Annotated in this window: 97 protein-coding genes, 2 tRNA genes and 5 pseudogenes (1 of these 104 only partly in view); 58 read left to right on the top strand and 46 right to left on the bottom strand. The window is 42.1% G+C overall.

Going from position 1 to position 115343, the window contains the following annotated elements; translation table 11 throughout:
- Positions 1 to 421: 421 nt before the first annotated feature.
- Positions 422 to 775 carry a hypothetical protein gene (locus tag V7K48_RS33835; RefSeq protein ID WP_334820504.1) on the top strand — a complete coding sequence of 118 codons (354 nt, stop codon included), beginning with the start codon at positions 422 to 424 and terminating at the stop codon, positions 773 to 775.
- Between the two features lie 329 nt (positions 776 to 1104).
- On the opposite strand, the gene V7K48_RS33830 is transcribed toward V7K48_RS33835, so the two are convergent.
- The 3 genes from V7K48_RS33830 to V7K48_RS33820 all read right to left on the bottom strand — a co-directional run bounded on the left by V7K48_RS33830 (position 1105) and on the right by V7K48_RS33820 (position 2946).
- Positions 1105 to 1341 carry a DUF4327 family protein gene (locus V7K48_RS33830; RefSeq protein WP_062297131.1) on the bottom strand — a complete coding sequence of 79 codons (237 nt, stop codon included), beginning with the start codon at positions 1339 to 1341 and terminating at the stop codon, positions 1105 to 1107.
- 854 nt (positions 1342 to 2195) lie between these two features.
- The gene (rbfA, locus tag V7K48_RS33825; RefSeq protein ID WP_335079551.1) at positions 2196 to 2615 is read right to left on the bottom strand and encodes a 30S ribosome-binding factor RbfA; all 420 of its coding nucleotides are present in this window, start codon (positions 2613 to 2615) and stop codon (positions 2196 to 2198) included.
- Between the two features lie 124 nt (positions 2616 to 2739).
- Complete coding sequence (locus V7K48_RS33820; protein WP_273762674.1) at positions 2740 to 2946, bottom strand: DUF751 family protein; 207 nt, start codon at positions 2944 to 2946, stop codon at positions 2740 to 2742.
- A 165-nt stretch (positions 2947 to 3111) separates the two neighbouring features.
- On the opposite strand from V7K48_RS33820, the gene V7K48_RS33815 reads away from it, so the two are divergent.
- The gene (locus tag V7K48_RS33815; RefSeq protein WP_335079547.1) at positions 3112 to 3969 is read left to right on the top strand and encodes a DNA adenine methylase; all 858 of its coding nucleotides are present in this window, start codon (positions 3112 to 3114) and stop codon (positions 3967 to 3969) included.
- On the opposite strand, the gene V7K48_RS33810 is transcribed toward V7K48_RS33815, so the two are convergent.
- From V7K48_RS33810 to V7K48_RS33800, 3 genes are all read right to left on the bottom strand, one after another.
- Positions 3941 to 4417: a PD-(D/E)XK nuclease superfamily protein gene (locus V7K48_RS33810; RefSeq protein WP_335079545.1), complete on the bottom strand. Its 477-nt coding sequence runs from the start codon at positions 4415 to 4417 to the stop codon at positions 3941 to 3943. The genes V7K48_RS33815 and V7K48_RS33810 overlap by 29 nt on opposite strands.
- A 313-nt stretch (positions 4418 to 4730) precedes the next feature.
- A complete protein-coding gene (locus V7K48_RS33805; protein ID WP_335079542.1) occupies positions 4731 to 5951 on the bottom strand; it encodes a HetZ-related protein in 1221 nt (406 codons plus the stop codon).
- A gap of 406 nt (positions 5952 to 6357) precedes the next feature.
- Complete coding sequence (locus V7K48_RS33800) at positions 6358 to 7017, bottom strand: L-threonylcarbamoyladenylate synthase (protein ID WP_334976870.1); 660 nt, start codon at positions 7015 to 7017, stop codon at positions 6358 to 6360.
- A gap of 58 nt (positions 7018 to 7075) precedes the next feature.
- Here V7K48_RS33800 and larC point away from each other — a divergent pair, with 58 nt between their 5' ends.
- Complete coding sequence (larC, locus tag V7K48_RS33795) at positions 7076 to 8392, top strand: nickel pincer cofactor biosynthesis protein LarC (protein WP_335079540.1); 1317 nt, start codon at positions 7076 to 7078, stop codon at positions 8390 to 8392.
- A gap of 262 nt (positions 8393 to 8654) precedes the next feature.
- On the opposite strand, the gene V7K48_RS33790 is transcribed toward larC, so the two are convergent.
- The 3 genes from V7K48_RS33790 to V7K48_RS33780 all read right to left on the bottom strand — a co-directional run bounded on the left by V7K48_RS33790 (position 8655) and on the right by V7K48_RS33780 (position 10981).
- Positions 8655 to 10262, bottom strand: coding sequence for an NAD(P)H-hydrate dehydratase (locus tag V7K48_RS33790; protein ID WP_335079537.1), 1608 nt, complete (start codon positions 10260 to 10262; stop codon positions 8655 to 8657).
- Between the two features lie 137 nt (positions 10263 to 10399).
- Positions 10400 to 10525, bottom strand: a complete 126-nt coding sequence (locus tag V7K48_RS33785) for a hypothetical protein (RefSeq protein ID WP_335079535.1) — start codon at positions 10523 to 10525, stop codon at positions 10400 to 10402.
- 153 nt (positions 10526 to 10678) lie between these two features.
- Complete coding sequence (locus V7K48_RS33780; RefSeq protein ID WP_442949516.1) at positions 10679 to 10981, bottom strand: hypothetical protein; 303 nt, start codon at positions 10979 to 10981, stop codon at positions 10679 to 10681.
- 305 nt (positions 10982 to 11286) lie between these two features.
- Here V7K48_RS33780 and V7K48_RS33775 point away from each other — a divergent pair, with 305 nt between their 5' ends.
- The 13 genes and pseudogenes from V7K48_RS33775 to ylqF all read left to right on the top strand — a co-directional run bounded on the left by V7K48_RS33775 (position 11287) and on the right by ylqF (position 22367).
- Positions 11287 to 12492 carry a murein hydrolase activator EnvC family protein gene (locus tag V7K48_RS33775; protein ID WP_335079533.1) on the top strand — a complete coding sequence of 402 codons (1206 nt, stop codon included), beginning with the start codon at positions 11287 to 11289 and terminating at the stop codon, positions 12490 to 12492.
- Positions 12493 to 12536: 44 nt separating this feature from the next.
- A tRNA-Arg gene (locus tag V7K48_RS33770) sits at positions 12537 to 12609 on the top strand.
- A 359-nt stretch (positions 12610 to 12968) separates the two neighbouring features.
- Entirely contained in the window at positions 12969 to 13853 is an 885-nt protein-coding gene (locus V7K48_RS33765) for a type I restriction-modification system subunit M (protein ID WP_335079531.1), read from the top strand.
- The gene (locus V7K48_RS33760) at positions 13834 to 14091 is read left to right on the top strand and encodes an N-6 DNA methylase (protein WP_335079529.1); all 258 of its coding nucleotides are present in this window, start codon (positions 13834 to 13836) and stop codon (positions 14089 to 14091) included. Before V7K48_RS33765 ends, V7K48_RS33760 begins: the two co-directional genes overlap by 20 nt.
- Positions 14092 to 14285: 194 nt before the next feature.
- Entirely contained in the window at positions 14286 to 14630 is a 345-nt protein-coding gene (locus V7K48_RS33755) for a hypothetical protein (RefSeq protein ID WP_298917854.1), read from the top strand.
- Positions 14631 to 15352: 722 nt separating this feature from the next.
- Positions 15353 to 17053, top strand: a pseudogene (locus tag V7K48_RS35360) (type I restriction endonuclease subunit R); the annotation flags it as partial.
- A gap of 246 nt (positions 17054 to 17299) precedes the next feature.
- Positions 17300 to 18430: a type I restriction enzyme subunit R domain-containing protein gene (locus V7K48_RS35355; RefSeq protein WP_442949517.1), complete on the top strand. Its 1131-nt coding sequence runs from the start codon at positions 17300 to 17302 to the stop codon at positions 18428 to 18430.
- Complete coding sequence (locus tag V7K48_RS33745; RefSeq protein WP_335079524.1) at positions 18427 to 18756, top strand: M48 metallopeptidase family protein; 330 nt, start codon at positions 18427 to 18429, stop codon at positions 18754 to 18756. Before V7K48_RS35355 ends, V7K48_RS33745 begins: the two co-directional genes overlap by 4 nt.
- Positions 18757 to 18890: 134 nt before the next feature.
- The gene (locus tag V7K48_RS33740; RefSeq protein WP_335079522.1) at positions 18891 to 19658 is read left to right on the top strand and encodes a TIGR04255 family protein; all 768 of its coding nucleotides are present in this window, start codon (positions 18891 to 18893) and stop codon (positions 19656 to 19658) included.
- Positions 19655 to 20194 (top strand): hypothetical protein, encoded by a 540-nt coding sequence (locus V7K48_RS33735; protein WP_335079520.1) that lies wholly within the window; start codon positions 19655 to 19657, stop codon positions 20192 to 20194. Before V7K48_RS33740 ends, V7K48_RS33735 begins: the two co-directional genes overlap by 4 nt.
- 155 nt (positions 20195 to 20349) lie before the next feature.
- The gene (locus V7K48_RS33730; RefSeq protein ID WP_335079518.1) at positions 20350 to 20871 is read left to right on the top strand and encodes a hypothetical protein; all 522 of its coding nucleotides are present in this window, start codon (positions 20350 to 20352) and stop codon (positions 20869 to 20871) included.
- A gap of 199 nt (positions 20872 to 21070) precedes the next feature.
- Entirely contained in the window at positions 21071 to 21454 is a 384-nt protein-coding gene (locus V7K48_RS33725) for a VOC family protein (protein WP_335079517.1), read from the top strand.
- A 31-nt stretch (positions 21455 to 21485) separates the two neighbouring features.
- Positions 21486 to 22367 carry a ribosome biogenesis GTPase YlqF gene (ylqF, locus tag V7K48_RS33720; RefSeq protein ID WP_334820482.1) on the top strand — a complete coding sequence of 294 codons (882 nt, stop codon included), beginning with the start codon at positions 21486 to 21488 and terminating at the stop codon, positions 22365 to 22367.
- A 27-nt stretch (positions 22368 to 22394) separates the two neighbouring features.
- Here ylqF and V7K48_RS33715 read toward each other — a convergent pair whose 3' ends face one another.
- Positions 22395 to 23879 (bottom strand): VanZ family protein, encoded by a 1485-nt coding sequence (locus V7K48_RS33715; RefSeq protein WP_335079515.1) that lies wholly within the window; start codon positions 23877 to 23879, stop codon positions 22395 to 22397.
- A 682-nt stretch (positions 23880 to 24561) separates the two neighbouring features.
- On the opposite strand from V7K48_RS33715, the gene V7K48_RS33710 reads away from it, so the two are divergent.
- The 4 genes from V7K48_RS33710 (at position 24562) to V7K48_RS33695 (ending at position 31688) form a co-directional block, all read left to right on the top strand.
- Positions 24562 to 26214, top strand: coding sequence for an adenylate/guanylate cyclase domain-containing protein (locus V7K48_RS33710; RefSeq protein WP_335079513.1), 1653 nt, complete (start codon positions 24562 to 24564; stop codon positions 26212 to 26214).
- 381 nt (positions 26215 to 26595) lie between these two features.
- Positions 26596 to 27963, top strand: a complete 1368-nt coding sequence (locus tag V7K48_RS33705) for an NAD-dependent succinate-semialdehyde dehydrogenase (protein ID WP_335079511.1) — start codon at positions 26596 to 26598, stop codon at positions 27961 to 27963.
- A gap of 317 nt (positions 27964 to 28280) precedes the next feature.
- On the top strand, positions 28281 to 29924 hold the full coding sequence (locus tag V7K48_RS33700; RefSeq protein WP_335079509.1) for an acetolactate synthase large subunit: 1644 nt from the start codon (positions 28281 to 28283) through the stop codon (positions 29922 to 29924).
- A 681-nt stretch (positions 29925 to 30605) separates the two neighbouring features.
- Entirely contained in the window at positions 30606 to 31688 is a 1083-nt protein-coding gene (locus V7K48_RS33695; RefSeq protein ID WP_335079507.1) for an ATP-binding protein, read from the top strand.
- 219 nt (positions 31689 to 31907) lie between these two features.
- Here the strand turns inward: V7K48_RS33695 and V7K48_RS33690 are convergent, their stop codons facing one another.
- Positions 31908 to 32057: a hypothetical protein gene (locus V7K48_RS33690; RefSeq protein ID WP_335079505.1), complete on the bottom strand. Its 150-nt coding sequence runs from the start codon at positions 32055 to 32057 to the stop codon at positions 31908 to 31910.
- Between the two features lie 330 nt (positions 32058 to 32387).
- On the opposite strand from V7K48_RS33690, the gene V7K48_RS33685 reads away from it, so the two are divergent.
- The gene (locus V7K48_RS33685; protein ID WP_335079503.1) at positions 32388 to 33257 is read left to right on the top strand and encodes a hypothetical protein; all 870 of its coding nucleotides are present in this window, start codon (positions 32388 to 32390) and stop codon (positions 33255 to 33257) included.
- 243 nt (positions 33258 to 33500) lie between these two features.
- Positions 33501 to 34703, top strand: coding sequence for an AAA family ATPase (locus V7K48_RS33680; protein ID WP_335079500.1), 1203 nt, complete (start codon positions 33501 to 33503; stop codon positions 34701 to 34703).
- 766 nt (positions 34704 to 35469) lie between these two features.
- Here V7K48_RS33680 and V7K48_RS33675 read toward each other — a convergent pair.
- A complete protein-coding gene (locus V7K48_RS33675; RefSeq protein WP_335079497.1) occupies positions 35470 to 35787 on the bottom strand; it encodes a hypothetical protein in 318 nt (105 codons plus the stop codon).
- 624 nt (positions 35788 to 36411) lie between these two features.
- Here V7K48_RS33675 and V7K48_RS33670 point away from each other — a divergent pair.
- Positions 36412 to 37494, top strand: a complete 1083-nt coding sequence (locus V7K48_RS33670; RefSeq protein WP_335079495.1) for a class I fructose-bisphosphate aldolase — start codon at positions 36412 to 36414, stop codon at positions 37492 to 37494.
- Between the two features lie 101 nt (positions 37495 to 37595).
- On the opposite strand, the gene V7K48_RS33665 is transcribed toward V7K48_RS33670, so the two are convergent.
- Positions 37596 to 39056: an inorganic phosphate transporter gene (locus V7K48_RS33665; RefSeq protein WP_335079493.1), complete on the bottom strand. Its 1461-nt coding sequence runs from the start codon at positions 39054 to 39056 to the stop codon at positions 37596 to 37598.
- 382 nt (positions 39057 to 39438) lie between these two features.
- Positions 39439 to 40107 (bottom strand): ribonuclease T2 family protein, encoded by a 669-nt coding sequence (locus tag V7K48_RS33660; protein ID WP_335079491.1) that lies wholly within the window; start codon positions 40105 to 40107, stop codon positions 39439 to 39441.
- A 181-nt stretch (positions 40108 to 40288) separates the two neighbouring features.
- Here V7K48_RS33660 and V7K48_RS33655 point away from each other — a divergent pair, with 181 nt between their 5' ends.
- Both V7K48_RS33655 and V7K48_RS33650 read left to right on the top strand, forming a co-directional pair.
- Entirely contained in the window at positions 40289 to 41455 is a 1167-nt protein-coding gene (locus V7K48_RS33655; RefSeq protein ID WP_335079489.1) for a pyridoxal phosphate-dependent aminotransferase, read from the top strand.
- 172 nt (positions 41456 to 41627) lie between these two features.
- Complete coding sequence (locus tag V7K48_RS33650; RefSeq protein ID WP_335079487.1) at positions 41628 to 42257, top strand: hypothetical protein; 630 nt, start codon at positions 41628 to 41630, stop codon at positions 42255 to 42257.
- A 7-nt stretch (positions 42258 to 42264) separates the two neighbouring features.
- On the opposite strand, the gene V7K48_RS33645 is transcribed toward V7K48_RS33650, so the two are convergent.
- Both V7K48_RS33645 and V7K48_RS33640 read right to left on the bottom strand, forming a co-directional pair.
- Entirely contained in the window at positions 42265 to 42483 is a 219-nt protein-coding gene (locus V7K48_RS33645; RefSeq protein WP_442949515.1) for a helix-turn-helix domain-containing protein, read from the bottom strand.
- A gap of 48 nt (positions 42484 to 42531) precedes the next feature.
- A complete protein-coding gene (locus V7K48_RS33640) occupies positions 42532 to 43719 on the bottom strand; it encodes a glycosyltransferase (RefSeq protein ID WP_335079485.1) in 1188 nt (395 codons plus the stop codon).
- 644 nt (positions 43720 to 44363) lie between these two features.
- Here V7K48_RS33640 and V7K48_RS33635 point away from each other — a divergent pair.
- The 8 genes and pseudogenes from V7K48_RS33635 (at position 44364) to V7K48_RS33600 (ending at position 53028) form a co-directional block, all read left to right on the top strand.
- Entirely contained in the window at positions 44364 to 45647 is a 1284-nt protein-coding gene (locus tag V7K48_RS33635) for a proton extrusion protein PcxA (RefSeq protein WP_335079483.1), read from the top strand.
- Between the two features lie 117 nt (positions 45648 to 45764).
- Positions 45765 to 46241, top strand: coding sequence for a hypothetical protein (locus tag V7K48_RS33630; protein ID WP_335079481.1), 477 nt, complete (start codon positions 45765 to 45767; stop codon positions 46239 to 46241).
- A 964-nt stretch (positions 46242 to 47205) separates the two neighbouring features.
- Positions 47206 to 48076: pseudogene (locus tag V7K48_RS33625) on the top strand (polyphosphate kinase 2 family protein).
- Between the two features lie 141 nt (positions 48077 to 48217).
- Positions 48218 to 48845, top strand: a pseudogene (locus V7K48_RS33620) (chemotaxis protein CheB).
- A gap of 383 nt (positions 48846 to 49228) precedes the next feature.
- Positions 49229 to 51124, top strand: a complete 1896-nt coding sequence (locus V7K48_RS33615) for a CheR family methyltransferase (protein WP_335079479.1) — start codon at positions 49229 to 49231, stop codon at positions 51122 to 51124.
- A gap of 349 nt (positions 51125 to 51473) precedes the next feature.
- Positions 51474 to 51830, top strand: a complete 357-nt coding sequence (locus V7K48_RS33610; protein WP_335079477.1) for a response regulator — start codon at positions 51474 to 51476, stop codon at positions 51828 to 51830.
- 254 nt (positions 51831 to 52084) lie between these two features.
- Positions 52085 to 52605: pseudogene (locus V7K48_RS33605) on the top strand (tRNA-(ms[2]io[6]A)-hydroxylase).
- An 18-nt stretch (positions 52606 to 52623) separates the two neighbouring features.
- Positions 52624 to 53028 carry a VOC family protein gene (locus V7K48_RS33600; RefSeq protein WP_334976903.1) on the top strand — a complete coding sequence of 135 codons (405 nt, stop codon included), beginning with the start codon at positions 52624 to 52626 and terminating at the stop codon, positions 53026 to 53028.
- 310 nt (positions 53029 to 53338) lie between these two features.
- Here the strand turns inward: V7K48_RS33600 and V7K48_RS33595 are convergent, their stop codons facing one another.
- Positions 53339 to 53437, bottom strand: a complete 99-nt coding sequence (locus V7K48_RS33595; protein WP_335079475.1) for a PEP-CTERM sorting domain-containing protein — start codon at positions 53435 to 53437, stop codon at positions 53339 to 53341.
- 512 nt (positions 53438 to 53949) lie between these two features.
- On the opposite strand from V7K48_RS33595, the gene V7K48_RS33590 reads away from it, so the two are divergent.
- From V7K48_RS33590 to V7K48_RS33580, 3 genes are all read left to right on the top strand, one after another.
- Entirely contained in the window at positions 53950 to 54438 is a 489-nt protein-coding gene (locus tag V7K48_RS33590) for a GNAT family N-acetyltransferase (protein WP_335079473.1), read from the top strand.
- A complete protein-coding gene (locus V7K48_RS33585; protein WP_335079470.1) occupies positions 54439 to 55116 on the top strand; it encodes a ComF family protein in 678 nt (225 codons plus the stop codon).
- Positions 55117 to 55202: 86 nt separating this feature from the next.
- On the top strand, positions 55203 to 55658 hold the full coding sequence (locus V7K48_RS33580) for a PPC domain-containing protein (RefSeq protein WP_335079468.1): 456 nt from the start codon (positions 55203 to 55205) through the stop codon (positions 55656 to 55658).
- Positions 55659 to 55775: 117 nt separating this feature from the next.
- Here V7K48_RS33580 and cobS read toward each other — a convergent pair whose 3' ends face one another.
- A complete protein-coding gene (cobS, locus tag V7K48_RS33575; RefSeq protein WP_335079466.1) occupies positions 55776 to 56555 on the bottom strand; it encodes an adenosylcobinamide-GDP ribazoletransferase in 780 nt (259 codons plus the stop codon).
- A gap of 376 nt (positions 56556 to 56931) precedes the next feature.
- Here cobS and V7K48_RS33570 point away from each other — a divergent pair, with 376 nt between their 5' ends.
- The 5 genes from V7K48_RS33570 to psbM all read left to right on the top strand — a co-directional run bounded on the left by V7K48_RS33570 (position 56932) and on the right by psbM (position 59829).
- Entirely contained in the window at positions 56932 to 57384 is a 453-nt protein-coding gene (locus tag V7K48_RS33570; protein ID WP_334976908.1) for a hypothetical protein, read from the top strand.
- Positions 57385 to 57613: 229 nt separating this feature from the next.
- Complete coding sequence (gene tgt / locus V7K48_RS33565) at positions 57614 to 58762, top strand: tRNA guanosine(34) transglycosylase Tgt (RefSeq protein ID WP_335079464.1); 1149 nt, start codon at positions 57614 to 57616, stop codon at positions 58760 to 58762.
- 78 nt (positions 58763 to 58840) lie between these two features.
- A complete protein-coding gene (locus V7K48_RS33560) occupies positions 58841 to 58978 on the top strand; it encodes a photosystem II reaction center protein K (RefSeq protein WP_006195022.1) in 138 nt (45 codons plus the stop codon).
- Positions 58979 to 59163: 185 nt separating this feature from the next.
- Positions 59164 to 59460: a 2Fe-2S iron-sulfur cluster-binding protein gene (locus V7K48_RS33555; protein ID WP_335079462.1), complete on the top strand. Its 297-nt coding sequence runs from the start codon at positions 59164 to 59166 to the stop codon at positions 59458 to 59460.
- 252 nt (positions 59461 to 59712) lie between these two features.
- Complete coding sequence (gene psbM / locus V7K48_RS33550; protein WP_084227279.1) at positions 59713 to 59829, top strand: photosystem II reaction center protein PsbM; 117 nt, start codon at positions 59713 to 59715, stop codon at positions 59827 to 59829.
- Positions 59830 to 59909: 80 nt separating this feature from the next.
- On the opposite strand, the gene V7K48_RS33545 is transcribed toward psbM, so the two are convergent.
- From V7K48_RS33545 to psbZ, 7 genes are all read right to left on the bottom strand, one after another.
- Entirely contained in the window at positions 59910 to 60761 is an 852-nt protein-coding gene (locus V7K48_RS33545; RefSeq protein WP_335079460.1) for a universal stress protein, read from the bottom strand.
- A gap of 805 nt (positions 60762 to 61566) precedes the next feature.
- Positions 61567 to 63138, bottom strand: a complete 1572-nt coding sequence (locus V7K48_RS33540) for an alkaline phosphatase D family protein (RefSeq protein ID WP_335079458.1) — start codon at positions 63136 to 63138, stop codon at positions 61567 to 61569.
- A gap of 463 nt (positions 63139 to 63601) precedes the next feature.
- Entirely contained in the window at positions 63602 to 64867 is a 1266-nt protein-coding gene (locus V7K48_RS33535) for a glutamate-5-semialdehyde dehydrogenase (protein ID WP_335079456.1), read from the bottom strand.
- Between the two features lie 4 nt (positions 64868 to 64871).
- Positions 64872 to 65279 carry a hypothetical protein gene (locus V7K48_RS33530; protein ID WP_334972754.1) on the bottom strand — a complete coding sequence of 136 codons (408 nt, stop codon included), beginning with the start codon at positions 65277 to 65279 and terminating at the stop codon, positions 64872 to 64874.
- A 1447-nt stretch (positions 65280 to 66726) separates the two neighbouring features.
- Positions 66727 to 66798, bottom strand: a tRNA-Gly gene (locus V7K48_RS33525).
- Positions 66799 to 67100: 302 nt separating this feature from the next.
- On the bottom strand, positions 67101 to 67679 hold the full coding sequence (gene ribH, locus V7K48_RS33520; RefSeq protein WP_335079454.1) for a 6,7-dimethyl-8-ribityllumazine synthase: 579 nt from the start codon (positions 67677 to 67679) through the stop codon (positions 67101 to 67103).
- Positions 67680 to 67867: 188 nt separating this feature from the next.
- Positions 67868 to 68056, bottom strand: a complete 189-nt coding sequence (gene psbZ / locus V7K48_RS33515) for a photosystem II reaction center protein PsbZ (RefSeq protein WP_335079452.1) — start codon at positions 68054 to 68056, stop codon at positions 67868 to 67870.
- 205 nt (positions 68057 to 68261) lie between these two features.
- Here psbZ and V7K48_RS33510 point away from each other — a divergent pair, with 205 nt between their 5' ends.
- From V7K48_RS33510 to V7K48_RS33500, 3 genes are all read left to right on the top strand, one after another.
- Entirely contained in the window at positions 68262 to 68411 is a 150-nt protein-coding gene (locus V7K48_RS33510; RefSeq protein WP_335079450.1) for a hypothetical protein, read from the top strand.
- Between the two features lie 272 nt (positions 68412 to 68683).
- Positions 68684 to 71392, top strand: coding sequence for a CBS domain-containing protein (locus V7K48_RS33505; RefSeq protein WP_335079601.1), 2709 nt, complete (start codon positions 68684 to 68686; stop codon positions 71390 to 71392).
- A gap of 25 nt (positions 71393 to 71417) precedes the next feature.
- On the top strand, positions 71418 to 72002 hold the full coding sequence (locus tag V7K48_RS33500; protein WP_335079449.1) for a Uma2 family endonuclease: 585 nt from the start codon (positions 71418 to 71420) through the stop codon (positions 72000 to 72002).
- A 21-nt stretch (positions 72003 to 72023) separates the two neighbouring features.
- On the opposite strand, the gene V7K48_RS33495 is transcribed toward V7K48_RS33500, so the two are convergent.
- The 5 genes from V7K48_RS33495 to V7K48_RS33475 all read right to left on the bottom strand — a co-directional run bounded on the left by V7K48_RS33495 (position 72024) and on the right by V7K48_RS33475 (position 75819).
- The gene (locus V7K48_RS33495) at positions 72024 to 72146 is read right to left on the bottom strand and encodes a hypothetical protein (protein WP_335079447.1); all 123 of its coding nucleotides are present in this window, start codon (positions 72144 to 72146) and stop codon (positions 72024 to 72026) included.
- 218 nt (positions 72147 to 72364) lie between these two features.
- Entirely contained in the window at positions 72365 to 72568 is a 204-nt protein-coding gene (locus tag V7K48_RS33490; protein WP_335079445.1) for a DUF433 domain-containing protein, read from the bottom strand.
- 574 nt (positions 72569 to 73142) lie between these two features.
- Positions 73143 to 73481 (bottom strand): cytochrome c6 PetJ, encoded by a 339-nt coding sequence (petJ, locus tag V7K48_RS33485; protein WP_335079599.1) that lies wholly within the window; start codon positions 73479 to 73481, stop codon positions 73143 to 73145.
- 341 nt (positions 73482 to 73822) lie between these two features.
- Positions 73823 to 74317, bottom strand: coding sequence for a GNAT family N-acetyltransferase (locus V7K48_RS33480; protein WP_335079443.1), 495 nt, complete (start codon positions 74315 to 74317; stop codon positions 73823 to 73825).
- A 365-nt stretch (positions 74318 to 74682) separates the two neighbouring features.
- The gene (locus V7K48_RS33475; protein WP_335079441.1) at positions 74683 to 75819 is read right to left on the bottom strand and encodes an RpoD/SigA family RNA polymerase sigma factor; all 1137 of its coding nucleotides are present in this window, start codon (positions 75817 to 75819) and stop codon (positions 74683 to 74685) included.
- 834 nt (positions 75820 to 76653) lie between these two features.
- Between V7K48_RS33475 and priA the strand changes: the two genes are divergently transcribed.
- Complete coding sequence (gene priA, locus V7K48_RS33470) at positions 76654 to 79245, top strand: primosomal protein N' (protein ID WP_335079439.1); 2592 nt, start codon at positions 76654 to 76656, stop codon at positions 79243 to 79245.
- A 2-nt stretch (positions 79246 to 79247) separates the two neighbouring features.
- Positions 79248 to 81131 (top strand): Ig-like domain-containing protein, encoded by a 1884-nt coding sequence (locus V7K48_RS33465; RefSeq protein ID WP_335079437.1) that lies wholly within the window; start codon positions 79248 to 79250, stop codon positions 81129 to 81131.
- A gap of 108 nt (positions 81132 to 81239) precedes the next feature.
- Here V7K48_RS33465 and V7K48_RS33460 read toward each other — a convergent pair whose 3' ends face one another.
- The 3 genes from V7K48_RS33460 to V7K48_RS33450 all read right to left on the bottom strand — a co-directional run bounded on the left by V7K48_RS33460 (position 81240) and on the right by V7K48_RS33450 (position 83348).
- The gene (locus V7K48_RS33460; RefSeq protein WP_334972731.1) at positions 81240 to 81914 is read right to left on the bottom strand and encodes a response regulator transcription factor; all 675 of its coding nucleotides are present in this window, start codon (positions 81912 to 81914) and stop codon (positions 81240 to 81242) included.
- A gap of 85 nt (positions 81915 to 81999) precedes the next feature.
- Entirely contained in the window at positions 82000 to 83103 is a 1104-nt protein-coding gene (locus V7K48_RS33455) for a sensor histidine kinase (RefSeq protein ID WP_442949514.1), read from the bottom strand.
- Between the two features lie 77 nt (positions 83104 to 83180).
- Complete coding sequence (locus tag V7K48_RS33450; protein WP_335079433.1) at positions 83181 to 83348, bottom strand: hypothetical protein; 168 nt, start codon at positions 83346 to 83348, stop codon at positions 83181 to 83183.
- A gap of 260 nt (positions 83349 to 83608) precedes the next feature.
- On the opposite strand from V7K48_RS33450, the gene kdpA reads away from it, so the two are divergent.
- Entirely contained in the window at positions 83609 to 85294 is a 1686-nt protein-coding gene (gene kdpA / locus V7K48_RS33445; RefSeq protein ID WP_335079431.1) for a potassium-transporting ATPase subunit KdpA, read from the top strand.
- Positions 85295 to 85368: 74 nt separating this feature from the next.
- Here the strand turns inward: kdpA and V7K48_RS33440 are convergent, their stop codons facing one another.
- On the bottom strand, positions 85369 to 85554 hold the full coding sequence (locus tag V7K48_RS33440) for a hypothetical protein (protein WP_335079429.1): 186 nt from the start codon (positions 85552 to 85554) through the stop codon (positions 85369 to 85371).
- 263 nt (positions 85555 to 85817) lie between these two features.
- Entirely contained in the window at positions 85818 to 86006 is a 189-nt protein-coding gene (locus V7K48_RS33435; RefSeq protein WP_335079427.1) for a hypothetical protein, read from the bottom strand.
- Positions 86007 to 86086: 80 nt separating this feature from the next.
- On the opposite strand from V7K48_RS33435, the gene kdpB reads away from it, so the two are divergent.
- The 4 genes from kdpB to V7K48_RS33415 all read left to right on the top strand — a co-directional run bounded on the left by kdpB (position 86087) and on the right by V7K48_RS33415 (position 90563).
- Positions 86087 to 88192 carry a potassium-transporting ATPase subunit KdpB gene (gene kdpB / locus V7K48_RS33430; protein WP_335079597.1) on the top strand — a complete coding sequence of 702 codons (2106 nt, stop codon included), beginning with the start codon at positions 86087 to 86089 and terminating at the stop codon, positions 88190 to 88192.
- A 153-nt stretch (positions 88193 to 88345) separates the two neighbouring features.
- Positions 88346 to 88480, top strand: a complete 135-nt coding sequence (locus tag V7K48_RS33425; RefSeq protein WP_335079425.1) for a hypothetical protein — start codon at positions 88346 to 88348, stop codon at positions 88478 to 88480.
- Between the two features lie 61 nt (positions 88481 to 88541).
- Positions 88542 to 89144 carry a K(+)-transporting ATPase subunit C gene (gene kdpC, locus V7K48_RS33420; protein WP_335079422.1) on the top strand — a complete coding sequence of 201 codons (603 nt, stop codon included), beginning with the start codon at positions 88542 to 88544 and terminating at the stop codon, positions 89142 to 89144.
- 237 nt (positions 89145 to 89381) lie between these two features.
- Positions 89382 to 90563: a universal stress protein gene (locus tag V7K48_RS33415; RefSeq protein ID WP_335079420.1), complete on the top strand. Its 1182-nt coding sequence runs from the start codon at positions 89382 to 89384 to the stop codon at positions 90561 to 90563.
- Positions 90564 to 90692: 129 nt separating this feature from the next.
- On the opposite strand, the gene V7K48_RS33410 is transcribed toward V7K48_RS33415, so the two are convergent.
- Positions 90693 to 92108, bottom strand: a complete 1416-nt coding sequence (locus tag V7K48_RS33410) for a folate/biopterin family MFS transporter (protein WP_335079418.1) — start codon at positions 92106 to 92108, stop codon at positions 90693 to 90695.
- A gap of 669 nt (positions 92109 to 92777) precedes the next feature.
- Between V7K48_RS33410 and V7K48_RS33405 the strand changes: the two genes are divergently transcribed.
- The 4 genes from V7K48_RS33405 (at position 92778) to V7K48_RS33390 (ending at position 98655) form a co-directional block, all read left to right on the top strand.
- Entirely contained in the window at positions 92778 to 94040 is a 1263-nt protein-coding gene (locus V7K48_RS33405; protein WP_335079416.1) for an anhydro-N-acetylmuramic acid kinase, read from the top strand.
- A gap of 82 nt (positions 94041 to 94122) precedes the next feature.
- Complete coding sequence (locus V7K48_RS33400; protein WP_334972713.1) at positions 94123 to 94569, top strand: hypothetical protein; 447 nt, start codon at positions 94123 to 94125, stop codon at positions 94567 to 94569.
- A 290-nt stretch (positions 94570 to 94859) separates the two neighbouring features.
- A complete protein-coding gene (locus V7K48_RS33395; RefSeq protein WP_335079414.1) occupies positions 94860 to 95873 on the top strand; it encodes a glycosyltransferase family 2 protein in 1014 nt (337 codons plus the stop codon).
- A gap of 1228 nt (positions 95874 to 97101) precedes the next feature.
- Positions 97102 to 98655 (top strand): serine/threonine-protein kinase, encoded by a 1554-nt coding sequence (locus V7K48_RS33390; protein WP_335079412.1) that lies wholly within the window; start codon positions 97102 to 97104, stop codon positions 98653 to 98655.
- 473 nt (positions 98656 to 99128) lie between these two features.
- Here V7K48_RS33390 and V7K48_RS33385 read toward each other — a convergent pair whose 3' ends face one another.
- The 6 genes from V7K48_RS33385 to V7K48_RS33360 all read right to left on the bottom strand — a co-directional run bounded on the left by V7K48_RS33385 (position 99129) and on the right by V7K48_RS33360 (position 106419).
- Complete coding sequence (locus V7K48_RS33385) at positions 99129 to 99326, bottom strand: NblA/ycf18 family protein (RefSeq protein WP_104908243.1); 198 nt, start codon at positions 99324 to 99326, stop codon at positions 99129 to 99131.
- 676 nt (positions 99327 to 100002) lie between these two features.
- Complete coding sequence (locus V7K48_RS33380; protein WP_335079410.1) at positions 100003 to 100728, bottom strand: Stp1/IreP family PP2C-type Ser/Thr phosphatase; 726 nt, start codon at positions 100726 to 100728, stop codon at positions 100003 to 100005.
- Between the two features lie 17 nt (positions 100729 to 100745).
- Positions 100746 to 102431, bottom strand: a complete 1686-nt coding sequence (locus V7K48_RS33375; protein WP_335079595.1) for an ABC1 kinase family protein — start codon at positions 102429 to 102431, stop codon at positions 100746 to 100748.
- Between the two features lie 118 nt (positions 102432 to 102549).
- Positions 102550 to 102876 carry a DUF6825 family protein gene (locus tag V7K48_RS33370; RefSeq protein ID WP_334972705.1) on the bottom strand — a complete coding sequence of 109 codons (327 nt, stop codon included), beginning with the start codon at positions 102874 to 102876 and terminating at the stop codon, positions 102550 to 102552.
- Positions 102877 to 103902: 1026 nt separating this feature from the next.
- Complete coding sequence (glgX, locus tag V7K48_RS33365; RefSeq protein WP_335079407.1) at positions 103903 to 106029, bottom strand: glycogen debranching protein GlgX; 2127 nt, start codon at positions 106027 to 106029, stop codon at positions 103903 to 103905.
- Between the two features lie 261 nt (positions 106030 to 106290).
- Positions 106291 to 106419: a hypothetical protein gene (locus V7K48_RS33360; RefSeq protein ID WP_335079405.1), complete on the bottom strand. Its 129-nt coding sequence runs from the start codon at positions 106417 to 106419 to the stop codon at positions 106291 to 106293.
- Here V7K48_RS33360 and V7K48_RS33355 point away from each other — a divergent pair.
- Both V7K48_RS33355 and V7K48_RS33350 read left to right on the top strand, forming a co-directional pair.
- Positions 106411 to 107157: pseudogene (locus V7K48_RS33355) on the top strand (TonB-dependent receptor); the annotation flags it as partial. The gene V7K48_RS33360 and the pseudogene V7K48_RS33355 overlap by 9 nt on opposite strands.
- Before the next feature lie 244 nt (positions 107158 to 107401).
- Complete coding sequence (locus V7K48_RS33350) at positions 107402 to 107698, top strand: hypothetical protein (protein ID WP_334972701.1); 297 nt, start codon at positions 107402 to 107404, stop codon at positions 107696 to 107698.
- A gap of 471 nt (positions 107699 to 108169) precedes the next feature.
- On the opposite strand, the gene ptsP is transcribed toward V7K48_RS33350, so the two are convergent.
- The 3 genes from ptsP to V7K48_RS33335 form a co-directional block, all read right to left on the bottom strand.
- Positions 108170 to 110683, bottom strand: coding sequence for a phosphoenolpyruvate--protein phosphotransferase (gene ptsP, locus V7K48_RS33345; RefSeq protein ID WP_335079591.1), 2514 nt, complete (start codon positions 110681 to 110683; stop codon positions 108170 to 108172).
- Positions 110684 to 110777: 94 nt separating this feature from the next.
- Positions 110778 to 111062 carry a hypothetical protein gene (locus tag V7K48_RS33340; protein ID WP_335079403.1) on the bottom strand — a complete coding sequence of 95 codons (285 nt, stop codon included), beginning with the start codon at positions 111060 to 111062 and terminating at the stop codon, positions 110778 to 110780.
- A gap of 131 nt (positions 111063 to 111193) precedes the next feature.
- The gene (locus V7K48_RS33335; RefSeq protein ID WP_335079401.1) at positions 111194 to 111718 is read right to left on the bottom strand and encodes a hypothetical protein; all 525 of its coding nucleotides are present in this window, start codon (positions 111716 to 111718) and stop codon (positions 111194 to 111196) included.
- Between the two features lie 229 nt (positions 111719 to 111947).
- On the opposite strand from V7K48_RS33335, the gene V7K48_RS33330 reads away from it, so the two are divergent.
- Positions 111948 to 113126, top strand: coding sequence for a GNAT family N-acetyltransferase (locus V7K48_RS33330; protein WP_335079399.1), 1179 nt, complete (start codon positions 111948 to 111950; stop codon positions 113124 to 113126).
- Positions 113127 to 113250: 124 nt separating this feature from the next.
- On the opposite strand, the gene V7K48_RS33325 is transcribed toward V7K48_RS33330, so the two are convergent.
- Positions 113251 to 115343, bottom strand: partial view of a cytochrome-c peroxidase gene (locus V7K48_RS33325; protein ID WP_335079589.1) — the 3' portion only. 172 nt of this gene lie beyond the right edge of the window; only the last 2093 of its 2265 coding nucleotides appear in the window; its start codon lies off the right edge, out of view; it ends in the stop codon at positions 113251 to 113253.

Here is a 115343-nt window from a genome sequence, read left to right as displayed (position 1 = left end):
TACAGCAGAATTTAGGAGTTAGGAGTACAGACGCGATTAATCGCGTCTGTACAGGAGTTATACGGTTTCACTTTGATATCGTAAAGGGCGTAAATGTGGACGACCTCTCTCAAAACGCTTAATCTAAGCCTTGTTGCATTAATTGTTCTAGAAAAATTGACTCCTAAAAGCGCCCCGTTCATTTTGGATTTGGAATTTTGGATTTTCAATTTAAGAATTGTTCAAATAAAAACATGGCGGCCTCTAAGTATTTTCTTCCAATCTAAAATCTAAAATCTAAAATCTAAAATTGATTACCCCACACCCAATCTTGCCGGGGTCAATCCAAAATCCAAAATTGATAGACATATCACACTTGCTTCGGCTTATGCAATAATATTGACCACAGTGTTACTGATCAAGAAGTTTTAATAAAAAACATATGTCTTCAACTCCTCTAACCTTGAACCTAATTGAAGGTTCTGTCTCCTTCAGTTTTTCACCGCAAGCAGCACGAGAATTAAAAACAGCGACAGATAAACTGATGGAGCGCCTGAAAGCTGTCGCCGCTAAACCTACTCCTGGCGGCGGTAAAGTCACTCCTCAGCCTCCCCTGGAATATCGTTATACGGGTGAAGTATTTTTAGAAATTTTCTGTAATCCTAATATCTGGCCCACGCCCTTTGCAGCCAAAGTTTTGCTGACTGTCCGCAACGTCAACATCCGCTTGACTACAGAAGCTGAACTTACGCGCATCATTGAAGACATTAATCAGTATTTAGAGCAAGTAGGATAATAGTTCACCGAAACAGTCCTGAATTGAAGGAAGCGATGCCATGAATTGCAAGTCAAAAGTGAAGTTCCTACACTTATCCGATAAGTAAGTGTAGGAACTTCCAGAATTTACATACTAGACTCAAGTTGTAATACCAGATATACAGAACAATTAATTCCGATGCCTTCTTTAACTTGAAAAGTTGTATAAATTCAGACTCAAATGCTTCTGGGTTAATGAAAAACGCAAGATTCTGCATGGGGCAATGCTGATCAAAAGCCAGAGATTATCCCACAGATTGGGCGTCTAATCGTTGATTGTGACATCCACAATCCGAAATTAAACATTGATTAGTCGTTATCCCACTGTTCACGACCAATTAGGTCGCCAATGCGATCGCGTAACAAAAAGTCACATTTCTCTAATTCACATTCAACGCAAACCCACTCTCTCGCTGGAATGTATTGGCAGAGGGTATATATTGGCTGTTGTCGGCTAACCATTCCCTTTTGCACCAGTCGGCGTGCTTCGTCTTGAATCACATCTAGAGAGTAGTAATTTATAGAAGGCACCGTATTCACACTCATGGTTTTTACTCACAAATTAACACTTAGGATAATGTTCCCGTTAATAATTAGGAACAAACATGACAGAAATTAGACTTGTGGCTAGGGTTTTGTAGTTTGCTATACGGAACTGTTTTTATTTTGACGCTACATATCCGGAAATTATTTCAAGAAATGTTAAGAAAGTCAACAAATCCTGACAATTTGGGAAAATCTGCTTTACAAAAAAAATTCCGAGTAGTTAACTTAACCTGCTGGGGTGGCTGTATGACTTTTATTCAACAGCTCTGAAAGTTTCGCCATTACTGTCTTTAGGCAAAATTTGGCAGGTTGAAAGAATTCACATAGCGATTGCTTACATATCAAATAATCACCTTAAAACCGGATCTAGAACTGCTGGTATTTATCTAAGGGTAAACAACACAAGAATATTTGTCAGAAACTAGGGTATAAACTGTTGCAAAACATAACGGTTAAAGTCCACTACAAAGGCTTTTACCCTAGCATCTGTTAACAATTTCTTAAGTAAAACCGTAATAGCTTGTTTTTTTTCAGCACTAATATCACACAGTTTTCTTTTGATCAACATCTCTAAAAGGGTGGAGTAATACTAATTCATAATTAGGACACAGATAAAAATGCTTGAGATAAGCAGCATTTATGCATTTGCACAGAAGGGTTGGTACTCATACTATCTTTTTGCAGTAGAGTAAAGACGAAAGTCAAGATAAACAGAAAGCGTATTACATGCAACTACCGATCGCTGAAGTTGATTATGTTCACATTAAAACAGACGCGATCTAGTCACGTCTGTAAACTGTTTGGCGGATTTGCTGAGATTAATTGTTCTGAAGTTACATTGTTATTTAAGTTACTTATTCACCAAATGATTCATCATCTTGATCTGTGCTGTCTTCTACTGATACAAGATTTTCTGGCGGACGCTCATGGTTAAGTTGGCTTAGTAGTGCTAGTACCTTATTACCGCGTTCTATGGAGCGATCTTCGAGAAAAATGACTTCTGGTGTCCGACGTAGCCGTACCCGCGCCCCAAGTTCGCTACGGACGTAACCCGTGGCCGACTTTAAGCCTGCCATTGTTTCTATCTTAGCTTCATCTGTACCATAGATACTGACGTAGATTTTGGCGTGTTGGAGATCGCCGGAAACATCAACATCAGTAACACTTACCATTCCTGTACCCACACGGTCATCCTTAATGCCGTTGAGCAGCATTTGGCTAACTTCCCGTTTGATCAGTTCAGCAACGCGGGAAACTCGGCGATTTGTAGCCATAAAAATTTCGCCTCCTCACAGAGGTTGTACAACAAAAATAGATGTTAAGTTGGGTAGACAGTACTTAGCGTGAGCAACGCCAAGAGCAACCGTCTATGGGGCATAACCCCGATATAGCGCTAGTCTAGATTGTACTCAAGCCCAGCATTGCCCGTAAGGTGAAAGTAAGGAAGACTAGGCTGCCCACAAATAAACCTAAGATGGCAATCAAGGTGACTGGGCGCTTCAACAATGGCACTAATGGCGCAAAGGTGTTCAGAAACAGGCCTAAGACGATAGTAATTAAGTACCGGGGGTAGCGAAAGACGTTATCCCAAAATCCGTCAAACATCTGAATGTAAACTGCCTTGTTATATACTTACGTTTGTTTTGATATGCTTTATCTACTCAATTGTAATCTATGGGGCTGGAAAATTAGCCAGTTAATATAAAATCTGGCTCGTCGGTTATATTGGCTTTATTTAGTGACGATTATTTTCAGTTAAATCGTAAGTAAATGGTAATTCAAATCCCCAAGGAAACTAGCCCGCGTCCATTTTTGAAGTGGGCAGGGGGTAAAAGTAGGTTAATACAGCAATATATTCCTTATTTTCCCAAAAGTTATAAAAATTACTATGAGCCATTCTTAGGTGGTGGTGCTGTTTTTTTCTATCTCCAACCAAGCGCAGCAATTTTAACTGATATTAACGACGAATTAATTAACACTTATTGTTGTGTTAGAGACAATGTTGAGGAGTTAATTTCTATATTGAAAGAGCATAAAAACCGACATGATAAAGATTATTACTATAGTGTCCGAAACAACTCTGGTGGTACTGATATAGAAAAAGCTGCTCGGATAATTTATCTTAATAAGACTTGTTTTAATGGTCTTTATCGAGTCAACTCACAAGGTAAATTTAATGTGCCTTTAGGCAGATATGAAAATCCCAATATTTGTCATGAAAATTTACTGCAAGTAGCTTCTATGGCACTTTCTCATGCGGAGATTCAACAAGCAGATTTTACAGAAGTCCTAAATCATGCGGCTAGCAGTGACGACTTTGTATTTTTTGACCCGCCCTACGATCCTATCAACAACACTAGCTATTTCACTGCTTATAGTCCAAATTCTTTTAGTAAGAAAGACCAAGAACTTTTGAGAGATACTTGTGCAGAGTTGGCAAGTCGTGGTGTCAAAGTTATGGTATGTAATTCTGATAGTGAATTTATTAGAAAAATTTATACTGATATTAATTTTGAAACTTACAGAATTAAAGCAGCCCGATCAATTAACTCAAATATAAAAAATAGAGGCATGATTTCCGAACTATTAATTACATCTTTTAAAGATTTTTATTTGCCCAAGCAATGAATCTATCTAAGCTATAAACTGCTAATAAATTATGGTTATCATTCACTCTTGCTTTCAGCCATTTGCTTGCACCTTCTCGCATACCTTCACCACCTAAAATCACGATAGTTGGTGTAGGGTAATAGTCCTGAATATTCATGTTCAAATAAGGAAATTTTTCATCAACAGAACCAGGGCTTTCTTGCCATTTACACTCGAAAATTAAACCAGATGGTATTGCAGGTGAGCCAACAACATAAAAATCAACCTTCAGATCGGTATGATAAATTCCAGTTCCAATATAAATTTGTTTTCCATAACGTTTTGGTAATAAAGTAGCATTTAGTATAAATTCTTTTGGGACGTAGTTCCCTACTTGGAAATAATTGTGCCCATTCAAGATTGCTTCTACATTTCCTTCTAAAATATTCCCAGATTTATTTGCCCGTCCGCCTTGAGTCAGAGCCATCCTAAATCCCTCTGCCAAAAGTCCTGCTTATTATAGGATTTCACAGAAGTAGTAAAAAAGGGTCAGTTGCTTAATATGAATTTTTGATTTTGACTAAACAAGGTTGGATTAATAGGTAAAAAATCCGAAAGTTTTAGTATTTTTGTACTAGATAAATACAAATGTATTAATAATTTGGATCAGGAACGAGTTACTAATTTAGGGAAGTATGAAAGGAATGGAATTTCCTTTTCTCTTTGCCCTTAACCTTTTTTTTAACCTCTCTAACAAGTAGAATTTAGCTTGGATAAATTTTCGTGATTTTGCCTTAGCTTTAGCCTGTCTGGGCTTCAGTATGACCGTTGCGGATAGCCCATGCTATTTCTAAAAGTTGAGTCCAGCGCTTTTGTAACTGTTTGGGGGTGCATTTGATCGCTTTGGCGATCGCTTGGTCGTTTTCCCGTGCAGTTTTTAACTGTAATAGTTGCTGTTGCTGTTCTGTGAGTTGATTCACAAAGATTTCCCACTGCTGAGAAGATAAACCCAACTTTTGCTCTAAACCTGCGCCTAACCATTGATGTACCAATTGCCAGTGGTGATGTTTGGCAAACTTTTCAACATGGTATTTAAACCGTTGTTGGAGATAATCGCGCTGACGGCTGGTTAAACCGAGAATCTGGTCAATTTCTGGGGCTGAGAGGTCTTGAAGTTTCAAGCTGAGGTAGTTCATACAGTCAGATTGACCTTGAGACTCTAGATATTTCATCAATTCAGTGATGACGCGATCGCGTTCTGACTCTTCAGATGGATCGAAATTAGTTTGGGCAATCATCTGCGATCGCAGCTGTTGCACCGCCGAGTTGCGCTGGTAAGATTCTGCTTCTTCACCCTTGGCAGACTCTACCGCCATTTCAATATCTACGGTAGTTTCTTGGGGCTGACGACGAGCAAAACCTTGGGCCCGCAAGATAATCAATTGCTGATTTGCACCACCAGGTAAATTGATCCGGCGTTTGGCATACTGCTCTGTAAAGGCCATGTATTCAGCTAATTGCAGCTGAGTACGCGGTGTGTGATCTTCAGGTAGTTCGTTTTCTCTGCGGAAAGCTTTGATCGCTTCGATATAAAATGCTTGTAAAAAATCTTCAATCAGACTGTAACGAGCTTCAAAACCTAACTCAGAGCCGGATATAGTTACATGACGGTAAACCATAGCACCCAAATTGCTATGTAATTCCACACGCCCTTGTTTGGAACCGAGTTGGTAGTAACGTAAGCACTTTTGCATCCGATGCCTTCCCAACGTCATTTGCCAGGATTTGATCTGCCCAGATGTTTGGATACGAGAGCTTTTGTCGCAAATGCGTTCTACTTCTACGGCTATGCGCTTTGCTAAAGCTTCTACGCACTTGGGTGCTGCTTTCACTTGCGCTTGCATTTCCTCACATAGCAATTCAATCAAGGTATCACTGCTGCTATCTGAAAATTCTTCGGTCGAAACGTGGTTTTCAAAAATGGGTCTAGAGTTTGGTAGATTGACGACGTTAGCTTTCATGACTTTTCCAGGTAGTAGTATTGCACCGTAATTACAACGCAGACACAGCGATCAAGGCCTGCCAAGGCTTGTGAATCTTTGGGCATTCATCCATCAAAACTTGCCGCATGTAATGCTCACATCTAAAGCTCATATATAAAACTGTAGGAAATACGAAAGAGTTATAGTTATGGCAATGTGTCGGTTTTTTCACAAGCCACCAGACTGACGCTGAGACATAAGTACCCGCCATTTCTCAAAGTTGTCAAATATCTTGCTGTGCCAACTGTTGCCACCATCCTGTTATATCCACTGCGCCACCGAACAGCCCGTTGTAGACATCGCCTCTAAATATGACAATTTTAAAACTGGAGTAGTTTTGATCACAATTTCCGAAACGGAGAGGTGCGCCTGTGAAGTGTAATTTTCATACCCATGCCGCTGCTGCTTCCCAACCTAAACCCCTCCGTATAATTACTGTTTCGTCTCCGGTCATATCCAAGATGGTAGACACTTCATATGTAGGTTCCTCGCCAGTGTCGATAATTATGTCTACCAACTTGTCCAAACGGTCAAATAGCTCTACCCGCGACTGAACAGTTTCTGGATCTATCCGAATCATGCCATTATCTGCTTCATCTGGTGGCAGATGTGCTGAAGTTGAAATAATCGGATTGCCCAAGGCTGCCAACAACTCCAAACACACAGTATGGTTTGGTACTCTAATTCCAGTAGTTTTCCGCTTGGGGCTTTGCACCAATCGCGGTACTAATTTAGTCGCTGGGAGCAAAAACGTGTATGGCCCTGGAATCAGGCGTTTCATAATTCGATAGGCTGTGTCACTTACGAAGGCATAAGTTGCCACATTTGAAAGCGAGGGAGATAAAAATGTCAGTGGTTTATCATTTGCTAGCTGTTTAATTTGCCGCACTCGTTCTACCGCTGACTTGGCATTCAAATCACAACCGATCGCATAGACTGTATCAGTAGGGTAAAGCATGACTGCGCCACTAGAAAGCGCCGACTTTATTTCCTCTATTCGGCGAATTTGAGGATTATCCGGATGAACTGGGAAAATTTTTGCCATAGAGGAACAGGAGATTGGGAATAAGGGAGAATAACTAATGACTAATGATTAATTTATTATGAATAAAATTGCTTATCTTCAATGTCCGACAGGGATTTCTGGTGATATGTGCCTGGGTGCTTTGGTAAGTTTGGGTGTTCCTGTGGAGTATTTAATTGAAAAACTCAATGGGTTGGGAATTGAACAGGAATATCAGTTAAGGACAGAACTTGTCCAACGCAATGGTCAGCAGGCGACTAAAGTCCATGTGGATTTAGTAGACGATCATCACCACCACGATCGCGAACACAGTCACCATCACACACGCCACTTGCCAGAAATAGAGGAAATGATTATCAAAGCAGGGTTGCCAGCATGGGCAGAAGCTTGGAGTTTGGCGGTATTCCAACAGCTAGCAGTAGCAGAAGGGGCGGTACATGGCATCGCCCCTGAAAAAGTTCATTTTCATGAGGTGGGTGCTGTAGATGCGATCGTAGATATTGTGGGTACTTGCCTGGGGTTAGATTGGTTGGGGATTGAGAGCAATGAAGAAGGATGGCCCTTACTTTATTGCTCGGCGTTCCCGACTGGTGGCGGCACTGTTCGGGCTGCACATGGTCAGATGGCAGTACCAGTACCAGCGGTATTAAAGCTTTGGGAAATGCGGGGTTGTCCAGTTTATAGCAATGGCATTGACAGAGAACTAGTGACACCAACAGGAGCCGCGATCGCCACTACTTTGGCAAGAGATTTTGGTTCACCACCTGCGATCACTATCAAGCAGGTAGGACTGGGAGCAGGAACCATAAATTTACCCATTCCCAATATTCTACGCCTCTGGCTGGGTGAAAGCGTAAGTTTACAGTCCAATTTTAGTAATTCTGAAGATACTATCGTAAATTTAGAAAATTTGAGCGATTCTGAAGATACTACCGCAAATTTAGAAACGATATCAGTACTAGAAACCCAAATTGATGATTTAAATCCGCAAGCGATCGGCTATGTGTTTGAGGCGTTGTTTGCGGCTGGTGCGGTGGATGTTTTTACCCAAGCGATCGGCATGAAAAAGTCCCGTCCAGGGATTTTGCTGACTGTAATCTGTCATCCAGAAAATTTGCTCAGTTGTGAAGCAGTTTTATTTAGTGAAACCACTACTTTGGGCATTCGGCGAACAACTCAGCAACGCGCCATTTTACAACGAGAAATTCAACAAGTGGAAACGGAATATGGCAAAGTGCGTGTCAAGATAGCATGGAATGGACAATCACCAGAAAAAGTTATTGTTAATGTGCAGCCAGAATATGAAGATTGTGCAGAGTTAGCTCGAAAACATAATATTCCCTGGCGCGAAATTCAACGGTTGGCGCTACAGCGTTGGTATTTAGTCAATGGCTGATACAAATTCCTCAGGCATAAGCAGCAAGAGACAGAGGGCAGTTTTCTGTAAGCTCGAACTGCCTTCCTCGATAAAATTCATACCTTAATAGTCATTGTCAGCCACACAAATCCCTTTACATTTGATACCGTTCGTAACGGTGCGCTGACAATGAGAACATAGAACTTTTTCATTTTCTGTTTCTTGATTTATTTTTAAGCTAGTGCTTGCCTGTAATTTTTCTTTTTCGGTCTGGATTTTTAGAGTCATAGTTAAAAGCAGTTTAATTACTTAGAACTTTTATCAAATATTGTGTCAATGTAAACGCATCTACACCCAATTCGCTACGCTCTTGGGCGGCTATTATACCCGCTTGCGAATGCCACCATGCAGCAGTTGCCACAATATCTTCTACGGGAATCTGTTTAGTTGTAGCTTGTGCCAACAATCCACCTAGTAGCCCAGTTAATACGTCACCACTACCACCACGTGCCAAAGCGGGTGTGCTTTCAGAAATAATCCAAACAGCACCTTGAGGGTTTGCTACGGCAGTTCTTGCCCCTTTTAACAACATTACAGCCCCACTTTGCGCCGCTGCTGACTGTACTGCTTTCACCCTGTCATGTTTGGCATCGGCGACATCAGGAAACAATCGTTCAAATTCGCCTGTGTGGGGTGTGAGTACGGTTATGGCAAGACGTTTTTTTAACGTGGCGATCGCTCCCATTTGTGCCAGGATATTTAAACCATCGGCATCGAGAAGCAAAGGGCGTTCGCTGTCGATTACTTCTTCCACAATCGGAGTAGCATCTCGTGTTAAACCGGGGCCACAGGCGATCGCATTAAAGGAACTTAGATCAGTTTTTTCTGGTAGTTGTAGGTGGGCGATCGCTCCGGTTTCCGTCTCTGGACAACCGACAATCAGCGCTTCTGGCAAGTGTGACACTAAAAGAGATTTCAGTGATTCGGGTACGGCAATCGAAAGCATCCCCACACCACTAGCCCTAGCACCCAAACCAGTTAAAATTGCTCCACCTGCATAACGCCGCGAACCGCAAATTAACAATAAATGTCCTTCCTTATATTTATGGGTGACTGGTGGACGGGGTAGGGGTAAAGTTGCAAGTGCCGTTGCTGATGTAATACGTTTAATCCTGGGTGCATCTTTGAGAACAGCTTCTACATCAGCTAAAGGAATATCAAAATCGATTAACTCAGCTTTGCCGAGATATTCCAGCGCCTGATCTTGGAAAAAAGCTAGTTTCCATAAACCCAAGCAAAAAGTGTGAGTGGCGCGAATAGCAGTTCCTAATACTTCGCCTGTGTCGGTGTGTAAACCTGAAGGTAAATCGATACTATAAATCGGCACAGGCAATTCATTTAGCTGATTAATTGCAGAGGCAATGGGATCAGTAAGGTTTTTTTCTAAACCATACCCAAACAAGCCATCAATCAACAAATCAGCATCTGATAGTTGCTCAATTGTTTGATAAATTGGAATGCCCAAACTCTGGGCATACTGCAAGTGTTGCGAAGTTAATTCTTTGAGCTTAGAGAAAGGAGAATAAATCCAAATCTCATACCCGCGAAAGTGTAATTCACGGGCTACTACTAAAGCATCCCCACCATTATGACCGGGGCCAACAAGAATTCCGACACGAGATCCCCCCGCCTGTGGCGATCCCTTTAAAAAGGGGGTGTTTGAAGGAATATAGCCCCCCTTAAAAAGGGGAGTTGGGGGGATCTGTTGAATGCGACGGGCAATTAATCCCGCCACCTTTTCCATCAAAGCTATTACAGGCATTCCCGCTGCAAAGATCCGCTCTTCAAGATCGCGCATCTGCCCAGCAGTCACAACCACTTGCGAAATTTTTTCTTGTCTGTTCTGCATCAGTCCTGAGTTCTGTTAGCGGATAGCTATGGTTTAGCCCGTGCTGAGTTATGAGTTTCAGTTACCTGTGCGTAAGTCCTGAATTTCTTAGTACAGTTTTGTATAAAAGCGTAGCTTTTTTAATGTAAGGCGACACATTAACAATGCACCGGACGCATTAACATTGTATCGGGATACATTGGCATTGTATCAGGACGCATTAATATTGTATCGGGATGCATTAACATTGCATCAGGACGCATTGGCATTGTATCAGGACGCATTGGCATTGCAAGGTATTGCCAAATTTAATTCGCTATAAATTAATGAAATGCTGTACTTAGTTAGTTCATTGACAGGTAGCATTCCAGTTTCGACGCCAATTAGGACGCGATCGCCCGATCTGCGAATCCGAAGAGAATACCGACAATAAGTAACTAGGGATTCTCTTTAATAGTGACTAATCCATGTATGCCTAGCGCTGTGATTACTCCTTTCAGTAATCCCCAAGTTCCATCGGCAAATACATTGATGCGATGAGTGTAGGTGCGATGATCGGCGGACTCTAACTGTCTATCATTTACTTTTCCTACCTCTACCAGGTTTTCCACATACTTTTCAGCTTTGATCAGTGCTGCATAATTGAGATTAAACCAATATAACGATACTCCCACCACTGCCAAACCTAGAAAAACCAAGGTAATTAAGAGAATTGCTATACGTGCGTTGATACATTTCATCGGCTAATATACCTGCTTAATACTGACATAGCTGGAATCCTTGTGTTACCTGACTTTTCAAGGTATCTGGAAAACCTCTCTCTAAATTTCTCTCCTAAAAGGATAAAGACTTTGAACTTTCCCCCTTAGAGCGTCGGGAAGGGGGTTAGGGGGTTAAGTTTTTCGTGGGCTTTTTCAGATGGCGTGAAAAGTCAGTTGTGTTACAACTTGGCATACCAATTTAATAATGCGTTGGAGTAGGTGAATCAGATTTTGGGAATAATCCTCATAGGTTTGTAAGCATCGTTTTGGTTGGGCTGCACACTATGAGAGCGCGATTTCTAGGAAAAAAGCAGATTTTTGGCTGTTTATCTATTGCATTTTGCTGCATTTTATGGATTTTTTTGGCATTAATTCCAGCCTACGCAACGTCCACAGAGTCTATTGATACTTTGCAACAACAGCAGCAACAAATGAACCAGCAGCATCAGAGTGTGGTTAACGATCGCGATCGCTTAACAAATCTCCAACAAGAGGCCCAAAAACACCTGACTGGTTTAAAGCAAAATCTGCAAACTACAGATAGCTATATTCAAGAGAGCGAATCACGATTACAACTCGCCATCCAACGCCAGAAGCAGTTGGAAACTGATTTAGCTGTAGCGGAACATGACTATGAGGAGCGTCAAATAGCAACAGTAGCACGATTGCGTTATCTCCAGCGCTCGCCAGCTTCTGTTGGATGGGCAGTTTTGCTCCAAAGTGAAAATATCAGCGACTTTCTCAGCCGTCGTCATCAGTTGAAGTTAGTCTATCAGGCAGACGAACAAATTTTAGTAAAACTCAACGCCCAAGCAAACTCAATCAATAAACAAAAAACGGACGTAGAACAGCAAAAAAACGAAATTGCCTTGATTCGTGAGCAACTGCTGGCACAAAAAGCCGATTATCAAACTCAGGCGCAATCGCAATCAGAATTGATTCAACGCCTCAATAGCGATCGCCTAGCCTTGGAAGCAGCGCAAAACCAGCTAGAGAGGGATTCCAAAAATCTGGAAGTCTTGATTCAACAAAAGGTAGCAGAAGCTAGAGCAGCAGAAGAGGCGCAAGCAAAAACCAACAGCCGGACAAGCATGATTATTCGGGGAACTGGTGTAATGGCATATCCTAGCGATGCTCCTACTAGCAGTCCCTTCGGATGGCGGATACACCCAATTCTTGGCTATCGTCGCTTTCATGCCGGGTTAGATTTTGCCGCTAGCTATGGTAGTACAATTCGGGCAGCCGATTCAGGAAGAGTGATTTTTGCTGGGTGGTATGGTGGTTATGGCAGAGCTGTAATTATCGATCACGGCAATGGTATGACTACACTGTACGGTCATACCAGCGAGTTGTATGTTTCCGAAGGACAAGCAGTTGAACGCGGACAAGCGATCGCTGCTGTCGGTTCTACAGGTTTTTCAACTGGCCCCCACCTCCACTTTGAAGTCCGCCGTAATGGTACACCGGTAGACCCAGCTAATTATCTTTAGGGCTGCAAAGTTTATCACAGACGTGCTATAATATGTAAGACTAAGGGCGCGTAGCTCAGTGGATAGAGCAACAGATTCCGGTTCTGTGGGTCGGGGGTTCAAATCCCTCCGCGCTCGTTACCTGTAGATTAACTAATTATTTCTCACTGTTAACAGATTAACTGTCATATCTATTAGGATAGGATGGACTTTCCTAAAGTAGGTTATTAATTCTATCTAAGGTAGAGTTTTTCCGTTTGAGATAGCAATCTAGAAGCAAACGCGCAGAAACAAGATCCTTGACTTTTTTGAGGAGTCGGGGATGTGTAGCTTGCTGTTTTTGATTTATCAACAATTAGCCGAGAAACTGCAAAAATAGAGATTCTCGAAATAATATAGAAGCGATGCCTTCTCTACCAGAGGCTGACGCTCAAGGACTCGCTACCGCTTTGCTAACGCCAACGGTGAGCTTTACGCTAACGCAGGAGTTAAGTTAAGTGCCGCGTGGAACAAGGAAAAACAGTAAAAAGCAAGCAGAGAAAAACGGTTCTGGAGATTTACCCCTTCTACAGCTAGCGAACCAAGCTGACGAGCGTTTGGACATTCCGGCAATGGAACAATGGCTGTGGGATGCTGCTTGTAAGATACGCGGCGCAACGGATGCACCAAAGTTCAAAGATTTTATTCTGCCGCTAATTTTCTACAAACGGCTGTCTGATGTCTTTGATGATGAGTATGAAAAGTGCGCCGAGAAGTTTGGGGGTGGAGACTTAGCCCGTGCTTTCATTGAAGCAGATCATCAAGATGCAATTAAAAATAACCGTCAGCCGATTGTGCGTTATTATGTCCCGCACGAATACCGTTGGGAGGCGATTCGCTTTCATCCTAAAGATGGCTTAGGAGAGTTTGTGACAACGGCGATGCGGGAAGTGGCAAAGCGCAATCCTGGGTTATCGGGAACGCTGACGCTGAAGGATTATAACGAGAAGCAAAGCAATCAGCGCGTTTTGGATGATGACCATTTAAAGGACTTGATTGAAGTCATCAGTCGGCATCGGTTGGGGTTAAAGAATACCAATGCAGATGTTTTAGGGGAAGCCTATGAGTATTTGCTGCGAAAGTTTGCTGAAGGACAAGGGCAAAGTGCGGGGGAGTTTCTTACACCATCAGAGGTGGGTTGGTTGATTGCGGAAATTATTGACCCTGAACCTTACACGAAGATTTATGATCCCACTTGTGGATCGGGAAGGTTGTTGACTAAGCCGCGTCTGGTGTTCAACCGCAAGCATCCAGGAGAGGAGAGTAAAGCACCTCGGTTATTTGGGCAAGAGTTGAACTGTGAAGGGCGATCCCAAGAATATTTTGACAAAGGAAGGGATTAAGGCGGTTGATGAGGTTTATCGCAATTGGGAAACGCGAGAGAAACTGAGTAAAGTTGTTAAGTTAGAAGAATTGAGAGAAGCGGATTATAATCTTAGTCCGTCGCAGTTTGTGGATGTGAGCGATAAAGTTGTGCATCGGGCGATCGCAGATATTTTGACAGATTTGGCGGTAGCAAGACAAGACAGGGAATGGGCGGATAAAGATTTAGCTGAGGTGTTAGCAAAGTTGAATTTATAACGTTTTTCATTTCGTGATCGCTTTGGGCCCCGAATCATCCCTACTCAATCTTCCAATTAGGCGTATAACCAGAAGTAACTTGGCTATACATTTGCAAGACCGATGCAGAAATACGTCCTGAGAGTTTTGCGATCGCCCATAGCGCTCTTGTAAAATCATTTTCAATTGTTGAGAATTCGTCCAGGAAAAAGTTTATGGCAGATAAGTCCGGTCAAGACCCCTCGGAAATCCCAGTGGCAACGGTTGATGAAGAACGAAAAGGCGCAACTTTCAGCGGTACGGTCATCCTTGGTATAGATCCTGAGGGTGGGGCAGTCGTTTTCTTTAAAGACTTTTTAATTGAAGATTATAAAGGCGAACTTACCGCTTATCTGGCAACAGATGGCGATATAAAGAAAAGCATTGATTTAGGCGAACTCGATCATAAAAGCCCCAGTTTTAAGCTGCCAATTCCGCTGGGAACGGATACATTACCCTACAATACAGTCGTGTTGAGCGACAAAAAAAGCAAGAAAAAAATCCTGACGATCGATCTATAAAATTTGTAACTTAGCTCGTAGTTCAGCCAAATTCGATTGCCCTCCTGTATAGATCTCAAATGGGTTCTATAAAACGATGTCTGAAAAGTCCTTTTGTTGGTAGCAAAACGTTTTAGATCCCCCTAAATCCCCCTTTTTAAGGGGGACTTTGATTCCGGTTCCCCCCTTAAAAAGGGGGGCTAGGGGGGATCAACAAGTGCCTAAAATCACAGCCAACCACTTTTCAAACAACCTCTAAGGCGATCGCATTTGTTATTTCGGCGTACGCATTTGTTGATTTGGGGTTCGCATTTGTTGATTCGGTGATCGCATTTGTTATTTCGGCGTACGCATTTGTTGATTTGGGGTTCGCATTTGTTGATTCGGCGTACGCATTTGTTGATTCGGCGTACGCATTTGTTGATTTGGCGTGTCCATAACGCACCTGACGAAACTACTAGAATTGAAACCTATGCTAGTCATACTTGTGTGTATACCCTAGCCTACAAGGAGAGAGGCTATAAGGCTTACTTCCCAAGGCTAGTGGGGAAGGGGTTGGGGGTTAGGTCTGGTAGAATTGTTATTTACTTTGGTAGTAATGGAGAATATCAGGGAACAAAGGCTTATTTGCGGATATTAGACTATTTACGCTTGCTGATTCTTGAGTATTTAAGTTTGTCTGCAATGAGTAGTAGAGTGTAAGTTGCTAAACTTCAAAAGAGGCATTACAACGGCGGGAAGGCAAGGAAGACGACAAGCGAAAAGAACGCTACTTTGCCGATGTTCTTCGCAGTCAACTAATTAAACTAAATCCTGGCGTTGTCACCGACAACAACGTTGATGAAATTCTTCGCCGCCTGCGAAACATTGACAGCACCATCGAAGGCAACCGCGAAGCTTTAAACTGGTTGCAAGGCAAACAATCTATTTTTGTCGCTCAAGAAAACCGCGACAGAAACATTACCCTCATCGACTTTAACAACCCGGAAAATAACATCTTCCAAGTCACTGATGAATGGTCGCAAAAAGGCGTAAAATTTCCCAACCGCGCCGATATTATTTTTCTGATTAACGGTATTCCCGTTGCCATTGCTGAAACCAAAGGAGAAAACAAAACTGATGGTTTAGCACTAGGCATTGACCAAATTCGCCGCTACCACAACCAAACCCCGGAATTGCTAGCCTTTCCCCAAGTTTTTGAAGTCACAGAACTGTGGAATTTCTGGTATGGCTTAACTTGGAATACCAACCGCAAAAACTTGTTTAAATGGAAACTTACCTCTCCCCTAGCCCCTCCCCTGCAAGGGGAGGGGAACAAGATTACTCCCCCTTCCCTCGCAGGGAAGGGGGTTGGGGGGTTAGGTTCCATTATCCAAGAAGGCGACTACGAAGAGAAAATCAAAACCTTCTTCGACCATCAACGCTTTTTAGAGATTCTCAGATATTACATTGTTTTTCTAGAACGCGATGACGGCTTAACCAAAGTCGTTTTACGCCAACACCAAACCCGTGCAGTCAAAAAAGTCCTGCAACGCATCCAAGACCCGAATAAAAAACGCGGACTAGTTTGGCATACCCAAGGCAGTGGTAAAACCCTCACCATGATTACAGTTGCCGCCCAACTCCGCAATATTAGCGGCGATAATACCGTAATCATGATTGTTGACCGCAACGAACTAGAAAACCAACTAGACAAAAACCTTAAAGCATACGGCATCAAAAGTTATGAGGTCGCAACCAGTAAAGCTGACTTAGAAAAACTCATCCAAGATGATTATCGCGGCTTAATCGTCGCCATGATTCACAAATTCGACAAGATGAAAGTAGAAAATAAGCGTTCTACGATTACCGTTTTAGTCGATGAAGCACACCGCAGCACAGGTGGTAATTTCGGCATATATTTAATGGCTGCCCTCCCCAACGCCACATTTATCGGTTTCACAGGTACACCCGTCAGCAAAGCAGCTAAAGGACAAAGTACCTTCCAAACCTTCGGCGAACCTAGTGACCCGAAATACAGCCTAGATTCCTATTCAACCGCCGACTCGGTACGAGATGGCACAACCCTGAAGCTAAATTATGCCCTGGCGAAATCAGAGTTTCGCGTTCCCCAAGAAATTTTAGAAAAAGAATTTCTCCAACTCCAAGCCGCAGAAGGCATTAACGATATAGAAGAACTTGATGGCATTCTCGATCGCGCTGTTAAATTAAAAGAGTTTCTCAAAAGTGAAGATAGAGTAAATAAAGTAGCTAAATTTGTCGCCGCCCACTTCCGTGACTACGTTGAACCAATGGGCTTTAAAGCTTTTATGGTTGGTGTAGATCGGGAAGCTTGTAGACTTTACAAACAAGCCTTAGATAAATATCTCCCTAGCGAATACTCAACCGTCGTTTATTCTCGGACTACAGCAGAAGGACTGCGCGAGTATAACCTGACTGATGCCCAAGAGAAAGAAGTCCGCAAAGCCTTTATTAAAAAATCCGTCGTTTCTGCCAAAATATCCTTACCAAATGCAGTAATCGACTTTATCGAATCTCGCCCGAAAGATTTTAACTACAATACCAGCAAAACCCTAAGTTTTACAGGTTATTGTTCTGCTGAAGATGCCCAAAATTTAGAAATTCTTTGCGGTTGCGATGCTGATGCTGTAACCAAAATTCGCCAACTTTACGAAGACTACCGCAAAGCATTGCCGAAAATTCTCATCGTCACCGAGAAATTATTGACGGGATTTGATGCGCCAATACTTTACTGTATGTATCTCGACAAACCGATGCGCGACCATGTTCTCTTGCAGGGAATCGCCCGTGTGAATCGCCCCTATGAAGATGCACAAGGATTAGTCAAGCCCTACGGCTTTGTTCTAGATTTTATCGGTATCTTTGGCGACAAACTAGAGCAAGCCCTGGCCTTTGAGTCGGGAGAAGTTAACGACATCATCCAAAATGTTGATGTGATCAAAAACCTCCTGCAAACGATGATGGAAAATACTGCACCTGAGTATTTACCGCTAGCTAAGGGATGGGACGACAAAGCAAAAGAACGCGCTGCGGCGCATTTTGCGGACAAAGATTTGCGCGAGAAATTCTTTAAATTTGTCCGCCAACTCCAATCAATTTACGAAATTTTGTCTCCTGACCCTGACTTGCGTCCCTTCATGGAAAATTATCAGGCGATCGCCAGGCTTTACGGAACGATACGCGCTGCTTACAATACTAGCCCCTACATTGATATTGAACTCACCGCCAAAACCAAAGAACTGGTACGCCGCAACGTCACAATTGGCGAGTTGGAAATGCCCGGAACTATCCACGAACTCAATGCCCAACAATTAGAACAATTCCGCCAAAATAGCACAACAGATACAGTAAAAGTTTTAAACTTGAGTAAAGCATTGTTGAAAGCAGTACACGAGCAAAGTCAGCGATCGCCTTTTTTGATTTCCATTGGCGAACGTGCCGAAATTGTCCGCGCCAGCTTTGAAAACCGCCAAATAGAGGCTCGTGTTGCTTTAGCTAGACTAGATGAAATTGCCAATGAATGCGTAGAAGCAGAAGTCTTACGGCAACGGCTCAAAGTTGATGAAAACACCTTTGCCATTTACATTATCATCAAGCAAGCAGGCGATCGCCTTGATATCAACCAAGCCGAAATTATCAACTCCATTTATGGCAACTTCCCTGATTATTGGTGGGATGCGCGTCAGGAAATTGATTTAAGAACCGAACTTTACGCTACTATTTATCCTATTACAAGCTCAGTTGAGCAAACAATAGAAGTCACCAACAACCTGCTGAAACTCGAACGAGTCGAATCATGATTGCTAGCTGCGACAATCGAAAATGGAAAGACGCACAAGCACTTAAGGACGCTGTGGGAGAATGGAGCGATCGGATTAAAGTTCAAGTCAAACAAATTCAACTGCGTCCGATGAAGCGCAAATGGGCATCTATTTCTACTACAGGACGCTTAACGCTGAATACTGAACTGCTAGATTTACCAAAAGAATTGGGTGAGTTTGCGATCGTTCACGAACTAGTGCATTTACTCGTTCCCAACCACGGCAAGGTGTTTAAGTGCTTTATGTCTGCTTATCTGCCTGATTGGGAAGAAAGGGAGAAGCGATTGCAGCGCTTTGTGGGATGATGCAGGAAACTGCCTTTAAGGGTCTTATATCGTTATGGTTTTGATACGGACAAGAACCTTAAAGTCTTGTAGACTAGGATTATAGATACTAAATTTTAGTTATAAGTTTTAACTGGTTTCTAAATAAATGAAAAATGAGATTCCTTAACCCACCCATCACCGAAGCCATTCTTGATATAAAAGTCAATCTTCATGAAAATTTTAATCAGGAAGAACTTTTGAAGTTTCATGAAAATATTAAAGACTCTTTTCCAAATATTCAAAAGAGAATGGCACTTCAAGGGGGTTTTGAATTTGACTTAGAGAATCCGGATGAAATCAACTCTCAATTATTATCAGTATCTAATAAGCCTGAAGGATATATTTTTATTTCTGATGATACAAAAAGAATTATTCAAGCTAGGCTAAATGGCTTTACATTCAGTAGGTTGAAGCCCTATGAGAGTTGGGAAAGCTTCTATGGAGAGGCATATCAATTATGGCAAAAGTATGCTCAAATTACATATCCTACAGAAGTTGTCCGTCTTGCTCTACGGTATGTAAACCAAATTATGATACCTGCCACAGGAACTATAGAGCTAAAAGATTACGTAAAAACATTACCAGAGATATCAAGTAATTTATCAGTCGTAATGGAAGGCTATTTTATGCAAATAGTTGTAGCCCATCCAGATTATCAACCATCAAGAGGTATTATTAATCAAACAATCGGTCAAGTAACCGAAAATGAAAAGGGTGAAAAAGCGGTTCCTTTAATATTTGATATAGATATTTTCCAACAAGTAAATCTTCACTATAATGATGATGAAATCAATAAAATTTTTGAATTAAATTTGCGAGGCTTCAGAGACGAAATATTTTTTAAGAGCATTACTGATAAAACAGAGGAGCTTTTCAAATGAGTACGTTACTTGCTACAGATAACAGCCAGTTTTTGAGTACGACTTCTAGCAGTGGTAGTAGTAATGAACACTACAAAATAATTAAAGCAAGTCAACAGGTTCAAAGACATAGACTAGAACCCAAAGCATGGAAATATAATACATCGTTATATTTATTCTCTAATTTAGATATTTCTGAGTTTGAGAATAGAGTAGAAGAGATTCGAGATGAACTCTTGGAAGGTCATCTTGCACTTTCCAAAGGAGACGTAAATATTCTTAAGCAACTAGTTGGACATTTAAGTGTTTTCCAACTTCTAGCTGTGGCAAGGCTTCTGAGTCCTCTTTTAGAAAATGAAGCCTATTCTCAGGATGCAGCTTCCATAATCAGTGTGCTTCTACAGCATCCAGCAGGCGAAGTGAGATATGCTGCTTTAGAAGCAATTAGTTTTGCTCTAGGTGAAGTCCCTATTGCTGAAGAAATACTTGCAGAAGCCAAGAATTTGCTTAAAAATGAAGAAAGTACATTTGTACGTGAATTTTTGGAGTCACTATAGCAATCCTATTTGAGGTAGCAATCTTATTTGATATCTAAACAGGATGTACACTGATGCAGCTTAGAAAAATCAAATTCTTGGTGATTAATAAAGAACTTCAGGTTAGTATAAATGTATCATTAGGTTTTATCTCATTTAGGATTGCTATATAAGGTGTGAGTGAATTACGTTACTACAGAAGTGTGAAAAGCCTTGCAACTTGGAAAGCAGGTAAGCAGCAAAAGGCAATTCTATCTCCAGAACACGCGAATCGATACCTAAGAGATATTAAGGAGGGAAAAGGTTTTCCTTCCTTATGGCTACCTTCATGTCTTGAAGACTTAGAGAAAATTTCTTTAGGAATCCTGTTAAGAAAAGGACATCTCGATACTATAAGCTTAGTTGGCTTTAATGAATGCTGCTTTAGTAATGTAGGAATTGAGGTGAGTAAAGTAGAAGATACTAATTTCCCTATACCTACAGTAGGTCACTTACACTATGAACTGTGTACTACGGACGATCATGAGTTAATAGCAGCTATAGAAATATTTCTTAAATGTAATGGTGACTTTGCAGATTTCGTTAAGTCAGATCCTAATAAAAATAATATGCGGAAAGTAGCTGCAAAGTATATAAATGAAGTCAGCGAGCAATATCAGCAAAAAGTTAAAGAGTGGGCTAAAGAATACTTACAATGAGAGTTTAGCGATAATAGAGGACTAAATGCCCTAACGCTTATTATGCGAGGGTTTTAATGGCAATATTTTACAGAACACTATTTTGTCAAGTGGTAAAATAATCTGGAAATCGACACGTTACTTAATAAAGTATGAATTGTTTTGACATCTTGCCCGCCTATGCTATGTAACTTAAAAACTCGAAAGGCGATAGGCAAATATGCTATTTCAGTACACTAACGCATTTGTCACCATAGCATCGGTTAATTGCGAAAATTTAGTGAATTTCTATACCAAATTGCTGGAGCAAAAGCCAGTTATTTTACTTCCAAATGTCTATGCTGAGTTTAATTTGGTTAGTATGCGTTTAGGTATTTTTAAACCAAAGAACACAAACGAATCAGAATTTGAAGGGATTGCCAAAAGTAAGATAAGTTTGTGTTTAGAGGTGAGTAACTTGGAAGATGCGATCGCTCACCTAACTGCTTTGGGCTATCCTCCACCAGGAAACATTTCCATTGCTGATCACGGCAGAGAAATTTATGCTTATGACCCTGATGGCAATCGTCTGATCTTACATGAAGCCATAGTGAATGATAATTGATAAGTGATAATAATTTATTTGGTAATTGACTATGGCTATAACTCAAAATTATAGATTAAATCTGATTCAATGGTATCCAGGTCACATTGCGAAAGCTGAAAAGAAGCTCAAAGAACAGCTGAAGCGCGTAGATGTGGTATTTGAGGTACGAGACGCCCGGATTCCCTTAGCGACTCACCATCCCCAAATAGGTGAGTGGGTGGAGGGTAAGACACGGGTGTTGATACTTAACCGAGTAGATATGATTACGCCGCAAATGCGATCGCTGTGGATAGATTGGTTTAAACGTCAAGGAGAAGTCCCCTATTTTACTAACGCTCAACATGGTAAAGGTATAGCAGAAGTGGCGCGGGCAGCGCAAGCCGCTGGGGTAGAACTCAATCAAAGAAGAAGCGATCGCGGCATGTTACCACGTCCAGTCCGGGCTGTAGTGATTGGTTTTCCCAATGTCGGTAAATCAGCTTTGATTAACCGCTTGTTAGGAAAGCGAGTCGTGGAAAGTGCAGCCCGTCCTGGGGTAACTCGCCAACTGCGCTGGGTGCGAATTTCCGAACATTTGGAATTGTTAGATGCTCCTGGTGTTATCCCTGTAAGATTGGAAGACCAAGACGCAGCATTGAAATTAGCCATTTGTGATGATATCGGTGAAGCATCTTACGATAATCAGCTAGTAGCAGCAGCCCTAGTGGATTTACTCAACTATTTGGAAGCTGTAGCCACAGATTTGTTACCAAAAAAACCATTACAGTCCCGCTACCAACTCGATTCTATATCCGACACTGGAGACATATATTTGCACGCCTTAGCAGAGCATCGTTACAAAGGTGATATAGAGCGAGCAGCAAGGCAACTTTTAACAGATTTTCGCAAGGGTTTGTTGGGTGAAATTAGTTTAGAATTACCACCCAATTGAGCAAGGGTAACAGAAAAGGAAAAATTGTTAATTTCTCATTTTTAATTGAGCAGCCCGCACTCTCAAAATTAACATAGTTCCTCCTGTAAATAACATGCTTAGTAATAGGGTTTTTAGACTGAGGGTTTTCCCGCTATCACTTACTAAAATACTTTCCAATATTACAGAAGGTATTAATATACCCCCAGAAATCAATAACTTAGAAAGTATCAATCTTTTTTTTGCTAGAACAGTTAATATTGTTAAACAAAATCCTAGAGGAATAAAAGTTAATGCATAGTAAAAAATCCTCTGATTTTTAGGCATTAATTCCAATAAATTCAAAGAGTAAAAATTCTGCAACTTGTCTACATATACTTGGATAGTTGCTCTGGAATAAGTGATGATTATGTGGTGAGGGTTAGTGTCTGTAAAAATATTAGGTATATTCAGTGTTAAGTCTGCTCCATTTTCTCCAGTTATCGGCGTTCTTAATCGAAAATCTAAGTTATTCCCTTGCTGTCCCAGTGTCAAATTGCGACGTAGAGAATTGCCAGAAATTGAAATAATGCGGGCAGGACCAAACTGCTCTGAGTTGGCAGTAGCAAGGATAGTGCTGAGTGTAAATTCAGATGTTTTACTGATTCTTTTGCTGAGAGTTGTTACAGGAGTAGCTGTTTTTAGCCAATGACTAAAACTAAAAAAAACACCTTTACCTTCCTGTATATCTGGGGGCTGTCCTTGCCACAATAGTTCTGGCAATTGTCCAGTCTGTTCTTTATAGCAACATTTTCCCTTTAATTGATAATTAGCTATTAGAGAATTACCAAGATTATTAAAGGAACTTGAATCAGCTAATCCTTGTGCTACCTCATTTTTTGAGATGGCTCGATCAGCAATATAAACTTCAGACATGTATCCTTGCCAAGGTCGATCTCTCGTTCGTTCGTTGCCAATCAGCAGTGGATAAGTTGTATCCCAATTACTCAAATTTATCGTACTCTGCCACAACAGCGAAATCATATATGTCAGAAATATATATCCAATAAAAAATAATCCTATCTGTTTAATTGAACGGCTAGCTCTGCTATTTTCTATAGATGCAACAGTATTATGAAAGCTTTGACTATTCCATAGATAAAAGCAAATAAAACCAATAAATCCACCAATAGTATTGTTCAGAATGTCTGATGGAGTAGGCATTCTTGAGGGGAGGAATACTTGCAAGACTTCAACTGTCAACGATAAGCCAGCACTCACCAGGGTAACTATGAATATTTGCCCTCTCGATTTTATCCTTAGTTTCTGCAAGAGTCTAGTGAAGCCGAAACCTAAAGGCATAAACAGCAAAAAATTATTTACTTGGTCTTGAAAATTACTAGCATTGTTAAAACTAGCAAAAATTTCTGGCAAGGAAAAACTGTCTGGGATAGAAAAATTAAATGGATAAAGTGTAGCTAATAGCACTAATAAAATGCTGGTAATAACAATCAGCAAATTAAATGCTTGAGGAAAAATTGGGCGTTGATTCATCAGGGTTTTTGTGATTATTATGACTAGTAATGGATAGCATTAAAGGTAATTAGTTTCAATACATCAATGATTCTTGAGAATAAGCACCTAAACTTTTTTATTAGTTGTTCGTGCTAAGGATGAATCACTAATTACCACTAATAGATGCTTAAACCTATTTTTTAACTGCACGCGATATCAACGCTGCTTTTATATTATTTACTAGTAGATAATTATGATCACCAAATGATGAAGAATTCATCAAGCTATTATAAAAACTACATATAGTTGGGTTTGAGCTTAAGTTGATACTAATGACAGATGTACACCCCTACTGAGGGTTTTATCAAGAAAGGTAGCAGTGAGCCACTGCGGTGGACAGTTTTATTGGCATAAAGGAGGCAGTGCGCCCTTACGGTTTCTCGACTTGTACTCCTACGGAGAAGCAAGCTACGCGCAGCGTCTCCGACAGGAGAAGTAACTGCCGTCAAGTGGCGTTAGCCTGTGTGTAGCATCACCCGTTCGTGCAGCGTCTCCGTCAGGAGAAATCCAGTAAAATTTCCTCATTAAATGTAATATCCATCACATAGAGTTGTCGGAATGCAGTTAACAGTGTCATAAACAAAAGGTGAAGGTTAACCTGTAGGGTATAACTTACCTCACAGCTGCTTGTACCTTTAGCTTCGATGGATCGATCACACTCATGACTGAACTCACGCTACGCCTACAAGAGGGAGATACCGAGACAACAATCGCAGTTGAGCAAGATGTATTTACAATTGGCCGTTTACCGGAATGTAACTTGTACTTACCTTTTGCTGGAGTATCCCGCAACCATGCTCGCCTTGTGAAAACGGCTGATGGTGTGTGGACTATTGAGGACATGGGCAGCAAAAACGGGACACAAGTCAATAAATATCTTATTAGCTATCCCCAAGAGTTACACCACGGCGATATCGTTTGGCTAGGTAATATTAGCCTGGTAGTGCTGCTCACAAGCGCTGTTTCACAACCGATACCTGAGTATCCCGGAATTTTGGACACTAATGAGCAAAGAACAATCCTTCACAATGTCGAACAATTACAACAGCAATGGATTGCAGCTGATAGCAAAGATGGCAACATCAATAATAAGGACAAAACGATTGCCCGTCTCAAAGACTTAGTGGATATAGCTAAAAATCTTTGTGCGGCGGCGTCTATAGAAGAGATTTTTTCCCAAGTGCAACAAGTGGTTTTTCGTTACCTTGATAGTATTGATCGCTTGGGATTATTAATTGATGTCAATGGTTGCGGCCAGTTAGAATTAGTGAATGCTGCCACCAGAAACGTTGCCCAACAGAAACATCTCCCCTCTGATGGTAGTTGGATTAGTCGTAGTATCTGTCAAAAGGTATTTGACGAAAAAGTTGTCATTCAAACAGCTGATACCCATCAGGATGAACGGTTTGCAAGTGAACAGAGTATTTTGGTCAAAGGCATTCGTAGCGCGATGGCGGTGCCTTTATGGGATGAAAATAAAGTTGTGGGCGTATTATATGCCGATGCCAATCTTTCTTCTTACCATTGGGCAAATGAAGGCGAGGAAGAACTCAGCTTTTTTTCAGCTTTAGCAAACCTTGTGGCTTCTAGCGTGCAGCGTTGGCTACTAGTAGAGAAACTCAAAACTGAAGAGATGATTCGTCACCGACTAGAACGCTACCATTCTCCAGCAGTTGTACAACAGTTGATATCTGTAGGCGGATTACCGGGTGGTCGTTTAGCTCCCACCGAGAGCGAAATCAGTATTTTGTTTGCAGATTTGGTTGGCTTTACGGCAATTTCTGAACGGTTAACACCAACTGCGATCGCTCAACTCTTAAATAATTTATTTGAAGAAATGCTAAAAGAAGTGTTTACTTGGGGCGGCACTTTAGATAAGTATATTGGCGATTGTATTATGGCATTTTTTGGCGCTCCAGAACTACAACTAGATCATGCCGATCGCGCTGTTACTGCTGCCAAGGGAATGCTCACTCGTCTCGAACATCTTAATGCCAATGGTTTTTGGTATGAACCCCTTCAATTACGTATTGCTATTAATAGCGGTAAGGCTGTTGTGGGAGATGTTGGTAGTTCCCAAAGGGTAGATTATACGGCATTAGGTGCAACGATTAATCTTGCTGCACGCATGGAAGCAGTTTGTCCCCCTAGTGAATGCGTGATTAGTCAAGCCACTCATACAATGCTTTCAGAACCCTCAGACTTCCAGGAAATGGGAGATTATCGTTTCAAAGGTATTGATCGATTAGTCAAGGTTTATCAGACAAATTTGCAGCAAATGCCCACAATTATTAGTCCAATCATTAATTTTTAGTGATGGTGCATTGAAAAACAACTAACTAATGACTAATGACTACATTTACGATGTTTAAATTTTGGATAATGGAAAAGAAGATTCTTGCGTTCCATTATTTAATGCATATTTGTCCTTGGGGCGTCTGGTAGAATTGCCCCCGAATTAGAACACGAGAATAATTCTATTATCCAAAATCTAAAATTGCTTGACAATTGTCAACTTTATCAAGATAAATACATGCTTAGAATGTATATTTAATTTTATAAATAATTGCGAAATTGTCATATTAAGCAACTAATTCTTGGTTAAAAGACTAAAATTTGGGTGGTAGCTTCCAGAATTGATCTGTGTAACACTAGGAAGCCAACAGTTAAACTATTTTTTAACGGGGGTCAGATAATGGCGATCGCCACCATTAATCCCGCCACTGGGGAGACTGTTCAAACCTTTGAGGCGCTCAATGATGCAGAAATTGCCGCTAAACTCGATTTGGCTAATCAGGCTTTTGAACAGTATCGCCATACTAGTTTTTTGACGCGATCGCACGCTCTTCAAAAGGCTGCTGATATTTTAGAGCAAGACAAAGCAGAATTTGCTAAGTTAATGACTCTAGAAATGGGTAAGCCATTTAAAGCTGCGATCGCCGAAGTAGAAAAATGCGCCGTCGTTTGTCGCTACTATGCCGAACATGCCCCTGGTTTCCTGGCTGATGTTTCTGTAAAAACCGATGCTAGTCATAGTTTTGTTCGCTACCATCCAATGGGTGCAATTCTGGCGGTGATGCCGTGGAATTTCCCCTTCTGGCAAGTCTTCCGTTTTGCCGCACCAGCCCTAATGGCGGGAAATGTCGGCTTACTCAAACATGCTTCCAACGTGCCACAGTGCGCCTTGGCAATTGAAGATATTATCCGCCGGGCAGGTTTTCCTGAAGGTGCTTTTCAAACTCTATTAATCGGCGCTGCTAAAGTTGCTGATTTAATGGCTGATGACCGTGTAAAAGCTGCTACCTTGACTGGAAGCGAACCAGCAGGTGCATCCCTCGCTGCTGCCGCCGGCAAACAAATTAAAAAAACAGTTTTGGAATTGGGAGGAAGTGACCCATTTATTGTGTTAGAGAGTGCTGACTTAGAGACAGCAGTTGTCACAGCTACTACAGCGCGGATGTTGAATAACGGGCAATCATGTATTGCAGCGAAACGTTTTATAGTCGCAGAAGCGATCGCAGACAAATTTGAAAAATTGCTTTTAGAAAAATTCGAGGCGCTGAAAGTAGGCGATCCCATGCAACCAGATACTGATTTAGGCCCACTGGCAACACCTGGTATTCTCCAGGATTTAGATCAACAAGTGCAAAATGCCATCAGCAGCGGTGGTAAAGTCCTCATTGGTGGACATCCTTTATCAGATCGTCCAGGGAACTTTTATCCGCCAACCATTATCATAGATATCCCCACTGACACACCAATTGCCCAAGAAGAATTTTTTGGCCCGGTAGCCTTGTTATTCCGGGTTCCGGATATCGATGCTGCCATTAAACTCGCTAATGACACACCCTTTGGCTTAGGTGCAAGTGCTTGGACAACCAACGACCAAGAATGCGATCGCTTGGTTGAGGAAATCGAAGCAGGTGCCGTGTTTATCAACGGTATGGTCAAATCTGATCCCCGATTGCCCTTTGGTGGCATTAAGCGTTCTGGATATGGCAGAGAATTGAGTATCCAAGGTATACATGAGTTTGTCAATGTTAAAACCGTGTGGGTCAAATGATCAAAAGTTAGGAGTTAAAAGTTAGGAGTTAAGAGTTAAGAGTTAAGAGCGGTGAGCAACGAATGACGAGTGAAAAGTGAGAAGTGAAGAGTTAAAACTGAAGAGAAACGAGTGATGAGTGAGGAGCTATTAATTTCAACTCCTAACTCCTAACTCCTAACAGACGTGATTAATCGCGTCTCTACTCCTAACTCCCAACTCCTAACAGACGCGATTAATCGCGTATCTACTCCTAACTCCTAACTCCTAACAGACGCGATTAATCGCGTCTCTACTTCTAACTCTTAACTCGATATCGTTGCTAGTTAGGAAATCAAATGAATACAGCAGAATTATTGGTGCAGTGCCTAGAAAATGAAGGAGTGCAATATATTTTTGGACTACCTGGCGAAGAAAACCTGCACGTTTTGGAAGCGCTAAAACATTCTTCGATTAAATTTATTACGACTCGTCATGAACAGGGTGCAGCATTCATGGCCGATGTCTACGGACGCTTAACAGGAAAAGCCGGAGTGTGTCTTTCTACTCTAGGGCCTGGGGCAACCAACTTGATGACTGGGGTAGCAGATGCTAACCTCGATGGTGCGCCCTTAGTGGCGATTACCGGTCAAGTGGGAACAGATAGAATGCATATTGAATCCCATCAATATTTAGATTTGGTGGCAATGTTTGCACCTGTTACCAAGTGGAATAAGCAGATTGTGCGACCGAGTATTACACCAGAAGTAGTGCGGAAAGCATTTAAGCGATCGCAATCTGAAAAACCTGGTGCAGTTCACATCGATTTACCAGAAAATATTGCTGCCATGCCCGTCGAAGGCAAACCTTTGCGTAAGGATAATAGTGAAAAAAGCTATGCATCTTTTGCTAGCATTCGGGCAGCAGCAGCCGCAATTTGCCAAGCAGTTAACCCATTAATTTTAGTAGGAAATGGGGCAATTCGCGCTAATGCAAGTGATGCAGTAACGCAATTTGCCACCTTGCTGAATATACCTGTTGCCAATACTTTCATGGGTAAAGGCGTAATTCCCTATACACACCAATTAGCTTTGTGGTCAGTGGGATTGCAGCAAAGAGATTTTATTACCTGTGGCTTTGATAACACAGATTTAGTAATTGCGATCGGCTATGATTTGATTGAGTTTTCCCCGAAGAAATGGAATCGTAATGGTGAAATTCCGATTGTGCATATTGGGGTAAGTCCAGCAGAGATTGATAGTAGTTATATTCCCAACGCCGAAGTCGTGGGAGATATTTCAGATTCCCTTTATGAAATTTTAAAGTTAGCAGACAGACAAGGTAAACCTGATCCCTTTGCTATCAGCTTAAGGTCAGATATTCGGGCTGATTACGAACAGTATGCCCATGATGACGGATTTCCTATTAAGCCGCAAAAGTTAATTTATGACTTACGGCAAGTGATGGGCCCAGATGATATCGTCATCTCTGATGTTGGCGCACATAAGATGTGGATGGCCCGTCATTATCATTGCCATAGCCCCAATACGTGCATAATTTCCAACGGCTTCGCGGCTATGGGTATTGCCATTCCTGGCGCTTTAGCAGCAAAACTTGTTCATCCCAAGCGCAAAGTCGTTGCTGTAACAGGCGATGGCGGTTTTATGATGAATTCTCAAGAATTAGAAACAGCTTTGCGTGTTGGTACACCCTTTGTCACCATAATTTTTAATGATGGTGGCTATGGGTTAATTGAGTGGAAGCAAGAAAATCAATTTGGCAAAGGAAACTCATCTTTTGTGCATTTTAGCAATCCTGATTTTGTCAAATTTGCTGAAAGCATGGGTTTAAAAGGCTACCGAGTTGAATCAGCTTTAGATTTGATTCCCACCCTCAAAGAAGCCCTCGCTCAAGATGTACCCGCCGTGATAGATTGTCCCGTGGACTACCGGGAAAATCACCGCTTTAGTCAAAAAGCCGGCGAGTTGACTTGTGCGCTGTAAAAAATAGAGACGCGATTAATCGCGTCTGTACAAGAGTTAGGAGTTAGGAGTTATTTATTCCTAACTCCTTAGACCTCTTGCAAAAGTCCCAAAATCAGGAATGTCATTCTGAGCAGAACGCAGTGGAGAGAAGAATCTCACCAGATGTTTCGCTCCGCTCAATATGACAATTTAAGCATTTATGCAAGAGGTCTCTTATTAATTTCTACTCGTCATAATCAGATGCAATACAGCGATGTATTGGTGTCAACTTGAGCTTACCTACCAATCCAGTATCCCCACTCAGTCCCAAAATCAAGTTAAATGCCCAACACGTTTGGCCGAGGGCGTTCTTAATGGAACTTAGACAAAAAACATCAAAAAATAGCCTCAAATCTATATACAGAAAGACTTTGACATCGTTTTGCTTTTTTTCTTGATATACCTGGGCTTGGGCTATTTTTGAGCATTTGGTGTATTTCCCTTATCCTGCATGGCCTTGAGGCTTGTTTTTCCCTCAAAAATGTTTAAGTCCCGTTAATAGATACGCTGTTGTAGCGGTCTTGGTAAACTAGATTGGCATCTGGCTGGGGAGCAATATTGACTATGCGTTGATAAATAGTTGACTTTTAGCTGATTTATTGTTGACTTTGAGTCTCTTAAAAGAACTACAATATTAAGTAGTATTTCATATAAGGAGTAATGGCGCGATCACTTCGGGTAGCCCCAAAGTATATTGAAAAAGTAAAGTTAGCACTTGGGCGTAACGGCTATCCCAGCCAGCAGTCTTTCGCCAATGAAGTAGGAATTTCTTTATCCACAGTCAAAAACTTTCTCAGTAGTAAACCTGTTGACTATCTAAATTTTGTAGAACTTAGCAAAAAACTGGGGTTAGATTGGCAAGACATTGCATACAAAGAACCAGAAACTCAACCGCCTAAACCTCAACCAACTAACGGAGAAGCATCACCCTTCATCACAGGCGCACCCATCACCCAACCCCGTTACTTTTTTGGACGAGAAAAAGAATTAAAACGCCTTTTCAACTTACTCAAACGCCATCCGCTGCAAAACGCCGCCATTATCGGCAAAAAGCGTAGCGGTAAAACATCCCTGCTGCACTACTTAAAAAATATCACCACCACTCCAGCAGAACAGCTGCGTCCTGCTCAAAAATCTGACTGGCTACCGCATCCAGAAAATTACTGTTGGATTTTTGTAGACTTACAAGACGCACGAATGCAAAGCCGAGAAGGACTGCTAAAGTACATCCTAGAATCAGTGAAGATGCAAGTGCCTACACCTTGCGATTTAGATCGTTTCATGGAGATAGTCAGCGATAATTTGCATTCTCCCACAGTCATCTTATTTGATGAGATTGGCGTTGGCTTGCAACGCTGTCCAGAATTAGATGATGGCTTTTGGGAAAGTTTGCGGTCTTTGGCAACTAACCATACAGACGGGAATCTAGCGTTTGTCTTAGCTACCCCCGAATCACCGATTAAAATGGCGCACAACACAGGACACAGTTCACCCTTTTTCAATATTTTCGGCTACACCGCATATCTGGAAGCATTGACTGAGATAGAAGCGCGGGAATTGATAGCGAGTTTGCCCATTGCTTTCACTGCTGAAGATGTAGAGTGGATTTTGACACAAAGTTGCTGCTGGCCACTGTTGTTACAAATTCTGTGTAGAGAAAGATTATTTAACTTAGAAGAAGGGGAGAATGATGATAATTGGCAGGAAGAAGGTTTAAGACAGATAAAGCCCTTTACTGATTGATTTAGTTAAGCGCTAAGATAAATCAGTACATCTTAATATACATAAGTCAACCATAAGTAAACCAATAACTCAGCTATAACAAGCCTTATTATAGAGATGTAGATCAGTAAACTTAATTATGCTTGCGGTTTGCACAAAAAACTAGGAGAGTCGTCACCTCTCCTAGTGAGTAGTCAAACACATACATAATAATTGCTAAACCAAACTAGGCAAGGTTACTCATTCTCCATCGCTTTTGCTAAGTGGCTCTTTAATCTTAATCAGTTCGATAACAACTGGAATAAGAATAGGGTCATCTAATTTGATGTCACCGGAAATGACACCATAAGATAGCATAGCGATAATCAACAATCGGTAAAAATGAGACATCGAACTCTCCTTATCGTTCAAAAGTTTTAGACTTCTGACTCAGCCCTTAAGGAGAGGAGTTCAGAGGCAGCAAAAGTGCCCGTGCCTTAGTAAGTTGGGCACTTTTGACTGTTTCCCTAAATTAAAAATAGTATAGTAAGTAAAAAAGTCAACTAAAACTCAACCATAACTTAGCTATATCTAAAACTAAAGTCAGCCAAGATTCCAAAAATTATTAGATTTCTTAATTACATAGCTGATTTACGTAGCCCCAGAATTATTCTCAAAGGGGATATAAAAGCCCAAGCCATAAAAATCCTGTGACAAAGGTAGGGAAATAGAAAAATCGACATGACACCTACTGGTGTTACACGTAATGCCTATACTCATGCACCCCAACACCACCCGAATCTGATACTGGGTGGCTTTCAGATGCTGTTCTGGCTTTTATTCCGTCCTGTAGCATGGCGCAATCACCTCAACCGTATTTTCTACACTCTAGACATCAACTCTAATAGGACAAGCCGCTTGCTCTCAGAACTTAGCATACAGGGATTTGTAGTCGTTCCTCTGCTGGTAAATATAACGCTTGGCTTGGTGCTGTGGAAATTGGGAAAGTCAGCAGGCAACATTTCTGTTTTGGTGGTATGGGGTGTAGCTTACTCGGTATGGTGGCGCGTAGAGTTTCTTCTATTTCAGTTAGGCGGGAAGCAAAGCACGTCGTTGCTCTTAGAGTTAGTTGTGGCATCTGTCGTAGTATTGGGTATGCCACTATTGGTTATGGCTCCGCACTTACTATCAGGCGGAGTCAGTATGACTTTGATAATATCAGGCACGTTAGTATTTTTCGGACCCTTCCAGTGGACATGGTTTTTCGGCATAACCTTCTCGGTATTACTATTAACGGTGATTTCAGGCGTGCTTTTGGGTGTGCCAGTATGGTTTATGCCTCAAAGCTTGCTATTTTTTGGTGTGGGAGTCACTATCGATTTATGGCGACCAGTGCTACTTTATCCATTTGTCACATTATGGAATATCTTGCTCTACCTACTGGATAAACAGCGTAAAGACAATAAAACCATATTGCGCTGGCATTCTGCCTTTTGGGATGAGTTGCAGCGTATACCTCTATATGGATTGGACAAGCACCTGCTGTTAGTTTTAAAGCGTAACCCAATTGAGGGAAAAGCTGCTATTGATTACCTGACTACCAGTTACTAACACTGGGCGGCTGAAACTGCACAAATTGAACTGGATGCACGCAGTTTACAAGGCTGCGCTGATGTTGAAGCTATTCGTAAAGCTCATCGCAGTCTGGTAACTAGCGAACTAAATAGTGAAGTTAGTCCTCTACTACGAATTTTTAGCCGTATCAGTGAGGATGTTGATGTTGCTCTCAATCAAGCAAGTGCTTATAACCAACGTTTACTCCTCAGAGATGTTGCAGATAAATTAAATCTACAGTTGCAGAACTTCGCTCGTAGCAGCGACAAATACACAGTCCGTTTCTACCCTATTATCAAAAGTTGGCGTGAGATAGTCACCAACTATATAGATGAACTAGCTAAAATTACTGAACTCCGCCAAGAAATTGACTCGCCTTACATCATCGGCGTACCCCTCACACTAGAGCAAGAAGTTTTCACGGGGCGCGATGATATCGGCTTACGCATTGAGCAACTACTGCGCGATCGCCGTCGTCCACCTCTGCTACTTTATGGTCAGCGACGTATGGGTAAAACTTCCCTCCTCAATAACATCGGAAAGTTACTACCTAATAGCATTATCCCGATGTTTGTGGACTTGCAAGGCGCACCTTCATCAGCGAGTGACCATGCAGGTTTTCTCTACAACCTGGCTAGAGAGATGGAGAAGTCAGCAAAAAAGCAAGGTGTAACTCTACCGTCCCTAGCCCGTGAAGTGTTAAAATCTGACCCCTTCACTTATTTCTATGAATGGCTAGATAAAGTAGAACAGGCTCTAGAACAAAATACCGCCTTACTAGCGCTAGATGAATTCGAGGTGCTAGACAACGCCATAGCTAAAGGTCGCTTTGATGAACAAGATGTTTTGGGAATGCTGCGTCACCTCATCCAACATCGTCCCCGCTTCAAGATTTTACTAGCTGGCTCTCATACTATCGAAGAATATCAGCGCTGGGCTAGTTATCTCATTAATGTCCAAGTAGTGCATATCTCCTACCTCAAAGAAGCGGAAGCACGACAATTAATTGAACGTCCCGTCAAAGATTTTACCCTCCGCTATGAACCCAATGCCGTTGAGCGAGTGCTACGACTCACCCGCTGTCACCCATTCTTGGTACAACTACTCTGCGCGGAAATTATTGTCCTTAAGAACGAACAAGACCCCTCTATCCGGCGATTGGCAACTTTAGCGGATGTGGAAGCAGCGATACCAGAAGCTTTGCAAAGTGGTGGTTTTTTCTTTGCTGATATTCAAAACAATCAAGTAGACGCTACTGGACAAGCTATTCTACGTTTTATCGCCGCTCAAGGGGAAGGGGCTATAGTTAGCCGCCAAACTTTATTGCAACAGTTCCCCGATGCTGATATTACTTTCAGCTTGCTGTTGCAACGGGAGTTAATTGAGGAAGTTGACGACGGCTATGGCTTCCAGGTGGAGTTGATTCGCCGCTGGTTTGTTTGAATCATGTCCGGTAAATTAACTTATGATATGTCATTGGGAGCGATCGCAAAGCGTCTCGTAGAGAAGCGAAGTAATCCCAACATCCTTGCGATTGCTTCGTTCCGCTCGCAATGACAAATATTCTGCCAGACATAATCTCAAAGACTCGTTGACGGAGTTCAAACACTCATTCACGAGTATCAAAGACTCGTTAACGGAGTTCAAAGACTCATTCACGGAGTTCTAATACTCGTTCACGAGTATTAAAGACTCGTTGACGGAGTTCAAAGACTCATTCACGAGTATCAAAGACTCATTCACGAGTATCAAAGACTCATTGACGGAGTTCAAAGACTCGTTCACGAGTATCAAAGACTCGTTTACGAGTATCAAAGACTCGTTGACGGAGTTCAAAGACTCGTTGACGGAGTTCAAAGACTCGTTCACGAGTATCAAAGACTCATCTAAGCTTAACTTACTATTCTTGTGCCTCTACAATGATTTTGAATACTGGAAGTTAGTACAGTGCCAATACTGCTCGGTTAAGAATATTTGTAGGTTGAGTTGTAGCTTGCTTCCCCGCATGGGTACAAAGGAAACCCAACAAACCCCGCAAAATGTTGGGTTTCCTTCCTCAACCTAACCTACACATTTTTATTTTTTAGGCAAAACCTACGCAGTATTAAGTAGAGTGGTGCGTTACGCCAAAGGCTAATGCACCCTACTAAAACTACTGCTAAAAATAAATAGAAGTTAGAATACACGAACATCAGACTTAGGTAGATATTTACTGCTTGTGCTGGCGTAATTGCTCTACTATATAATCTTCGAGTTCTTGTCTTTCTCTGTTACTGGCATTTCGTTGATAAGTTCTTCCTGTTTCTTGAATAAACCTGCGTTTCTCGCTTGGAGAAGATTTGAGTTTACCTCCAGCGCCTTGCAGCTTTTGTTGTAATTCTTCCCAGGTCTTTTCACCTACATTTTCACCTAGTTTTACCAGTACCTTTGGTAATAATATTTTGGCCTCTCTTTGAAAATCTTCTTCTGTCTCAAGGGAAGCTAAATCTATATTACTGAAGTCGATATCGATTTGAAACTTACTCATAAAATTGTATTTGTTCTTTTGGGGAAGATAAGTTTTACTTTCCTGTGAATCCTAGATAGGATACGAAGATAACATAATTGAGCAGCTAGTAGATGCCAAGTTTTAAGCTGATATAGCGTAGGCGTAGCCCGCACTTCTCTACGAGAGGCTGCGCCAACGACGAAGCTCAGTGACCACCGTAGGCATCGCTCGTACCCTGCCTTAAGCCGCTACGCGTCTATGTATGCAATACACTCTGACCTCATTTTCATTCCTCTCTCCTTTTATAAGAGAGGCTTTGAGCTTTACTTCCCAACGCTAGCTTTCTTAAGGGGCTGTTCTTGTTAGGTTTGGATTGAACTCAAAGGATGAATCTTTTTTATTTCTCAGTATAGAGAAATTCTAGTCTTTTGCGTGACCCGATCACTCTGCATCTTCCTTAAGAAGTTATTTGTTTGGGAGAAAAGGCAAATTCTGACAATTAAATCTCACGTTTAATCAGTCAAACAAGTTTTTACAAATGATTTAAGACTGCAATATCAGCGGGATTCTATATATAGTTAATACCCGCACAACCAGGTTAGGAATATTAAAAATGCTATCTTAAAGGCAAAGGTCATTTGCTCAATTGTTGAGGAAAACGCTATGACTACAACGCTTAAAGAGGCTAATTCTATCGAGTCATTGCTAGGTAAAGAGGCAGAAGACCTGCTTACCTACAAAGCAAAAGTTTCTCAGGATTTACTACATTTGCCGGGGCCAGATTTTGTAGATCGAATCTGGCTAAACAGCGATCGCAATCCTCAAGTATTGCGTAATCTCCAGTTACTTTATTCCACTGGTCGTCTTGCAAACACAGGATATCTGTCTATTCTACCGGTAGACCAAGGGATTGAACATTCAGCAGGTGCGTCTTTTGCGCCCAATCCGATTTACTTTGACCCAGAAAATATTATCAGATTAGCGATCGCCGCAGGTTGCAATGCGGTTGCTACCACTTTGGGGACATTAGGGATCGTTTCGCGCAAGTATGCCCACAAAATTCCCTTTATTGCCAAAATCAATCACAATGAATTGCTGACTTTCCCCAATCAATTTGACCAGGTATTGTTTGCTGATGTAGAACAAGCTTGGAATTTAGGGGCGGCGGCAGTGGGTGCGACAATTTACTTTGGCTCAGACCAGTCTACTAGACAAATCCAAGAAATCAGCAAAGCTTTTAAACGCGCCCATGAACTCGGTTTGGCCACAATTCTCTGGTGCTATCTGCGGAACAACGCTTTTAAACAAGATAAAGATTACCACCTTGCGGCTGACCTCACCGGACAAGCGAATCATTTGGGTGTGACGATTGAAGCCGACATCATCAAACAAAAGTTACCCGAAAATAACAATGGTTACGGTGCAGTTGCCAAAGCTACTGGCAAGAGTTACGGCAAAACCGATGAGCGGGTTTACACAGAATTGACAACTGACAACCCAATTGATTTAACTCGTTACCAAGTACTAAATTGCTACTCTGGGCGTGTGGGACTGATTAATTCTGGTGGCGCGACTGGTAAAAATGATTTCGCCGAAGCCGTTCGCACTGCCGTAATTAACAAACGGGCTGGTGGTTCAGGATTAATTTCTGGGCGGAAGACGTTCCAGCGTCCTTTTGACGAAGGTGTGAAGCTATTTCACGCCATTCAAGATGTTTATTTGTCGCCAGATGTGACGATCGCTTAGGGGATAGGGGAGAAGAAGCAGGGGGCAGGGAGCAGAGGCAAAGAGGTAATTTTTAATTTTCTCTTCTACTCCCTGCACCTCGCCCCTCTGCTTCTATTGTCTTACTTAAAACTCAGAATATTAAAGACTATGTACAAGCTTCCTGCATATGTAGCAGAACCAAGCAGTACGCAAACTGGCAGGGTCAGCACCCAGGCGAGCAGAATATTTCTCAAGGTGTCTGTTTGCAAACCTGAATGATTTGCCGCCATTGTCCCCGCTACACCCGATGACAGGACGTGAGTGGTGCTGACTGGCAGACCGAAGTAATCCGCAGCACCAATAGTTGTCATAGCAACTAACTCGGCGGAAGCTCCTTGAGCGTAGGTAAGGTGGTCTTTGCCAATCTTTTCACCCACTGTCACCACGATGCGCTTCCAACCAATCATTGTGCCAAGACCCAGTGCAATGGCAACGGCAAATTTCACCCAATTGGGAATAAATTTGGTTACTTTATCCAACTGCATCTTATAGCTGGTAAGCACCTTTTCTTGTTTGACATCGGTTAATTTTTTCTGATTGTCCAGTTTCCCAATTGTTCCAGCGACTAAATACATATCGGTTCGTAATGAACTTAGCTCATCCCTTGAAAGCTGCTTGAAACTAGTCTTACCAGTAAGCTTGTCTCCAATTGTCCGACTTTTGGCAGCAAGGGCTGCGAATGTTTTGTCCTTAGCTTCGCCAGTTGGTTTGAGGAAGTTGGAAAGCTCATCTGTGATGTTTTGGCTGTTTAAGAATGTTCCGGGTACTTGTTGTTGCAGCACCGGAATCACAGAGTTGGACGTAGCGGCCAACTGAGTGATCGCCCCTGCATTGGTATCCATATTCAGTGCAAACATACTTGGTAGAATGCCCACTAAGATGAGCATGATCAGACCCATACCTTTTTGACCATCATTTGAACCGTGGGCGAAGCTCACACCAGTACATGTCAAGATTAACAAACCACGTATCCAAGGCGGTGGTGTTTTATTCCCTTCTGGCGCACGGTACAACTCTGGTCGTCTGATCAGTCTTTTCGCCAGCAATAACAGCAGTGCGGCGCAGGTGAATCCAACAATTGGCGAAACCAATAGAGATGTGAAAACTTCCTCGGTCTTTGCCCAATTCACGCCCTCGCCAAAGACATGACCCTTAGACAACAATGAATTTGCTAAACCAACACCCATAATTGAACCAATCAGCGTATGTGAACTGGATGCAGGTAAGCCCAAGTACCAGGTTCCCAAGTTCCACATGATCGCTGAAATCAAAAGTGCAAATACCATTGCAAAGCCTGCACTTGAGCCAACATTAATTACCAACTCAACCGGAAGCAGGGCAACAATGCCAAAAGCAACGGCTCCAGTTGATGTCAGTACACCAATTAGGTTCCAACAGCCTGACCAGACGACAGCGATGTTTGGCTTTAGGCTATGAGTGTAAATGACTGTAGCAACTGCATTTGCAGTATCATGAAAACCATTGACAAATTCAAAGCTGAGTGCAAGACCCAGCGCCAAAGCTAGAAATAAATATTCCATTTAGCACTCCCAATAAAAGACAAGAATGCAGTCGGACAAAAACAAGTTGTGTGACGAAAAAACTATTAAAACTAGGAAAAAACCTGGGTTTATTGCAATTCAGAGAACTACCTAAAAATTTATAGTTATAAATATAACTTTTTCCTAAATAGATTCTCTGATTGCGCCTACTTTCTGGAAATAAGAATGGGTTCTAATTACATTTGAAGATTAGAATAGATAAGTTAAGAAATGAATAAGTAATGGTAAATAATAAATTAAGTAACTTTAAATCAGAGTTGTGGGGAGTGGGGGAGCAGAGGACAATAACCAATACAACTCTTGGAGAGGCTGCGCCAACGATACTGCTCAGTACAAGTGCCCAATGCCCCATGCCCCATTGTTATCTAACGTTTCTCACTAAGAAATCTGGCTGACCACAACTTTTTTGCGATCGCTTCAAAATCTCCGCACTACAAATACCAGCTTCACCGTTTTTGGAATAACAAAAGAAGACTTCTTGCAAAAATCTTCCCGAACCAGAACAAAAAGGTGCTATACCATCAGAAGTAATTTTATTATTAGCACTGACAAATGAATTTTTAAAATTTGTAATTGTGGTTCGTAAGGGTTTATTAGGACGATTATAAGCTGGGGGAATAGCGATCGCATCTTTTAACTTTTTACTGAATGCCAAATATTCCGCAGGAGTTTTCCCCGAACAAGTACCATGTTTTTCCCATTCATGATCGTAAAGTTTAGGGCTAGGATACAAATTAGGAAACCGCTGCTTTACTTCCGACGGTAGTTTTTGCGTAGAACAATTAGCAGGATAACCACTTTGGTACTGCGGCCACAAACCATGTAGTACAAAACCAAGTTTCTTTCCAGAACCACACTGCTGCTGATCATGGGTACCGTTTGCCGCACAATAATCTGGCGACCAAGAGAGTGTCAGTACATAAAAATCAAATTGACCCGGAGTACCGCGATTTTGAGCAATGGCAGCATTAGGTATAAAAAGACCAGTGATTAACAGAGAAGATGCAATGAAAAGTTTATTGAATCGCATATAAACAGTTAGTTTTTTCTAAAATTAAAACAATACATAGAGTACATTGTTAACAGTCAAGGGTCAAGAGTCAGTAATTCTTCGTAATTATCCCGTCCCTAACGAATTCAGAAAAAGCAAATCTTGGTAGGGATTCTGGGATATCCTTAGATAAGTGAAAGATTTGCCAAAAATAGTAAGAATGAAGCTGGCAGCAAGAGTAAGTCAGGTAACTCCTTCATTAACCTTAGCGATCGCAGCCAAGGCTAAGGCACTGAAGGTAGAAGGAATAGATGTTTGTAGTTTTAGCGCTGGAGAACCAGATTTTGATACTCCAGCGCATATTAAAGCCGCAGCAGTCAAAGCTTTGGAAGAAGGCAAAACCAAATACGGTGCAGCAGCTGGAGAACCAAAGTTAAGGGAAGCGATCGCCCGTAAGCTTAAAACTGATAACGGTCTTGATTACAAGTCAGAGAATGTGATCGTCACCAATGGCGGTAAGCATTCTCTGTACAACTTAATAGTGGCGCTAATTGATCCAGGTGATGAGGTAATTATCCCTGCGCCCTACTGGCTAAGTTATCCCGAAATGGTGACTTTAGTCGGTGGAGTCTCGGTGATTGTGCCCACAGATGCCACGACAGATTATAAAATTACTCCCGAACAACTCCGTAAAGCAATCACGCCGAAGACGAAGTTATTTATCCTCAACTCCCCATCTAATCCTACAGGGATGGTTTACACCCCAGATGAAATTAAAGCACTGGCGAAGGTAGTAGTTGATGCAGATATCTTTGTCGTCTCTGATGAGATTTACGAAAAGATTCTCTACGACGGTGCAGAACATATCAGCATCGGTTCTCTAGGGAAGGAAATTTTTGACCGCACTTTGATCAGTAATGGGTTTGCGAAGGCTTATTCCATGACTGGGTGGCGTATCGGCTATTTAGCGGGGCCAGTGGAGATTATTAAAGCAGCAAGTACCATCCAAGGGCATAGTACATCTAACGTGTGTACCTTTGCCCAATATGGTGCGATCGCTGCTTTGGAAAGTCATCAAGATTGTGTCGAAGAAATGCGCCAAGCCTTTGCTAAACGGCGACAGGTAATGCTAGAAAGACTCAACGCCATTCCGGGATTGAGTACTGCCTCACCAGATGGCGCTTTTTATCTGTTCCCTGATATCAGCAAAACCGGTCTAAAATCCCTAGAATTTTGTGACGCTTTGTTGGAAAAACATCAAGTTGCAGTCATTCCTGGAATTGCTTTTGGCGCTGATCACAACATTCGCCTTTCCTACGCCACAGATATGGCGACGATTGAAAAGGGAATGGATAGATTAGAGAAATTTGTCAAGTCGCGTATTTAGTTAGTTGTCATTTGTGAAGACAATTTACCAACTCTCCAACTTATTAACTCCACCTTTTCGACTCAGAAGGGGTGGAGTTCATTTTCAAACCTCAAGTTACGTTATCGTATTCTTGATGCCTTCCAATAAAATGAATAAAAATAATTTCAATATCATAACTGCGGATTTTAGCATGACTGAACGTCACCGTCCCCCGATACTTAAACCAAACGAATTTTACACATTTCGCAGCTATTTCCAAATGAAATTCGCTCCCGCCGATATTCTGCGGGAATTAGGAGTAAGTTTAACTAAAGCAACAATCAATTTACCTATAGCTGCTTCAGAATTACTAACTCGACTACCAAACTTACGCCAACGCCTAGAAGAAGCGATCACTCGTGTTAGTCTAACTAGTGAAGCGGCTAGACGGGAGGTAATAATCGCACCCATCTTATTAGAAGTAGCCCACATCACAAAAGCAATAGTTAATATCGAGTACCCCATTGAGGTTAACCAGTACCTCAGAGGTGACTTAGACTACTATCTTCAATCAGAACACAATATTTTAGTGGTAGAAGCAAAGCAGGCAGACTTAACACGGGGATTTACCCAATTAGCAACGGAGTTGATTGCCTTGGATACGTGGGTAGAATCAGATGAGCCAATCTTGTATGGTGCTGTAACTACTGGGGATATTTGGCAGTTTGGTAGTTTTAATCGCCAAGAAAGGAAAGTGAGTCAAGATTTAATGTTGTATCGGGTACCAACTGATTTGGAAATCTTAATGCAGATTTTAGTAGGAATTTTGATGCAAGGTTAAATCACCATTAAGCTGAATTTTGCATCAGAGGATATGGTTGAATTAATATCTCTGCCGGAATCCCCAATTGTTGATGCAAACCCCGAACCATCTCCAATGTTAAGGCTTGCTTGCGATGCAAAACCTCAGCAATTTCTGTCTTACTGCCAATAACAGGCTTTAATTCATCTACAGACAACCCACGGGATTCGAGATAATATAAGATTGCTTCAATAGGATCTGGCACTTCGATTGGGTAATGCCTTTGCTCCCCCTGCTCCCCCTGCTCCCTGTTTTACATCAACTCCATCTCCCGCAACCCCTGGCGTAGTCTTTTGGCCTCTTCGGGATTATACCTTTCATGAATAGCGATCGCTTTTCTAAAAGCTGTTAAACTATCTTGATGATTGCCAACTTTGAGCAACACTACCCCTAAATTTTGATAGGCTTCGGCATAGTTGGGATTTAACTCGATTGCATTTTGATAATATGCGATCGCATCTATAAATAAACCCAAAGCTTTAAATGTCATCGCCAAATTATAATGTCCAAAAACAAAAGTATGGTCAATTTTCAAAGCTGTGGCGTAAGCAGTTTTCGCACCATTGAAATCTCCTGCTGCTTTGAGTAAGTTACCCAAGTTGTTGTATGCTCCTAATTTGAGCATCGGGTAAATTGGCAATTTAATTGCAGCTTGATAATGAGAAATAGCCTGGGGGGATTTTTGCAACCGACTGTAGGCAATGCCTAAATGGTAGTGAAGTTCATATAAAATATCGTAGTTTTCTTCAGCAGCGATGATTCCTCGTCTAAGCAACTCCATCCCTAGGGAAATTTTTCCAGTTTCTACATACAATGCCCCTAATTTACTACAAACATAGGGGTCATTAGGATGAGTAGCGAGAAACCCTGACATCGCCGCAGCTGCTTTGGCATATTTGTTATTTTGAGCGATCGCACTTTTTTGATATCCTACGTGTAAAAGTGCCACCCCTGGTAAATAACCTACTTGCCAATGGGGTTCTTTGGTTAAAATTGCTGACACACTATCATCCACTAAGGCATGGTAAGGACGGTCAAAATGAATATCTGGATGATTGCGGAACAGCCTGGAAACCAAAGAATAGGGAGATTGTTCTGCACCAACTTCATGGCGAAGGAGGTTGAGAAGCAGGTATTCATCTCTGGCGATCGCCTCTCGCAACTGCGGTACAATTGCTGGTGTCAGAGTTTCATCAGCATCTAATACCAAAATCCAATCACCAGTGACATATTTTAGAGCTGCATTACGGGCAGCACTGAAGTCATTACACCATTTAAAATGATGGACTTTTGCACCGAGTTGTTGGGCAATATTGGGGGTGCGATCGATTGAGCCTGTATCCAAGACTACCATTTCATCCACCACTTTTCTGACACTGTTCAGGCATTTAGGCAGTGTTGCTGCTTCGTTTTTCACAATCATGCACAGACTGAGTTTCATATTGCCAATAAATTCTGGGTTCAGATTTCTTGCTTACTATAGTGACCAACTTTTCTTTTGTGCCGACATAGCATATTTATGATCATATGGCGAGTTTTTTACAAAGCACAGGATGAGATAAGCCTCCGTTATCGAAACTGGCGTGCTTTCCCCGCCAGGTGCAACAAGAGTGGCTCGCCGGACGCACTGGCTCCCCAAACGCTCTGGTGCGAACGGGACATGGACTCTAAAAAGCTGCGCTATGCGCGGCATCGTCTCACGCCCCTTGCTACAATAGGGAGAAGACTGTGCTGGCTAACCAATGCACTGCCTCCCCCAGATCAAGCTGTAAAATGCAATGTTGATCTGTGTCACACTATTGACACATAATCTACACACCTTATTCATAATATTGAAATAAATTAATTTCTTATAGTTAATTTTTTGTTACAAAAACCAGAGCCACGATTTACTCTACTAGTTTTTTATCTTTACTTTTCATAAAAGTAAGTTAGCGTCATAAAACTAAACTATGTAAAGAAATCAAAATAATAGATTTATCTAATAAGTCTTGGGTAAGAGTTAATAATGTTTTTAACTAGTTGTTACTCATTTCCTTTGCTTATATAAATATAATAGACATTGTATAAATAGTCCTACAAGTAATGAAAAATCCATTTGCAAAAACACCAGCATTACTTCGGCGAAGGTTCAAAGAATACTTGCGATCGCTTAACTATTGGTTTTTAGATACACCAGAAAGGGCACTCTTAGAAGCTCAACAAGCAGCTCAAAGAATTAAAAACATTGAAATAGAACATTTTGGTAACCAAAAAATATCATCAGAATCAGTAAATTATACTGAAAATGTGATGTCTTACTGGCAAGTATACCTTGATAAAAATTTAACTATTATCAAGATCAGGCTTGCGGAATTCCGGCTTAGTCGGGGAATTGCCAATATCTCGAATCCTATTTTATTAGAAAAGTTAAAGGTTATTGATGAAGTTGTAGAGAAGTATGCTATCAAAGATAAACTAATTAGCAATAGCACATTAGAGTCAACTTCTCAACTTCTAAAAACTAATCGTAGCGAAATTAAAAAACAGCTAGATTTAAATGATATTAATGATATTCAAGCAACACCTCCATCTCAAAACCCTGGAGTGTTTCCGAATTCTATAGGAGAAACAGTTAATAAAATTAAAGCAAATCTCACTCCGCAAGCAGAAGAAGAATTTATGAGAAATTACCGAATTTCTCGAAATCGGACAAAAACTGCTCTGAGATTTTTACTAACTCTAATTCTTGTCCCACTTTTAACTTATATTTTATCTAAACAATTTTTAGTAATTCCCATATTAGAAAAGATTAGAGGAGATAATCAAATTCAAGTTTTCATTAATTCCGATATGGAAAAAGAAGCTATCCATGAATTACATAATTTTGAGCAAGCATTAAGATTGGAATATTTACTCAATCATGCGCCTTCACTTTCTTCAGAGGGAATTCAAGAAAAAATTAAAGACAAAGCAATGGAAATTGCTGAGGAATTTAATGTTAAAAGTAATGGCGCTCTTAGCAATGTTTTTGCAGATTTAATCTCACTAACTTCTTTTAGCATAATCATCGCTTTAAGCAAAAGAGAAATTGTGATGTTCAAGTCTTTTATGGATACTATTGTCTATGGACTCAGCGATAGTGCTAAGGCTTTTTTAATTATTTTGGTTACAGATATATTTGTAGGATTTCACTCACCAGATGGGTGGGAAGTCATTCTCGAAGGATTTGGAGAACATTTAGGTTTGCCAGCTAATAGAAATGTAATCTTTTTCTTTATTGCAACATTTCCTGTAATTTTAAATACTATTTTTAAATACTGGATATTCCGCTATTTAAGTCGCTTATCTCCGTCAGCATTAGCTACATTAAAAGAGATGGACGAATAATTGATAGTTCGTAATACCTTACAGTTATGCTTTCCCATAGGGTATTACGAATTATTTTGACGCATTTGTCTTCTGATTCGCTAGGCTATGTATATCCTGGTTCTTTCGAGGCGTGCTATGGATTTTGAAAGCAAAACCAATGCCCCAACTGCTACAGACAACATAGAGTTTGCTCAACCAACTACTACCCGTAAGCCACTAGAATTGTTGCGAGATACTGAGGCTTTGCTACGTCGCCCAACTGTAGCAACACTGTCATCGATTTTGCCACCAAAACTGAGCAATAGATTCCAAGCAACCTCATCTTTGGCAGATGATTCCTTTAAGGAACTGGCAGAAATTGATCTAGACAGTATTAGTGATTTTGAACTGCGATTTGTACGAATTTGTGTTGGCTTTAGCTTTGTTGGTTTTGGAGCGCTGATGATATTAATGCTGCTGCTATACTTAAATACGTTGCGTCCAAAACTCAGTACGGTTGAACAGATTCGGCAATATTGGTATCAATATGTTTGGTTTGTTAGTTTAGGTGTCACGGGGATGTTTATGTTGGGCCGTGAAGCGATGCGTCCTATGCCAAGGCGACAGAAATAATTCGTAATTTATAATGACGCTCATTCTTTGCTAACGCTTCTCTACCAGACGCTGCGCGTAGCTTGCTTCCCCGTAGGGGTACACTATCGCTACGAGAAGACAGTAATTCGTAATTAAGTTTTATAACGCGATTTAGAAAGATGCACAAAACTTGTTAGGACTTACGCAAAATATCTCTGAAACTCTGATTTCTCCGTGTCGCGCCAGTTGCTTTAAGTCGGGGAACCCGCCCAACGCACTGGCTTCTCTGCGACTCTGCGGTAGCCTGCGGCAAGCCGCTTCTCTACGTTCGCGCAGCGTGTCGCAGACAGACGCTCCGCGAATGCGTCTACGTTATTCCGTAACTGGTGCGTAAGTCCTATTGTTGATGATCAAGAGGGAGACTTAAACCACCAGAATTGATTAAAAATTATAAATTTTGATTCCAAATTTGGGTTCTACCGCTCCCTTTATCCTCTACGGTATACACAAGTTCTAAAAACCCAGCTTGATCAGGCTTTCCTCGTTCCCATGCTTCACATGAATGCATTTCTATTGCTCTGCATAGGAACGAGAGAACAATGGTCAATCGAGCTTTTTTCGACTTGTGTGTACACCGTAGCATGAAAATTCCGGTTTTATCAGGAAGCTTCAAAACTTGAAAACCCAGTCTTTCTAGAGAACATAGCCTAGAAGCCCATTTAATTTATTAAAGTCCATAATAAAAGCAGCGATAGAGCTAAAATTATTTAATTAATAAATAATAATTTTTAAAAAATATTACTTCAAAATGTGCTTGGGTATAAGAGGATGTCTGAGAAGTATCAAATATTTGTTGATCCCCCCTAACCCCCCTTAAAAAAGGGGGAATAAGAATCTCAAAGTCCCCCTTAAAAAGGGGGATTTAGGGGGATCTCCAAGGGTTAGGTGTATACAAAAAAACTTTTCAGACATCCTCTAAGCAGCCATTATAAAATTTTATATTATGAATCACGATGCTTTCATTGTCACACCAGGTTCAAAGATTTCTTTAAAAAAAAAACTACGATCCAGCTTATAAAACTGATTTTGATCAAAAAAGTGATGCTGCAACCAGATTAAAGACAGACATTGAACGATTAGCAAATTACCAAAATATTCTCTATGCTCAAAACACCTATGCATTGCTGATTATTTTTCAGGCAATGGATGCTGCTGGCAAAGATAGCACAATTAAACACGTGACTTCTGGTGTGAACCCGCAAGGATTTCAAGTGTTTAGTTTTAAGGGGCCCAGTGCAGAAGAATTAGACCATGACTACATGTGGCGAACAACCAAGGCTTTGCCAGAAAGAGGTCGAATTGGGATATTCAACCGTTCATACTATGAAGAAGTACTTGTGGTTCGTGTCCATCCAGAAATGCTTAAGAAACAGCAACTTCCCCACTTCCCTCAAGGAAATAAGATATGGAAGCAGCGCTTTGAAGAAATCAATAACTTTGAAAAATATTTGGTTGATAATGGTGTGATCATCCTGAAGTTTTTTCTGAATGTCTCCAAGTCAGAGCAGAAAAAACGCTTCTTACAACGGATTGAATCTCCAGATAAAAATTGGAAGTTTTCAGATAGCGATGTCCAAGAACGAGCTTTTTGGGATGATTATATGAATGCTTATGAGGAAGTTTTTAACTATACTAGTACTAAATGGGCACCGCGGTATATTATTCCTGCAGATCGCAAATGGTTTACACGCCTAACCGTTGCCAACATCATCTGCAAAAAATTACAAGAACTAAATCTGCAATACCCAACAGTTAGTGAGGAGCATAGCCAGCAACTTTTACAGGCAAAACGCATTCTGGAGCAGGAAGATTAAGACATGAACTTAAATTATTTAAGTAAAAATCAAAAAATGCTGAAGTAATTTTTGGTATATATATTATAATATAATTTATTTAGATAATAATTAAAGATTGTAACTTCAGAAGCTTAGTCGATAGTCGTAGCCGCAAAATACATGATTAAGATGTTAAAAAATGTCAACAATCATTCATCTGAGTTTATTAATACTACCTTTAATATTGTGGCGATCGCAAGCATCAGCAGGTGGTCTGACCGCTTTAGTTAATGTGCTATCGAATATACCCGCAGAATTTACAGCTGCGATCACCATTGTCCAACACCTTGGCCCCCAATACCGCTCGTTAATGGCAGAAATTCTGACTCGGCGTACGGATATTATCGTCAAACAGGCAGAAGAAGGAGATCGCCTTATCCCAGGAACGGCTTACGTTGCCCCACCTAATCGTCACCTGTTGGTTAACGGTGACGGTACACTTTCCTTATCACAGTCGGAATTAGTACATTTTTTACGTCCTTCGGCTGACCTGTTATTTGAATCGGTTGCAGCTACTTACAAACACAGAGCGATCGCTGTTGTGCTAAGTGGAACGGGTCACGACGGTGCGATGGGGGTAAAAGCGATTAAAAAAATGGGCGGTATTGTCATTGTCCAAAGCATAAAAACCTCCGAATTTACCGGGATGCCCTCTGCTGCAATTCAAACTGGCAACGTAGATTTTATTCTTCCCCTTGATGAAATCTCCAGCCTCCTGGTGACTTTGGTCATGAGAGAATCTGAATAAGCTCAGAGGATGTTTGAAAAGTATTGTTGGTAATAGCAAAACCTCCTAAACCTAACACCTCAAGCCTTCCTGATGTCTAATGTTCGCGCAGCGGCACAAAGTGCGAGAATGGGATTTCAAAGCCTCTCAGGAGTGGGAACTCCAAGTCCCGTCTGGGGATTGGGGGAAGACGTTTGGAGAGGAGTTTATAGTAGACTTTGCAACTTTTCAAACATTTTCTGAAGGCTGAGGGGCAGAGGGGATATGTTTTAGAATACAACTTGGTGTAAACATAGTTTAATGAGTTTTTGATTCTCATTAATGGGGCTTAGAACTCTGTTAATGAGTCTTTGATACTCAAAGGACCCAGTTCAAACTCAACTCCTCTGCCCTCACCCTAACCTATGACTTCCACAGAAAAAGACCTAGAATTTGAAAATCTACTAACTTACCTCAGACAAAGCCGGGGATTTGATTTTACAGGCTATAAGCGCTCGACTTTGATGCGTCGGGTATCCAAGCGGATAGACTTATTGAGCATAGAGAATTTTGTAGATTATCTAGACTATTTAGAAGTTCATCCAGAAGAATTCAATTATCTTTTCAACACTATCTTAATTAACGTCACCGCTTTTTTTCGAGATTTATCAGCTTGGGAATATCTAGCAGAGCAAATACTGCCTAATCTGATTAAGAATAAAAAAACTTCTGACCCAATTCGCATCTGGAGCGCTGGCTGTGCTTCTGGAGAAGAAGCTTATACCTTGGCAATATTGATAGCTGAAATATTGGGAGTAGAGCAATTTCGCCAACGAGTGAAAATCTACGCTACAGATGTAGACGAAGAAGCTCTCAGTCAGGCACGTCTTGCTTTGTATTCAACAAAAGATATCCAGACGGTGCCAGATGAGCTACGGCAGAAATACTTTGATCTTGTCGGTAACCGCTATGGCTTCCGCTCAGACTTACGCCGCTCAGTGATTTTTGGTCGCCACGATCTGCTTCAGGATGCGCCCATTTCGCGCTTAGATTTGCTGGTCAGCCGCAATACATTAATGTATTTTAATTCTGAGACTCAAGGGCGAATTCTATCCCGGTTTCATTTTGGACTAAATTATGCAGGCTATCTGTTTTTGGGGAAAGCAGAGATGCTATTGATGTATTCTGGTCTGTTTACACCAATAGATTTAAAAAACAGGATATTTACTAAGATATCGTCGGTGAATATGCGCGATCGCCTCTTAGTTACGGGAAATTCAGTATATGAAGAATCTAGCAAGCGTTTGTCTCGACAGCTCCGACTGCGAGACATGGGTTTTGACACAGTATCAATCGCCCAAATAGTCATTGATAACACTGGCATTTTGGTAATGATGAGCGAGCAGGCGCGGACTTTGTTCGCCCTTTCCATCAAAGATTTAGCTCGTCCCTTCCAGGATCTAGAACTTTCCTATCGACCAATTGAGTTGCGATCGCTAATTGAACGGGCTTATACTGAACGCCGCCCTGTCAACCTGACAAATGTAGAGCGCTATTTGCCAAACTCAGAAAAGCAATATCTGGATGTGATAATTACGCCTTTGCAAGATATTGACACCAATTTATTAGGGGTCAGCATTGCCTTTCATGATGTCAGCCGTTACATTAAACTTCAAGAGGCGCTGCAACGCTCCCAACAGGAATTAGAAACTGCCAACGAAGAACTGCAATCTACCAATGAAGAATTAGAAACCACCAACGAAGAATTACAATCTACCAATGAAGAATTAGAAACCACCAACGAAGAACTGCAATCTACCAATGAAGAATTGGAGACGATGAATGAAGAATTACAATCTACTAATGAAGAATTACAGACAATTAATCACGAACTCAGCAATCGCACCTCAGAACTCAATAACACTAATACTTCCCTGATCTCTATTCTCAAAAGTCTCCAAAGTGGAATAGTGGTAATTGACAGCAGCTTTAATATCTCAATTTGGAATTATATGGCAGAAGATTTATGGGGCTTGCGAACTGATGAAGTTCTAGGACAATCTATCTTTAGCTTAGACATTGGGCTACCCGTCGAGCAGTTGCGATCGTCCATTCGCGAATCCCTATCCAAGAAAAAGCAGTTTGAAGAAATGATCATCGACGCTACCAATCGTCGGGGTAGGGAAATAAAATGTTACGTGGCAATTACTCTCCTGCTTGGCCTTGACATACAGGGAGTAATTTTAATGATGGTAGATGTAGATAAAGTCACTAGTATGATTTCTACTCAAGATATAAAGGAACGGCGGCAGGAAAAATGAACAAGGGAAGGGAGGTAGAGGAGGCAGGAGAGATAAATCCTACTGAATTCTGACTCCTGAATTCTGAATTCTTCTTGATAAAAATGCTTAAAGGAACTGTATTATGTTAAACTATTCCTTCTTTTGTGCGCTTTACTTAAGGAAAGGTCAGTTTTCCTCCTGACTTTCTGGCAGAACTAACTGCGATCGCTTACATTGATGGGCATTATCAACAGCCACGGCGGTTTTGTAGAAGTAGCCAGCCAGTCAGGTAGGAATTGGGACTAAATTCCAAGTATACCTGCCAAGCAAGGAGGGCAGCACTTCTCAAGTAATAGATGAGATAGAACTGCCAACAGGTGAGGGAGAATTGATTTTAGTTGTCGATGATGAAGTAGCGATCACTCAGATCACTAAAACCACACTGGAAATGTATAACTACAAGGTATTGACTGCCCAAAATGGGATTGAGGCTCTTGCCCTTTACAATCAGCACAAAGATGAAATTAGGCTGGTGTTGATCGATATGATGATGCCGTTAATGGATGGGGAAACAGCCATCCGTACCTTACAAATCATCAACCCGCAAGTGCAAATTATTGCCATGAGTGGATTAGCTACGGCTGAGGCATTAGTACAAACTAAGGGTATTGGTATCCAAGGCTTTTTAGCGAAACCCTTCACCGCCAATCAATTATTGAACTTTATCCAAAAAATCTTCCGTTAAAATCTATTTGCTGGACTATTTAACTAAATTAAAATTCTGGAGTTTTGTGATGTGTTTACTCAGTTACCGACTATTAACGTCCTGAAACAGCCCACTAGTACATTGGGTGCGTAAATAAATATATCATACCCTCCGGGAAGCCTCTCTGCGTCTACAAAATGTCGCAAGAGCAAGGAATACAACTCTTTTGACTTTTGACTTTTGATTTTTGACTTCCGCAGAGCGGTACTAGCTCTGCTTGGGTTGAACAAGCGATTGCTAACTTAGACATCATCATTACTTGACCACTCCCACTGTGAAACGCAAAGCAGCAGGCGTAGCCTTGAACTTAATGTTTCGCTACCCTTCCAATACTAAAATAGTGCGGGAACTGACTGCGATCGCCCGCGAAGAACTAGAACACTTTGAACTAGTTAACCAATGGTTAGAACGCTGGAATATTCCCTGATCACCGCCTCCATACAGCGCTCTTTTAAAGGCTCAAGTCCGCTCTAAAGAACCTGAGCGATTTCTGGATTCCTTGCTAGTCACTGGTTTAATTGAAGCTCGCTTTCATGAACGCCTGGAACTATAAGCTGCTCACTGTCCAGAACCAGAGTTAGCAAAATTTTATCGGGGGCTAATAGCATCCGAAGCGCGTCACTACGGTATATATTGGGTTTTAGCTGCTACTTACTTCGACAGAGAAATTGTCATGCAACGGCTTGATGAATTAGCAATTGTCGAAAGTGAGTTGCTGGTGACTTTGCACCCAGAACCTAGAATTCACAGTTAGTAGACTAAGGCAACAGATATGAAGCTTCAGCTAACACACCTGAGACTGCTTGTCTCCAACTACAAAGATTCTTTTCTGTTCTACCGGGATCTGCTGAAATTTGATGTCGATTGGGGCGATGAAGATAGCGGATATGCTGAGTTTAATACCGGATATCTCAAGTTGGGTTTGTTCAAAAAAGAATTAATGGCTGAAGTAGTCCCAAGAATTGAACAGCCTTCATATGTTGCCAATCGAGATAAAATTGTCTTGATTTTCGCAGTCGATAACGTGGATGAGGTCTATAAGCAAGTAAAAGATCACAATGCGATCGTTGTGACTCAACCACAAGATCGCCCAGACTGGGGAATTCGCACAGCTCATTTTCGCGATCCTGATGGCAATCTCATCGAAATCTACAACAATCTAGGAATTGTCAGTTAAAAGTTTGCTGCCAACAACTATCCAATATCTGAACCACAAACTTGGCTCTAAGAGGATGTTTATAAAGTCTAATTTATTACTCACCTGGGCGACTAGAAGTCCATTGGTGTCAACTTAAGCGTAAACCCCTTTAAAACCTCGTTTCCAACCAGAGGCTGGAAAATTGCCCTATCAATAGGGGACGTATTTGTAATACGTCCCCTATAAATTTTAGGCATTTCTAGCCTTCCAAATTTTTTGGTCATTAAAGCTAGAATAATGTTTAATTACAGTTCTAATCAGGCTAGCTTCGACTATTCAGGTTCACTGTCTATGTAGATGCTGGCTTTTTCTTCAGGACTCTATTCATCAAACCAACTACCAACATACTGAAAATTGCACCAGGCTCAGGAATAGCAGTTGCTGTCAAACTGACCTTCCTTATAATCCATCCAAGTTTTAATCTGTAGCTTACACTTAATACGTAGCTAAATAAAAAATTACTGCTAATTTAAAAATCCTTCTCTAATAAGACCTTCAAGTACCAATTATAAATAGATGTAACCTCTGGGAATGTTTTTTAATAATGATAATCAATGGCAGGGGGGTAAGACAAGTAATATTTGTCTTACCTCTTTTTGATCAAGAGCTATTTAAGTATATTAACTGATTGACAAAAGTTACATTTCCTTAAAAATCTTACGAATGATGAAGAATTAGAAATATAAAAACTCGATTACTGGCAAGAATACACCTGACTAGGCGTTGATGATGTAGATGTAGAGCCAATTTATTTGGTGAAGATGACTTTTTTCAGCACTGCTAGAATTCACACCTTGAGAGTACCGCCTGAAATCGACTCTGCAAGAATTGCTATTTGCTGGGTAAATTGGGATATAGATGCGGAAAAATTTTCTGTGTAAACTTGACCAGCAAATGGTAATGAAAAACTATTATCAAGATTTTTTAATTCGTGATTGGGTGGAAAGCGATCGCACAAGAGCCGCCGAAGTCATCAGTTATGTATTATCAGAATACGGTCTGGGTTGGGAACCCAAGGTTGCTGACCGAGATGTGCTGCAAGTAGAGGAATGTTATTTAGCTACAGGGGGAGAGTTTTGGGTAATTGAACACCAAAGCCAGTTAGTAGGTACTGGAGCATACTACCCGATACACCGAGGTAAAAAAGCTGTAGAAATCCGCAAAATGTATCTTTTGCCCAGCATTAGGGGTTTGGGATTAGGGAAATATTTGTTACAACAGCTAGAAGCAGCGATCGCAAAGCGTGGTTTTGGGCAAATTTGGATTGAAACCGCCAGCGTTTTGGTGGAAGCAGTCAAGCTATATGAAAGCAATGGCTACACTCCAGCAACAGGAGTAGAAACAACAAGATGCGATCGCGTGTATGTTAAATTCCTTAACCAGCCCTAAATGCACACTTGGATTCAAAATCTCACAGGCTTACTCAATCTTTTTCTCCAATCTCATTGCCCCCTGTGTCAACGTGCAACTTCCCAAGAATTCTGTGATAACTGCATTAGACAACTGCAAAAATGTCAACGTAAAGACCCGATTTCTCTATGGCAAGAGCCAATACCAGTGTTTGGCTGGGGGGAGTATGGTGGCCCTGTGAAACGGGCGATCGCAGCGATGAAATACGAAAATCAGCCCCAAATAGCTCGTCCTTTGGGTCAATGGTTAGGAGAAGCATGGTTGTTAAATTCACCGAGACGAGATAGCCAGCCTGTGGTAGTTCCCATCCCACTCCACGCTAGCAAGCAAAAGCAACGTAAATACAATCAAGCCGCACTGATAGCACAAAGCTTCTGCGAAATCACTGGATTAAAATTGAAACTAAATGGTTTAGCAAGAGTACGAGAAACTGAAGCGCAGTTTGGTTTGTCGCTATCTAAACGAGAAAAAAACTTGGACAAAGCTTTTGCTGTTGGCCAAGTTTTTCGCGATCATCCCCCAAATGCCCCAGTGCTGTTAGTGGACGACATTTATACTACTGGTGCTACTGCCAGGTCTGCTGTGCAAACACTTCGTCAGTATGGAATTGTGGTCTTAGGATTAGTAGCTGTAGCCACTGTAGTCAAAGACGGATAAATCAAGAAGTAATGGCAAGCTTTGGCTTAAAAGTGGATAAATTGACCAATTTACGCTATTTTTGTAGGAAAATTCCTTGAAGTGTTATGAATAAAGTTTTTGCGGCGGGTTTAAAACAACTCACTATCATTCCTGCCACATTGCTGGCAATAGGCATAAGTACAAGTGCAGCTTTTGCTCAGAATAAGTTGTATAGTCCAATCCCTTTACCTAACAGTACTGAAATTACTGATAGCCTCTCAGACAAAGACATTCCTACAGGTCAAGGTGGGTTTGCCCGTGATTACACAGTGAAGTTGCAGAAGGGCGATAATTTAGCAGTTGACCTGTCATCTGAAAACTTTGACAGCATCATCACACTACTAGCACCTGATGGATCAACTGTGGCAGAAAACGATGATGGCCCTGATGGTAGTAGCAATTCCCTACTATTTACTCGCATCGTAGAGACAGGGAATTATGTTATTCGTGTCCGGTCTTTTGGGGAAACTGGGGTTGGGGCTTTTAAACTCAAAGTGACAAAGCTGCAACCGATTAAATAAAGTTAGGAGTCATTCAATTTTGGATTTTAGATTTTAGATTTTAGATTTTTTCTTCAATCCAAAATTCAAAATTCAAAATCTAAAATTGACAGAGTTTGGAGTTTGGATTTTTAACTCCTAACTTCCTACAGTGGTCAGCACGCAAAGAAATAAGGCTTCAGTCCACTCAACGACTGCGCCGTAGGTATCTCCAGTGTGTCCACCTAGTTTGTGGTTGAACCACGCACCAGTTAAAGTAGCGATCGCACTTCCAACAACTATCATTGTCAGTGCGAGAAATAGCTGCTGTTTATCTATCAGCACAACTAAACTACTCAAACCAAACAACAACAACAATCCTGGTAACAAATCTTTGTAAGAACGAATGGCTTGTTTGTGAAATGCACCTTTGCCAGTTGGTTTGAGATAAGGGTATCGCGCGATCGCCAGCTGTTGTCCCCAACGTCCCCACCCACAAGCAGCCATTAGCAATAACCAACGGTTTTCTGGCATATCTGTCAAGGCAGTTATTTTCAGTATCACCAAGGCGATCGCTGCCATTGCCCCAAAGGCACCTGTAGCACTATCTGCCATCACCTCCAATCGCCGATCTGGGTCGCCCACTGCCAAACCATCGGCAGTATCCATTGCGCCATCCAAGTGCAGTCCTCCAGTTATGGCAATCCAAACACTTACTACCAAAGCACTACGAGTTAACACTGGTATACCAATAGAATCCATTCCCGTATCCAGTAACCCTAAAATTCCCCCAATTATTAACCCTACAAGCGAAGCAAGACGCGCCACTCCTCGAAAGTCTAATCCGTTCAAATCTGGTAGTGGGATACTAGTGTAAAATATGATACTAGCTGCCAGCTTTAACAGCAGCTTTTTCCACCACTGTTGCTGTTTCGTCATCTGAATTAGATTAATATTTGGTAAATTACTGGATAATAGTCTTGATTTCGGTACAACCGACATGAGCAGACTTTAAAATTTTAGATAAGATTTACTTCTATTAGATATTCTGCTTGAAAATTTTGTTATGCTGTTCTAAGTAGTAAATAAACAATTCTGAGTATTTTTTATACTAAAGACAAAGGATTCAGGAAATTAAAATTCCATCAAGGATCAAAATTTGTGTTTTGTATTCGTTAATTAAAAACTTACTCCAAATTATTAGACGATTGCTCCACAAAATTGATATTTTTTTAAATGTAGGGAGTAAACAAGCTATTCAATTATGACAGTTTAGCTATGTTGTCTCTCTCTTTAGCTCAATCGCTATTTTCCTATGAGTCACCATCTACCCGACACCAGGATACCAGCTCCGTGCATTATTAACACGGGGATCATTGTGAATAAGCTCGACATCCGGCGATTGCTGGCAGATTTAGGTCGAGTCCATTACATCTACACCCAAGAAGATAAGGTACTGAGCGAGGGGGAAGGGGATGTGATGGAAGTTTTTGCTAATCCGCAAAGGTCTACCTTAGTTGCTAACCATGCACTATATTTGAATGTTTGTAGTTTTGATTATTTGGAACTCAAACAATCGTCGCAACAAGAAACCTATTTCGATTTGATCCAAGAAGGGGTGTGTCTGCGGTTGATTCCCCGCTCAACCCCTCTACAAGAGCGACGAGAGCGAAACTTCAATGTCAGCGCCATAGAAGCGATGATGGAGCAAGTACTCTCAGCCAGGTGGGATGCAGAAATTGATGATGACTGCTCTGATTCTTTCTAAAATAGCGACTTTGTATCCCAAATTTTATCTGAGGCTGCGCTTTATTCATGTAAAGGCAATTTATGATGTGATCGAGATTTAAATGCAAATTTGAATTTGGAGAAGGCGGCCAGATCGGTCGTGTCAGTCTGTGGATTGGATCGTGCCGACACTTCCAAGTTGAAGCAGAAAGAAAATGTGAGCAATTGTTAGCATTTTTAGATCGGCATCTTCAACAATTCAAAATGGCATGAGTGCGAATTTTTCTTTTCAATGTCTTGCTTGCTGTAGTCAGACAAAAGCTAGAGCAGGAGTGTTTTTTACTCCTCACGGTGTTGTAGAAACCCCCAGATTTATGCCCGTGGGAACGCTGGCAAATGTCAAAACTATTACCCCATCTCAGTTACGAGATACTGGGGCGCAAATGATCTTATCCAATACTTATCATCTTCACCTACAACCAGGAGAAGCGATCGTGGCTGGGGGTGGTGGGTTGCACAAATTTATGGGTTGGAACGGGCCGATGCTCACAGATTCGGGTGGGTTTCAGGTGTTCAGTTTAAGCGAGATGCGAAAAATTACTGAAGAAGGCGTAACTTTTCGCTCACCCCATGATGGACAAATTATTAACTTAACACCAGAGCGCTCCATTGAAATTCAAAATACTTTGGGGGCAGATGTGATTATGGCATTTGATGAGTGTCCGCCCTACCCAGCGACTCGCCAAGAGGTAGAAACTGCAACTGAGCGCACTTACCGCTGGTTAGAACGCTGCATAACGGCTCATCAACACAGTGAGCAGGCTTTGTTTGGGATTGTGCAGGGGGGTGTGTATTTGGATTTGCGTTGCCATGCAGCTGAAGCTTTGGCTAAGTTGGATTTGCCTGGATATGCTATTGGTGGCGTCAGTGTGGGAGAACCGCCAGAATTGATAGCTGAGATTGTAAAAGTCACAGCACCGCTTCTACCCCCCGAAAAACCGCGTTACTTGATGGGTGTGGGTACTTATCGGGAAATGGCGATCGCGATCGCATCTGGTGTAGATTTATTTGATTGCGTAATTCCCACCCGCTGGGCCAGACATGGGACGGCAATAGTCCAGGGCGGACGCTGGAATTTAAAAAATGCTAAGTTTCGGGAAGATTTTACGCCATTAGACGAAACTTGTCCCTGCTACACTTGTCAAAATTTTAGCCGTGCTTACGTATCTCATTTAGTGCGATCGCAGGAAATTTTAGCTTACACCTTGTTGAGCATTCACAACATTACCGAACTAATTCGCTTTACCCAAAAGATTAGAGAAGCAATATTGAGCGATCGTTTTGCCACAGAATTTGGTCATTGGCTCAACTCATCTGAATCAGCACCAAATGAAGGAGAAATTACAAATGACTATTGACAAATGATCAAGACCCAAAGCATGTTAAGATATTTCTCAATTATGAAAGCTGTGTTGGATAGGTGGATTTAAACAAACATGGAAGCAGCACTTTTATTAGCAAAACTGCCAGAAGCTTACCAAATCTTTGATCCTTTGGTGGACGTTCTCCCAGTTATCCCTGTATTCTTCTTATTGCTTGCTTTCGTTTGGCAAGCAGCCGTGGGATTTAGGTAAGTTAATCTATTTTTCAATTTATAGGACAGGTGATCTACCTGTCCTATTTTTTTTGTGGCATAATATTTTCTAAGATTAATATTTATTAATATTTTGTAATGAATTAATATAATAAATAAGATGTGAATCAAGCCATGTCAATATGAAGCCTTGAAAGCCAAGCTTAGGTCAAGCAGGAATTAATTATGGGTAATATCAAATTCGTTAAAGAAAATAAAGAAGTAGTGGTGGCGGATGGTGCAAATCTCCGGCTCAAGGCGATGCAAAATGGTATTGATATATATACATTGATTGGCAAGATGACGAATTGCGGTGGCAATGGTCAATGTGGGACTTGCGTTGTCCAGATAGTCGAAGGACTAGAAAATCTTTCTCCCCGCACAGACGTAGAAAACCGGAAATTCAAGAAAAAGCCGGAAAATTATCGCCTTGCCTGTCAAACTTTAGTGAATAGCTCAGTCAGTGTAGTCACCAAGCCTTAAGTTCTCAAATCTGTCATTGCTTCAATTTGTATCCAGTCAGTAGTCAAAATACTTATACCAATTCTTTGTGAAACTGCACAAAATCAGGCTTGGCCAGAGTTGGGGCAAAATTCCTTTGTTCTGGAGCAACCTCACAGGTAATCAACCGATATTACCAAAATTGAGTTTCCTAATTTTGAATTGGTATAACTCTGTCATCGATAATGCTATCCTAATGTTGTTGACTGGAAATTTAAGAGAGGCTTTCTTGCCATGCAAGTTAATGACCTGGGGTTCATAGCGAGCATTTTGTTCGTACTGGTTCCCGCTGTGTTTTTACTAATTCTGTACATCCAAACTGCTAGCCGCGAAGGTGGAAAAGATAGTTAAGAATTTGTGTATAAAATAAATAACCCCTACACTACTGGTGCAGGGGTTTTTATTTATCAACCGTTAACTCTATTTTGACTTTAAGCGATTGTCCGCGCCAACAATACCGGACAAGTGGCATTGACTCGAACATAGTCAGACAAGGAAGAGCCAATGAGTCGATCAATATCAACAAAACTCTTAGCGATCGATGGACGACGATCTGGAGAACCGAGCAATAATAAGTCTATGTTCAACTCCTCTGCCAATCGACAAATTTCTTCACCAGGTTTGCCACTGCTGATATAAGAACGAGATTGGATGCCCTGTTTTTGAGCTTCTGCAACTGCGGCTGCTAAAATTGGATTTTTATCTGATTTAACCTCGGTTATTTCCGATCTTTTACCGCCTAAATCTGTAGTAACGTTTGCTAAAATTAACTGGCCGCCCTGAATATCTCGCAACAAGAATAGAGCCAATTTTAAGCAGTTTTTTGCTGAATCAGAGTTGTCTATTGCCACCATAATGCGCTTAATTCTTTTGACATAAATGTCATCTTTTACTAGCAACATGGGGCGAGAAGAAAGTTGAAAAACATACTGACTGACTGAATTCGATAAAATCGATTGCAGTCGCTTCAGTCCGCGTGAACCCATAATAATCAAGTCAGCGTCGATTTCATCAGCTACTTGGCAAACTACATCTTTGGGGTCACCTTCACGCAAAATTGAAGAAACCTGGCTAGGATCTAAGTTCAAAGTCTGAATCGCATTCGCCAGAATTTTACCACCATTTTCCCATTTAGCTGTCATGGTAGTAGCAGTACTTTGTGCAGGAACAACATGCAAAATTGTAACTTTTGCAGATTGAATTGAAGGAATTTCTTTCAGGGTTTTGAGCATTTCTTCTGCATGTCCCAATCCTGATACAGCCAGCAAAATTCTTCTAATCATCTTACGTAATTTTTGTTAAGTTTACTTTTGTTTTCGCTGTTAGTACTTGGCTATGGTCAGATTTTTACCACCTTGCTCGACAACCTAGTACCGCAAGGCGGAAGTCAAAAGTCAAAAGTCAAAAGTCAAAAGTCAAAAGTATTATGGAATAAGCTCTCTAGGGCTTTTCAATGGTCTGTTTATTTACGCCGTGGCGTACTAGTTAGTAAGTTGGCATAAATAAACTTTGTTTTTTAGTATTTAATACTCAAATAAATAGCAAAGCATAAAAAACTAAACAAATGTTTAAGTTTCTTTGCATCTAGTTACTTAAAATTTTCAACTAAACTTCAATTATTAAGCATACTCTCAATTTAGCCTGAATAACTTAATAAATTATGATGTTAGTTATCATTTTTAATCTATGTTAACTTTTTTTAATTAGAAGTTAGTTAAGTATTGCAAAGAAATGCCAAAATAACTCTTTAGGAAAATTGATTTAGTGTAACCTTTAACAGGTGATGTCTACGACGGGCTATGCCTACGCTTCCGGCTTGAATAGTCTACACTACTCCTGAATTTTCCTTGCTTTCAGCTTTTTTTTAATTTCTTGCAGTTTTGGTAACTCAGATAGGATTGCTATATCTAAACACCAGAAGAATGTGGGATTTAAGCGTCCGAATTCCGATATTATAGTAGTTGAAGTCATATTTCATACTATAAAGACCTCTCCCTAGTTTTACTACACAAAACTGTCCCTCTCCGATTCAAAGAGGGAGAGACTTGAACTTTAGTTTAAGTCAGCGAGAGGTCTATCGAACTCCCGTTAACTCAGATGTGCTCCTGGTTGTCCGTTTTGGACTACAAACGAAGCTAGAGTTTTGACAGAGGCATTCAAGTCAACGATGCTTGATACAACACGGTAGTCACTTTGCCAGCGTTCTGGGGTAAGTTTGCAGCGAACGTATCCCCGGTAAGCACCATCAAAGAACTTAGTATGGGGATTATTAGGTAGGGCAGCTTGAGCTGGAGCGATAAATTGGGTGGGAAAGTCAGAGGTAATTGAGGTTCCGACGAACTCAGTACCTACAGTTGGTGACTTTGAGTTGTTGAAATCAAGCTTTAGGTCGTGTACCCAACTAGAATGGATATCTCCACTAATCACCACAGGATTAGAAGGTTGACGCTGGTTGAGAAAACTCAGGAGCCGATTACGGAAAGCCACGTAGCCGTCCCACTGATCCATATTGAAGACACCTGGACCTGGACTACTATTGAAATTGTACTCGGCAAACATCACCTGTTGAGCGATCACATTCCAGCGCGATCGCGATTGGTCTAAGCCTTTTCGTAACCACTGCTCTTGTTCTGAGCCGGTCATGGTAGCATTGGGATCAAAAGCTTGGGGGCAGCGAGGCTTAAGTCCATCATTACAAGGTTGGTTAGTGCGGTACTGCCTTGTATCTAGAACGTTGAACTCAGCTAAATTACCGAAAGTCAACCGCCGATAAAGCAATGCGTCTGCACCCTTGGGCAATGAAGACAGACGTAGAGGCATATGTTCATAATAAGCTTGGTACGCATTAGCTCGGCGTTTTTTAAAAGCCTCTTGGGTTTGGTTATCTTCGGGGATTAAGTTGGCGTAGTTATTGTCAACTTCATGATCATCCCAAGTGACAATCCAGGGAAAAGCCGCATGAGCAGCTTGGAGACTTGAGTCTGTTCTGTATAGGGCATAGCGATCGCGGTAGTCGGCAAGAGTGATAATTTCTGGACTATTATGTTGGCGGGGGCCACCGGATTGTGGCCCATATTCGTAAATGTAATCACCCAGATGAACCACAAGGTCGAGGTTTTCATCGGCCAAATGCCGATAAGCTGTATAGTACCCATTTTGCCAGTCTTGACAAGAGACAAAAGCAAAATTCAGTTGTTGGATATAGCTATAAAATGCTGGTGCTGTGCGAGTCCGTCCAATGGGGCTAACTTCCCTACCTACTTGAAATTGATACCAGTACCAACGGTCAGGGTTTAATCCGCGGACATCAACGTGGACTGAGTGGGCAAACTCTGGTGTCGCCAGCACTGTTCCTCGACGCACCACTTGTCTCATATTTTCATCAAGGGCAACTTGCCACCGCACAGGGACATTTACGAGTGGCATTCCACCTCCAGAGAGTGGATTAGGAGCCAGTCGTGTCCAGATAACAACACCATCCGGCAAAGGATCACCAGAGGCAACACCAAGACTGAACGGATAGCCAGAAAACCTTGAGTTAGCCAATACCGGATGCCATTGGCTAGCTATTGTTAACCCCGTTAGGAATCCTGCACCCAACAAAAAACTCCGCCGTCTGCACCGATTTGCTAGCAGGCGATCGCCATCCAAAAGTTCCATATTCACCCCTTTCCAGATGTCAATACAGTTGGCATTTAGGAGAGTCAATTGCGAAAAGCACAAACAGTGGCTTGATTTGACTTGTCTCCTAATTGCTGCTCAACCAAACACAAGGAATCTACCAACCCAGGATCAAGCAGAAATTAAGATTTTGTTAAGTTTAAAATTGGATTGGCGCACTTGTACTGAGCGACTTGTACGTTCGCTTGTCCTGAGCGGGTTACCTTGAGCGTTCGCAGCCTCTCGTAGAGAAGGGCGCGTCGAGGTAAGCCGTCGGCGCAGCCTCTCTAAGAGTTGTATTAGGCATTTGGACTGGGAGAATTTTGTGGGGATTTAGACCCCAATCAAAACAGAACTGTCGCTACAGGCACTTTTGTCAAACCCTTTTCTAATTACGAATTACGTAGCTTGCTTCTCGCCTTCTCTACGAGACGCTACGCGAATGGCGAGTATTACGAATTATTTAAAACCTGCCATTCCCTTGAACAATATGCTTAACGGTAGTCAATGTTTCCAGGCTGATAAATCCCCGGCGATGACCTTTTTGATTAGACATGCCGAGAAACACTGAATCTCCCCGCGAGGGGTTGCGGGAAAAACGCGGGGAAGTGTTGATGTAGGTAGAGGCACTATTAACTCCTAAGGCAAACTGCCGACTTTCCTGGTAAGATTCAGTAACGATGGAGTCGGCATGACCACTGCTGTATTCATTAATCCAGACGATCGCAGCCTCTAAGCTATCCACCAGTTTAAAAGCTACTGTCCTAGTTAAATAAGGGTTTCTCCATTCGCCTTCCTTCACCAGATGCAACTGGGGAAAGGCTTTTACTAGTTCTGCATCCCCTTTAATTTCAAAGCCTTTTTCCATCAGGCTGTTGCACAGAACGGCTATTGATGATGGCAAGGCTTGGCGATGAATGAGTACCTTTTCAATGGCATTAACCTGGTCTGGTTCGCTGTGATGGCTATCAAGAATCATCAAGCGCACCATTTCTAAGCTGCTATTCGGTGACCAGTAGAGATAACAGTTACCCATTGCTGACTTTAAGACTGGGCAAGTTGACTGTCGTACTACCTGCTGTACCAAGCTAGAACGCCCGTAGGGAATGACTAGATTCACGTACTGGTCTTGAGTGACTAAATCCCGAATCGAAGCCCCATGTTCTGCTGTGATTAGTTCTACACAACCTGATGGTAGACCAACTTGGGCGATCGCATTTTGTAGTACTTCAGCGATCGCCGCGTTGGAATGGCTAGCTTCAGTACTGCCTTTGAGAATTAGACAATTGCCAGTTTTGATACAAAAACCCGCTGCGATCGCCCCTAAATCCGGGAACGCCTCATAAATAAATCCAATCACTCCCAAGGGCATTAACTGGGTGTAACTTTGGGAATCTTCCAGTTGATAATCAGCGGTTCTGACACGCCGCAGCGGATCTGATAATTCCCCCAACCGTTGTAAAATGTCTACTGTCATCTCTAGCCTTGTGGGAGTCAGCTTCAGCCAATCCAATATCAACTCTGGCACTGCCATTTCCCGACTGGCTTCTAAATCCAAGGTGTTGGCTTCTAGAATGTCGTCAAATGACCGCTCAAGGGCTTGTGCCATCGCTAGGACTGCACGACTTCGGTCTGCTCCCTTTGTGATCCCCAACTTTAGGGAAGCATGATAAGCTCGTTGGGCACTAGTAATCGGTTCGGGGTGGTCATCCAAAACTTCAACAGTCATTGAGTTAACGTCTGTAGGTAAGCCAGACCATTATTGCTGGTAGGATAGCCAACAGCACCGCCACCATTGCCCAAGCAATAATGCTGGAACCATTTGCCAATCGTAGTGCTAATGGCAGCCATATAATCACTAGCACGAAAATAATGCCTAGCGCTATAGGCAAATAGCTTTCTCCCAAGCGGGGATGAACAACATGCCAACTATTTCCCATCCAACGCCAAGCCCGCTTGTAGGGATAGCTGGTAGAAAGCTGTTCTAGGACATGACCATTATCTTCTACAACAAAGATTTGCTGACAGCGATCGCAACCAAATGCTTCTGTCAGCGTAATCGGAATTAACTGACCCCGGCGACGACAGGGACAGGGGTATTCGGTATTAAAGTCGATTTTTTCGGGTTTTTGAGATTGCACAAGCGGTCTAATAACTTGAGCGTGTTTTACACAAACAGCGAGAATATAATCCCTTGGTAAATGCCTTGGAGGCTTCTCTCTTTATATCGATGCACTGACGATGCAAACATCGCCATGATTGCAAACAGTAGATTCAGTCAAATTCAAGTATCACAACTACCACATCAGTACGGAGTCATCTGTTTGTAGTCTTTCCCCGTAGCTGGCAATCTTGTTTAAAAATTTCCTTCTCTTCATCTGTCGCTTTCAAGGTAATGTGGTTGCGTTTTTGGGCATTTTATAGTTGTGCTGACACACCTGGTATAATTTTAGGCCTACGTGGCGACCACTCCTAAAACAAATCGTTTGGGAAGCTACGCTCATAAACAACAGACACCAACAAATCCTAGATTTTCCTTTGGGTCACTATATATTACTATCCAGTTATCAAGGTTAGATCGGGATTACGTCTAATCTCTATTCCTTGCAGTTCACAAGCGTTTCAATAGCGGGAATTGCCAAAACATCCAGAGGGTGTGTGTGACTCTTTCCCCAAATAGATTGTGGCTAACTTCACTGCTAAAAGACGCTTTGCACCTGACTACACTACTATTTAACTAGCCACCTTTAGTCCAGTGTAATATACCCTATACAAAATGAATTAATTACACCTATAAAGATTGTAGCCAAGGTAATCCATATCTAGACTACTCTAAAGCTGGGTTTTATATTTCTTAGCAAGCGGGCAAGGCAATTTGAGTGTGCGACATTCACATTGGCAGAGTAGACGAACTGTTTGCTCAATGTGTCCATATTGGAAGCGGTTAACAAGAGTGGAGCTCAACAACTGCTGTGGAGCAGAGCTAAACATGGGTCTGAGTCCCCCACTTCACGTCACGTGGTTTTCGTAAAGAGTGGGAAGCTAACGCAACAGGTGCGGTGGTCACTGAGCTTGCGATGCCGACTTGTACCGAGCGTACCCCTCCGGGGAAGCAAGCTAGCAAGAGCGTCTCGTAGAGAAGTCGAGGTAGGCCGAGGTAAGGGAGCTTGTCGTTGGCACAGCCTAAGAACTGTCCGTTCGTTCATTTTTGAACCGAAAATTTAATTAAGCCTAACAGGGCTTGTAATCTAAGCTATTCAGTCAATTCAGGCATTTTTGGCTCGTACAAGGTTTTAGCCATTTTTATGATTTGTACTTCCCTACACCTTAAATAGACGCTTCTGGGAACCTGATACGAAAATAGTAAATATTACTTAAGATTGACTGTTTACTTAAAAATAGCCTTTTCCTTTTGAATTAAGGCTTTAATTCAACTTAGAGTTTCAAAATAAGCGAACGCCCACTAAGAAGAGAAGGGTCGAAGTGTCCCCCTTCTTAGAAAGCTACCTGCTCCCTTACCTGTTGTTCAATGCACCCTAAAAACACTAAACCTCTTGGGATTTTTAACTCCAAGAGGTTTTAGTTGGAAGCGGGTAACGCGATTCGAACGCGCGACATTCACCTTGGCAAGGTGACGCTCTACCACTGAGCTATACCCGCAATCAATAACCATACATTAGTATCTCAAATTTATCTCTAATTGTCAACCCCTTAATTTAGTCATTAGTCACTTGTACTGAGCGACTTATGCCGAGCAAACTTGTACTGAGCGGAGTCGAAGTAGCCGAGGTAAGCCGAAGTACAAATGACTAATGACTAACCTAGTACAGCGGGCGCGTAAATAAACCAACCATACCCTCCGGGAAGCCGCTCTGAGTCTAAAAAATGGCGCAAGAGCAAGGAATACAACTCTTTTGACTTTTGACTTTTGACTTTTGACTTTTGACTTCCGCGCAGCGGTACTAGCCCACTTCTTCTGACTCCGCAGTTAAATTGCCTATGCTGGCACTTTGAAAAGAGGCTGGCAAAGACTGGCTATTATGAGAATATGGCTCTGCCAAGTTAGAACGCAGTTGCCGCATGAGGCTTGCCATTTCTAGGGCATTGAGGGCATAATCCCAGCCATGATTACCTTTTATGCCTGCCCGTTCTAAGGCTTGCTGCATAGTGTCTACTGTCAAAATGCCAAAAATTACTGGTACACCAGTTTGAAAGCTAGCGGCAGCAATGCCTTTAGAAACCTCTGAGGATACGTAATCGAAATGGGGTGTTTGCCCTCGAATGACTGCACCTAGACAAATTACAGCATCATAACGATGGGAAAGTGCTAGTTGGCGAGCTACTAAAGGTACCTCAAAACTTCCCGGAACCCAAACATAGTCCACCTGATCACCTTGGGGGTTAGGGTCTACACCGTGGCGTTTCAAGCAATCTTGACATCCTTCTAGCAGCTTTCCGGTAACTAGGTCATTAAATCGACCAATCACCACTGCAAACCGCAAAGGCTCCGTTTGGGTAAAAGTTCCCTCGAAAACTGCCATGACTGCCTCTTAATCAACTATACTTCTGGCCAATATACATTTCTTATTTAAATGTAGAGAAGCAGGAAAGCACAGTCAGAAAAAGGAAATCGGAAAAAATTTCTCCTTTTTTCCTTTGGTCTTTGACCTTGGCTTTTCTGCTCCTCTTATTCTTATATTATGTGCCTGCGCCAGAGTGAAGCCGTCGCCTACACGACAAAAAAGTTTAACAAACCAACTAAAAATACCAAACCAATCCAGACGCCAGAACCAATCCAGAGTAGCTTTTTAGATTCAACCCAATTTTGAGGGGTGGCGTAAGCAACGGGGACGCCAACAACCAGGACAAAAGACAACAGAACTAAACCTATCAAGGCAAACTGGAATATTATGGTCATTTTTGCTTCTCCCAATACAGCGAAATAGTAATATGTCTTACACTAACAGTAAGCTGTACAGTGTAGGCAACGAGTATGACTCTTGCTATTGCATAGGACACTCCAGAAGCTCTGGTTTTATGTCCTCGTGATGCCCCACGGCCGACAGTTTGATTTTTTCTTCCTTTCGTACCCCACAAATTTTACGACACAGGATGAATTGCTCATGACTTATGCACTGATGTGTCAACCAATGGTAAATTTGCATTCTTTGAAAGGATGCCTACTCGTTTCCCGTTGTCCAACGTTTCACGTAGGTTTCCCAGAGGGCTATCCAGAGGTGTATCAACGACCGTGGCGGCGAGTAACCAATTAAATCATACAACGCCCTGATCATCTATTTCAGAATATTTGACAATTAGAGTGCTGACTCTGAAGGTTAAAGGGTGAGGCTTTTGTCCATTTTGGCTAAAGAGGGACACTGAGACTATTTTCTTGTTTTTAAGCTACCAGAAATTGCAACATTTTTGTCATTTGTCTTTTGTCTAAGTACCGATGACTAATACAACTCTTGGAGAGGCTGCGCTCAGGGCAAGACGCTCAGGATAAGCTCAGTACAAGTGATTAATGACTAATGACTTCTTAACTATGGATTTAATTCTTTGCCACACAACAGCAGATTTTGACGCACTAGGAGCAGCTGTAGGGTTAACACATTTACTACCGGGAAGTAAGATTGTGCTGACTGGCAGTTCTCACCCTACTGTACGGGATTTTTTGGCATTGCATCGGGATGAATATTCGCTGATTGAACGCCGTTCGGTGAATGCAGAAAAAATTCGTTCTTTGACTGTGGTGGATACACAACAGCGCGATCGCTTGGGTAAAGCTGCTGAGTGGTTAGATTTACCCGAAGTAAGAGAGATTATAGTTTATGACCATCACTTAGGACAAGAATCAGATATTCCCGCCACGCGATCGCATATTTCCTCAGTAGGAGCTACGACAACTTTAATTGTGGAGCAATTGCAACAACAGCAAATTTCCCTGACTCCTGCCGAGGCAACTGTGATGGCTTTGGGTATCCATGTTGACACTGGCTCCTTAACATATGACCAGTCCACACCACGAGATGCCCTAGCTTTGGCTTGGTTAATGGAACAAGGTGCCAGTCTGTCGGTAATTTCCACCTACCGTGACCCTGGTTTATCTCCTCAATTGCAGCAGCTATTAACTGAGGCACTGGAAAATTTAGAATATCTTTGTCTACGCGGATATACGGTTGCTTGGGTAACTCTGAAAACAGATGGTTTTGTGCCAGGGCTATCAAGTCTGGCTTCGGAACTCGTGGAATTAACTGAAATTGATGCCATACTATTAGCCAATGAATATCCTTTGGGTGAAAGTGATTCACGCTTAACTGTAATTGGGCGATCGCAAATTCCCAAAACAAATCTCAACCGATTATTCCAACTTTTGGGCGGCGGCGGTCATTCGCAAGCCGCATCGTTGAACCTACGCAAAGTAGATTCGCAGGCAATATTAAAACAACTTCTTGAGGGTGTAAAAGCACAAATTCCCCATCCCCCCACAGCTAGGGATTTGATGTCCTCTCCTGTCCGCACTATTCTGCCTGAAACCACAATTGCCGAAGCCCAGCGTATTTTATTACGCTATGGACATTCTGGTTTAGCTATAGTTGATGCTCAAAAACAACTGGTAGGTATTATTTCACGGCGGGATATTGATATCGCCTTGCACCACGGATTTAATCATGCACCAGTCAAAGGTTACATGACAGTAAATCTTAAAACAATTACACCAGATACGACACTGCCAGAAATTGAAGCGCTAATGGTGACATACGATATTGGACGTTTGCCAGTATTGGAGAACGGTCAGTTAGTTGGTATTGTCAGCCGTACTGATGTATTGAGGGAATTACATCAAGAAAGAGACGGAAAGAAGGGAAGAGGGGAAGACAGGGAGAAAAGAAGAGGGGGGAAAAGTAATTTTAGTCTCCCTCAATTGGAGAAAAAACTTGCTCCGCAACTGTGGCAATTGCTCACTAAAGCATCAGTAGAGGCAGAAAAACGGGGTTGGCATCTTTATCTAGTGGGGGGTGCGGTGCGGGATTTGCTCTTAGCTGACGCAGCAGGCAGCTTGATGATTAAAGATATTGATCTTGTGGTTGATGGCTTTCATAAATCAGCTGATGTCGGTGCTGGTGTGGAATTAGCAAAGGCACTCCAACAACTTTACCCTGCTGCTCGCTTAGAAATCCACGGGGCTTTTCAAACTGCTGCTTTGTTATGGCACAAAGACCCAGAATTAGATTCTTTATGGGTAGATATTGCCACCGCTAGAACAGAATTCTATCCTTATCCAGCAGCGAATCCAGAAGTTGAAGCGAGTTCCATTCGTCAAGACTTGTATCGTCGAGATTTTACCATCAATGCGATCGCCTTGCGCCTCACTTCCCCCCGTGCTGGTGAATTACTCGATTTCTTTGGCGGGTTAATCGATTTACAAGCCAAGCAAATTCGGGTTTTACACGCCAATAGCTTTATCGAAGACCCCACCCGCATTTATCGTGGTGTGCGCTTTGCCGTGCGCTTTGGATTTCAGATAGAACCGCAAACTGAAGAGTTTATCCGCTATGCCATCAACAGTGGTGTTTACGATCGCACTGCTCAAGAGAATAGCAGAACTCCAGCCCTGCAAACTCGACTGAAAACAGAATTAAAGTACATCCTCGAAGCCCCCTACTGGAAATTGGCTTTGCAGTTACTCGATAATTTAGGGGCATTGCAATGTATCCATCCTACCCTGAAACTAGACGCAGAACTCCTGCGACAATTACGTTTGCTAGAACGCTGTTTGCGGCGATTTGACCCGCAACCAACTCTTATCCATTGGGAAATGCGCTTAGAAACGTTAATCGCCCAGCTAGCACCACAATATCGGGTGAAAGTAGCAAAAAATCTGCAATTGCCAGAGGATAGCATTGCTAGGCTAAAGAACTTAGCTCAAGTGCAAACTGAAGTGATGACATTATTACCCAGTTTGCAACGCCCCAGTCAAGTAGTGCAGTTGCTGCGACACTATGATTTACCAATGCTGATTTTAATCGCCGTCCAAAGTCCGCGAGAGATTAGACATCAGATTTGGGAATATTTCACTGTTTGGGCGAATGTGCAGCCGCTATTGAATGGCAATGATTTAAAGAAACTTGGTTACAAACCAGGGCCCCAGTATCGGCAAATATTAGATGATTTAGTTGCTGCTACTTTGGATGGAGTGATTACAGATAAGACTGAGGCTGAAGAGTTTTTAGCCAAGCATTATCCTCAGTAATTTATATTTCACAGATATGGTTTTTATGCAAACACAAACACCAAAAAAATACTACACTCCAGAGGAATATTTACAACTAGAGGAGACATCAGAATCCAAAAATGAATATAGAGACGGGGAAATAATTCCTATGGCTGGTGGCACAACTAATCACAATGAAATTGCAGGTAATTTTTACGCCAATTTTAAATTTACGATGCGGGGTAAAAATTACAAAATCTACATGGGTGATGTCAAATTGTGGATACACCGTTATCGTATCTACACTTATCCTGATGTCATGGTTATTCAGGGAGAACCAATATATGAGGGAACTGGCACTACTACAGTCACCAATCCCATAATGATTGTGGAAGTATTATCAAAATCGACAGAGAATCATGATCGAACTAATAAATTTAGATTTTATCGTTCTATTGCGACACTGAAAGAATATATTATGATTAATCAATATGAATATTTTGTTGAGCAGTTTAATAAAAATGCTGAAGGGCAATGGGTATTAACTGAATACGAATCAGTAGATGCTGTATTATCACTAAAATCAATAGGTTTTCAAATTCCCTTCAGCGATATTTATCAAGAAGTTAATTTTGAAATAGAAGAATAATTATAATGCGATCACAGTAGTCTAAATCGTATCTGGGTCGATATTTAACTCTCGCAGTTTTGCTGCCAAATTATTATCCTCACACCAATACAGAATTTCTGGATCGAGTGTACTTTTTGGTGGAGTTCCTGATTCTCCTACCACTTTGATAGCAATATCAGGTTCTCTTAGCCTAATTTGATTTGGATATATAGGATTGACATTTTCATCAATCAGATATTGCAGTGTTATGCTTACTGTTTAGCTTGTCTTTCAATTCGGAGTTGGCGCAGTTTTTCTGACACTGGTAGGGGATTAAGCCGCTGTTGTTCTCTCATTCTATGACCATGTTCTATCCAGTTTTTCATGTAAACACTGACAGTTTATTTATTTTGCAGATAATAAAGAATTGTTGCATATACTTGCTCTAAAGATATTGTTTGATAAATTTGGGCAATTTCTTCTGGAGAACGTTTACAATCAATGTATTCATAAAGAATTGTTTCAATCCCAATTCTTGAATCTTTGAGTCTAATGTCTTCAGAAGACAGGAAGTTGAAATACGCTGTGATTTGTTTGGTAGGCATAGATTAACTTATATTCATTTGTTATATATATCCTAACTTTTGGTAAAAGCGATAAGCCTGACGGCATAGCTATCGCTTACCGCACTAAATTAACGCTTTGCAAAAATAGGCGATCAGATTCTTAAGTTAGCCACAAAAAAAGAGAGTGGCATCTTATCTTCTTCACCAAAAAGACTACCCGACTTGTTAAATAAGTCGGGTATCTGTATTCATTACAGTTTGATTAAAGATTCCTCAGACTGGCGATATCTAGTAATTAACCTACATTATTTTAGGGGAGAATAAAGCAGTATAGAAAGTGTGGGTAGACTGCTTCCGGTAAGTGATAACAAAACTAATAGATTGAGAAAGCCTGCTATTATCCCAGTTCCTCCACTAGTCCCAAATCCTAATATTAGTAGTATTAGTACAGTTGTAAATGAGTCTTCAGCTAAAAGCAAATCAAGGTTGTACCCAAAGCATATAAGTCTGTGGCTTTTTTTGGATAAGCATCCTATTTGACAATTTTGGCAACCCTAAAATTAGCGGGGCTTTTTATCCCGCTAATTGTTAATTATTGAAGTTAGATTTTAGTCTACTTCCAGTCCTTATCTGCTTGTGAAAGCACATAAGCCGCTACATCTTCAATTTGGTTAGGTTTCAAACGTTTGCTGAAGGCAGGCATGGCATTTTTACCTTTTGTAACTTGGGCAATAATCGCCTCTGCTGAGTACAAACCATACTTTTCCAAAGCATCTTTCTTCAGGTTTTTTTGCGCTTGAACCAGATTCTTACCTCCCGCATGACAAGAGGCACAATTGGCACTAAATACTTTAGCTCCACTAACAGCATTTGCTGCCAATGCTGGACTACTGAAGGCAAAGGTGAAGATTGCTATGCCTGACAACAGCATTACTGTAATAATTTTTTTCATTTCGTGTTCTCTCTGGAATAACGGCTTATTCGGTGCAATGTCCTCCATGATTGTCAGTTGAGCCGCTGCCATAGTCAAATGACAAGCTGTCAAACTTAACCCTAAACTTTTTTGAATTTTGAATGTTCAGATTTGTAAATTTAGAGTTGTGAGTACGGAGTGATGTTGAGATGCTACGCGTAGCTTGCTTCTTTGCAGGAGTATACATCTACACTGATGATTAAAATAAAAATTTATGTCAGTTTGAATACTTTTAAACCAATAGATGATCAAAATTTAAGGATGAAATATTCAAGATAAAAATTGCCTCGTTTTATCTTTTATACTTCATCCTTTATTTTTTATTTCACAGATCCTAACTGAGTAAGCACATCTTCTGTAACACGACAAATTCGCCAATCATCTAATATAGATGCTCCCATACTACGGTGGAATGCTAGGGCTGATTCGTTCCAATCCAACACACTCCACTCTAACCGCCCACAATTACGTTCTACAGCTATCTGGGCTACTTTAGTAAGCAGAGCTTTACCAATACCCTGCCTGCGATATTCTGGTAAAACAAATAAATCTTCCAGATAAATTCCTGGCTTAGTTAGAAATGTTGAATAATTATGAAAAAATAGGGCAAAACCAACAGCTTGACCCGCAGATTCAGCTAAGATTGCCTCTATATATCTCCGTGAACCAAATAAATGCTCCTTAAGTGACAGAGCATTGCCAGTAATAGCATGAGATAATTTTTCATACTCTGCAAGCCCCTCAATTAATTTAAACAGTCCGCTGTAATCGGCTGGTTCAGCAAAACGCACAATCAAATTACTACACGAAGTCATTAGTCTATAGTCCATAGTTCATAGTCCATAGTCTATAGGCAACTGTGCAAGTTTTTTTGAGTAATGATTAAACAAAAGCCGAAAAAAGATACAAGACGCCTGGTTTTTGCGAATTGCTATAGCTGAAGCTCAAGAAATATACAGATACAAGCTCTTTAAATTCGTTAGAATGTGGCTTTAATAGAGAGCAAATTTTGTCGGGTGTGTTATCGCCAAAAGTACAGCACTATCCTTAATTTTAGGTGCGTTAGGACAAATGTTCGTAACACACCTTAAAAAATTTAAAGGTTTGCACTTTATTTTATCTATGTTCGTTAGTGGAGCTAATTAGCTCAGGTTTTGCATCTCTATCTTCATCAATGTAATTAAATCAACCAACCTTTTAAACGTTTAGCTATATGGGGACGCCGCAATTTCCGCATGGCTTTGCTTTGAATTTGTCGCACTCGTTCACGAGAAAGATTGAACATGTTGCCAACTTCTTCTAAGGTACAAGGTTCGCTGGTTGTCAAACCATAACGCAAAGAAATCACATCTTTCTCTCGTGGAGTTAACACGTCACCCAAGACTTCCCAAATCTCCTGACGCATCATGTTTTCATTCATTTTTGCTTCTGGAGACAGGTTATCTTCATCTTCTAGCAAATCCATCAATTCCGTGTCTTCTTCTTTACCGACACGGTGGTTGAGAGAAAGTGCTTGACGCCGTAGCTGTTGTAGCTGGCGTAGTTGTTGCACACTAATTTCCAAAGCTTCTGCCATTTCACCTTCGGTAGGATTACGACAGAGTTTTTGTTTGAGTTCCCGTTGGGCTTTTTTCAGCTTGTTAAGCTTTTCAACAATATGAATAGGTAGCCGAATTGTCCGCGCATCATTAGCTATAGCTCTGGTAATCGCTTGTCTAATCCACCAATAGGCGTAAGTAGAAAACTTATATCCTTTATCGGGATCAAACTTTTCTGTAGCGCGATTTAAACCCATTGCTCCTTCCTGAATTAAATCCAGAAAAGGCACTCCGCGATTCAGATATCGCTTGGCAATAGAAACTACCAATCTCAGGTTCGAGCGAATCATTTTGCGTTTCGCTACTCTACCTTGATATAAGCGACTTTCTAGTTGCTTTTCGGTCATTTCTAGCTCGGAAGCCACTTCTAGTTTGCTAGGTTCTTGTCCCAGATTTAAATGTAAGGCAGCTTGTAATTCCCTAACTTCCTCTACAAACCTGACTCGCCGCGCTAACTCTACCTCTTCATCAGCTTTTAGCAACGGATAACGCGCCATTTCTTTAAAAAACGCGCCTACGGCATCATCATGTTCGGTTTTATTGTATCCCGAAGGACGAGCCGCCGCCATTTCATCTCCATCGCGTTCCTCTGATTCCAGATTTTCTATTACAATTGGAGACTCTTCCTCTGCCACTGTATCTAAACTATCGAGTGATGGTTCTTCACTATCAGCAGCATTCTCCAGTATTTCCATTTTTCCCAATTCAACAATATTCATAGTTTCCTTTAGGGATTGTTGCTTTGTTTGCTACATAATTTAGTTACAGCTACTCGGTTGAGGCTTGGTAGTTTTCCCTAAGGGACGAATGCACCCATTTCTATAGCAAAATCCAAGCTTCTGCTAATTTATTTTCAGGAATAAAAATCTGTATCTACCTACAAACTATAGATTACGGTTAGATACAACCTATAACGAAACTGACCTTAGCACCCAACAAAACTTTCTTTTCAGGCTCCCAACAGATATATTCTTCATTTTTTTCTGAATTATCAAATATGTCAAACCCTCTCAAACTTTCTCAAACCTAACAAATTTAAAAATTTCAGCTAACCATCCAAATTTCTTAAACTTTCATATATTTTTCTAAATAATTTTAATGTTTAGGCGTTGGAAGTCACTGGATAAATAGAAAACCTGGTGCTGGGATTATGCATTCTCGATTTAAAGTTCTCCACATGAGACAAATTACAATAATGGCAGCTTAATTTTGGCATGATCTTACTTGTATAAAAGCATCTCATATGCTGAAAGGGTTGAATATCTATCGATAGGCGGAAAAAGCCTACTCCCTATTTAGTAGATAGAGCAACTATTGCAGCAAGAGCCGACATGCTTTTATTTGTATAGTGGGCACCAAATATTTATTGCATGTATAGTTGATACGAATTTGTCTAGTAGATTACATAAGAGGAAACTTATCAAGTATTATGAATGATAACAGTATTGAGAAATACTATTTAAATTTAAAAAAGCAAAAAAATAGAGTTTATTTAGCTGGGTTAATTTTGACCAGCTAGGTAAAGAAAATCTCTAACTATAAAGTCAGCAATTATGTATATTAATGACGTAAATTTATCTCCTTTAGTGGTAGCCCAAGCTAGTGAATCATACCAGTCAGGTGCAACTCTTAATAGGTGGGTTGAAGTACTGGTAGACTGTCCAGGAAGTACAGGACTATTTACTTATCGATTGCCAGCCCAGTTAAAAATAAAACCAGGAGATATTTTGAGTGTGCCATTTGGGGCACAACAATTAGGAGCGATCGCTATTCGGTTACTGGCACAACCAAATGTCGATTTAGCACCAGAAAAAATCCGGGAAGTAGAAGATATAGTCAGCGTTGGATTTTTCCCAAGTGCTTATTGGGAATTACTCAATCGAGTTGCTGCATATTACTATACGCCCCTGATTCAAGTGATCCGGGTTGCTCTGCCACCAGGGTTGCTGGGGCGATCGCAGCGTCGTATCCGGATCATTAAAGGCAGGGGGGCAGAGGGGAGTAATTATTTACTTGCATCTCCCAATCCTTCAACTTTCCTGACTCCAACTGCGCGGCAAATTTGGGAACTTTTACAAGCACAGCCAGCGGGAGATTACAGTTTCGTCTACCTCCAACAAAAAGTCAAATCTGCTTATCGAGGAATTCGCGAGTTGTTGCGATTCGGTTTAATAGAAAGCTACTTAGAACCACCACGACTGACTCGACCAAAGCTGCAAAAAGCAGTCACGCTCATAGGTATAATCGACCACGACTTAACTACTCGCCAAAGAGAGATTTTGGAAGTACTACGACGGCGTGGTGGGGAGTTGTGGCAAAATGAATTACTGCAAATTTGCAATGCTAGTTTCTCTATCCTCAAGACGTTGACTCAAAAGGGTTACATCGTTATCGAAGAACGAGAAGTATTGCGAACCGAACAGGGCCCAGTAGTAGTAGGCGATGGTGCTAAATCCTTAACTGCTGCCCAAGCTAGCGCCTTAGAAACAATTCAGACATTAGATGGATTTGCTCAAGTTTTATTGCATGGGGTGACAGGTTCAGGAAAAACCGAAGTATATTTGCAAGCGATCGCACCCCTCCTCAATCAAGGCAAATCCGCCCTTGTCTTAGTCCCAGAAATTGGACTCACACCCCAGCTAACTGATCGTTTTCGTGCCCGTTTTGGCAATAAGGTTAGCGTCTATCACAGCGCCCTCTCAGATGGTGAACGTTACGACACTTGGCGGCAAATGCTCACAGGAGAACCTCAAGTTGTCATTGGTACCCGCAGCGCCGTTTTCGCTCCTTTACCTAAATTGGGTTTAATCATTTTAGATGAAGAACACGACAGCAGCTTTAAGCAAGACTCCCCCATCCCCACCTATCACGCCCGCACCGTCGCACAGTGGCGAGCAGAGTTAGAAAATTGTCCTTTGGTGTTGGGTTCCGCTACGCCTTCCTTGGAGAGTTGGGTAAGCGTTGGAACCTCACCCCCTAGCCCCCTCTGTGCAAGCAGAGAGGGGAGACAAGAAAGGAATTTTAACTCATCACTTTTAAATCAGGAGGCAGGAGGCAGGAATTATTACTTAAGTTTGCCCGAACGTATCAACTCGCGCCCACTACCGCCAGTGGAAATAGTCGATATGCGGCAAGAGTTGCAGCAGGGAAATCGTTCTATATTTAGTAGATCGCTGCAAGAAGCTTTGCAACAGTTACAAGAAAGAAAACAACAGGGGATTTTATTTATCCATCGCCGGGGACACAGTACTTTTGTATCTTGTCGCAGTTGTGGATATGTGTTGGAATGTCCGCACTGTGATGTGTCGTTAGCGTATCACCACACCGAAGAAAAAGCCCCAGAATTATTGCGCTGTCATTATTGTAACTATGCGCGATCGCATCCCAAATATTGCCCCGATTGCAGTTCACCTTACCTGAAATTTTTCGGTAGTGGTACTCAACGAGTAACACAGGAATTAGCGCGACAATTCCCTGAGTTACGCTTGATTCGTTTTGATAGCGATACCACTCGCAATAAAGGCTCACACCGCACCCTACTTACCCAGTTTGCCAACGGCGAAGCAGATTTATTAGTAGGAACGCAAATGCTTACCAAAGGTTTAGATTTACCCCAGGTGACACTTGTGGGCGTCGTTGCTGCTGATGGATTGCTAAATTTATCAGATTATCGCGCCAGTGAACGGGCGTTTCAAACCCTAACTCAGGTAGCTGGACGTGCTGGTAGAGGCGACGATCCGGGTAGGGTTATTGTGCAAACTTATACTACAGAGCATCAGGTAATTACAGCAGTGCGATCGCACGATTATCAGTCTTTCTCTCAAACTGAATTAGACCAACGCCAAGCACTCAATTATCCCCCATATGGGCGGTTAATTTTGTTGCGCTTAAGTAGTCTCGATCCGATTCAAGTGCAAAATACAGCCCAAATTATCGCCACAGCTTTGAGTACCCAAGAAGAATTCGAGATATTGGGCCCAGCACCAGCGAGTATTTTACGAGTAGCTAATCGTTATCGCTGGCAGATATTGATTAAATTTGACCCCGATGCATTGCCACAATTGCCCGATTGGGAAGAAGTGCGATCGCTTTGTCCGCAGTCTGTTAGCTTGACAATAGATGTAGATCCACTAAATATTATGTGATCATGATTTACAAGATTAAACCCAAAATACTGGTATTAGCAATTTTTCAAGCGATTAATTTTCAACCAAATAACGCTCCTGTACCATCTAAGTATATTAAAGATATTGGTCAAGCCGACAATGATACTCGGTTAACCGCAGTTACCCGAATTGTTAATGTTACCGATAGCAAGCTGACAATTGATGCCAAAGGTGGTAGGAATACCAAACTCAACTATATTGCGATCGCAGGGGGTAACCGTCCCTCGGTTAGAACGAGCAATATTACTGATAGTCAGACAAATGTGTCCCCAGATATCTCGATTACAGCAGACTTGAATCTCCCCAACAGTGGGATTGCGATTAATACCCTTTCAGCCTCAACCATCAAGCTGATCGATACTAGCACTAATACACAAGTCGATGCCAATTACAACACTTCGGGTGGCACAGATGTGATTGTAGTGTCCCCGATAAATCATCTCAAAAATAATACCAAATATCTGTTACAAATCACCGACGGGGTTAGAGATAGCAATGGTGCTGCATTCTTACCCTATAGCATCAGTTTCACAACAGGCATCTTTAAAAACCGAGAAAGCCATATCACTTTTGAGCAAATCTCACTACCGAATGTACCTAACAAACCTTATACCACAGTATCAATTGGCCCTGACAATAAACTCTATGCTGCCACCTTACTAGGTGAGATTTTGCGCTTCCCGATCAATGCTAATGGCACTCTGGGTATACCACAAACGATTTCCTCATTGCAGACTGCTAATCATGGTAATCGAACTATTATTGGTATGCACTTTGATCCTTCATCAACAAATGCTAGCAACCTAATTCTATGGGTAACAAACAGCTACTACTGGAATGGAACTGTTAATGCCCCGGACTGGACTGGTAAAATTACTCAGTTGAGCGGTTCCAACCTAAAGACAGTAAAAGACTATGTGGTTGATTTACCACGTTCAAGCCGGGATCATCTAACCAACAGCATTGAGTTTAAGCCTAATGAGCCAAATGTGCTGTATGTGTTGCAGGGTAGTAATAGTAGTATGGGCGCACCAAACAAAGTCTGGAGTAATCGTCCTGAGCGGTTGTTAAATGCTGCTGTATTACGAGTTGACCTGTCCAAGATCGCCTCACTTCCTTTAAGCGTTAAGACGGAGGATGGAGGTACTTATAACCCCTTTAAACCGGGAGCAGCTGTAACTATCTTTGCAACCGGTGTACGTAATGCCTACGATCTGGTTTGGCACACCAATGGTCAGTTATATGTGCCAACAAATGGCTCAGCTGCTGGTGGCAATACGCCAAATACACCTATCCACCTACCTATTGCCTGCCAAAATCGGATCGATAAAGCTACTAATGGGGCTTATACTAGTCCATCTGTGCCTGGCCTTAGCAATATAGGCACGCAGCGAGATTATCTGTTTCGTGTTGTTAAAAATGGTTATTATGGTCACCCCAATCCTAAGCGTTGTGAGTGGGTGTTGAGTGGAGGGAATCCCACAAATGGTACAGACCCAGGTCAGGTAAATGAATATCCCATTGGGACTCGACCTGACCGAAATTGGAAGGGTATTGCTTTCGATTTCGGAGAGCATTTTTCGCCAAATGGTATCATTGAATACCGTAGTAATATTTTAGGTGGCCAGCTGCAAGGTAAACTGCTGGTGACACGCTACAGTGCTGGTAAAGACATCATTGTCCTAACACCAGGTGGCGCAAACTTGGATATTGTAAATTTCCAAACAGGTATAACTGGCTTCACTGGTTTTAACCCAAGTCCATTGGATTTGGTTGAGAATCCTACAAATGGATATCTCTACGTAGCGCAGCTCAATCAAGGGACTGGCATGGGCAAAATTACACTTGTGCGTCCACTTAAGTAATATCAGTTAAGAAGGGGCAGGGGGCAGGGGGAAAGAATTCTCCCCTTTTCTCCTTGCTCCTTGTCTTCTTCTTCCCATCTGATTTCTCCCCAAGTCCCCAAGTCTGTTTTAATTGATTAACAGTTCTGGTGCTACCAATCCTTTTTGGATGGCTAAGACTGCGGCTTGAGTGCGATCGCGTACTTCTAGTTTCTGCAAAATAGCATGGACATGCACCCGCACTGTACCAGGGGCAATGTAGAGAATCTCAGCAATTTCTTGATTGCTTTTGCCAGCTGCTACCAGTGCCAAAATTTCTTGCTCCCGCTTCGTTAGGGGATTTTCTAAGGTCTCGTCAGTTTTTGCGGGCTGTACCGCTATAAAATTGCCCTCAAAAGCGGCTCTAATTTCTGTTGTTGCTGTTTGATCCCACCAAGAAGCCCCTGCTGCAACCGATCGCACTGCCAATATTAGAGACTCAGCAGGAATACCTTTAAGGCAGTAACCTTGCGCCCCAGCCGCAATTAACCGCGAAATCAAGGGTTTTTCAGAACGAGACGTTAAAACGAGAATTGGTAAAGTTGGGTGCTTCTGCTTGATTTGGCGACAAGCCTCAATCCCGCCAATTCCCGGTAAACCTATATCCAACAAGACCAAATCCAGGGGATAGCGATTTGCAAATTCTACAGCTTGTTCTCCATCTTCTGCTTCTGCGACAATCTCCAAACTAGTTTCTTGTTGCAACCGCATCCGCAGACCAAGCCGAAATAATTCATCATCTTCAACGAGCAAGATTTTCGTCATTTGTTATTGGTCATTGGTCATTTTGGTCATTGATCAGAAATTAGGAATTCTCTTCCTGCCTCCCCTGCTCCCTTATCTCCACTCCTCAACTCGCCGGTGGTGGACAAGCTGGGAGTCGGAAACCAAACAGTGCGCCTCGTGGTGAGCGATTCTCTGCCCAAATTGTACCCCCATGAGCAGCAATAATTTGCCTGGTCAAATAAAGCCCTAGTCCAGATCCTGAGACGTGGCGATCGCTATGTCCTTGATAAAACCTCTCAAATAAGTGGGGTAACTCTTCTTCGGTAAAGCCGGAACCAGTATCGAGTATTTTTACTACTTGATCGCTAGAATAACCTTCAAGTACTACTTCAACTTTACCGCCACGAGGGGTATGGTTAATGCCATTACTCAGGAGATTAGTGAAGACTCGCCCTAGTTGCAAAAAATCACCATTTACCCAAAGAAAGCTGCGAAAATCTGATTCGCCATAGTGCAGAGAAATATAAACCTGACGTGTTTTCGCTAGTTCAGCCAGGGTGGCGATTATCTCCTCCGCCACAGTGACCAAGTTAACAGGTGATATCTGTAGTTTCAGCCCTTCGGCATCATTGCGGTACACATCTAAAAGAGTTTGGACTAATTGCAGTGTACTCCGATGACTACGAGCCATTGTTTGTAAGACTTTTGCTTGCATTGGCGTGATTTCACCAAATTGTTCATTTTGAAAATATTTCAGCGTTTCAATTGCTCCTAATAAGGGTGTTTTCAAATCATGCGTTAGGGTAGAAACAAAATCTTCACGCATGATAGCTAGTTGTTCTTGGGAGCGTAATTGTGCTTGCGTATAAGCGATCGCTTCTTCATTGCGGTGGTTGCGATCGCTTAACCAACCCGTTACCATCAACGCAAATACTGCAATTAACCTATTTGCCAACGTTGGGGGAGCAATTATTTCTCCTCCTGGGACAAACAAATTCAACAATGTTAATCCTGTAGCTGCCAGAGTGATCCCCAATACTGCTGCCCGATTCAATCGAGAATCTGCTAACAAAATTGTCCCTGTGTAGAGGTAGCCAAATACGTACTCAGGTGGTGTTATATATTCCAGTACTATCACAATAGCAAAGGCGATCGCTATTAGCCCATATGTCTTGCCACGCTCATTTAAAGCTTCTTTCATGGTTACTAATCGACTTAACATCGTCATTTATGATTTACTAAAAAATCCTGAGCATCCAATCTGTATAACTATTTAATTCACCAATTTAATTCACCAATGATGATTTATCTCCAATCTATATCTGCAAATGCCAACTTGAGAATTAATCCTAAAATTACGTTTATCCAGATGCAGGCAAGGGGACTGGGGACTGGGGACTGGGAACTGGCGACTGGGTAGTTGCCCACAAGGGGCGGGGTATCTACTACAATCTTCCCAATCCCTAATCCCATTAATAAAATCCTTTGGGATATTTATATTCTTTGAAAGTAGCAAACTTGGAAAATGTATTGTATAAACAAATAATCCTAACTACTGAGATAAATGAATTAAGAGTAAAAATTAAATATTCTTAACAAAAACTTTAACAATTATTTGGAAAAGAGTAATAACTGAAAATAGTAAATCCCTCAAAATCAAAAACTCCAACAGTTAATCTGTTATTTCTAAGAATTGGCTTGCTAGCACTTAAATATAATTGAGCGCGAAATATATGGGACAAGGTTTTTTGCAAATAGGCTTAACGCTGTGTATTGTCATAGCAATCACTCCGCTATTCGGTAGATACATAGCGCGTGTCTTCTTGGGAGAAAGAACACTGCTTGATTTTTTAATGAACCCGATAGAGCGAAGTATGTTCGTACTCGCGGGTGTCCGCAGAAAAGATGATATGACAGGTTTGCAGTATATCTGGGCTGTACTGTACAGCAATCTGATCATGGGTATTTCGGTGTATTTGCTGATATATTTTCAGAGACTCTTACCCTGGAATCCTAACGGCTTCAGTGCGCCCACCTGGGATGTATTACTGCACACAACGATTTCATTTGTGACAAATACCGACCAGCAACACTATGCTGGTGAGACAACCTTAAGTTATTTTAGCCAAGTAGCGGCTTTAGGCTTTTTGATGTTCACCTCCGCAGCTACCGGGTTAGCCGTGGGAATTGCCTTTATTCGCGGGTTGACGGGTCGAAGACTGGGGAACTTTTACGTCGATCTCGTCCGTGGGATTACGCGAATCTTGCTGCCGATTTCGATTATTGGAGCGATCGCCTTGCTTGTAGCAGGTGTACCACAAACATTAGCTGGGACTCTGGATCTTAGAACCTTGGATGGAGGGACGCAATATCTAGCCAGAGGCCCAGTGGCATCCTTTGAAATGATCAAACTTTTGGGCGAAAACGGCGGTGGCTTTTTTGGCGTCAACTCAGCCCATCCCTTTGAAAATCCCAATGGCGCTTCTAACTTGATAGAAATGCTCGCCATGATTTCTATCCCAGCAGCCTTGATTTACACCTACGGTATATTCGCCAACAACATCAAACAAGCTTGGTTGCTTTTCTGGATGGTATTTGTGATTTTTGTAGTTCTGGTAGGGGTAACAGCCGTGGGAGAACTGCAAGGTAATCCCCTTGTAAATAACGCCTTTGGATTAGAACAGCCCAATTTAGAGGGTAAAGAAGTTCGATTTGGCTGGGCACAAACGGCATTTTGGGCAGTGATGACTACCGCTACTATGTCTGGTGCTGTGAATGGGATGCACGATTCTTTGATGCCGCAAGGAATATTTTCAACTCTGTTCAACTTGTTTATTCAGGTTATCTGGGGGGGTCAAGGAACTGGAACAGCTTACTTATTCATTTACTTAATTCTCACAGTGTTCCTAACTGGACTAATGGGAGGACGCACCCCAGAGTTTTTAGGACGCAAAATTGAAAAGCGGGAAATCGTCCTCGTCAGCGTAGTGCTGTTGATTCACCCAATTCTAGTTTTGATTCCCAGTGCGATCGCCTTGGCTTATCCCATCTCTTTATCTGGAATTAGTAACCCTGGCTATCACGGTATTTCTCAAGTAGTTTATGAATACGTCTCAGCAGCAGCAAATAATGGCTCCGGCTTAGAGGGATTGAGGGATAACACCCTGTGGTGGAACTTGAGTACTTTAGTTAGCTTAATCGGAGGGCGCTACATTCCGATGATTGCCATCCTGTTGTTAGCTGACGGCATGTCTGGCAAACAACAAGTACAAGAAACCCCTGATACCTTAAGAACTGATTCTCTGGTATTTACTGGTATCACAGCTGGAGTGACACTGGTTTTGGGAGTGTTGACTTTCTTTCCCGTTCTGGCTTTAGGCCCCATAGCTGAGGGTTTGAAACTAGCATCTGGCAGTTAGAAGATTTATGAGTTATGAGTTATGAATTATGAGTTATAAATTTGGAATTAACAGAATATCAAAAAATAAATAAATTATCCGATTTCGTAGAAGAGCCAGTGCGTTGCGGTGAGTCCAGCGCTCTTTGGTAGGTTTCCTGCCGTAGGCGACTGGCTTTCCCGTTGGGAGGTTCCCGACGCTCGATAGCACAGCGTTAGCGACTGTACGTAGCGTCTGACTCGCTCTAAGCGAACGCGAACAGCGTCTTTTGGAGTTGCCATGCCTCTGGTTTGCGAACAGCGTCTCCTCTTCTCACATTGCTAGAGGCTGGCGCCAAGGGAGAAGGCTTTACGCTGCGCTATCCGTTGTAGCAACTGGCGTTTTGTTAACGTTCGCGTAGCGTACCGTAGGTAATCACTTAACGCACCTTACAGGTTGGATCTGTTTTTTATTGAAAATTCCTAATAACTCCTAACTCCTAACTCCTAACTCTTGATTCCTAACTCTGTCAATTTTAGATTTTGGTCGCACCTTTGGTGCGCTTCTAGCGCAACTTGGATTTTGGTGAAGCAGCGCGGTCTTCTCCCATTCGTGAGAGGCTAGCGCCTGCCGTAGGATGCCCGAACGCAAGAGCGTCTCCTTTAGGAGAAGGGCTGTAGGGGGTTTCCACGCCACTTGCTTTATGCCGGGGAACCCGTCCACCGCAGTGGCTCCCCATGAGTAACTGTACCAAGCCAAAGGGATTGAAGAAAAAATCTAAAATCTAAAATCTAAAATCCAAAATTGAATGACTCCTAACTCCTAACTTTATTTATAAATCAAGTGGCAACTAACTCCAAAGCTAGACGCCCAAATTCTCGTCTTGGCGATCGCCGCCAAGCACGTAAAAAGGCCAGGGCAAGTAATAAGTGGCTGTACTTAAGAGCAATTAGAAATGCTTTTGTCAAGCTCAATCCTAAATATGCAATCAAAAACCCAGTCATGTTTGTGGTTTGGGTGGGGACAATCATCACCCTATTGCTAACAATTGATCCCAACCTATTTGGCCCAGCCCTGCAAAAGAACCCACAACTTTTCAACGGCTTGTTGTCAGGGATTTTATTCTTTATAGTTTGGTTTGCCAATTTTGCTGAAGCAGTGGCAGAAGGGCGGGGTAAAGCCCAAGCCGATGTTTTGCGATCAACAAAATCAGAGACGAGCGCTAAAAAACTTGCTCCCGACGGCACAATTAGTCAAGTTTCATCCACCAGCCTCAAACAGGGCGATACCATCTACGTCGTTGCTGGCGATATTATCCCCGCTGATGGCGAAGTAATCATGGGTGTCGCCTCGGTGGATGAATCGGCAATTACTGGAGAATCTGCACCAGTATTAAAAGAATCAGGCTCTGACGTTGCCAGTTCCGTCACTGGTGGGACGCGGATTATCTCAGATGAACTAATTATCCACATCACATCTGACCCAGGCAAAGGCTTTATTCACCGGATGATTGCCTTGGTGGAAGGGGCAGAACGCAGCAAAACACCCAATGAAATTGCCCTGACAGTATTGCTAGCAGTTCTAAGCTTAGTGTTTTTGTTAGTCGTGGTAACCTTGCCTGCACTTGCTTACTATGTCAACAGTCCAGTCAGCGTGCCAATTTTGATTGCCCTATTAGTAGCATTGATTCCGACGACGATTGGCGGTTTACTAAGTACCATCGGTATTGCTGGTATGGATCGAGTTGCCCAATTTAACGTTATTGCTACTTCCGCACGAGCAGTTGAAGCCTGTGGTGATGTGAACATTTTAGTTCTCGACAAGACAGGTACAATTACCCTCGGCAACCGCTTGGCGGAAGAGTTTATTCCCATCAACAGTCATTCAATCTCGGAACTTGCGAATGTTGCGTGGGCGGCTAGTGTCTTTGACAATACACCAGAAGGTAAATCCATTGTCCGACTGGCAGAAAAATTAGGCGCACGGTTTGATTTTGACTCCAGTCAGGCAGAAGGAGTCGATTTTGACTCCAAAACACGCATAAGTGGTACGAACTTGCCTGGTGGACACGAGGCCAGGAAGGGAGCAGTCGGAGCCATTAAAGAATTTGTCCGTTCCCCCAACGAACACGATACACCAGAATTGGATGCTGCCTACGTAAGAGTTTCTCGCTTGGGAGGTACACCCCTAGCAGTCAGCCTAGATAATGAAATCTATGGGATTGTTTATCTCAAAGATATAGTTAAACCTGGTATCCGCGATCGCTTTCTTGCACTGCGACGGATGGGAGTACGTACCATCATGTTGACTGGAGACAACCGAATTACAACTTCTGTCATTGCCAAAGAAGCTGGAGTTGATGACTTCATTGCCGAAGCCACACCAGAAGACAAAATCAGCATCATTAAAAACGAACAAGCAGCAGGTAAACTGGTTGCCATGACGGGAGATGGGACTAATGATGCTCTAGCATTAGCCCAAGCTAACGTTGGTGTCGCGATGAATACAGGGACGCAAGCTGCAAAAGAAGCCGCCAACATGGTCGATTTGGACTCCGATCCCACAAAGCTGATCGATATCATTAGCATTAGCAAACAATTGTTGATTACTCGTGGAGCATTAATGACATTTTCTATCGCTAATGATATTGCTAAATACTTTGCAATTATCCCAGTGATATTTGTCGCTGCTAACCTACAAAGCTTGAATATTATGAATTTGACTAGCCCTAAATCTGCTGTACTATCAGCGCTGATTTACAACGCTTTGATTATTCCCGCATTGATTCCCTTAGCAATAAAGGGTGTGCGCTTTAGACCGCTGACAGCTAATCAGCTACTCCAACGCAATATCTTAATTTATGGCTTAGGTGGGTTAATTGCGCCGTTTATTGCCATTAAGCTAATAGATATACTGATTACAGTTGTAGGCTTGGCTTAAGGACAGCAAAAGTAGAGACACTGCTAAACAAACGTGTCTTGCCAAGGTAATATGATAAACATTTTTGCCTTTTTTATTTTTACTTTTACCTATTGAGAGGAGGAACAAGAAAAATATGAATAAACATCGTTTTCACTCAGCACTGCTTCGGCGATGTCCTTTGTTTGGTCGCAATGGCCTAAACAACACCTACTACTCGCTATTTTTATCCTGCTGTGCTTGAATGTGGTAGTTCCCTCAGTTGTTTCTGCTGTTGCTAACAGCACCCTGAAACATCTTGCTGGGTAGGCAAAAGAATTAAAAATTAAAAATTAAAAATTAAATTCTAGGAGCAATTGGAAAACTTTTTATGGCTATTATTCGAGAAACCATCAGAGCAATTTTCATAACTCTAATGCTTTGGTTGTTGACTGCAATCATCTATCCTCTGGTAATCCTTGTAGTCGGTCAAGTTTTTTTGCCCTATCAAGCTAACGGCAGTATCACGCTGAATCTAAATAATCAACCAATTGGTTCCGCTTTGATTGGTCAGGTGTTCACATCTGAGCGATATTTCCATTCTCGCCCCAGTACTGTGAGGTATAGCCAAGGAAAAAAAGCCAAGCCAACTGGCATATCTGGAGCCAGCAATCTCGCTGCTAGCAATCCAGAGCTACTAAAGCGGATTCTAGAACAGGCAAATCAATTGCGAGACGAAAATCTTCAACCGCTCGCTGATATAATTTATACTTCCGGCTCCGGTTTAGATCCGCATATTTCCTTCAAAGCAGCACGACAGCAATTGACGCGGGTTGCTGGTGCACGTGGAGTGAAAGAAGATGAGATCCTACGTTTAATTAATAAGTATACTGATGGCAGATTTTTATGGATTTTTGGCGAACCAGGAGTCAATGTTCTCCGATTGAATTATGCTCTTGACTTGCAAGATTTTAATCGTCAGCAAAATCAATAAATGTGAATGGGGCATTGGGCATTGTTAAAGAGTCGTTTTCCGATGAAGTAGGAGTACTATAACAGTCCTAAATGAGTCGTGAAAAATATAGATGAGGAAACGAACCGCCAACTCTTGGAGAGGCTGACGCCAACGCGTAGCGTCTCCAAGAGTTGGACGCAAAGAGAAGAAAGAAGAAAGAGATATGTAATTTTCACAAATGATTTAGGACTGTTATATATAGGAACCAAGAATGAAATGTCAGATAATACTAATACTGGTTCGGCTGGCGCTGCACCTTTAAATTCTGCAAGTTACTCGCTTTATCCGGTACGACGGCAGGGCAAGCATAAAATATTTATTGGCATGGCTCCTGGAGTAGGCAAAACCTACCGGATGCTAGAAGAGGGACACGCACTCAAACATGAAGGAATTGATGTCATCGTTGGGCTTTTGGAAACCCACGGACGCAAGGAGACATCTAAAAAGGCAGAGGGATTGGAGATTGTACCCCGCAAGCAATATCCTCGAGGTGAGTTAACACTAACGGATATGGATACAGATACTATTTTAAAGCGATCGCCCCAATTAGTCTTAATCGATGAACTTGCCCATACCAACGTCCCTGGTTCCCCACGCGAAAAACGCTACGAAGATATAGAAATAGTTTTAGCAGCAGGTATTGATGTCTACTCCACAATGAATGTCCAACATTTGGAAAGTCTCAATGACTTAGTAGCCAGAATTACAGGTGTAGTAGTCCGTGAGCGGGTTCCTGACAGGATTCTGGATGAAGCAGATGAAGTTGTGTTAGTAGATGTCACACCGGAAACCCTGCAAGAACGGTTATTAGAAGGCAAGATTTACGCACCGCAAAAAATCCAACAATCCCTCGATAATTTTTTCCAACGCCGTAACCTGATTGCTTTACGGGAGTTGGCTTTACGGGAAGTAGCAGACAATGTGGAAGAAAATGCCATCGCTACTACTCCCAATGGGCAATTCTGTAATATTCACGAGCGGGTTTTGGTGTGTGTATCCACTTATCCCAACTCAGTGCAGCTGTTACGTAGGGGTGCGAGGCTGGCTAACTACATGAATGCCCCACTTTATACCTTGTTTGTTGCTGCTCCAGAGCGCTTCCTCACCAAGGAGGAAAGCTTACACATCCACACTTGTGAGAAACTCTGTAAAGAATTTGAAGGTACTTTTCTTCGTGTTACCAACAGTAACATCGCCAATGCGATCGCTCAAGTCGCCGAGAAATATCGGATCACCCAAATTGTAATTGGAGAGAGTCAGCGAACCTCCTTCGGAGGCGCTTTGCTAACACGCTGGCAAATGCTCCTCAAAGGATCTTTGACGCAAAAATTGGTGCGCTTGCTGAAAAACATCGATTTGCATATCATCGCTAGCGAAAAAATGGTTTCACCCAAATAGGGGATCAAATTTCCATAAAAATCTCAGAAGTAAAGCTCCCATGTTTTTTCTTGTTACCTTGCACAAAATATGTAGCTGCTAAAAAATTCATTTGCAACTTTGCTACGTCAGTGCGTGAAATTTATTACACTATTCCACTATTTCCGACTCTGATTCTCTCAGTACCAACTCAGACATCAAATCAGGCAAAAACGGTTGTTCCCCATCTTTGGGTGTTTCAGTTTGCTCTTGGGCAGCAGGTAGCCAGTTGATAAATGGTAGGGGTAACAGCGTGCTGAGGTTAGTAATTAGCACCAATAGCCAAAGTGACTCAAAGTTCGTTGCAGTGATCCCCAGCCAATAGGTGATTAATGCGCCAAATGCATGGGAAACTGTTCCTGCTGAATTAAACACCGACATTAATAAGGCAAATAATGTTGCTTCCACACCAGAGGGACAAAGCCTTGCTGCTAGCACCATCACTTGCATAAAGGCAATTTTCCCCATCACAGTGAGAATAAGACTATCACCTAAACTAAACCAGTGGTCATCTATACCCAATAGCCTGTTTGTGTGAGTCACTAATAACAGCATCGTCATCCCCAAAATTGAGGAAAGGACGGTACTCCAAGCAAAAATCACACGAAAAGGGATGCTTTTGAGGAAACGTTGAAAAATCCAAACACCTGCTAAAGAAGCGAAACTTGTCACCAAATGCACCCGCCCCAGAAATTCTGGTTCAAAGTGGAGTTCATTGGTAGAGAAGTAGAAAAAGGCTGAGTCCGCATTTGGGGTAGCTTGCCAGATGAAGATAAAAGCCGTTGGTAGCCAAATTGTTTTTTGGCTAATGGCTTGGCGTAGCTGCCCCAGTTGATGTTTGATTGGTAAAGAGTTGGTGTGATTACTATCTTCAGAATCTTTACTAACGGGAGACTCAGCAATTAACCAAGCTACCCCTGAAACGAGCAGAGGGAATAAGGCGGTAATCCCAAAGACAGTACGGGTAGTAAAGTATTGGAGCAGCAGACCGCTAAAGTATGCTGTTATCAAACCTCCGATCGCCGAAGCACCCCAACACAGAGATTGTAATGAACCGGCTTTGGCTTGCGATTCGTTTCTGGCTCGTTCGACAACCAGCGAGTCAACTATGACATCACTCATGGCGACAGAGAGAGAACCAAGAGCGATCGCTAACGTAGCTGCCCAGCTAGTATGAACTATTGTGGCCAGACTCACCCAAGAAGCAGTTCCCAGTATCCCGGATAAAATCAAGTAAGGACGCCGACGATAGCCAAATATAGGCAAGCCATCAGAGATAAAACCAAACACCGGCTTGATCATCCAAGGTAGGAAGACAATTCCCAATAGCGCCGACACCTGGACTGGACTCAGCAGCAGTTCATCTTTGAGGAAAAAGCTAACGGCTAGACGCGATAGCCCTAAAATTCCTTGGACAAAGTAGACGGTGAGAATTGCAATTAACTCCGCATTAGGTTCATTACCCAAAAAGATTTTTTGTGTTAATGAGTCTTTGACCTTGGACAAGCCAGATGATTGAAGCACCATTCGATAAATATTTCTTAAATTTTATCTACTTTTCTATCATATCGATTCTTAGGATATGGGCTTTGTGTAAGCTTTTTGCTTTTATTTCTGCTTTGAGTATTCTTTAGAGCTTTCTTAACAACTTTTCTTTCCTCCAGCAAGATTGCCCTGAGTATAGCTGCCTTGTCCTTACTCCTACTTTAAAAGCTTGCTATGCGTTGCATTGACGTAGGAGAAGGGCTGATCATAAATGGCAAAAGGATTAGGGCGAGCTTACTTAGGTAAACTCCTCCTTCTCCAGTCAACTATGCCACCCTAGTACCGCAAGGCGAAAATCACTGATTCAAAAGTCAAAAGAAATACAGCGTAAACGTTCGTTGATTTGAAATGGTGAGGCAGTCCGGTCTTCTCACAAAGGGAGAGGCTAGCGCCTGCCGTAGGATGCCCGTTCGCGGAGCGTCTCGTAGAGAAGGGCTGTAGGGGGTTCCCCCGATGAGGAACTGCCGAACCCGTTAGCGCAGCGTAAAGCCTGCGGCATGGCAACTCTTAGAGACGCTATTCGCGTTCGCTTAGAGCGAGTCCTCGAGCGTCAGGGGTTGTTTATTTCCGCCGCGCTGTACTAGTTTTTTTTGATATGGGTAGTAACATGAATTAGACTACCTCTTGCAATCAACAAAAGAATCTTTATCAATGCATCCGACTGAAGAAGCTGCCGTCCCTACTCGCGTTATCGGTTTAATTAGTGGCACATCCGTAGATGGCATAGACGCTGCGTTGGTAGAGATTTCCGGCACAGAATTGGATCTCAAAGTTGAGTTGCTAGCTGGGGCAACATATCCCTATCCAGCCGAACTCAGAGAAAGAATATTGGCAGTTGGTGCAGGCGTTGCCATCTCAATGGCAGAATTGGCAGAAATAGATGATGCGATCGCTGTTGTCTTTGCTCAAGCTGCCCAAAATATTCAAATTGGTCATCAACCACCGACTCTCGTCGGCTCCCACGGCCAGACAGTTTATCATCGACCACCTGGGGGAGCAAGGGAGCAGGGGAGCAGAGAAATCTTAATTTCTGACTCCTCACGGGCTAAACAACAGCTATCCGCTAACAGCACTCCCTTAGGTTATAGTCTGCAATTAGGGCGCGGTGCATTAATTGCCCATCTTACAGGCATTACAACTGTGAGCAACTTCCGCGTTGCTGATATCGCTATTGGTGGTCATGGTGCGCCTTTGGTGCCCAGAGTAGATGCCTATTTACTTAGTCATCCCCAAGAGGGGCGTTGTATTCAAAACATTGGTGGTATTGGTAATGTTGCTTATATTCTGCCTCAGCATGGCGACTGGCTCTCAAAAATTCGCGCTTGGGATACTGGCCCAGGAAATAGTCTATTGGATCTGGCAGTAGAGCATTTAAGCGCTGGTGCTAAAACTTACGATGAAGATGGTAATTGGGCAGCGAGTGGTACTCCTTGCCATCCGTTGGTAGAACAATGGCTTAACCAAGACTATTTTCATCTGCCGCCACCCAAATCTACTGGTCGAGAGTTATTTGGTGTGACTTACCTGCATCAGTGCTTAAAAGATGCTCAAGCATACCAACTCAATCCTGCCGACATACTGGCAACTCTCACCGAACTTACAGCTGCTTCAATTGTTCATAGTTACCGCACTTTTTTACCGGAAATGCCACAACGGGTACTATTATGTGGCGGTGGTAGTCGCAATCTCTATTTGAAACAAAGATTACAGTTGTTATTGACATCAATACCAGTCTGGACTACAGATGAAGTCGGCTTGAGCGCAGATTTTAAAGAAGCGATCGCCTTCGCGGTTTTAGCCTACTGGCGACATTTGGGTATTCCTGGCAACCTACCTACTGCCACTGGGGCATCTCAAGAAGTGCTTTTGGGAGAAATTTACCAACGTCAGGACTTAGCATTTAGCCCGGGCTAAACCATAGCTATCCGCTAACGCAACTCAGCACTGCTATAACTGTAGTCTTGGCGGCACTCGATCAAGACAGGGAATATAGAAGGTGGCTCATACTTTTTTATTGGAACCAGGACGCTGGGCAATGCAAGGAAATTGGCTGGAACGTAATGGTACGCCAATCAGCGTCAAGGGTATGACCTTGGTAGCTTGGAATCGAGATAACTGGTTCACTATGGCCACAAAACTGATATTTCCTGGTAGCGATCGCTCCGAAATCTCTCTACAATACAAGGGACGATTACATGAGGGAGAGCGTCAGTATACTTTTTTACTACAACATAATCTTTTGGGGCAGGTTGAAGGCGAAGGCTGGATTGGTCTAGATACGATTGTGCAGCGTTACTGGGTACTAGGCGATCGTCAGCGTCGTAGTGGCTTTGAAACCCTGCACCGGATTTCGGAAGATACATACTACCTCAGTAGTGGCATCTTGGCTGGTCATTTTTTAACTAACACGATGGAAGCTAGCCTAGAGCGTCAGTCAACCTAAGGGCAGTGCTTTTAAGCTAGAAGCTGACTGATCAAACAACTTTGGCAACGTTCAATTAAAGAAGTCATCGTTTATTCTCACTAACCTACTGAGTTATATATAGCAATCCGAATTAGATTAAATTAAATTATGAGAAAATCCGAAAAGAAATATAAATACGTATTTATTCAGTTTTTCAATTTTTTTCTGTCTCCGAATGATTTAGGATTACTATAGTAAAAAATAAATTATCAAATGATCGTCAGGATTTTAGCATTTTTACCGAACTGTGTAGCCTGGAGTTGAGTTTCGTGAATCCTAAAGTATCTGTCATTATCCCTGCTTACAATACTGAAGCTTATATTGCGAAGGCAATAGAGTCAGCCTTAGAGCAAACGTTCACTGATATTGAAGTTATCGTGGTCGATGATGGTTCAAGTGATAAAACTGTAGAAGTCGCTAAAAGTTTTGCTGATCAACGTCTGAAAGTAATAGTTAATCAACAAAACCTCGGAGTTTCTGCTGCACGTAATCGTGCCCTCAAAGCAGCCCAAGGAGAATGGGTTGCTGTTCTTGATTCAGATGACTGGTATGCTCCTGAAAGATTAGAAAAGCTTGTGTTGCTGGCGGAGGAAACAAATGCAGACATGATTGCTGATGATCTTTATTTAATCAAAGATGGTGCAACATCTCCTTGGAGTACATTAATTCAAGAAAGTGGAAAATATATAGATGAAATTCTCCAAATTGATCTCATTTCTTTTGTAGAAACTGATGTCTATGGACAAGCAGGGCTGCGTCTTGGTTTAAGCAAGCCTATATTTAAACGAGAATTTTTGGTTAAGCACGGCATTGAGTATGATGAAACCGTGAGCATATCTGAAGACTTTTGGCTTGATATGAAATGCTTAATCAATGGCGCTCGCTTTTTCCTTGTGCCAAAACCCTATTATTTCTATCGTTCACGCCCTATTTCTCTTGTACGTCAAGGCATATTGTCACGTCTAAATCAATGCTGCATAGCTACTAATTCTGTCATGCAACAAGAAGTTGTGAAAAAAAATCCAGCTTTAATGCGTGCCTTGTCTTATAATCTTGCAGCCTATAAGAAAAATCTAGCTTATTTTCAAGTTGTAGTGCCTATAAAGCAAGGGAAATGGGTAACAGCATTGACAGAAATGAGGAAAAATCCATACTTTTTTTATGATTTTATTTCCCGATTCAACAAGATTTTTGAACGTCGAATTCAATACTATATAAAGGGTAATAAATCAGTTTTTGACATGTCTTATAACCTACATATAAATCGAAAAAATACCAATTAATACTATAAAAATCAGACTTGAATAATGAGCACCCTACTAAGCTCGACTTTATCCAAAATTAAGAACTCGGTTTTCTTTATCTGGCAAAAACCCTGGCTTTTTCGCAAATACTTTTTCCCCGTCACAGATTTTTGATGAAGTTAAAAAAGTAAAACTACCCTCCTCCAAAGGTTTGGGTGATAGCAATCACGTTGCGAAAAAAATGGATAAAGTCGAGGTAAGAAGATGTTTGAAAAGTCGTAAAGTATACTAGAAACCCTGCTTCCATTCCTCCCACGGAAAGGTCGAGAGACTTTGAAATCCCCATTCCCTACAAGGGAATAGGGGTAGGAGGGTTAAGTTTCTGAGGCTTTGATATTAATAAAAATACTTTTCAAACATCCTCTAAGACTAAAATGTTTGTTTAATAAGGCTTTGATCTGAAAAACTTTTCATTAACCAAATCAAAGTCCCAGATCACAGCTTTATCAATAAATAATACATTCGTTAGTAGTCAGAATGAGCCAGAAAGTTAAACAACTGGTCAGGCAATAAGTATCTGTGATTATCCCTACTTATAAAACAAAGGCAGAGAACAGTCTTGCTGGAGGTAGGAGGAAAGTGCTGATCAAGCAAAACTTTAGTTGTGAGTCATTGACCACTAAAATAACAGTTATAAATCCTAATAAGCTAGAAAATTATTTATGAGGTATGAGGGCTTAGAGCTGATAAAATCTGCCCAGCACAGCTTCATGTCGCCCCCTCAGGCTTTATTGATATTCAAAACTCCGGACTCATTACTCAGTTTTCAGAACTCTGTGGTGAGTGCCGTACTACCTAATTAAGGTTTTTGGCAGATATTATAGTTATCTATTTAGTCAAAATTGGGCAAACTAAAACTACACCACAATCAAAGTGCAAAATGGTATAAAGCGTCATTATAAATCTACCCTTTCCGCTTGTTTAATCTGGTATGTTACACCAGTTGTAATAACCGTCTCGGTTGCAACCTGCCAGATAATGGTTTAAATCCTCTAAAAGAGGATTAAAAAAAGCTAGTACAGCACTGCCTAAATAGAAGAATGATTGGAAATCGCACAAAAGCCCACTCTATAAGCTTTTTGACTTCCGACTTCTGCCTTGCAGTACAAGCCTAGAAAGTTATTTCTGAGTGCAATAAATCAGATATCAGTTTGAATGCACTTTTGTTCCCAAACACTTACAACCTGCTTTTGGATTCAAATTCTCTATGTCAGACCCCAACATTGGTCGCTTACTCAGCAAACGCTACCAACTCCAGGAGTTAATCGGTACTGGATCTATGGGTCGGGTTTATCGTGCTAAAGATACTTTGTTGGGAGGTGTACCTGTTGCCGTTAAGTTTCTGGCTCTATCAATCCAAAATGAAAAGCTGCGATTGCAAGACCGCTTTGAGCGAGAAGCAAAAACCTGTGCTTTACTAGGACAAAAAAGCATCCACATTGTCCGAGTTATGGACTATGGCGTAGATGAGAATAATATCCCGTTCTACGTCATGGAATACCTACAAGGACAAAGCCTGAACAATATTATTCGCAAGCAACGACTGCCTTTACCAAGATTCTTGAGTATGGCGCGTCAACTCAGCCTGGGGTTACAGTGCGCTCATGATGGCATCTCAGTTGAAGGCACTATTTGCCCAATTATCCATCGCGATGTCAAGCCAAGCAATATCCTGGTGATTCAAGATCCCAGTTTCGGAGAATTGGTCAAGGTTCTAGATTTTGGTATTGCTAAGTTATTACAGTCAGATGGCGACCAGACAAAATTCTATTTGGGGACATTGGCTTATTCTTCTCCCGAACAGATGGAGGGTAAAGAATTAGACAACCGTGCTGATATTTATAGTTTAGGCGTCATGATGTTTGAGATGCTCACAAGCAAAATGCCACTGGTGACATCAGCTCACTCTTTTGGAGCATGGTATAAAACACATCACTATCAAAAACCACGTTCTTTTGCTGAGGTTGTACCTGGATTAGAACTACCAAAAGAAATCGAAAATTTGGTGATGAGTTGTATAGCTAAAGTAGCACGCGATCGCCCCCAAAATATCACTGAAATCCTAAGAGTTTTAGCATCTCTAGAAAAGCCTGAGCATACACGCAAAATTATGCAACAGAGCCATGCTCTAGTTCCTGCTACTACAGTTAGCACTGAGCTTGAACAAAAGACAAAAGCCGATGTGCGAGTATCCTGGTCAAACGATGAAATCAGTCGTGCCATTTCTTGGCCTCAAAATAAACCAATTGCTGATATTGTCTTTCCCCAGCCTATTCACATCAATGGGGAGGTTTTACCAGCTTTGTGGGTAATGCTACCGCAAGAAGAAATTCAAAAGCGCTTACTCTGTACCCGCTATAACCAATTTCTGTTCATCTCTATTCCCCATCCCATGCTGCTATGGATTACTGTCATTTACAATCGCAAGCATGGTGCTAAATGGTTACCTTATTACCTTGATCTCAAAACCAGTCTTAGTCAAGAAATTGCCCGGTTACTACAGGATACAGGTTACTACCGCCTGGTGTTCTTTGCACGAGAAACACCAAATCGCTGTACCCATATCTTACTTTCCAGCGTCGCTTCTGCCCAGCGCCAACGACTGCAAGAGTGGGTCGCAATCAGCAATACATTGATGTCCTCTGCCGACCCACAATTTAGTAAAAGCTTACTCAAAAGCGAGTACGAAAAGATTAAGCCTCAAATTCTGGCAAAACTGGAAAGTATTGATACAGATTCTCCATACGATCTTTGCAGCTAGGCATAATTTCTTAATGTTACGTGTTTTAGATGGAACTTAGAGGTGGTGACTCACATAATGTAAAGTTTTATAAATAAAATATAGATAATGATGTAAGTTCTAGTTATATGTATAAAGAGTGAAATCACTAGCTTGCCAAAGCAGGGCTATCTAAATCCTCTGTCAATCTTCCTGTGTACATATTCTGGGGTATTGTAAATTTACGCAGGTGTAATTCTTACACTAGACGAAACAAAAAAAAGTTTGGCTAAAGCAAACAGTCAATTTAGCCTACAAAGCTAAAGTTAAGTCTAGAATTCAGCAGATATGCCGTAGACAATTGTTTACTCGTTCTTAGTTAATTTCGTGAATTGAACTTTTGCACCGCTCTTATAGAATTAGTTATCGAAGTTGACGCCCCGACATCCCCAGCTCTTTTCCTCCTTGGAACCAAGCAAGAGAAGGAGGTCGCCCACTGCGACAGTAGAACGACTCTATGCCATAGTGGAACCGGAATCTAAGCCCCACTGGTGCTTAAGAAGCTCTTGATAAGTTGCCTCGCGCACTACCATTTGCTCATAGAGCTTGACCAAAAAGTCTTTAGCTTGATCGTGGCTCATATTTTGCACCTGAGTGGAAAATGAGCAGATGCTGAATTGCTGTTCCAAGGATAGTTTCATTGGTTGGTTCATAAGTTAACTCCGAAAAAACAAAGCGTAAATGGTGATATCGCTCACAGAAGTCCAAATGAGATAATATTTGGACTTATAACTGTCCAACATTTGTTCCTCTGTATTAAGGAAGATAACAATTGTTTGACAGATTGCCCACATCCTAATTGTGGACTTTTTCTGTTCTGATATCTTGCACCTAATCCTACTGATATACCACCCAAGTCAGCCGAACTATATTCCGGAAAATAGGCTCTGTTTGGACTCAGATAAGTATAACTACCTCCCTAACTCCTTCCTAATTTGCACGACCTCCTTTGAGGAGAAGATCAGGTGCTATCCTTAACCATCAATAGTTTTTCTTAAACAGATAAACTTTAGGATGTTGGTTGTTTCCGCCCAACATGAAGGAAGCTTCGGAGGGTAGGGATTTTAAGGAGGTTGGAGAATGAATGGTAATAAGCGTGAATTATAGTCGCTTTACCTTATTACGTGCAAGATGTCAATTTACCAATTTATGCATTATGCAAATTTAGCCTCCTTAGATCACTTTGGAGGCTAAAAGTATTTGTATCAAATTGTAAAAAGGAAAAATGCTCACGCTGAACAAATTGCTGAGTATATCTACCGGACAGGAGTGAGGAGTGAGAAGTGAGGAGTGAGGAGTTAAAACTCATAACTCATAACTCATAACTCTTTAGTCGAGTGAGACGATGACAACTGTGATGTTATCGTGCCCTCCGTGGTCTTTGGCAGCCTCAACTAAAGAGATGGCGGCTTTATCAACCCAAGGAGTGCCTTGGAGGCAGCTAGCAATCTTCTGCTCGACAAGTTCTTCTGTGAGACCATCACTACATAACAGCAAGCGATCGCCAACTTTTACATCCAGGGGTTGCACATCAATCTCATGCAAGTCTTCACGCCCCAAACAGCGGGATAATACATGACGAAAAGGATGTAATCGTGCTTCATCTAAGGTGATGTCACCAATTTTGATTGCCCGTGCAACCCAAGTGTGGTCTTCTGTTACCTGTTCTAATTGCGACTCCCGGAAGCGATACAACCGCGAATCGCCAACATGAGCGCACCAGGGTGACTCTGGTGAGCGAAAAATTACCGCTACAACTGTTGTACCCATGTCGGCGCGTTCGGGATGATTTTGCTGATCCTGCAAAATTGCTTCATTGGCATCCCACAAAGCTTGCTCTAGCAATTCTTGGGAAGACTTAGGAGATTGCCAATTTGCCACCAAATAGGACTGAATTTCCTTAGTGGCAATTCGACTTGCCTCCTCACCTCCGGCATGACCACCCATGCCATCGGCAACAACGCAAAATCGCCCCTCTGGGTCGATATAATAAGCATCCTGATTATTAGAACGAATAAGTCCCGGATCGCTAAAACCCGTGAAATTAAGTTTCATAAATTCTTTTGCAACAATTAAGACATCCGATCATAACGGTCAAGGCGTAAAAGTAGTCGGATCACGATTACTGAAAGCCCTGCTGCAATTAAACCAGGCACTAGTGCCCACCATGCATAATTGCTAACCACTAAAATCGTAGCTGAAAGTGTGAAACCACTGATTAACAGAGCATAGCTTATTGAGAGCTGAATACTGCTCTGCCGTCGCAACAGCCGTTCAGTTTCTATAGACCGAACGCGCAAGCGCATGTCTCCCCGTTCTAGCTTCTCTAGCGTATCCTCTAATCTACGTGGTAGACCAAAGGCAGTACTACTTACCTGAGCTGCTTGGCGACTTAATTCGTTAAGAAAGCTATTCCCTTCAGAACCATTCATATCGGTCATAAGCTGCATTGCATACGGTTTGGCAACTTCCATAAAGTTAAACTCTGGATCTAAACCTTTGCCTACCCCTTCTAAGGTAGAAAAGGCTCGCATCACAAAAGTGAAGGTTGCTGGAAATCTAAATGGCTGATTATAAGCTATTTCGTAAAGGTCGTCACTAATTGCTGCGACTGATTGGTTTTCAAAGGGCTTATCCATGAAATGATCCAGCATGTATTGGACGGAACGCCGCACTGGGCCCATGTCATCCGTTGGGGCGATCGCGCCTAAATCGATTAGAGACTGGACAACGCGATCGCCGTCTTTTTGGGCAATACCAAACAGGGTTTGCATCAGTCCTTCGCGCACGTTGGCTTTAATCCGCCCCATCATGCCGAAATCATAGAAGATCAGAGCACCACTTGCACTAATGGCAATATTACCTGGATGGGGATCGGCATGGAAAAAGCCACTATTGAGTAACTGTAGCAAGTAAGCTTGAGCGCCTTGACGAGCGATCGCCTTTCGATCCAAACCAGCTGCTTCTAAAGCTTCATGCTGGCTAATTTTAATTCCAGGGAGATATTCCAAAGTCAGCACTCTGGAAGTAGCGTAACGCCAGTATATTCTTGGGACATTCACCCAATCGTAACCGCGAAAGTTCCGGCGAAAAGTATCAGCATTACGACCTTCGTTGAGATAATCAATTTCTTCCCAAAGAATCCGGCAACACTCTTCGTAAATACCTAACCAATCTCGCCCCCGTCCCCATTTGGGATGGTTTTGAAAGTAGCGGGTAATTCCCTTGAGTATTTGTAAATCTATTTCAAATAACTTCTTTAGTCCAGGACGTTGCACCTTGACGACAACCGATTCCCCAGTATGCAGCACAGCTTTGTGTACTTGCCCCAAGCTAGCAGCAGCTAAGGGAATAGGTTCAAAATTATGGTATAGTTTAGGAATTTTCTTGCCTAGTTCTTTCTCAATGGTCGCCTCTACTTGCTCATAGCTAAATGCCGGTACTTTGTCTTGTAACTTGGCTAGTTCTTCTACATATTCACCAGGGAATATATCAGCACGGGTAGAAAACAGTTGCCCAACTTTGATAAAGGTTGGCCCCAAGTCCAGCAGGGTATTACGAATCCAGACCGCTTGGGTCTTGCGTCTTGCAGCTTGCTTTACCTCAGTCACACCACCCGGATAACTCCAAGATTTGTTGTATAGCCAAAGTTTGAACAATAAGGTCAAGACAAAAGACCAAATGTCCACAAAACGCCGTCTGCTAGAGTAGTTTTCCCGATTCCAACGGTATGCCTTATCTGAATAACCTTGTTCCATATACTTTTGTGTACCGTTGGTTTGCAACCGAATCACTTGGAAGAAAAGACACTCTGATTCCTAAACTGTTTTTGATCAAGTGTCATTTGTCCTTTGAGCAAATGACCAATGACTAAATTTATGCAGAAGTTCTGCGATAATGTTGCAATTCTGTTCGTAACAGGGCAATTTCTGCTCGTAATTCATCAATATCTGCTTGCAAGTCACCTGAATCAGAACTGGCTTGCCCACTACCTGTGGTAGATTGATCAGCATTAGCAACTTCTGCTGCTCGATTTGCCCGCTCTAGGACTTCTTCTGTAAACTGGCGCAACTGCTCTCTAGCTTCGGCATCAAATTTGCCCAGATCACTCAAAGCATCGGTCAAGGCGACCTCTAAACGCTCATTAACTACTTCAGCTACCGCTCTGCCTACGAAAAAGGCTTGCACTAGGGGGTTACTCATAAATTTTTGTTACGTTGATCTGCAAGAGAATTATAACTTGCTCGTATGCTTTACGGCTTCTGTTGTAGAGGTTGAGATTTAGGTGACGCGATGTCCGACTTCAACCCTGGCGAACAGAATTTGCAGCTACACAGTTGCACTGATAATGGCTATGCGATCGCTTTTTTCTTCTCTGTGCCCTCTGTGCCTCTGTGGTGAATAAAGATTTTTAACCGCAGAGGCGCAGAGAACGCAGAGGGAAGAGTTTCAGGAGGCATTTTGATAGAGATGTCCCGCACCTGTAACTATAACTATTCTTAAAAAGATTGATTAATTGATTTACCCCTGCTAATTTAAGTGTATTTGCGTAATACACAACAGACTTGGCATATCCTACTTATTGCCCTTGAACTATGAATAGCTATCCATATCCAGATTTGGGTGAACATGTACTAATACTACTAACATTATGATTTGGGACTAGTGTCGGAACTGGTATAATGGCAGGCTTTGTCAATCCATTAGTTTTGTTAGCACTAACTGGAACCAGTTTACCCGCACTTTTCATGCTGCTTTATTCTCTCCTAAAACGACGTAGGTTAATTACTAAATATTGCCAGTCTGAGGAATCTTTAATCAAACGTAATGAAACAGATCCCCAACTTCTTTAAGAAGTCGGGGATCTGGTCTTTTTGGTAAAGAAGATAAGATTCCACTCTCTTTTTTTGTGGCTAACTTAAAAATGCGATTACCGATTCGGAGATTGCAACCCTTAGAGATGCTACCGCGAACACTTCGTACTCTACAGGAAGGCTGATGCCAACGCAATGACAACTAATCAGCCAGACATGAATATATCAGAGGATGTTTGAAAAATATTGTTATTAACATCAAAACTTTAAAAACCTAACTCACCCAGTCTCCTTTCCCTACAAGGAATAGGAGTTTTAAAGCCTCTCTTTGCTTGCCTAACGGCAGACTGACGCCTACGGGGAGAGGAATGGAAGCGGAGTTTTTGGTATACTTCTAGGACTTTTCAAACATCTTCTAACTGATCAGGCGTAACACCATCAGAGAGCGATCTGTGACTGGTACACTTTGAGAGCCTGAAACTAATTTTCCCCGTTGTAGGAAGCGAGGTTCATTAGTGTCAATTACTATCTCCCATACCTTTTCTTTAAAATCATTGGGTAAAGCAAACTCAATTAATTCGTAGTGAGCGTTAAAAAATAGCAGAAAACTTTCATCAATAATCCGCTCACCACGATCTCCTGGAGTAGCAATTCCCTGCCCATTAAAAAAAATCTCCATTACTTTGGCATAACTAACTAGCCACTGCTTCTCAGTCATTTCACTGCCATCAGCATTAAACCAAGCAATATCATTAATGCCTGAACCGTGGATGGGGCGACCTTGAAACCACTTCCGCCGTCGGAATACTGGATGCTGATGGCGAAAATTAATAAGTTCACGTGTAAAGTCTAGTAAATCCGAGTTCGCTTTATGCAAATCCCAATGCCGCCAGGAAATTTCATTGTCTTGGCAGTAGACATTATTATTTCCCTTTTGACTACAGCCAATTTCATCCCCCTCTAATAGCATTGGTACACCTTGAGATAGCATTAGGGTTGCTAAAAAGTTTCGCCGTTGCCGTTCGCGCAAACGCATTACTTCAGGATCGTCGGTTTCGCCTTCTGCACCACAATTCCAGGATCTATTATGGCTTTCACCATCTCTACTGTCTTCCCCGTTTGCCTCGTTGTGCTTTTCGTTGTAGCTGACCAAATCATTCAATGTGAAACCATCATGAGCAGTCACGAAATTAATACTTGCATTTGGGTTGCGCCCGTTTGTTTGATACAAGTCAGGGCTACCAGTAAAACAGTAAGCAAATTGTCCTAAACTATCATCTACGCCACGCCAAAAATCTCTGACTGTATCCCGATATCTACCATTCCACTCAGACCAACGCAGTGGAAAGTTCCCGACTTGATAGCCTCCTTCTCCTAAATCCCAAGGTTCAGCAATTAGCTTCACATCTGCCAGGATTGGGTCTTGATGAATAATGTCAAAGAAAGCTGATAGGTTATCTACCTCATATAATTCCCGTGCCAGCGCTGAGGCCAAATCAAATCGGAAGCCATCTACATGCATTTCTATTACCCAATAGCGCAGGCTATCCATAATTAACTTCAGAACTTGAGCATGACGCACATTCAGAGAGTTACCGCAGCCTGTAAAGTCCATGTAGTAGCGAGGATCATCCTTTACCAAGCGGTAATATACAGAATTATCAATACCTCGCAAAGATAGCGTTGGTCCGAAATGATTTCCTTCGCCAGTGTGGTTGTAGACCACATCTAAGATCACTTCAATTCCGGCAAAATGTAGTGCCTTGACCATTTGCTTGAATTCGGTGACTTGTTGTCCTCCAGTCCCACTAGCACTGTAACTAGAACAAGGGGCAAAATAGTTAATGGAATCGTAGCCCCAGTAATTGCTTAATCCTTTTCCTTCTAAATGTCCCGGTTGAGATAGAAAATGATGTACTGGCATCAATTCAACTGCTGTAATTCCTAATTGCAGTAAATGTTGAATTGCCGCTGGATGCGCCAACCCAGCATAAGTTCCACGCAACTCTTCTGGAATAGCTGGATGTAGTTTAGTAAAACCTTTGACGTGAGTTTCATAAATAACAGTTCTATACCAAGGTGTACCAAGGAGTTGATCACCTTCCCAATCAAAGGATTGATCAACCACAACACACTTGGGCATTATTTTGGCATCATCTAGTTCAGAAAAAACTAAGTCTTTTTCTGGAGCATCTAAAGAGTAGCTAAAGACAGATGGATCATTACTAAACTCACCATCAATTGCCTTGGCGTAGGGGTCAATCAATAGTTTGTTTGGATTAAATCGATGACCTGCCTCCGGTGCCCACATCCCATGCACTCTAAACCCATACTTTTGACCTGGACCAACTCCTGGCAAGTAACCATGCCAAACAAAATTGTTTTTTTCTGTCAAAGGCAAGCGAATTTCGTCGCCATCATTATCAAATAAACAAAGCTCTACCCCTGTTGCATTTTCCGAAAATAAAGCAAAGTTTGTCCCTTTACCATCCCAAGTTGCACCTAAAGGATATACATTCCCTGGCCATAAAGCTAGATACATAATTAAACTTTCAGTAATTAGTTTTTCGGCAAATAATCAACTTCAATAAAACTAATTATTTGAAGAATTAATAATTAGTTGAAATTTCAAGTTACTTAATAACTCATTCAAATCACTAATATTTTAATCTAACTTATAAACAATATTATTTGCTCTATCAGTAGTAATAGAAATCTCTATTCCTTAAGTCTGAAAATTGAGGCAGAGGGTAAGAGGCGGAGGAAAACTGCTCTCTGCTTCAGTAAAGCGATGCCGTACCACTTATCCTTCTCCTGACGGAGAGGCTGCGCCAACAAAGACGCTAGTGCGAACGCGAACGTGGAAGTAAGCTACACGGAGTGTCTCGTAGAGAAGGCGGGCTGTGCCAACGTTAGGGAGTAAGAACCACACAACCTACCTCAATCTACACCAACTTACGTAATTGATAAAGAAGAAATTCAAAAGCAAGGTGCTACAAGTTTAGCCGATATTTTGAAAAGAATGCCTGGTTTTGCAATCAATGACGTAGGTCATGGTGCAGATACTTACACAGGTACATACTACCGGGGAGCCTCAATTAATCAGTCTGTATTTCTGATTAATGGTAGACCAATTAACAATAATGTCAACATTTATCATGGTGGAACTGACTTAAATAGTATTCCTATAGAGGCTATTGAACGAGTAGAATTATACAGCGGTACAGCTTCTGCTTTGTATGGTTCATCTGCTTTTGGGGGAGTTGTAAATATTATCACTAAAGAAGGTTATGGCAAACCTAAATTGAGTGGTAGTGCAGAATTTGGCTTGTTGAGTTTAAATAACCAACAAGTGACCTATGGTGGTTCATCTGCTAATGTCAAATATAACTTCAGCTTTGAAAGATTCTTTACAGATAACCGTTACTGCATCCCCGTAGGTGCAGCAAATCGTGATAGTCAGGGATTTTTATCAAATGCAGACACAGCTACAAGTACCTATTTTGGTAGCATTGGACTAGATTTAGATCAGAAAAATTATTTGAATTTAGATGTTACAAAACTCAGCAGTCGTCGCGGCTTAATTTATTTCGGGTTCCCTCTCCAAAGAGATAGATTAGACCACGATGGTTTAAACGTTGGCTTGTCTTGGAAAACTCGGTTAAGTAATTCGGTCTTTGAAGACGCGATAAATCACGTCTCTACATCAGGGTTTTGGGCTTATCTGAACTGTATTGCTACCCGAACCAGTGTTAGGGCGTTGTGTTAGACGCATATTTCGATATAATTTGTAACCAAAAACATAATTAGAGTGCCTAATACACCACGATACAACATGGTACGTTAGGCTAAAGCCGTAACGCACCATAACTTTTGATTTAGTTTTAATCTAAAATCTAAAATTCAAAATTGCTATGAGAGCCAGAATTGAAAATAAAATACTTTTTATCCACCACGAAGATTTGCCAGAGTTTAAGAAAGGTGGTTCGGTGGTGCGGAACTCTTATTTCTGGGCGCTACGTTCAATTGCTGGTCGAGCTTCCCGTTATCGTGATTGGGAATATGAACCGGAGGTTTGGCTAGCGCTTTCCCGAATGCTTTTGTCGTTTGCTGAATCTGGGTATTTGGGTCTTAGAGAAACCTTGCTGGAGTTTCCTTTTTCTCAAGGGGAAATTCCTAATGTGCTGCGAGATGTGTCCACTTTTGAGTAGGGTTACTGCCGCGAATAAGAAGATACTTAGTGATTTGATTTAGGGGGGTTAATGAGGTAAGGCGTGGAGGTAAAGTGCTTTACTCGTGAAATGGCAAAAAACCTACAAATACATTTGGATTGCGGGGGATGGGATGGGCGATTGCGCGAATGGTGAGTGATTAGTCAGCTTTAAGTTTTATTCCTTGGTAGCTGAATTTAAAGAGTATGCCTGGAAGGGGTTTAGTACTTGGATTTAGTGGATTGCTGTTTAAATCAATGAACTTAAAATTGCCATTTCTATAAAAATACATATGATATATGATGTATGGGTGTCAGTACATTTTGAGAAAGTCAAATGGCATTTTGTTTGCAGAAGACACCAAAATGAAAAAGCAATTGATAACGTTTTTGTTATTGCTGGTTACAAATCTATTTGTGGCTTTAACGGGCAACTGGGAATAAGATTTTAACGATTAATTATGAATTAGTATTATGCAGGCGGAGTAACTGAGGTTGAGATAAGTTCTCTGACATGAACTGCGGAATCTTGTTGTAATGCTGATGCCACGATCGCTTCACATTCAACTATACTAAACCGAGCGATCACTTGCTTCACTCTAGGTATACTTTGGGGATTCACGCTCAATTCATCCAGCCCTAAACCTAATAAAATTGGTGTTGCTAAAGTATCTGCTGCCAATTCTCCACATAATCCTACCGAAATCCCCGCTGCATGGGCAGCTTGGATAGCTTGCTGCACCATTCGCAACACTGCTGGATGTAGCGCATCAACCAAATTTGCCACGCGTGGGTTAGTGCGATCGCTAGCCATAATATACTGGCTCAGGTCATTGGTACCGATACTAAAGAAGTCTACTTCAGCGGCTAACTGATCAGCGATCGCTACTGCTGACGGAACCTCTACCATAATCCCCACTTTCAACGCTGCATCAAATGCGATATCAGCTTGATTTAGTTCTACCTGCACTTCACCCAAAATTACCTTAGCCGCACGGACTTCCGTCACAGTAGCAATCATCGGCAACATGATTTTAATTTGGTGTCTCGCACTGGCTCTTAAAATTGCTCGTAACTGAGTTTTGAACAAATCCAGATGATCCAAACAGAAACGAATTCCCCGCCAACCTAAGAAAGGGTTAGCTTCTCTTAACCCCACTCTCAGGTAGGGAAGTGGCTTATCACCACCTACATCTAAGGTACGAATAATCAGCGGACGATGATCTAAAACTTGAGCGATCGCCTGATACACTGCTAGTTGTTCTTCTTCAGTGGGGGCGCTTGTCCTATCTAGATACAAAAACTCAGTGCGAAGTAGCCCCACGCCTTGGGCACCGCTAGCCACAGCAACTTGGACATCACTTATACTACCAATATTGGCGAAGACGCTAATTTGCCGACCATCACGAGTAATTGCTGGCTGGTGTGCCGTAGCTAGTGCTTCAAGTTGGGCAGTTTGCCAAGCTTCTCGCTTTGCCTCCAGTAGATCCAGGATATGTGATTCTGGTTCTACCCAAGCTTTGCCACTTTCACCATCAAGTGCCATAAGTGTACCATCTGCCAAGTGCAACACCTGGGCATCTACGCCCAAGACTGCGGGAATACCCAATGTCCGGGCGATTATTGCACTGTGGGAGGTGGCGCTACCAGAAGTTGTACAAATACCCAGCACCTTTGTTGGATCTAGCCCAGCGGTATCTGAGGGGGTTAAATCAGTCGCCACCAAAATCGCAGGTTCCTCAAGATGCACTTTTGCAGGGGCATTTCCAGCTAATAATCGTAGTACCCTTTGCCCGACATCCACAACATCGTCAACTCGCTCTTGCAGATAAGAATCCTCAAGTGTGTGGTAGGAACTCGCAACTTCATCTACTACGGCTTGCCAAGCGGCTTCAGCATTGAGATGGTGTTCTAAAATGCGCTCTTTAGCCGCTTCCAGCAATACTGGATCTTCTAAAAATAGTAGTTGAGCGTCAAAGATGGCGGCTTCAGCGTCACCAATTTGAATAGATGCTTGTGAGAAAACTGCTTGGATTTCCTGTCTGGCAGTGTGAACTGCTGATTGTACTCGTTGCCACTCTGCCTCAACATCATCTACATGGTATTGCGGAATTAAAATGTGTGTGGGTTGATAATGAACAATGGGTGCGATCGCTACTCCACCAGAAGCTGCTATTCCCGAAAGTTCGCCGTGAGTTGCTGGGGTAACTTGATGGTGAAAGGCTGGTGGAGAATTCAAGGCAACATTATCTTCACCAAAATTATTTGCAAATAATGCTTGTAATGCCGTCAGTGCTTCATCTGCATCAGAACCAGTAGCAGTAATCACCAGTTCGTGTCCTTGACGCACCCCTAAAGTTGTAACTTGATTAATACTGTCACCCCTGACTAGCTCAGTATTTCTCGTGAAATTCTGCACCATAATTTGGGATTTAAATCGGGCTGCGGTTGCCACAAACTGCGCTGCGGGACGAGCGTGTAATCCTAAGCGATTGCTCACAATCAGCCGGATTTCTAGTGTTGGTGATTCTACATTGCTTGTTGTTTGAGTATTACTGACAACTGACAACGGACTAACTACACCCAATTGAGTTGCTTTTGCTAGCAGTGCGCCGCGTGCTTCCGCCATAACTTGGTGAATGTCCCTACCAGCCGCCGCAGCCACGACAGCAGCGATCGCGCCTTCTACTAAAGGTGCTTCACACAAATGCACTTTTTGCTGCTGTGCTTCTGAGAGAAACTCTATTGCCATTTCTGCACTCAGCAAAGCACTACCCAAATCCATTAACACCAAGACACCATCATCAGAGAAAACAGAAGCGATCGCCTGATAAACCTGAATGGGATCTGTACCCAGTGGGTTTTCCGGATCTTCAATACCTGCTGCAACAGCGATAGAGACTTGGCCCTGAACCATCTGTGCAGCGAGCTCCCGCACACCCAGAGCTAGTTGTTTACTGTGAGAAACGATAACAATTCCGATCACTGCCACACCGTCAACCTTGTTGAGAGGTTTGCGTTTAGCTAGTTATCCATTCCATTTTCCCATTCCGCACCGCTAAAAACAGCGCTGATCTTTATTACAATTGCAACTGCCCAAAAATATTCCGGTCTTTCCAGCTAGAAATACAAATAAAATAGCCTTCTTTTACGGGAATACGTGGTGTCCACTCATAAACTCCATTGCTAGCAGTACGGCAAGAAATGTTTTGGATAAGTTTGTTTCCATCGTACAACTTAATCGAGACATCACCGTCAAAATTATCCCGCCACAATATTAAATAAGGTTGATCCTTCTTTGGAAGTACCTTCTTCACTGGCTGACTGATCAAGATGTATCGGTAAGTGACAATGGCATTGTTCACTGCTTTTTGGTTGAGAGGCGCACCACTAACTTGGTCGTAATCAGTAATGTATGCCTGTGTATGCCTGCTTACTATTCCAGACTAGTACAGCAGGGCGTAAATAAGCAGACCATTGAAAAGCCCTAAAGAGCTTATTCCATAATACTTTTGACTTTTGACTTTTGACTTCCGCCTTGCGGTACTAGGGCTTTGAGGTGAATATTAGTATAGTATTTTTCTTTTGGTTGCTTGATTGGGCCATAAGGGCTAGTGCCACCACTGATGACTACACCATTCAGTTTAATTGGAAAGGATAATTGAGAACTAGATTGGTATTGCTCAAAAAAAGAACAGTTAATCAGAGAAAAAACATTATTTGCGTAAAGTTTCTTATATTCGTCTGCAACTTCAGAAAATAACTTGGTTTTGAAAAAAGGGCTGTAATACTTACCTTCTCCTTTATAATATTTACTTTCATTTAGACCCATATTATCTACCTCTCCAGTAATTTGGTCTATCTGCATTTTGCGAAGATCAATAACTTGTAAATATGCTTCGTTACCATTTGTTAATTGTTTTTTATATAAAGCTACCCCGTCTATAGTTTGGAGAGGCTGATAAGAAGATAAAGGATCAAAACTTTGAGCAATCCAAAGGCTACTCAGAATTGGCAGCAAAAAAAGCAATAAATTGATGACAAAATTTATTGGTATTTTGTTGAGGCAAAAATATTTCTCAGGAATTATAATCTAGATTTTGATATTACCCAGGTTTTGAAGTCCAAGTTTGAACCTCAGAAGGTGAAAGTTGAGCCTCGGAAGGTCAACATTGAGCCTCAGAAGGTCAAATTTCAAGCAACCTTAGTTGTAGTATAGTTTTGCTTTTGTATTATTAATGGTATAAGAGATGACGCCTAAATTTGAATACAGTACTCTTGCCCATCCACAGGATATTCAGCAGCTGGGGTATATCTTTGAGCAGTGTTATATCAGCGCATTTGGTGGCGAGGAAGTTTACATCAATCTCGTTGGCGTAGAAAATTTCCGGATTATCCGTAAATTGCAGCAAGTAATTGGTGGATTGGCAACTCTGGATATGGGTCAGTGGTGGGGTGGTCAACGTGTATCAATGACAGGAATTGCGGCAGTGGGCATTGCTCCAGAGGATCGCGGTTCAGGAGCTGCGATCGCTCTAATGCAGCACACCCTCAAAGAACTTTATGCTAGGGGCGTAGCAATCTCCGCTCTTTATCCGTCTATTCAAGGCTTGTACCGAAAAGTCGGGTATGAGCAGGGGGGTCACTTGTGTGATTGGGAAGTTGCTGCTAACAGTATCCAGGTGCGGGAGCAACCCCTACCTTTACAACCAATAGCGACCATCAATCATCAAGTCTTTCATGAGCTATATCAGCAGCAGGCGAGACTAACACATGGATATTTAGACCGACATCCAGCAATCTGGGAGCGCTTAATCCAACCAGATGAGAAGGAAACATTTTACGCATATTTTATCGGTAGCAAAGAGAAACCCCAAGGCTACATCCTCTTCAGCCAACATCCAGCAGAGGATGGCGCAATTCTGCGGATCAAAGATTGGGTAATTCTCACAGATGCTGCTGCACAAAGTTTTTGGTCTTTTCTTGCCAATCATCGCTCTCAAATTGACCGGGTGCGATGGAGGAGTTCTGTGATTGATTCCCTGACATTGCTGTTACCAGAGCAGACTGCCAAGATCAGGCATACGATCCGTTGGATGTTGCGGGTAGTACATGTAGTTAATGCATTGGAGGCGCGTGGTTATCCATCCGGAATCCAAACTGAACTGCACTTAGAAATTCAAGATAATTTGCTAAGTGGAAATAATGGTAAATTCATTCTTTCTGTCGCCAACGGACGTGGTGAAGTTACCAGAGGTGGAAGAGGTGAGTTGCAGCTAGATATCCGAGAATTGGCACCATTGTATACAAGTTTGTTCACCCCCTACCATTTGCAACAAGCCAGAAAACTGAATGGAACAGAAACGGCTATCTTAGCAGCTACGCAAATATTTGCAGGTGCGTCGCCTTGGATGGCTGATCACTTTTAAGGGGAATGGGGAGTGGGGAGCTCGGGCCCCTGGAGGGGATTAGGGGCAATGAGGAGTTAGGAGTTAAAAGTTTTCCCTCTGCTTCCCCTGCTCCCACACCTGAGTTACTAACTCAAATTGCTAGTTAGTTCAGGAAATTTCCAGTGCCAGTACCACCATTCCTACCAACAGCAGGAATTTCTAGTAGGCTATCTGTAGCTTTACCAGTGCCGTCATTAGTAACAGAGGTAGAGTTACCCGGATGTCCATTCGGAACGAATAGTTGCGGGTGGTCAAAGGGCGCTTTCTCATACCGAACTCGCTCATCAGTCAGTCCCTTTAAAAAGGCGACCAATTGCTGTTTTTCTTCTGGTGAAAGATTCAGCGGTGGAAGAACTCCAAAGTCACCACCCCGATTGTAAAAATCAACCACTTGCTCTAAAGTCGCCTGACCTCCATTGTGAAAGTAGGGAGCAGTGAGTTCCACATTGCGAAGTCCAGGTGCTTTGAAGGCTCCGTCTGCAAACACAGTTTCACTAGGATTCAACGGTGGAGTGAGAATCGGGGGGTCTTCGCCCAGGAGATTCCTAAATTTCCCCTGTTGAGCCAACCGTGCCTCTGAAAGCGGATTACCTTGGCCGTTACCAGACAAACCGTCATTACCACCCAAACCGGGGTCGTCCGTAACAGGTCTGACACCAATATTGAAGAAGCCATTGTCTTCAGGGCCGTTTGGAGGGAAGGGCGCACGTTTGATTCGTCCGTTTTTAGCCACGTTGCTCACTGAAGCAGCTGTTAATTCTGATCCAATGTGACAACCAATGCACAGACCTTTGCCCTCAAATATTTGTTTACCTAGTTGCTGCTGGTTGGTTAGGGCTGTGGTGTTTCCTTCCAAGAAGCGATCAAAGGGCGTATCATTGGCAATGAGTGTAGACTCGTACAACTGAACTGCAAGCCCAAAGAATAGCGAGAAGTTATACTCCAACAGTGTGTACTCCTTGGTTTGGGAAGAGTTATCAGCCCTGTTGACAAAAGTCCGTGTACCTTGAGCATCAACTTGGATGAGTTGATTAGACTTCCACCACTCGGTCTTGAAGGCATCTTTAACCAGCTGATCGTAGGTTTTATCCTTCAGTCCGGGTTGAGGCCATCTACTGTCTGCACCTAAAACGCTGTCTTGTGGATGTACAACCTGTTTGCCTAGTGGTCTGAGGCGAGATAACTTTTGCGCCAGGACTCGAGGGAGCTTTGTACCCCTAATTGACAGAATATTTTGCAGCAGTCCGCTGAGAGATTTTGTGTCGCCAATTTGCTCGAGGTTATCACCAATCCCTGGAATGGAACTGAGTAGCGAGCCGACCTGAATATCATTTTGCAACAGTCTAGATCTTCTGTTGTCAATTCGCCCAAACTTATCACCAATTTCTTGAAAAGTGCGACCATCAGCAGACGTCTCGAAGGAATTGAGTGGTGGTCCGAGTGCCTGGGAAGCCAAAGACGAATTATTCAGGCTGACTTTGACAAATTTGAGTTGATTTGGGTTTTCTGCTTTCACCACAGAGGCGTTAGGGTCTTTTAAACCGAAGGGATTCACCCCATTAAAAATACGCTGCGCCCTTCCATCCCAGAAGTTGCGGAAGTTGAATACTGCATTAATTACGCTTGGCGTATTACGCGCCTGGACGCGGCGCACATTCGTACCTCCTACGTTAAACACAGGATCTGGCTCGGTTTTTACTTGGTCTTCTGCGCTACCAGGTTTAACATCAACAAACTTCGTATTGAAGACCCCCTGAGAGGAACTGACATCGTTACGGTCAGATACAACAGTCTTGGGATCATCGGGGTTTGACAGCTTGTGGAAGGGAAAATCTTCTTTTCGTAGCTGGTAGTTTGGCGCACCACCTACATCAAAAACTGTATCTGGATTCGCTGTACCATCAGCCTTAATCTGCAAAAGCCCAGGAGAAATCTGATTTTTGGATCTATTGTCGGCTCCAGCATGGAAGTGACAACTAGCACAGGAGGTCAATCCGTCGCTCCCAACCTGTATATCCCAAAAAAGAGTCTTTCCTAACTTGATTGCAGCTACTTTGTCTTTTACAAAGTCTCCAAGATTGTCAGGCTGTGGAACCGATACGCTTTTGAGCGAAGCTAGAGGCGGCGTAACTTGGGCTGATACAGTATTTCCAGCTATTACTGCTACCAGAATAATCGCAGCAATTGTTATAGTCC

This window comes from Nostoc sp. (assembly GCF_036919615.1).
Classification (GTDB): domain Bacteria; phylum Cyanobacteriota; class Cyanobacteriia; order Cyanobacteriales; family Nostocaceae; genus Nostoc.
The sequence above is the reverse complement of the archived record's forward strand: the minus strand, read 5'-3'. Positions and strand labels throughout refer to the sequence as shown.

Coding starts and splice junctions, on each gene's coding strand:
- V7K48_RS33835 (WP_334820504.1), top strand. CDS start 422: ATGTCTTCAACTCCTCTAACCTTGAACCTAATTGAAGGTTCTGTCTCC.
- V7K48_RS33830 (WP_062297131.1), bottom strand. CDS start 1,341: ATGAGTGTGAATACGGTGCCTTCTATAAATTACTACTCTCTAGATGTG.
- rbfA (WP_335079551.1), bottom strand. CDS start 2,615: ATGGCTACAAATCGCCGAGTTTCCCGCGTTGCTGAACTGATCAAACGG.
- V7K48_RS33820 (WP_273762674.1), bottom strand. CDS start 2,946: ATGTTTGACGGATTTTGGGATAACGTCTTTCGCTACCCCCGGTACTTA.
- V7K48_RS33815 (WP_335079547.1), top strand. CDS start 3,112: ATGGTAATTCAAATCCCCAAGGAAACTAGCCCGCGTCCATTTTTGAAG.
- V7K48_RS33810 (WP_335079545.1), bottom strand. CDS start 4,417: ATGGCTCTGACTCAAGGCGGACGGGCAAATAAATCTGGGAATATTTTA.
- V7K48_RS33805 (WP_335079542.1), bottom strand. CDS start 5,951: ATGAAAGCTAACGTCGTCAATCTACCAAACTCTAGACCCATTTTTGAA.
- V7K48_RS33800 (WP_334976870.1), bottom strand. CDS start 7,017: ATGGCAAAAATTTTCCCAGTTCATCCGGATAATCCTCAAATTCGCCGA.
- larC (WP_335079540.1), top strand. CDS start 7,076: ATGAATAAAATTGCTTATCTTCAATGTCCGACAGGGATTTCTGGTGAT.
- V7K48_RS33790 (WP_335079537.1), bottom strand. CDS start 10,262: ATGCAGAACAGACAAGAAAAAATTTCGCAAGTGGTTGTGACTGCTGGG.
- V7K48_RS33785 (WP_335079535.1), bottom strand. CDS start 10,525: ATGCGTCCTGATACAATGCCAATGCGTCCTGATGCAATGTTAATGCAT.
- V7K48_RS33780 (WP_442949516.1), bottom strand. CDS start 10,981: ATGAAATGTATCAACGCACGTATAGCAATTCTCTTAATTACCTTGGTT.
- V7K48_RS33775 (WP_335079533.1), top strand. CDS start 11,287: ATGAGAGCGCGATTTCTAGGAAAAAAGCAGATTTTTGGCTGTTTATCT.
- V7K48_RS33755 (WP_298917854.1), top strand. CDS start 14,286: ATGGCAGATAAGTCCGGTCAAGACCCCTCGGAAATCCCAGTGGCAACG.
- V7K48_RS33745 (WP_335079524.1), top strand. CDS start 18,427: ATGATTGCTAGCTGCGACAATCGAAAATGGAAAGACGCACAAGCACTT.
- V7K48_RS33740 (WP_335079522.1), top strand. CDS start 18,891: ATGAGATTCCTTAACCCACCCATCACCGAAGCCATTCTTGATATAAAA.
- V7K48_RS33735 (WP_335079520.1), top strand. CDS start 19,655: ATGAGTACGTTACTTGCTACAGATAACAGCCAGTTTTTGAGTACGACT.
- V7K48_RS33725 (WP_335079517.1), top strand. CDS start 21,071: ATGCTATTTCAGTACACTAACGCATTTGTCACCATAGCATCGGTTAAT.
- ylqF (WP_334820482.1), top strand. CDS start 21,486: ATGGCTATAACTCAAAATTATAGATTAAATCTGATTCAATGGTATCCA.
- V7K48_RS33715 (WP_335079515.1), bottom strand. CDS start 23,879: ATGAATCAACGCCCAATTTTTCCTCAAGCATTTAATTTGCTGATTGTT.
- V7K48_RS33710 (WP_335079513.1), top strand. CDS start 24,562: ATGACTGAACTCACGCTACGCCTACAAGAGGGAGATACCGAGACAACA.
- V7K48_RS33705 (WP_335079511.1), top strand. CDS start 26,596: ATGGCGATCGCCACCATTAATCCCGCCACTGGGGAGACTGTTCAAACC.
- V7K48_RS33700 (WP_335079509.1), top strand. CDS start 28,281: ATGAATACAGCAGAATTATTGGTGCAGTGCCTAGAAAATGAAGGAGTG.
- V7K48_RS33695 (WP_335079507.1), top strand. CDS start 30,606: ATGGCGCGATCACTTCGGGTAGCCCCAAAGTATATTGAAAAAGTAAAG.
- V7K48_RS33690 (WP_335079505.1), bottom strand. CDS start 32,057: ATGTCTCATTTTTACCGATTGTTGATTATCGCTATGCTATCTTATGGT.
- V7K48_RS33685 (WP_335079503.1), top strand. CDS start 32,388: ATGACACCTACTGGTGTTACACGTAATGCCTATACTCATGCACCCCAA.
- V7K48_RS33675 (WP_335079497.1), bottom strand. CDS start 35,787: ATGAGTAAGTTTCAAATCGATATCGACTTCAGTAATATAGATTTAGCT.
- V7K48_RS33670 (WP_335079495.1), top strand. CDS start 36,412: ATGACTACAACGCTTAAAGAGGCTAATTCTATCGAGTCATTGCTAGGT.
- V7K48_RS33665 (WP_335079493.1), bottom strand. CDS start 39,056: ATGGAATATTTATTTCTAGCTTTGGCGCTGGGTCTTGCACTCAGCTTT.
- V7K48_RS33660 (WP_335079491.1), bottom strand. CDS start 40,107: ATGCGATTCAATAAACTTTTCATTGCATCTTCTCTGTTAATCACTGGT.
- V7K48_RS33655 (WP_335079489.1), top strand. CDS start 40,289: ATGAAGCTGGCAGCAAGAGTAAGTCAGGTAACTCCTTCATTAACCTTA.
- V7K48_RS33650 (WP_335079487.1), top strand. CDS start 41,628: ATGACTGAACGTCACCGTCCCCCGATACTTAAACCAAACGAATTTTAC.
- V7K48_RS33640 (WP_335079485.1), bottom strand. CDS start 43,719: ATGAAACTCAGTCTGTGCATGATTGTGAAAAACGAAGCAGCAACACTG.
- V7K48_RS33635 (WP_335079483.1), top strand. CDS start 44,364: ATGAAAAATCCATTTGCAAAAACACCAGCATTACTTCGGCGAAGGTTC.
- V7K48_RS33630 (WP_335079481.1), top strand. CDS start 45,765: ATGGATTTTGAAAGCAAAACCAATGCCCCAACTGCTACAGACAACATA.
- V7K48_RS33615 (WP_335079479.1), top strand. CDS start 49,229: ATGACTTCCACAGAAAAAGACCTAGAATTTGAAAATCTACTAACTTAC.
- V7K48_RS33600 (WP_334976903.1), top strand. CDS start 52,624: ATGAAGCTTCAGCTAACACACCTGAGACTGCTTGTCTCCAACTACAAA.
- V7K48_RS33590 (WP_335079473.1), top strand. CDS start 53,950: ATGAAAAACTATTATCAAGATTTTTTAATTCGTGATTGGGTGGAAAGC.
- V7K48_RS33585 (WP_335079470.1), top strand. CDS start 54,439: ATGCACACTTGGATTCAAAATCTCACAGGCTTACTCAATCTTTTTCTC.
- V7K48_RS33580 (WP_335079468.1), top strand. CDS start 55,203: ATGAATAAAGTTTTTGCGGCGGGTTTAAAACAACTCACTATCATTCCT.
- cobS (WP_335079466.1), bottom strand. CDS start 56,555: ATGACGAAACAGCAACAGTGGTGGAAAAAGCTGCTGTTAAAGCTGGCA.
- V7K48_RS33570 (WP_334976908.1), top strand. CDS start 56,932: ATGAGTCACCATCTACCCGACACCAGGATACCAGCTCCGTGCATTATT.
- tgt (WP_335079464.1), top strand. CDS start 57,614: ATGAGTGCGAATTTTTCTTTTCAATGTCTTGCTTGCTGTAGTCAGACA.
- V7K48_RS33560 (WP_006195022.1), top strand. CDS start 58,841: ATGGAAGCAGCACTTTTATTAGCAAAACTGCCAGAAGCTTACCAAATC.
- V7K48_RS33555 (WP_335079462.1), top strand. CDS start 59,164: ATGGGTAATATCAAATTCGTTAAAGAAAATAAAGAAGTAGTGGTGGCG.
- psbM (WP_084227279.1), top strand. CDS start 59,713: ATGCAAGTTAATGACCTGGGGTTCATAGCGAGCATTTTGTTCGTACTG.
- V7K48_RS33545 (WP_335079460.1), bottom strand. CDS start 60,761: ATGATTAGAAGAATTTTGCTGGCTGTATCAGGATTGGGACATGCAGAA.
- V7K48_RS33540 (WP_335079458.1), bottom strand. CDS start 63,138: ATGGAACTTTTGGATGGCGATCGCCTGCTAGCAAATCGGTGCAGACGG.
- V7K48_RS33535 (WP_335079456.1), bottom strand. CDS start 64,867: ATGACTGTTGAAGTTTTGGATGACCACCCCGAACCGATTACTAGTGCC.
- ribH (WP_335079454.1), bottom strand. CDS start 67,679: ATGGCAGTTTTCGAGGGAACTTTTACCCAAACGGAGCCTTTGCGGTTT.
- psbZ (WP_335079452.1), bottom strand. CDS start 68,056: ATGACCATAATATTCCAGTTTGCCTTGATAGGTTTAGTTCTGTTGTCT.
- V7K48_RS33510 (WP_335079450.1), top strand. CDS start 68,262: ATGACTTATGCACTGATGTGTCAACCAATGGTAAATTTGCATTCTTTG.
- V7K48_RS33505 (WP_335079601.1), top strand. CDS start 68,684: ATGGATTTAATTCTTTGCCACACAACAGCAGATTTTGACGCACTAGGA.
- V7K48_RS33500 (WP_335079449.1), top strand. CDS start 71,418: ATGCAAACACAAACACCAAAAAAATACTACACTCCAGAGGAATATTTA.
- V7K48_RS33490 (WP_335079445.1), bottom strand. CDS start 72,568: ATGCCTACCAAACAAATCACAGCGTATTTCAACTTCCTGTCTTCTGAA.
- petJ (WP_335079599.1), bottom strand. CDS start 73,481: ATGAAAAAAATTATTACAGTAATGCTGTTGTCAGGCATAGCAATCTTC.
- V7K48_RS33480 (WP_335079443.1), bottom strand. CDS start 74,317: ATGACTTCGTGTAGTAATTTGATTGTGCGTTTTGCTGAACCAGCCGAT.
- V7K48_RS33475 (WP_335079441.1), bottom strand. CDS start 75,819: ATGAATATTGTTGAATTGGGAAAAATGGAAATACTGGAGAATGCTGCT.
- priA (WP_335079439.1), top strand. CDS start 76,654: ATGTATATTAATGACGTAAATTTATCTCCTTTAGTGGTAGCCCAAGCT.
- V7K48_RS33465 (WP_335079437.1), top strand. CDS start 79,248: ATGATTTACAAGATTAAACCCAAAATACTGGTATTAGCAATTTTTCAA.
- V7K48_RS33460 (WP_334972731.1), bottom strand. CDS start 81,914: ATGACGAAAATCTTGCTCGTTGAAGATGATGAATTATTTCGGCTTGGT.
- V7K48_RS33455 (WP_442949514.1), bottom strand. CDS start 83,103: ATGACGATGTTAAGTCGATTAGTAACCATGAAAGAAGCTTTAAATGAG.
- V7K48_RS33450 (WP_335079433.1), bottom strand. CDS start 83,348: ATGGGATTAGGGATTGGGAAGATTGTAGTAGATACCCCGCCCCTTGTG.
- kdpA (WP_335079431.1), top strand. CDS start 83,609: ATGGGACAAGGTTTTTTGCAAATAGGCTTAACGCTGTGTATTGTCATA.
- V7K48_RS33440 (WP_335079429.1), bottom strand. CDS start 85,554: ATGGCAACTCCAAAAGACGCTGTTCGCGTTCGCTTAGAGCGAGTCAGA.
- V7K48_RS33425 (WP_335079425.1), top strand. CDS start 88,346: ATGTCCTTTGTTTGGTCGCAATGGCCTAAACAACACCTACTACTCGCT.
- kdpC (WP_335079422.1), top strand. CDS start 88,542: ATGGCTATTATTCGAGAAACCATCAGAGCAATTTTCATAACTCTAATG.
- V7K48_RS33415 (WP_335079420.1), top strand. CDS start 89,382: ATGTCAGATAATACTAATACTGGTTCGGCTGGCGCTGCACCTTTAAAT.
- V7K48_RS33410 (WP_335079418.1), bottom strand. CDS start 92,108: ATGGTGCTTCAATCATCTGGCTTGTCCAAGGTCAAAGACTCATTAACA.
- V7K48_RS33405 (WP_335079416.1), top strand. CDS start 92,778: ATGCATCCGACTGAAGAAGCTGCCGTCCCTACTCGCGTTATCGGTTTA.
- V7K48_RS33390 (WP_335079412.1), top strand. CDS start 97,102: ATGTCAGACCCCAACATTGGTCGCTTACTCAGCAAACGCTACCAACTC.
- V7K48_RS33385 (WP_104908243.1), bottom strand. CDS start 99,326: ATGAACCAACCAATGAAACTATCCTTGGAACAGCAATTCAGCATCTGC.
- V7K48_RS33380 (WP_335079410.1), bottom strand. CDS start 100,728: ATGAAACTTAATTTCACGGGTTTTAGCGATCCGGGACTTATTCGTTCT.
- V7K48_RS33375 (WP_335079595.1), bottom strand. CDS start 102,431: ATGGAACAAGGTTATTCAGATAAGGCATACCGTTGGAATCGGGAAAAC.
- V7K48_RS33370 (WP_334972705.1), bottom strand. CDS start 102,876: ATGAGTAACCCCCTAGTGCAAGCCTTTTTCGTAGGCAGAGCGGTAGCT.
- glgX (WP_335079407.1), bottom strand. CDS start 106,029: ATGTATCTAGCTTTATGGCCAGGGAATGTATATCCTTTAGGTGCAACT.
- V7K48_RS33350 (WP_334972701.1), top strand. CDS start 107,402: ATGAGAGCCAGAATTGAAAATAAAATACTTTTTATCCACCACGAAGAT.
- V7K48_RS33330 (WP_335079399.1), top strand. CDS start 111,948: ATGACGCCTAAATTTGAATACAGTACTCTTGCCCATCCACAGGATATT.